The following is a 115,343-nucleotide window of genomic DNA, read 5'->3' as shown; positions in this document are numbered from 1 at the left end:
TTTAAATTTTGTAGGATATCAAATTTGGTCACATCATAATTATCATATAGCGCGATCCGGAAGCTCGCGCTGCACTCCGAAAAATATTATTCCGATGCCCCAACAAAATAGTCAACAGTTAAAATTTCAAATTTAACTGTTGACTCTTAACATCAAACTGACATTAATAAAGGTCGGAAACCGTGTTTGACAGAAATCTGACCGATTTGCTCCATCTTTTCTACAGTAATTTGATTCCGTCCCCAAGAAAAATTGGTATACAATTTTTCAAATTCCAGCAGCATTGATTCAGCAAAACAGGCAAACAACTGTCGGCCCGGCACATCCATATTGACAATCTTCATAATTTTCCACTCAATATCGAGGGAATGCTCCACAATCCCGCCATTGAGTACGTAAATTCCGGGATGCTGAACCTGAGTTGCCAAATTTTTCGGATAGCCACCGTCAATCAATAAACAGGGTTGCTTCAATGTCTTGGGGTCAATTTCTACTCCCTTTGGCATACTCGCTACCCACACTACAATATCCGCTTGGGGGAGGGCTTCTTCCAAGTCCATAATTTTGCCTCGCCCCAATTCCGATTGCAAATCTTGCAATCGTTCTTTGTCGCGGGCAATGAGCAACAATTCTGCTACATTTGTTTTAACATTCAGCCAGCGACAGACAGCACTGCCAATATCGCCAGTAGCACCGCAAACGGCTACAGTGGCTTTTGAAAGCTCAATCCCCAATTTTGGGGCTGCTTCTTCTACTTGGCGGCAGAGGATATAAGCCGTGTGAGTGTTACCAGTGGTGAAGCGCTCGAACTCCAACTTGAGATTGCGAATTTGCTTAATTTGCTGCAAGTTGAAAGTCTCAAAAATGATCGAAGAAAAGCCACCTAAAGCAGTGATGTTAATCCCGTGTTTTTGAGCGTGTGCCATCGCATTAAGGATTTTGCGAGTGGCTGCTTTAATCCGGCGAGTGGCGAGCATTTCTGGCAGAAAACAGGACTCCACATAGTGGCCTTCTATTTTTTGTCCAGTGATGCTTGTTACCGTGATATGATCAACTATTTGGGGCGGTGCGCTGCACCAAAAATCAAGACCTTGATCGGCATATTCTGGATAGCCCAGCTCGTTAGCTACTGATTGGGCGTGTTCTAAGCTGGTTAAGTGACCGATTAGACCAAACATTAAGTTGTCAAATGAAGGAAGATTGAAGATGAAAGATGGAAGAGGGAAGATGGGAAGATTAAAAATTTATATTTTAAAATGAGCTATCCCATTTTTAATTTTTAATTTTTAATTTTTTTCCCATTCTTTATTTCCACATTAATTAGGCTGCGAGGCCTTGTGCTGACATCCGCATGATATCGCGGTTGTTAAAGCCTATGTTGCCTAGGGCTTCGCCGTAGGCAATCATAAAGTCTTCGATTAAAGCGTCTTTTTCCATTCCCAAGACGCGGGCATCATCTGCGACAGCATTTAGCAGCTTCCAGATGATGGGCAGGTTTTGGCGGTTGGCTGCTTCGAGTTCGGCTTTGGATTCCTCAAAGTGAGCTTGCAGCCAGACTTCCCCAAAGTTGAGGTGGCTGTATTCTTCTTTGACAACGCCTTCGGTGATTTTGCGAGCAAAGTCATCGGCGACGGGGATGTAGATGTTGTAAGCTGCGATCGCAAAACACTCGATAATTAGCGATTGAATCAGCAAGCAAGTTACAATCTGACCTTGGGCCGCGGCCGTCTGGAAGTTTTTGTGCAGTTCCGAAAAGAACTGCTTGGCAAATGCCATGTCCGGCGTGACTTTAAGATTCCGGCCACAAGCTTGGAAGCCCTTCATGTGGCGGTTTTCCATCTTGGACAAGCCAATTAACTCTGCTTTTTTATCAGCCAACAGTTCGGCCAGTGTCAGGTAATTGTCGTGAGCTTCTTGTTCGCCTTCAATCACAATGGCGTTGATGCGGCTGTAAGCATCTTTGTAAGTTTCGGTTTGAAAGTCAATTGTTGGGCTAGCCTCAAGCTGGGGCATAGATATGTAGTCTCCTCATATAAGCTTCTGGGATGTTTGGAAACCCCTTTAAAATTCGGGGTCAGTGACCGTGCACTTTACCTATTTTGAACGCACCCCATCTAAATCAGAGATTATAGCTGAGGATTCTTTCGACAAAGAACTTTTCTTTGACTACCGGGAAAAAACTGGCGCCATCAGCGTGTTTGCCGGACTTTTGCCGTCGAACACTCCAGAAAGACTATCGCTAGAATGCTATCTATTTACTAATTACTTGAATTAGTCGTTAGTCGATCTTTTTCCCGGAAATAGATGATAGAAATACGGTCTATGTCTCCACCTTTAAGGGTTTTACAGTACCAACTCTATCTGTAACATTATATCCTAACCACAACTTTCTCGCTTGGTACTCCTTCTTTCCCTCTACGACATATTATGTTGTTGTATGGGAATCCTCTGGGAGGCGATCGGGTTAGAGAACCTCACAGGCTTATGATTTTAGGTTAATTCACAAATTTATGGGTAAATCCTTTGACAGGTCTCAAGCGCTGGAACTGCTGAGTTTTATTTTGTTGCTGGCGGGGGCTGCGCTGGTGCTGCTGCCGCTGGCTGCTGTATTTTTGGTTTCTTTATCACCATCTGGTGTTGGTGTCAAGGCCACAGGCCTGACTTTGGCGAACTATCAAGAGGCTTGGCGACGGGGTAATTTTTTGTTGGCATTCTTTAATTCTACTGTAGTGGCGATCGCAGTGACGGGTTTTCAGGTTGTGACTTCTGCTTTGGCCGGTTATGCTTTGGCCAGGCTGAAGTTTCGGGGGCGACAGGCCGTAGTTTTGGGGGTTTTGGCGACGCTGGTAATTCCGTTTCAGCTTTTGGTGATTCCGATTTTTTTGGTTTTGAAGTGGGGTCATCTGCTGAATACTTACGGGGCGCTGATTTTGCCTACGGCGGCTAACGGTTTTGGGATTTTTTTGCTGCGCCAGTATTTTATGACTGTTCCGGTGGAGTTGGAGGAGGCTGCAATGCTGGATGGGGCTAACCGCTGGCAGGTTTTGTGGCAGGTGATGTTACCTTTGGCCCGCCCTGCTTTGGTGACGCTGTTTTTGTTTACGTTTATCGGGGAGTGGAATGATTTGTTTAAGCCGCTGGTGTTTACGACGCGGCCGGAGTTGCGGACTGTGCAGTTGGTTTTGGCGGAATTTCAGGAACAGTTTACTAGCAGTTGGCAGTTGTTGATGGCGGCGGTGGTAATTGGAACAGTGCCGGTGGTATTGCTGTTTTTGGCCGGTCAACGGCAGTTTATTCGGGGGATTGCGGCGACGGGAATTAAGAATTGAGCTGGAGATGCTTGGCAATTAAGTTTGTAGTCATTTGTGGAACCATTCTCAAGAACAGGCAAGATGCCTGTTCCACAAATACTAAATGTTCTTGTGGAACAGACATCTTGCCTGTTGCTGACATTGGTACAAGATGTGAATTTGGGCGTTGCTGAATACAGGTATGAATTCAAAATTTCCCAATTGCTATCAGCCCACTATGGTGAGTTTTGTAATATCAAGCGAAAAGTTTATTCATACCGTGAATCAGCCACGCCTGAATTTGTAGTCACTCGGCGATTGACATCGCTACTATACAAACAAAATCCACTCCCAGCGGACTAAGAGATAAAGGGAATATCAAAGCTGTATTATTATGTGAATCTATGCAAAAGCTCGGTTTGTTTTTATTTGTCATATCTTTTTTGCCGTGGCTGGCAATCTTTTTGGTTGGGCCCTTCCTGCCGCTGGACATTACCCAAAAAACTACTTTATCTGTCGTTCTAGCTGTTGTGGCCGAAGTGTGTTTTTGGATTAGCGTCGTGCTGTTGGGGAAAGAAGTGGTTACCAAATATCGGCGTTATTTGAATCCCCGCTATCTTTGGAAAAAAATCAAAAAATTTAACCGCCGATGAACCGGAATCGACGCAGATAAGGAGCCTGGAGGTTGGCTTTTATCTGCGGTCAAGGTTGAGCTATTCGCTGAAAATTTGCAAGCGAATAGAGCGTTCTCCATCTCCAAAATCCACTTCAATCTTTTCTCCCGAAAGACTGTCTAAGCATCCCAAAAGCAACCGCAAATTCGGTGTGCTTGCTCCTGTATCCACGTACAATCTATCTGCCAAACTGCCTAAGCGTTTCCAAATAGTGTAGAGTTTGACTACGGTTTGTTCTAGCTGTGCGGCTTGTTTTACAACGTCGGCGGTGGTTCCCAAACAGCCTACTCGCAAAGATTCTTCTAATGCCATTTCCATGTCTAAGTGAGACTGATTGAGAGCTTGCACTTGGGCGGCGGCGTCGAGATATTTTGATAAGTTCTTGGCGTCGGAAGTTAGCTGTTTGACAGTATCTACGTCGGGATTTTCTGCTACTTCTTTTTGAATTTCGCTTTGGTGAGATGGGGAGAGTTTCTCCATTTCTTTGACTAAAGGAGCGAGGTAGCGGGAAGGTAGAGAACCGGTAGATGCTTTTTCTTTGACTTCTTCGGGCAATAAATCTGAGTTCATTGCCATCCATTCGTCGGATAGTTGTTTGACTTCGCGGCGGGTGATGCGATCGCCACTTGCTGCGGCATCTGTTACCATTTGCTGCACTTCGGGAGATGCTTTGGCGGTTTCTACAAAGGCTCTTTTGCTGAAGTTTCTAATGGAATTTGGGTCTAAATCTCCTTGCTGGATCAGAGTATCGGCACTATTAGCTAATTCTATCAAAGAATAGGCTTGACTTTTGCCAATTTCTCGTTCTTTTAGCCAGTTCAAAAAGCCTGTGCCGCGTCCTTCGCCGCCTTTTTTTTCTCTGTCTCGGACTGTTCGGAGAATGCGTCCCCGCCAAATGTCGGTTTGCAAGTCGAAGCGATCGCACACTTTCCAGGCATTGTCAACCTGATTTTCAAAATCAAACTCTGGTATTTGTTCGTCTTCGGGGTCTGGCAATTGGAAATTGATATCGGTAAAGCCGTTGAGGGCTTCTGCAAGTTCTGCGGGATTTAGGGGGACTTCAGCCATTAGGAAAAATTTGTGTAGTGCAACAGCCGGTTTAATTGGTAACTTGCACGGGTTGACAGTTGAGACGCTATATGTAGCGGTAAGGTAGGCAAAATTTACCTACTAATAGAGCTTTTGTGCAAGTCATATCATTATTGCACGATGGGGTGCGATCGGGCGATCGCTACCTGCACAAAAAATATTCTCCGCGAGTGACCGCACAGCGTCGCAACACTCAAAAAGTCGGTGACACAGATAGTGGGGTATTTTGAAGAAAGAGCCACTAACCGGATAGTTAAAGGAACTAATTACCAACTAAAAGGGCGATACTTTATCGCGCTCAACCTCCTCGCCTGGAATTGTTTTGCCGTTCAAAGTTGTACCATCATCGGGCAGATTGTCTAATCGATCGCGCTTCTTAAAGCGATCGCGAGCCGAGACAACCACCACATACAGAACCGGCACCATAAACAAACTCAAGAAAGTAGAAACAACCATCCCCCCCGCGATCGCATTCCCTAGCGATCTACGACTTGCCGCCCCGGCACCTTCCGGGTTAATTAGGGGAGCAATCCCCAAAACAAATGATAAAGAAGTCATCAAAATCGGCCGTAAACGCTCTTGAGAAGCCTCGACTGCTGCCTTAGCAATTGAATACCCCCGTTCCCGCAACTGGTTAGCAAATTCCACAATTAAAATCGCGTTTTTACTAGCCAATCCAATTAACATCACCAAACCAATCTGGCAATAAACATCATTCGCCAAACCCCGCAACGACTGAGCTAAAAGTGCACCTAAAATCGCTAGAGGTACCGATAGCAAAATAATGAAAGGATCGACATAATTTTCGTACTGAGCAGCCAAAACCAAAAACACAAAAATCAGCCCCAAACCAAAAATTATTGGTGCTTGACCCCCCGACTCAATTTCTTCTAAAGAACTCCCCGACCATTCATACCCAAAACCAGACGGCAAAACTTCAGCCGACACCTTTTCCATCGATTTTAACGCTTGTCCAGAACTCGCTCCCGGAGCCGGAGAGCCACTAATTTCAATTGACCTATATAAATTGTAGTGGTTAACACTTTGCGCTCCCACCACCGGAGTTATCTTCACCAAATTGCTCAAAGAAATCATTTCATTCTTTCCAGAGCGGACATACAATTTACTAATATCTTCAGGGTTATCACGAAACTGTTTATCCGCCTGAACATACACCCGATAATTGCGCTGCTGCAGATTAAAATCATTCACATACTGAGAGCCCAGAGCCGTTTGTAACGTACTGAAAACATCATTAATGGGAATATCTAGAGCCTTAGCTCGATTGCGGTCAACTTCCACAAGTAACTGAGGCGTATTCGCAGCAAACGTACTAAATACCGCCTGCAAGCCAGGGGTCTGATTAGCCTGCTTTAAAATCCCACCCATCGCCTGAACTAGAGAATCTAAACCGCTGTTACCTTTGCGGTCTTGCAATTGAAATTGGAAGCCTCCAAATTGACCTAAACCTTGAATAGCCGGCGGATTCACAGGGAAAATTCTAGCTTCTGGAATCGCGAAAAACTTACCCCGCAATTTACCAATAATCGCTTGTACGGTTTGATCTTCACCTTCCCTTTCTTTCCAGGGTTTAAGGGTAGTAAATATAATCCCCTGATTGGAACTATTACCACTAAAACCAAAGCCACCTACAGAAAAAGTCCCCACAACTTCAGGAACTTTGAGGATTTCTTGTTCAACTCCGTCCATCACCTGCTGGGTGTATTGCAGCGAAACGCCTTGAGGCCCTTGAATAATTGTCAGAAAATAGCCCTGGTCTTCCTCTGGGATAAATGCTGTTGGTACTGCTAAATAAAGCCAAGCGGTGAATCCCAGAGAAGCGATAAACAACAGGGTAACAAGGGTTTTAAATCGTGTTAAGAATATTAAGGACTCTCTATATTTCTTTTGCATCCAATCCAGAAAAATATTAATCCGGTTAAACACCCAACCCAACGGGCCGCCAAACTTCTTACCTGGGCGCAGTAATATCGCCGCAAGTGAGGGAGTAAGAGTAACCGCCATAAAGGTAGAAAGCAGCACGGAAAAAGCAATTGTTAAGGCAAATTGTTTATAGAGTGCTCCCGTTGTCCCAGGGAAAAATGCCACTGGTACGAACACGGCCATCAATACTAAGGAAGTGGCAATTACAGCACTAAAAAGTTCCCGCATTGACTCAGAAGCTGCTTGGCGGGCATTCATACCTTGGCGGACTAGACGGTCAATATTTTCGACTACGATGATAGCGTCATCAACCACTAAACCTGTTGCTAAGGTAAGACCAAATAGAGACAAACTGTTAATCGTAAATCCGAAAGCTTTGATAAAGGCAAATGTCCCAATCAAGGAAATGGGAATTGTGATGGTGGGAATAATCGTAGTGCGCCAATCTTGCAGGAAAACAAAAATAACTATCACCACTAGCAAGACTGCTTCAAACAGAGTTTTGACTACTTCTGCCATTGACTCTTGGACAAATTGAGTCGTATCTAGTGCCGTTCTATGTATCACCCCCGGAGGGAAGTTTTTAGCTAATTTTTCCATTTCTACTTTGACGGCCTGGGCAACATTTAGAGCATTACTTCCTGGCAATTGGTAAATTCCTAAACCCACCGCGTCATTCCCTCTAAATCGGAGGAAAGAGTTATAATTTTCTGCTCCTAATTCGGCTCTACCGACATCTTTTAACTTAACTAAAGTTCCATTTGTTTCGCTTTTAATAACTATGTCTTCAAATTCTGTGGGGCTTTTGAGACGGCTTTCTGCACTCAAATCAATCTGATACATTTGCCCTTCTGGGGCGGGTTCTTGACCAATTCTTCCTACACCAACTTGCAAGTTTTGTTCATTAATTGCTCTTGTTACATCTTGCATTGTTAGCTTACGAGCCGCTAATTTATTGGGGTCGATCCACAGGCGCATAGCATAGCGTCTTTCCCCAAAAATTCGCACGTCGCCCACCCCTTTTACTCTCTTTAAAGTATCTGCTAAATAGAGGTCGGCGTAGTTGCTTAAAAATATGGTGTCGTATTCTTTATTTTCGGTAAATAATCCTATAGCCAGCAGTAGGCTGTTAGATTGTTTGGTAACTGTAACTCCTGTGCGTTGTACGGCATCTGGGAGTTGTGGTTGAGCGACTGCAACTCGATTTTGTACATCGACGGCGGCAATATCTTTGTCGCGGGAAGTATCAAAGGTGGCTGTAATGGTGCTAGTTCCACTGTTAGTGCTACTGGAAGTTAGATATTTCAGTCCTTCAATGCCGTTGATTTGCCTTTCTAGGATGTTTGTTACCGCATTTTCGACAACTTCAGCATTGGCACCGCTATAGTTGGCGGTGACGTTGATTTGGGTGGGGCTGATGTCGGGGAAGCGCTCGATCGGCAATGTGGGAATGCTAATTGCGCCTACTAAGATAATAATTAAGGCGCAGACGCTAGCAAAGACTGGTCGTTTAATAAAGAAATCTGCAAACATTGTTTGGGTAATGGGTAGTTGTTAGTTGTTAGTTGTTAGTTGTGAGTTGTTGTCGAACGATTAACAATTTTTGTAGGGGCGGGTTCGCCAAGATATATAATACAAGCGATTTATCTATAAAACCCGCCCCGGTTTTTAGCAAGATTCAAGCAATTTTTCACCTTGGCGATCGCTTCGGGATTGCTTCGTACCCTCGCAACTGCGCTTCGCTTGGCTCGTAATGACATAAATAAACAACTAACAATTAACAACTATAGCTACCGCTTTCGATGGTTGGGGCAATTTTGAATCGATTCGTGGGGTGGGGGCGGGTTTTGAGATATCTGGGTTGGGTGTCTTATATCTAGGTGAACCCGCCCCTACAAAATCTTTTCTATCGTTCTCCTTCCTCTTGAGCCATAATCGGAGCGCCGTCTGTCAGGTTAAGGATGCCTGCGGTAACAATTTTTTCCCCGGCTTTCAAACCTTGGATAACTTGATAATTATTACCTTCAATGGTTCCCAATTTCACGGGCTTTTGCCGCGCTATTAAAGGTGGTGTTCCAGGTTTTTGCTGTTCCGGCTTTTGAGCTGTGAAGACAAAAGTTTCCCCACCTAAGCGAGTAACTGCTGTGACTGGAACTAAAATTCCGGGGTTCTGTTTCCAGATGACTTTAGCTTTGACAAACTGGAGATTAAGCAGTTCGCCGGTGGGGTTGGGAAAGGTGGCTTTAGCTAAAATTGTTTGGGAATTGGCGCTGACGTTTGGGGAGATAAAACTGATTTGACCTTGGGCGATCGCCTTACCTTGAGCGTCGAGCATTTGTACTGGCAGCCCTAAGCGTAATTGAGGCTGCCGTTCCAAAGGAATTGATAACCGCAAGTCTAGCAATTGGTTCTCTGTCAGGGTGGCAATGGCGTTGCCTTTTTGCAAGTAATCACCTACTTTCACTGGTATGTCGCCGATGACTCCTGCGAAGGGCGCGGTGACAGCAGTTTCTTGTAGTTGTACTTCAAAGCCACGCACTTGAGCGGCGGCCTCGGCAACTTGCGCTTCAGCTTGATCGACCTGTTCTTGGCGCGTACCGTTGGCTAACTGCGCTAATCTGCTCTTGGCTTGTGCGACTTCTGCTTCGGCTTTGGCTATTTCCTCTGGGCGCGAACCGTTTTGCAATTGCCGCAAAGCTTGTCGCTGCTGTTGCAAGGCTGCTGTCCGGCGATCGATCTCGGCTTGTCTGTTCTTTTGCCGCTGCTGGAACCGCCTTTGAGCTTCTCGGAGGTTGGCTTTGGCGCTGCCTTCTTTTTGGGTGTATTGTTCGAGGGTGTTCGCGGATTCTGCACCTTCTTTTGCCAATGCCTGATATCTGGCAAGTTGCTGGGTAGCTAATTTTGCTTCGGCTGTGCTTGCTTCTATTTGAGCTCTTGCTTGGGCAATGTCTTCTAAGAGGCTACCTGTTTGGGCATCGGCGAGGTCGGCTTCAGCTTGGCTAACGCGGGCTTGGGCTTGGCCAATTTCTTCGGGCCGACTGCCCGATCGCAGTTGGGCTAGGTTGGCTTGCGCTTGGGCGACTTGGGCTTGAGCTTGGGCAATTTCTTCGGGCCTGGCTCCTGCTTGCAATTCGGCTAAGTGGGATTGAGCGCGGATCAGGTTGGCTTGGGATTGCCTCAAGTCAGCTTGGGCGCTGTCGCTTTTCATGCGGGCGATGGCTTGCCCTTTATTTATGAAGTCCCCGGATTTGACAAAAATTTCCGTGACGAGCCCTTCTGCTTCGGGTTTGATTTCTACTGAGCGCTTGGCCTCTAAGCTGCTGACAAATTCGGAGGCTTCTTGGACTGAGCTGCTTTCTACGGCTGCGAGCTTGACTGGTATGCTTTTGGGTTGGGCTGCTGCTGCTGGTTGTTGTGCGCGATTATGACCCGATTGCCACGAGTACCAGCCGAAACCTGCTGCGCCTGTGACGATCGCGATCGCGGCAATTAGGGGCCAGCGCGATCGTGGTTTAGCAATCGGTTCGGGGCGATCAGCAATAGGCGGAAAATCATCCGGTCGATCGCTGTCGGCATCGGTTGGGTGCAGTTCCGGTGTGGGAGGTTTTTGCTCTTCAGCTTCAACGACGGATTCTGGGGATTTAGAATAACTCATTGGCAGCACCACTTAGATTTTTTTTAACTTCTGACTGAGACTTGGGCGAAATCTTTGATTTTCCGGCGTTCCCCTCAAACATGGGGGAATAAGGACAAGCGATTTTAAACAGGATGGAATCGGGAAAGTCTCTTTTTAATGGGGTTGGGGGATGTGCAGGGCTTTAGTTCGATCGCAGTTAGCAAAGCCAGGGAGTGATTCTTTTTAGGAAAGCTTCTTGTTATCTCTCAAAAGTTACGATGGCAGGAATGATTAGACATCCTTCTTATGACTCACCTGAGTGGGTGAGTTGGAATGATTTTCCGTTGGAGTCGGCGGATTCAGCGAAGGTTGGGGAGTCACGCACTCCAGCGATCGCGCTTTTTTCCTTGGCTAGTTGCTCGGTTAACCACTCTATCTCTGACGCCAGCACTGACTTGCAGCGATCGCGAGAGGCGAATTGATAGTCGTCGGTTAGTGGATATTCGCTCTTGAGGCTTTCGATGTAGTCTTGCCTGGTGTAACAGGCTCGCAAGCGGTGTTCCAACAATTTCATCCGTTCTGCGGGTTCTAAGTCGCCAAAAAAGAAAAACTTGATTTGGAACCGGGAACCACTGTTAACCCAGCTTTCTTGAGGGTGTTCGAGCATTTTTTGCCGCCAGAGTTCGCGCCCTTGGGCGGTAATTCCGTAGATTTTGCGCGGACAGCCCGCATCTCCGGCTTCTTCGGCTATTACCGAAATCTCCCCTCGCTCTTCCAAGCGCTTCAGCAGCGGGTAAATCGCTCCGTAGTTGACGCTGATGCAACTGCTCATAAACAGCTCCAGTTGTTGCTTTAGCCGATAGCCGTGCAGGGGTTGCAACTGTAGCAGTCCAAGGGCTGATAATTCAAGCATTTATATCAATTTGATATTATAGTCTGGATTATATCACTATATCGGAATCAAGGGCGATCTGGTCAATAGCTAGTTTTAAAGAAAATTAAGAGTCAAGGACACATTTAATAGTTTTTGTCAATATCCTTAAGATATATATTTTTAGGATCGGGAAAGGGCGATCGCTTTACTTTATATTATAAAACCCATTTGAGATATAAAAAGAGTGCTAATTTACCTCGATTTCGGTCAGAGAAACGGCAGGATCTGACTTGAGTCAAAAGTGAAATGCTGTCTGGTCTTTGATCTCTCCGAAATGCTTTAATAAACTCTGCTCAACAGTTTGATATCGTTTCCGGTAGCATCGGAATTATTAGCCAAAATTAGGACACGGCAGTGCCGTGTCCCTACAATATTATTTTCGGTAGGGACACGGCATTGCCGTGTCCTCTATATCATTCCGGTGCAACCGGAATTGATATGATTTCTATCTCTTCTTGGTAAGAGTACCAGAACTTTTCTTGGCATGAATTAATTGAATTTTAAAACCCTGACACATTTTAGTATTTCTTGAGGATTGATCGCAGCGCCTAGCTGTTTTTTCGGAGCTGATACTCATATAATTTCTCTCAAGTCTTTCTACAAAAGAAGCGTTGGGTTTGTCTCCACGATCCCTGTTTGTAAGGTGTGGATATGTGAGATTGTCAATCTTTCTTGAGGGATTAAAGAATGGCGACCCACCCTACGGCTACTTAAATCCAGATGTTGTTACCTGCCAGTAATCATCCTCAAACATAATTTTTTAAGTACAACTTATCCCAGATTAGATGCTCTTAACCTGACACAGCTAGAGTGATTTATCTTTATCCTACAACCCCAACTCAACGCCCTGTAATTACTTGAAATAGCCAGCCAAAAAGCATCACACTCAAGAAAATCACGCCTCCGACAATTAACATCAAACCCAACAGCAAAGCCGCAACAAATAACCAATTGGCTTTTTTGCCTTGTTCAGGGGAACCTAAATGAGCATCTAGCAATTCTATATTTTTGACATTAGCTTTCCAAGCAACATCAAGCAAGTCTCCAGCAACCGGTACAGTGCCGGCAACTGTATCAAATACGATGTTAGTGGCCATTTTGACTAAAGTCTCTTGTGGCACTCCCATTTGAGCGGACTTGAAGACAACATAGCCTGCAAAAATTGAACTGATTAAATCGCCACCGCCCGGTATAAGTCCCAATATCGGATCGAGTCCTATGCGGTATTTTGTGCCGGGAATCGGAATTGCATTGTCTAGTAAATGGCTGATGCGGCGGAGACGGCGCAAGGATGCAACATGAGATTTATTGGGAGTATTTGCAGAGGAATTTTGTATAGGAGAACGTGACATTTTAGATTACTCCTGACTTTACTTCTTAGTCCGCGTGGAGTGGACTTCGTTTGACAAGAAGCGACTTCAATCGCCGAATCATCTTTCATCATACAGAGAAACCCGGTTTTTGTTCAAAACCGGGTTTCTTGTTTCTAGCTAATTTGTAGGGTGCGTCGCTACCCGATGAGAAATGGAACTTGCAGATTGACTCTGAAGGCGACGCACCTTACTATTGCCTGCTATTTGTTGCCTTCAGTGAAGTCGGCATCAATCACGTCGTCGCCGCCGCCAGTGGGGCCGCCGTCTCCATAGCCACCAGGGCCACCAGGGCCACCAGGGCCGTCAGTTGGGCCGCCTGCTTGCTGGTACAGGTTGCTGCTGATAGCGTAGAATGCTTGCTGCAACTCTGTTGTCAAGGTTTTGATGCGATCGTCATCTTCACTATTAATCGCATCCCGCAAGTCTTTGATCAGCCCTTCAACCTTAGTCTTTTCATCAGCAGGAACCTTATCACCCAGTTCCGCCAACTGCTTCTCAATTTGATAGGCTAAAGAATCAGCTTGGTTTTTGCGATCGATCTTTTCGCGACGTTCCTTGTCAGCAGAAGCATTCGATTCGGCTTCCTTCACCATGCGATCGACTTCATTGCTGGGCAAAGTAGAAGCACCAGTAATGCTAATAGATTGCTCCTTGCCAGTACCTTTATCTTTCGCAGCTACATTCAAAATACCGTTAGCATCGATATCGAAAGTAACTTCAATTTGAGGTACGCCACGGGGGGCTGGTGGAACTCCATCTAAGCGGAAGGTTCCCAAATCCTTGTTATCATTCGCCATTTCCCGTTCGCCTTGCAAAACGTGAATTTCCACGTTTGTTTGGCCGTCTACCGCAGTCGAGAAAGTTTCCGACTTCTTAGTAGGAATAGTGGTGTTGCGGGGAATGATTTTGGTCATCACGCCGCCCAAGGTTTCTACGCCCAGAGACAGCGGGGTAACGTCGAGCAACAAGATATCTTTGACTTCGCCAGAGAGTACGCCAGCTTGAATTGCTGCACCGACTGCGACCACTTCATCCGGGTTTACGGTTTGGTTGGGGTCTTTGCCGAGGATTTTTTTGACCAGTTCTTGCACCGCAGGAATGCGTGTAGAACCACCAACTAAGACGACTTCATTAATTGCAGATTTGTCTAATTTGGCGTCGCGGATCGCGTTTTCTACGGGGATGCGAGAGCGATCGATCAAATCCGAGCACAGTTCTTCAAACTTGCCCCGCGTCAAAGTCGTGTCCAAGTGTTTTGGCCCGTCTTGAGTCGCGGTGATAAACGGCAGGTTGATTTCTGCTTGGGTAACGCTCGAAAGCTCAATCTTGGCTTTTTCTGCTGCTTCCGTCAGGCGTTGCAGTGCTTGTTTGTCTTTGCGGAGGTCAATGCCTTCGGCTCTTTGGAATTCATTAGCGATGAAATCAACAATTTTTTTATCGAAATCGTCACCGCCGAGGTGAGTGTCTCCAGAAGTTGCTAACACTTCAAACACGCCGTCGCCTACTTCGAGAATAGATACGTCGAAAGTACCGCCACCTAAGTCAAATACCAGAATGGTTTCGTTGCTCTTTTTATCTAATCCGTAGGCTAAAGCTGCTGCTGTAGGTTCGTTAATAATCCGCAGCACTTCAATGCCGGCAATTTTTCCCGCGTCTTTAGTTGCTTGGCGCTGGGAGTCGTTGAAGTAAGCGGGAACAGTAATTACCGCTTGGGTAACAGTTTCGCCGAGGTATTTGCTGGCGTCTTCTACGAGTTTGCGGAGAACTTGTGCAGAAATTTCTTCTGGGGCAAATTGCTTGCCGCGGGCGGGACAGTCTAGTTTGAGGCTGTTGCCGACTTTGAGGACTTTGTAGGAAACTTCAGTGGTTTCGTGGGTTACTTCATCAACCCGACGCCCGATAAACCGTTTTACTGAGTAAAAGGTGTTTTCGGCGTTCATCACGGCTTGACGCTTGGCGATTTGTCCGACAAGTTGATCGCCATTTTTAGCATATGCTACTACGGAAGGTGTGGTGCGACCCCCTTCGGCGTTGGCTATGACGGTGGGTTTGCCGCCTTCCATAACTGCGACGCAGGAGTTTGTCGTACCTAAGTCAATTCCAACTACTTTTCCCATAGGGGTGTTCCGGCTCCAATCTCTACAAAATTTTGGTTTTCTATCTGTGTGATAGTCTGGTTATTCAGGACTGCGATTTCACCTGTGGGGGGTGTACGGATAGTGAGTCCTGCTTTAATACAGTCTTAGATAGGTGCTTATCTCTATACTGCGGGCGGTTAGACCAGGCGATGAAGGCGTGTTTACCGAACCTTTTGGGGGACGGTTGCATTCATGAGGTTTGCACCGCTACAGTTGTTGACTGCTTTTCTTTACTCTTCCTAATGTACGGGGTTCGATCGATTCGGGTATTGTGGCAAACCGTATACGTTGTGTTGTATTTGCCGTCTTATGTGTATAAATTTTGTTTGGTTGGTAGGGGCGATCGATCTTTTGGCTGCAAAATAAAAGTAAAAATTATAAATTAGAGTCATGTTAAGTAGCTGTTGGATTTGATGGGTTCACAGTTGCTGCCTGTTTGATTGTGTTCATTAGCATAAAAAGTGAAAAGGCAGTTTCCTGGCATTCTAAAAAACCAAACTTCTGGTAAAATGCTTTTGCATTCTCGTCTATGGCATCAACTCTGACACCATCAACTCCTACTATTTCGGATACATTTATTGCTCTAGCAAGGGCGTGAAGTAATAGTTGTTTGCCAAGTCCTCTACCCTGCATTGAGCGATCGACTGCAAGCTTAGCAATTAGTATAGCTGGAATAGGATATCTTGGCAGCCTTTCTCGGAGGTCGGCTGGCAAGTCTTGACGTTCAAGTACACCTGCACAGCAAGAATAATAGCCAACTATCTGAGTGCCTCCAGGCGAAAGAGCAACAAAAGTTTTGGCAATCCCATCTAGATCGTTTTTCTGAGCGTACTGTTTGAAGTACCTATTTAATTCTGGATTTCCAGAATTAAATGGGTCTTTTTTGAGGCTGCTTGTACTGCGTCCTATTCTATCTATCGGACAAATAATAAAGTCCACAATTTATTCTTTGTTTGAGTTGCGATAGTCTTGAAATAGTTTTATCAGAGCTTCATTAGGGGGAGGCGGATCTAACATCATGTCTAACAAAAAATCCCAGTCGCGCTCGGACAGCTTCAAAACAGGGTTGCCAAAGGCTGCTGGGCCGTTGATCGTAGCATCTGCTTCGGCAATGAATTCGTCGAGGACAAATAGGTAAGCCCACCAAGAGAGTCTGGTTTCGGTACTGGTTTGGGTTTTGACGAGCGATCGCATTTTGCTATTCCTCCCGCTACTAAAATTACTTTCCTGCTATGATTATAACTAAAAAAGCGACAGGTCGAAACCTGCCGCTAGCTGTATAAAGTCCCCCATAGCAGACTATTTAATTGCTATTTTTTACCGATCAGCAGAGCTGCCGGAAAGTAACTCAAAGCTTCACCAATTGCCAACGTACCGTTACTTTCTACTGACTGATTTGTAATCGCATCTTGCCACACAGACGGCATTTCGTCGGGCAATTGCAAATTAGTATCTTTCCAGACTTGTTTGCCGAGCGGCATTTCTTCTGGTTTGACAATTCCCGCCAAAAACCGGGGAGCAATGACAATAGCTGTAGTATCTTCAAAGCTTCTAGCAAAGGCAACAACATTATCTTTAAACGGCCCAACTGCTTGCAGGGGCAGATAGTCGCCTGATTGAAAAACTTGCAAGTATTTTTTTCTCGCTTCTAGCGCTCTTGCGGTCAAAAACAACTTAATCCTAGCATCTTCTCGCGTCGCAATCAAATCTTCAACCAGTTGCAAAATATCCGTCTGAGCTTGCTCTTTAATTTCCCGCAAAACCTCGATTCTGCGGTCAAAATCAACGGGACGGCGGTTATCCGGATCGACGTGGCTTAAATCCCAGAATTCCGTCCCTTGATAAATGTCGGGAACGCCCGGAGCAGTTATTTTCAGGAGTGTTTGAGATAAAGAATTGAAAATTCCGTAATTAGCTACTTTTTTACAGAAAGGTGTAAATTTGTTGAGAAACTGATTTTGTTCCGAAGGTTCAAGAACGGTATCGACAAAGGTCATAAAACCAGCTTCGTAATCGTTATCCGGTCTCAGCCAAGCCGTATAAACTTTTGCTTCGCGGACAGCTTTAATCACATAATCTTTCAGGCGATCGACATAATCAGTGTTTTCAATTCCCTCAAAGGGAAAACTGCCGAGCAGAGTTTGGTACAGGAAGTATTCGTCATTAGTATCTGGAACCATTCGATTCGCAAAGTTGACTTTCTTAGAAGAGTTTACCTCTCTCCAAGACCTGACTTGCTGTTCCCATTCATCGGGAATTTCTGACAAAACGTTTATTCTGGCTCGCACATCTTCGCCGCGTTTGGTATCGTGGGTAGCTGTAGCATTCATTTTGTGGGGCCAAGCGACTTGCTGCTGTTTGTTGAACTCGTGAAAATCTACCAGCGACACGCCGAACTGACTGGGATTTCCTCCCACTTCGTTGAGAGATAAAAGCCGATAGTAGACGTATAAAAGTGTGTCTTCCACGCCTTTTGCCATTAATGGGCCCGTCAACTGCTGGAGTTTCATTACAAAGTGCCGACGCTGCTCTTTTTGTTCGGGTGTTAGAGTTTCTTCTTCTTCCAGCAACAGCACCGTTTCGATAAAATTAAGTTCCTTGAGGAGTCGCGGTACTTGTTGTTTGGCATGGGCGATCGCATATTTTACGTAAGTGCGATCGGACTCTCTCAAACCATCTTGATTGATGTAAGTTCGGTAGACTGGAAAAATCGTCAAAACAGCCGCCAATGCTTTTTCCAAACCGGGACGAGTAAAGTCATTTCCCTGTCTCGATTGACCGGAGATATTCTTCAAAAGTTGAGCTAGATTGTCTACATCTCCCGCCAAGTTTTTCTCAACAATCAGTCCTTTTTTATCTAAAAACAACTGTTCGTAGGGAGCGGTTAAGCGAGTAAATCTCTGATAGATTTCGCTAAATTGCTGCTCGCGATCGCACCGACAAAAAACGCCGTTTACGTAGTTCAAAAAGTCGTAGCCGCTAGTTCCCTCAATCGGCCAATATGACGGCAAATCTTCTTCGTGTTCCAGAATCTTTTCAACAGTAATGTAAGTGTCTCCGACTTTCTCCCGGAGCCGTTTCAAATATTCTGTGGGGTCGTACAGTCCGTCTATGTGGTCGATTCTCAATCCCGTAAACTTTCCCTCATCAACCATGTCGAATATCAGAGCATGGTTTTTGTGAAAAACTTTAATCTCTTCAACTTTTACCGAAATAAGTTCGTTTACTGTAAAAAACCTTCGGTAGTTAATTTCTTCTGCCCCCACTTTCCAGAAAGACAGACGGTAAAACTGCTCGGAAAGCAATTCGTCTAGCAAATTAAAGCTTTCCGCATTTCCCTTTTCTCCGTTAAAAACTTTGATATTTTCATCGATGAATTCCTGTACAAGGGGATTTTGATTGTAGAGTTCCCACAGCAGTCCTTTGACAAAAGCTATCTGATCGTATCTGGTTTTACCTTTAGTTTCTGAAGGTGTATTTTTAATTAAATAAAGAATTCCTAAAAACTTGATAAAATCTGGATGGCGTCTGCCTAATTCTCTGGCTAACTGCCCCAAATTCTGACTGATAAATTTAGCATAAGATTCAATTCTTACTGGCAATTGTAAGCTATAATAATTGATACTCAGCCCAATTTCGCTGTATTTGAGTTGAATCTCGCCATTTTCCAGACACTCTCCATAAAAATTGCCCAGCAGCGGAGCCAGCACTCGACCCCTGAGATGTTCGTAAGCGTGATTCCATTCAATATCGAAGTAATCAAAATAGTCGGAATCTGGCCCGTGTTCCAATACGTCTAACAGCAGCAAATTTTGAGTGTCGTAAGCCATGTGGTTCGGGACAATATCTTGCAGCCATCCCATGTTCCGTTTCTTGATTTCGTATGTGAGGCCTTCAAAATTTTCTGATGTTCCCAAATCGGGATTGAGCTGATTTGAGTCAACCACATCGTATCCGTGAGAGCTGCCTTTTCTGGCTTTAAATATTGGTGAAGCGTAAAGGTCGGTAATTCCTAAATCTTCCAGATAGCTAAGGATTTGTTTGGCGGCTTCAAAGTTAAAACCTCCATGAAATTGAATCCGATAAGTTGTTGTGGGAATTCTCATCATTTTAATTTTACTCCTGGTTTTTTAGGGTTTTCTTTTTTAATATATGAGGCAGAGCCTCCTCGACTGCATTCCTCGGCAGAGGGCATTGGTGTCAACTTAAGAATGAAACCCCTGATAAATCTCGCTTTTAACTGAGTCTCGATCCCCCTAAATCCCCCTTAATAAGGGGGACTTTGAGAAAATTCCTGTCCCCCCCTTATTAAGGGGGGCTAGGGGGGATCGAACCCTAATCGTCAGACAGCAGACCGATACTACGTTTAACATTAAGTTGTCACCAATGGGCACAGGCTGGGAACGACAGAGGCTCTGCCTCCCGTTTCTTGTGGGACTACATTCCGCGGCATAGCCTGAGAATGAGAGAGGTTCTGCCTCCTGTTTCTTGTTCCTAGGCTCTGCCTGGGAACGCCTGTATTTGAGGCTCTGCTTCCCGTTTTAATTACTCTAATTCATAGAGTGCGAAACTCTGCGGTTTAATGGTCAATTTTTGCTCGGAAGTTATCTTTTCAGGCAAGCTAGAACCTGAACCCATCCATTTTTCATCAGCCGAGTCTAAAATTTTGTGACCGTTGCCTTGGGGCAGTGCAGCCGTAAAAGCGACATCTTGCGTGTTGAAGTTTAGAATGCAGAATATCTGGCTGTCATCTGTCCAGCGACGTAGAAATAAGATTTTTTCCGCTTCAATGCTGGAGACTTCTAGACTGTTTTTGTCGAGTTTTTTAAGGGCTGGTATTGTCCGGCGCAGTTGAATCAAATGTTGGTGCCATTCCCAAAGGATTTTGTGTTTGCCTTGGGTTTGTTTTTCCCAGTTTAACTTACACTTATCGAAAGTCTCAGGACTCTGGGGGTCGTGAAACTCGCCTCGACCTTCAAAGATTTTAAATTCTTGTTGTTTGTCTTTGCGGATAGCTTCAATTAAGTTTTCGTCCGAGTGGGAAACGAAGTAAAAAAACGGTGCTTCTTCTCCGTATTCTTCTCCCATAAAAAAGAAGGGAATGTAGGGAGAAATTAAAACTGTGCCTGCTGCAAGTTTCAATCCTTCAAAGTCAATTATTTTCGAGAGTCTGTCTCCCAAAATGCGGTTGCCGATTTGGTCGTGGGTTTGGGCAAACACCAGAAACTTATGACCCGGTTCATCCTTAACAGAATTGCCGTGTTTCCGCTTTCTGTGGGGGGCGTACTGGCCGGAGTAAACAAAGCTTTCTTTGAAGGCTTTTTCTAAGTGTTCGCACTTGCCGAAATCTTGGTAGTATCGCTCGTCTTCTCCGGTGAGCAAGGCGTGCAGTGCGTGGTGGAAATCATCGCACCATTGGGCGTCTAGTCCGAAGCCACCGAGTTCTTTGGGACGTACAGTGCGGACATCATTTAAGTCACTTTCGGCTATTAAGTAAAGTTGCCGTCCTATTTCTTGAGAAATATCGGCTGTGGCATCGGATAGTTCTTGTAAAAAAGGTCTTGCACCTACTTCAAATATTGCTTGAATGGCATCTAATCTCAGGGCATCGATGTGATAGTCTCGAAACCAGTAGAGGGCGTTTTCAATAAAGTAGTTACGCACGCCGTCGCTGTAGGCATCGTCGAAGTTGAGGGGATCTCCCCAAATTGAGCCGTATTTTGATGTAAAGTAGGGGCCGAAGTCCCTGAGATAATTTCCTTCGGGGCCGAGGTGGTTGTAAACTACATCGAGAATTACTGAAATGCCGTGTTCGTGGCAGGCGTTGACGAGTGTTTTGAAGCCTTCGGGGCCGCCGTAGGAGTTTTGAACGGCGTAGGGATATACGCCGTCATATCCCCAGTTTCGATCGCCAGGAAATTGGGCTACTGGCATTATTTCGATTGCGTTGATTCCCAATTCTTTAAGTTGTTTTAGCTGGGGAATTATTGCTTCAAATGTTCCGGCTTGGGTGAATGTGCCGACGTGCAGTTCGTAAATAATCATTTCGGCTAGCGGCACACCTTGCCAATTTGTGTCACTCCAAGTAAAGATGTTTTCATCTATTACTTGCGACGGAGCGTGTACGCCTTGGGGTTGATATTTTGAGGCTGGGTCTGGTCGGTCGGTTTTTCCTTCGATTTGGTAAGTGTAAAGGGTTCCTGGTTCGATGTCTGTAGCTGTGGTTTGCCAATAACCTTCTGCTGATTGTTGCAGGGGTATCAGGCGTTTTTTTGGAGAAACAATTTGGACTGCGATTTGTTTGAGGGTGGGCGCCCAAACGGTAAATTCACACTGGTTATTGCCGAGGTAATTTGCTCCTATCTTCACTTTGAGCTGTTCTCCTTATAAAATAGGTTGGTAGTTCGATCGCCCGACGCGCTATCAAATGCTTGCCCTTAACGTTCAGCGCCTGTTTAGACGGTAATATTACTTAATATAACAAACAACTAACTTTAGACAGAGGCATCAAAGGCTAAAATTGTGTAAAGGGCAAAATTAGCGGTTGGTGAGGCCTAAATTAGAGCAGGAATCGGCACGGGGGCGATCGCCAAATTAACGGCCTAGAAACGTTAATATTTCTGGTTGATATCATGTCGAAAATCTACCTAAAGGTAGGCAAAAAATCAGCGCGAGTGTGTGTTTTATGGTTATGGCTTTTGGACGGGAAATCTGCTGCAATCTCGACTCGGCGGAGTCTCGCGAGTGGTTGGTCACAAACGGGATCGGCGGTTACGCTAGCGGGACGATCGCAAATCTCCTCACCCGCCGCTATCACGGCTTGCTGGTAGCCGCCCTCAAACCCCCGCTGGGACGCACTTTGATGCTCGCCAAGCTGGACGAAACGGCTGTGTATCACGATCGCGCCTATCCGCTTTATACAAACCGCTGGGCCGACGCGACGATGGAACCCCACGGCTACAAATACATTGAAAGCTTTCACCTCGAAGGCACGACGCCTGTTTGGAGGTTTGCTCTCGCCGACGCTATCCTGGAAAAGCGGATTTGGATGCAGCAAGGTGCTAACACAACATATATTCAATACCGCTTGCACCGCGCCTCACAACCGATCGCCCTCGCTGTCAAAGCCCTGATCAACTACCGCGACTACCACCACACAACGAGCGTCGGCGACTGGCAGATGAGCCTAGAAACCTTGGAAAGCGGGGTATGCGTGACTGCATTTCCCAAGGCTGCACCCCTGTACCTGCTGACAGATGCCCCACCAGAGGCCACATTTCGAGTCTCTGCGCCCTTATACAATTGGCATTACGGATTTGACCTAGCAGCCGAAAAGCGGCGCGGATTGGACTACTGCGAGGATCACTTGCACGCGGCGACTTTTCACATGACGATCGCACCGGGAAGTTCTCTCACATTGATAGCCAGCACCGAGAAAAATACCGAACTCAACGGCGATACAGCTTTAGAATCCCGCCACACTTATGACCAACAACTGCTGCAAAACTGGTCAAAAGTGAGCGAATCTCCCGACTGGATCAATCACTTAGTGCTCGCCGCCGACCAATTTATCGTCAGCCGCCCGCTACCGGAGGAACCCGAAGGCAAAACGATCATCGCTGGATATCCCTGGTTCAGCGACTGGGGGCGCGACACGACGATCGCCCTACCCGGTCTCACAATCTGTACCGGGCGATGGGAAATTGCGCGATCGATTTTGCGGACTTTTGCGCGGTATGTCGATCGGGGGATGCTGCCGAACCGCTTCCCGGATGCGGGTGGCGCACCGGAATACAACACCGCAGACGCGACTCTGTGGTACTTTGAGGCAATTCGCGCTTATATCGATGCCACGGGGGACGATCGACTTTTGAGCGAACTCTGGCCTACCTTATGTGAGATTGTTGATTGGCACATACAGGGAACTCGGTATAACATCCGCCTCGATCCCGATGACGGTTTAATCTACGCCGGCGAAACCGGCGTGCAACTGACTTGGATGGATGCGAAAATCGGCGATTGGGTGGTGACGCCTCGGATTGGTAAGCCGATCGAACTCAGCGCGCTTTGGTACAATGCTATACAAGCTATGGCAAGTTTTGCTCGAAAATTGGGCAAGCCTCACAATGAATACCAGCAATTGGGCGATCGAACAGCCGCCGGATTCACTCGCTTCTGGAACGCCTCAACCGGTTACTGTTACGACGTTCTGGACGGCCCCGACGGACACGATATTTCCCTGCGGCCCAACCAAATATTCGCCGTTTCCCTGCCCCTAGACTCGATTCCTCCTCACTCCGCCAACTCCTTGTCAGGGGGGATGCGGCAGGAAACCCGCTATACACCGTTACTGACGCCCATCCAGCAGCGCGGCGTGGTGGACGGCTGCGCTCAACAGTTGCTCACTTCTGTCGGCCTCCGCAGCCTCTCGCCACAGCACCCGCAGTATCGCGGCGTATACGGAGGCGACCAATTGCAGCGCGACAGCGCCTACCACCAGGGCACAGCTTGGGGCTGGCTGATTGGCCCGTTTGTCTTGGCGCACTTGCACGTATACAAAGACCCAGCACAAGCGATCGAATTCCTCGCCCCGATGGCACATCATATAAGAGCCGGCGGAGTTGGCAGTCTGGGCGAAATTTTTGAGGGCGACGCCCCCCACTCGCCGCGGGGCTGCACGGCTCAAGCTTGGACTGTGGCTGAGGTGCTGCGGGCTTGGTTGGCAATTAATACTGTGGGTGTTTAAATGGGGAATGTTATCTTTGGTGGAAAAAGAGATTTATGGCATTATTATTAGCGGGCGATATTGGCGGAACTAAGACAATTTTGCGCTTAGTGGAAAGGACTGTTAACGGTGAAATGAACGCTCTTTACGAGTTTCGCTATCCGAGCGGGGAGTTTCCCGATTTAGTACCGATGGTGCAGCAGTTTTTGACGGAAGCTGCTATGAAATTGGATTTTGCGCCATTGCCTGAAAAAGCTTGTTTTGCGATCGCAGGCCCGGTGGTTAACAACACTGCAAAACTGACTAATTTGCCTTGGGTGCTAGAAGCAAAGCGTCTGGAACAAGAATTAGGAATATCACACGTTAGTTTAATTAATGATTTTGTCGCGGTTGGCTACGGCGTGTGGGCTTTGGACGATCGAGATTTGCACACTTTGCAAGTTGGAAAACCCCGCCAACACGATCCAATTGCTGTGATTGGTGCGGGTACAGGTTTGGGAAATTGTTTTGGAATTCCCGAGGCAAATGGCATCAGGGTTTTTTCTTCGGAAGGGGGACACGGTGACTTTGCTCCTCGTTCGGAGTTGGAGTTTCAATTGCTAAAATATTTGTTAGCCAAACACGACATTCAAAGAATATCGATCGAGCGTGTGGTTTCGGGACAAGGGATTGTTTCAATTTACCAGTTTTTGCGGGACAAAAAGTTTGCTCCTGAATCGCCGGAGATAGGGGAAGTTATCAAAAAATGGGAGTCAGAAATCGGTAAAACCGAGAAGACTGTCGATCCGGGGGCGACAATTGCACAGGCGGCACTCAAAAAGTGCGATCGGCTTTCCGAACAAACAATGCAAATGTTTGTAGAAGCCTACGGTGCAGTGGCGGGAAATCTTGCTGTGACACTGTTACCTTACGGCGGTTTGTACATAGCTGGCGGCATTGCTGCTAAGATTTTGCCGCTGATTCTAGAAGGGGGTTTTATGCGAGCTTTTACCCACAAAGGCCGGATGGATTCGCTGTTAGAAATGATGCCAGTTCGATTGGTTTTGAATCCCAATGTAGGGTTAATTGGTGCGGCTGTTTGTGCGGCCGGTCTTTAGGAGATTGAAATCTTGACCGCCCCAATCCCCAGCAGTAGGGTGCGTCAGTCTTGAAATTCTCAATTAGCACAAAAATTATCAGGCTGACGCACCGATTCTTACCCGGTGCGTCAGTTCTGAAATTATGGGTTTGTCGCGCAAATAATGGTAGCTGACGCACCCTACTTAGCTATAGTTATCTCATCTTCAAAATCTTCTGGGCCGCACTTTCAGAGACCGGCATCACCGATAACCGATTGCCTTTCCTCACCAGCAAAATCTCATCAGCACTAAACTTTTGTTTCAGTTCATCCAAAGATATTAACTTCGCAAACTCCTCAACAAACTCAACTCTCACAGTTTGCCAGCGAGGAGCATCAAACGGCGATTTAGGATCGTAATATTCGCTATTCATATCGAACTGAGTAGGGTCAGCAATCCCTGTTTCCACGACGCGCACCAACCCGACTATTCCCGGAATTTTAGTATTAGAATGGTAAAAAAATACTAAATCTCCGTGACTCATTTCTCGCATAAAATTGCGCGCTTGATAGTTGCGAACGCCATCCCAAATGGAAGTGCGATCGCCCTTCAAGTCCGCAATACTATAAACATCCGGTTCCGACTTCATCAGCCAATAATTCATAGAATATCTTTCCGCTTCTGCAACCACAGAGTCAACATCAAATAAACAAAAATATGCACGCACAAAATACCCCAATTTAAACCCAAATTCTCCCACGTTGGATCGTAAACAGGAGTAGGCTCAAACGGCTGAGGAAGCGTACTCCCATCCGGTAATGTAGTAGGCGCGGGAACCATCCCATTCACATTAACTAAAGAGCCGTAAGCACCCACAGACCAGCGGCTTAACATCAACCAAGAAAACTTGCTCGCCGCACCTTCCATCTTAAACAAAACTCCCGAAAAAATAATCTGAGGCAGCAATAATAGAGGCAAAGCGCTGTTAGCTTGAGAGCTATTTTTAACAATAGCGGAAACGACTAAGCCGAGACTTATGCAGCTCATCAAAGTTAGGAATGTGGTAATACTTGCTCCCACTGGCCAGGAGATAAAACTCGGTTCGGGGGATTTAAAAGCAATCAGAATAACTCCTACCATTAACAGCGTTTGCAATACTGCCAAACCTGAAAGTATAAAAACTTTTGAACCTAAATAAGCAAACAATCCTAAATTGACCAAACGTTCTCGCAGATAAATAGCAGATTCTTTAACAATTTCTTGCAAAGAAGTTGCCAGTCCTACCCAAATAGCCGCGCAGGTAAATACAAATAAAACTCTGAGCGCTAAAGGTGCTAAAGTTGCCTCCGGTTCGCCAATTAATGGGTCTTTATCTCTGACGGCTAGCCGCAGTAAACTAATGCCGATAGGCGCTGTTAAAAGAGCTAAACTCAAGTTAACTAAGTCGCGGGAAACGAGTTGAAAATAGCGCTGGGCGAGCAAAACGAGTTGTTTGACAAAAGATTGAGATTTTGGTGCAGAAGGTATTTTTGCCTTAGCGTTTCCTGTGCTGAAATGGTTGACAATATAGCGCTGATAGTAGGGAGATTTATTAAACTTTTCTGCCCAGCTTTGAACGTTGGTTTCTCCTGTTTCTAATTCGTTGTAAATGTCTGCAAAATCACTTGTTTTGACATTGAAAAAATCGAGCGCTTCCCTAGGGGGGCCGAAGTAACAAAGGCGTCCGCCGCGACCCATAAAAACAATCCGATCGCACATCGTGATATTTGCCGTCGCGTGAGTCACCAGAATCACCGTCCGGCCTTGGTTTGCCAACTTTCGCAGCAGTTGCATCATCTTCTTATCCAAACCCGGATCGAGTCCTGAAGTGGGTTCGTCTAAAAAGAAAAGTTTCGGGTCTGCTAACAGTTCAACTCCGATACTGACTCGCTTTCGCTGTCCGCCGCTAAGCTGTTTTACTAAAGCCTTGCGACGGTGAGTCATTTCAATATCTTCTAAAGTTTTTGCGACTACCTGCTTGACATCTGTATCGGGAGGTAAGCGCAATTTAGCTGCATAACTCAAGACTTCTTCTACTGTCAAATCTGCGTGAACAATATCATCTTGAGGCACGTAACCGATTTGATTGCGGTAAATATTGAAGTTTTGGCGCAGGTTGTCGCCATTGAGAAACACAGCGCCGTTAGTAGTTTTTTCGATGCCTAAAAGCGCCCGCATTAAAGTAGATTTGCCAGCACCGCTACCGCCGACTAAAGCCACAAACTGCCCCGGTTCGATCGCCAAAGTGATGTTATCCAAACGCTTCGGAATCACCAGGCTGTCAGCATCCAAACGAATTTGATGGCCGGAGTCTTGCATCTGCAACTCACCGCTGCGGTAAGTTAGAGTAAACGGGCCGATCCGAATTGTATCTCCCTCGGACAACTGTACAGAATTTGTCACTCGCTGACCATTAACAAAAACCCCGTTAACGCTGTGGTCTCGCAAAATATAATTGCCGCGACTGTCTTGGTCGATTGTGGCGTGGCGTCTAGAAACAAGCGGCGCATCTAATTGCAGCGAAGCGTTTGGATCGCGACCCAACAAAACCGACCGATTCTTAAGAAGAATTGACTGCTTGCTAGGGACAGCAACCTGATTCGCCAGCGGATTAAAATAACTCAGCAAAACTTGATTTTGAGGATCGAGACCGATTTTAATTTCAGTGCCGTTTTTCAGACAATAACCGTCATTGGGAGTGATGCGAGTGCGATCGACAAATAAGCCATTAGTGCTCGGCCGCTGCCCGTCACCGTCGTAAATCCAGTAATTATCCCCAATTTGGCGCAAAACAGCGTGAACGCCCGAAACTGCCCGCCAGGGTTCGGGAATGACTAAATCCGCACGAGTGCGATCGCGCCCCAATACGTGCTGCTGCTGTTTTAACTCTAGCTGTAAAACCTCGCCTTGATTGCTTAATACTAAATAAGGTCGATCGCTTAAAGCAGTCAGTTGTCCTATATTGCCTGTCATACTTCAATCGCGGTTTTTGCACTCACTTTTGTCAGCATATCAAAAAGTGGAAGTCATTAGTCATTAGTCATTAGTCATTAGTTGTTAGTCATTAGTCATTAGTCATTTTGGCAACAACCGACAAACTGCGAAGCCGATTAATTGCCGCCGCCAATTCAAACCGCCGAAACATGGCAAAATCCCCTTCAGGAAAAGGTGATAAAATATCCATCCCCTGCGCGTCAATATCTGCCATCACCAAATCTATGATTTCCGACAAAGTGCGTTTTCCGTCCATGTATTGCTGCTTAGCATAAACCATTGCCGCAGCGATCGCCCTTAACTGTCCGCTGTCCACAATTTGCTCAACAGTACCCAAATCAATCTCCTCAGTTCCGAAAGCCAATTCATCAACATCCCGCACCTTCACCCGCACATCTCGCCGTCCCCGACTCGGATCTAAACTAGCAGGAATCGGCACTCTTTGAGTAATCTCACCAAAATTTTCTCCCCCTTCAGCAGCGCGACTAATCGAGTAATTTTTAGCAATCTCTTTAGCTTTTTCCGTCACATTATATGCTTGAAAATTATCCAGGGCAATTACAGTATCTGCAACCTCAAAATAATCGCCGCTTCCGCCCATGACTAAAATAGTCGATACGCCATAATCCGCATACAAATGTTTAATTTTATCAATAAATGGTGTAATCGGTTCCTTATCCTTAGCGATGAGTTCCTGCATTCTGCGATCGCGAAGCATAAAATTCGTCGCTGCCGTATCCTCATCAACTAATAAAATAGGCACTAAATCCCCTTCTGAAATAGCGACTAATTGCATCTCTAAAACAAAAGATTGAGCTTCTTCCTTCTTCCCTCTTCCTTCTTCCTTCTTCCCTCTTCCTTCTTCCTTCTTCCCTCTTCCTTCTTCCTTCTTCCTTCTCCCCACTTCCAAAGCCTCAATAATATTAGCAGCTTGCGACGTGCTACCGCTCGCATTTTCAGTATAAAATTGTGCAGTATCTCTACCTTGTGGCAAGTGGTTAATAAAAGGCGAAATATCAACTCCCGCCACACTTCTGCCATCTTCGGCTCTAATTTTAACCGCCGCCGTACTTGTCACCACAAATTCCCGACCATCTCCCGGAATTCGGTTGTAAACTCCCAACTCAATCGCCTTGAGTAAAGTGGATTTGCCGTGATAACCGCCCCCAACAATCAAAGTAATACCAGCGGGAATACCCATACCGGAAATCAAACCGCGATTGGGACAATTAAACTCAACTTTTAACGACGGCGGCGATTGAAAAGCCACAGCATTATTTAACAAAGGACTGTTGTCAACACCACTGCGGCGGGGCAAAATAGAACCGTCAGCAACAAACGCAACTAATCCGTTTTCAGCTAACTGCTGCCGCAGGCAGTCAGCATCTTCTGCAGTTTCAACGTGACGGCGACATTCAGCAGCATTTAAGTTAGCATGATTCAGAGAATTGCTGACAATTTGCGGAATATCTTCGCACAGCATTTCAGCAGCTTGTCGCCCTAAGATACTGCGTCCTCCCGCTGGAAGTCCGACGGCAAATCGCAGTTCAACTCCTCCTAAATCTTCGATATCGGATGTATTTGAGGAAATGATAAATGCGGAAGTTCGCTCTAAAACTTCTTGTCCGAAGCCAGTCACTGCAATCATACCGCTTTTGCCAGTGCCGCGTTTGCTGCTGATGCTGTGTGCTGCTTTGTCAAACTGGCGAGTTAGGTAATCTCGCAAGGCTATTTCTCGACTGCGAGACTTGAAAAGTTCGCGGGGAATTTGAGCAATGTTTGGCGGAACTATGACTCTAAATTTACTGGGAGAAGCAAACGGATCTCCCTGCACGTAATCAATAATTAATGTGAATTCAGAAAAGTCGTAATTACCTTGAATATCTTTGTAGGCTTTGTAGCCTCGATTGTCTAGTTGCAGTAAATGCCGTTGCAGGCTTTCTTTGTTAGTCATTTTTTATTAGTTATTACTTATTTGTTATTTGTTATTTAGCTGGTTCCTAGGCAGAGCCTAGGAACCGATATCCAGAGGCTCTGCCTCGCTTGCTTTGCGTGGGAAAATCGGAGGCAGAGCCTCCGGATATGCGTTACCAGGCTCTGCCTGGTAACGAGAAGTTACCAATTACCTAATTTCCAATAATTTAGCCACGGCATTAACAACAATTTGAGCAGAACCGGCGAAAAAAGGTCGATCGATAGTTGCTAATGTATCGCTAGATTGGTGATAGTGGGGCGATCGCAAATTTGCAGTATCCGTCACCAACACAGCACCAATTCCTTTATACCAGAAAGGCGCGTGGTCGCTCCGTAAAACATCGGGAGTCAGCAACCCTTTCAGGGGAACCGGCAGCGCCACCACAGGCGGCAAATCGGCTTTTCCCGACTCCGCAAAACTTTTCAATAGCAGCGGATGTTCCGCATCCCCAATCACAGCGATAAACTCGCCTTTGTCGGGAGAAGTTACCCCCGATGCTTCTAGAAAAGGTTGCGCTGTCAATCCTTCGGGATATTGCTGGCATCCGGGCGTGCGGCAGGCATAACCTACCATATCCAGGACGATCGCACCCTGCAAATTTTTTAACCGCGCCTCGCTACCGGTGAATGCTAAACTGCCTAAAAGTCCGAGTTCTTCCCTGTCGAAAAATGCTACCTGCAATGTCCGAGGCGTGGGGCGAGAACCCAGCAATCTTGCTACTTCTAAAACTACTGCAACTCCCGTCGCATTGTCGTCAGCGCCTGGGGAGTTTGGTACAGTATCGTAGTGTGCTGCCACTAAAATTGCACCGGCGTTTGAGTCAGTGCCTTTTCTCTGAGCGAAGACGTTGATGCCGCGATCGAACGGCTGCAAATCTGCGGAAAATCCTAATGTTTGCAGTTGTTTAGAAATGTAATCTCTAGTAAAAGAGCGAGATCCTTCTCCCTCACGTTCTCCTGCTAAAGTCTCGACGTGTTTCCACAACCGGGACGGGTCAATTTGGGGTTTGTCGGCTGCATTTTTTTCAGCATAAAATGGTGAGGGAGAGGGGTTTGGGGAAATGTGGATATTGCGCTCGATTGAAACTTCCGGTACAGCCGACAACCGCTGCCACGAGTCAGAACGCCAACCCACAGCCGCCACCGCAACCAGAATAAATAGCGCTATCCAAATCAATTGTTTCATCAGTAAGTCTATGTGAGATTTTAGACAGGGATTACGCACTCCTCACTCTCATCAACCGGGTTTTTTAGCGGAAGCGAGGGCTGCAACAAAGTCTTTTCGTAAAACCCGGTTGATGCGTCCAGAACAGTTATAGTTTAGATTTTAGGTGGACACCAGAGTTAAAAATAAACCTGTTTCAAAAAATGAAACTCAAAAATCTTAAAATTAACTGCGCCAGAGGCAGTTTTGTATTTTTTATCTAAAAAAGCAGGTAAAAGCCTTGCGATGTTGCCGTCGAATCTGTCTTGCTTATTGGATCGTTCGACGGCTACATTCAAATCACGAATTTACCTTGAAACTTTAAAAGTAAAAACTACTTTTTTTCCCACTCAATCTCCTTATTCTCCAAGATCAACCCGCTGCTGCTGGGAACAGCGTAAGGAATAGTTGTTGCAGAAAATTTGACTATTTGAGTTGGTTGTTGAAACCACTCGGAATAACTCGGATTTAGTTGGTCGTAGAGTGCTTTTAAAGCTTGGATTTCTACCTCTAGCTGCGCTGCGACTTGATTGATTTTGCGAGCTTGTGCTTGCAAGCGCTTTTCCCCGGTTTGAACAGTGTTTTCTACTTCTTGCCAGTGCTCTCCGGCCAGCATTTTTTCTAGTTCACCTTGCTTGTAATTGAGTAAAGCCTGTTTTTGTTGCAGTTGCTTTTCAATATTTTTAGTCTCTCGGTCAATTTCCTGGATTTGCTGCAACCACTGCTCCCCAAAAGCAGCAGTTTGCTGGTGGAACTCGGCAATGGCTTCAGGAGTATTATTTTTGGGAAAACTGACTGCCACTCGGCACTCAGAGCGCTGTACGCCAAGTTTTTCCCGCGACTCTTGCAGGGCAGTAACTTGTGCTTGCAGCGCGCGGACTTCTTTTTGGAGTTCTGGGATGGTCTGACTCATGGGTTCAATTAGGGGACCTCTGCATCGATTTTAAGCTAATTGTTTATTTTTCTAACAAATCCCGGTCGCCTCCTTGCGGGAATGATCTAATTTTAGCGCGCTCCCACCCGGTGTCTACGCACAATGGCGGATAATTTGTGGCACAATGGCTGATGACACATTTTAAATTAAGATTAAAATTGTAATTAGTTATAAGGCTAAATTCTTAGCTTGGTAAAATTTAATTTACAAATCCACATAAATTAAGGTTGGCTCCGTTTTGCTATGACACCTCAAGTTCTGTTCAATTTTTTTATATTTTTGATGGCAAAAGCATCTTTTTAAAATTAGGAGCAGGAGGAAATGAAAATTATCTATGGATTAATTTGGGGATATTTAACTGCTGCTATTTTTGGTGTGGAATGTTGCATTAATGCAAAAATATTGTTGGCAAGTGTAGGGGAGGGAAACGGCAATCGCGCTTTAGGATCAATTTTGGTTGCGCCTGAGAAACATAGCTATTTGCGATCGACATCTCGCCCTCCTGCGTCTGCAAGCGCCGACTTATTGTTGGAGAAATTATCCCACATAAAGTCAGTAAATTTACGGACTGACAATTTTATACAATCTGAGGAAATCCCGGAGAAAGAGCGTACTTTTAGGTTAAAAATAATCGGTTCTTATCTGGCTTTTATTTCTGTAGTAATCTCATTATTGATCAGGACGAACACAGTAAATATTTTATCCCAGGGGATCGGGTTAATCAAAGCCAAGTCTGAAACAGGGAAGAACAAGTTACCAGAAGGAGAAAAAGTGTTGTATCCAAAAAAAGAACAGGATATCTGGGATACTATTGCCCAAATGACACAAGATTTGCAGCAAACTGCCGAATATGCCCTCGATATTTGCGAGGAAATGAACGTCTCGATAATTGCGACTACACCGGGCGGTCATATCCTGTCGTTAAACCAAGCTACCTGTCAACTTTTGGGATACTCTAAAAAAGAGTTGTTAGGTAAACCAATAGCCGGACTTTTTAAGAAAACTGAATCACCTGCACCCGAGTTAGAGTTAGCAAGTTTAACAGCCGAAGGTTCTGTCCGCAACGTCGAAAAAGTCTACCTTTCTAAACAGCAAAAAAAAATAATTGTACTGCTTTCTATTTCACTTATTCGCGACGGTAAAGGCAAGGTCAGCGGCAAGTTATACATAGCACAAGATATTACCGATAGCAAGCGGGCTGAAAGAAATTTGCGCCGCAGTGAAAAAAAGTTTCGCCAACTGATAGAAACTGTGAATGCTGTGGCATTTATCTATCACCGCAGACAGTTCCGTTATGTCAATGCTCAGACAGAAGCTCTGACAGGATATACTCGCGAAGAATTACTAGCATTGGATTTATATGACTTAATTCATCGAGATTTTTTAGAAATAGTTAAAAAATGGGGTAAATCCAGTGACGCGCGCTCAACGGCCGGGTCAAAATATGAATTAATAATAGTCACGAAAACTGGAGAAATGCGCTGGTTGGAAGCAACTGTAGATATTATAAAATTTGAAAAAAAAGCCTCGATCTTAATCACAGCGTTTGACATCAGCGATCGCAAATTAGCAGAGTTAGAACTAGAAACATCTCTTTCGTTGCTTCAAGCAACCATTGAATCTACTGCTGACGGTATTCTGGCGGTTGACAGTGGAGGCACAGTGCTCACCTTTAATCGCAAGTTTGCCGAAATGTGGCACTTGCCGGATTTCCTGCTGGATTCGAGAGATAACAAGCAAATTTGGGAGTTCGGAATCAATCAGTTAAAATACCCAGAAATATTTCTCAACTGTGCTAAAGAATTGTCCGATCGCCCCGCAGCAGAAAGTTACGATATCATCGAGTTTACAGATGGCAGAATCTTCGAGCGCTACTCGTTGCCCCAGCGCACGGGAGGCAAAATTACTGGTCGAGTATTCAGCTTTCGGGATGTAACGGAACGGGTGCAATCCGAAGAAAAACTACGCAAAAGCGAAGAACGCTTTCACCTGCTGACGAGGGCGACAAATGATGCCGTATGGGATTTTGATTTATTAAAAAATGAGTATTGGTTGAGCGAAGAATTTGAAAAAGTTTTTGGATACAAACTCAACGAAACTCAGACGATAGAATTAGAATCGTGGTGGCTAAATATTCATCCCGAAGAACGGGAAAGAGTGATGTTAAGCTTCAACGAAACAATGAACTCAGACGCTCAATGTTGGTCGGAAGAATACAGCTTTCACCGTGCAGACGGGGGATATGTTTTTGTGCTCGATCGCGGCTACATCATCCGCAATGAAAGTGGCAAAGCAGTAAGGGCGATCGGTACGATGATGGACATTACTCAGCGCAAGCAAGCTGAAGAAATTATTCGCTATCAAGCTGTTTATGACCAACTCACTGGTTTGCCGAACCGGATACTTTTTAACGAGCGGCTGCTGGCTTCCTTAAAACAAGCTAAACAAACCAAAAAAATGCTAGCTGTGATGTTTTTAGACTTGGACAGGTTCAAAAAGATTAATGATACACTAGGTCACGCTGCAGGCGATCGCCTGTTAGAAGGTTTTGCCGGACGCATCAGCGACACTTTGCGATCGACTGACACGGTTGCCCGCTGGGGAGGCGACGAATTTACCATACTGCTTCCCGATATCAATTGCTTAGAAGATGCAGTTAAAACAGCTCAAAGAATCCTCCACAATTTAAAGCCTGCATTTAAACTAGAAGGACAACCCTTTCATGTTAGCAGCAGCATCGGCATTGCCCTTTATCCCGATGATGGTGAAGATGCCGAAACTTTAGTCAAAAATGCCGATGCCGCCTTGTACCGCGCTAAAGAAATGGGAAGAAATAACTATCAGTTATATACTTCAACAATTAATCCCCAAGGGAGCCAGTTACTCACTATAGAACACAGGCTGCACGAGGCTTTAGAACAGGGAGAATTTGAGGTTTTCTACCAGCCAAAAGTCAACATCACTACTTGGAAAATTCAGGGCATGGAAGCCCTGCTACGCTGGCAACATCCACAATTAGGTTTAGTTACTCCCACTACATTTATTCCGATCGCCGAAGAGAACGGGCTCATTGTAGCTATTGGGGAATGGGTACTGCAAACAGCCTGCACTCAAAATAAAGCTTGGCAGGATGCTTTGCAGCCAGATTTGCGGGTAGCAGTCAACGTTTCGGCTCGGCAGTTCCAGCAATTTAATTTATTAGAAATGGTAGCGAACTGCTTGGAAAAAAGCGGTTTAGCACCCAAGTATTTAGAGTTAGAAATTACCGAGACTACAGCCATGCAAGATGTGGATTATACCACAAAAGTTCTCAGGGAGTTGCAGAATATGGGAGTGCAAATTGCGCTGGACGATTTCGGCACGGGTTATTGTTCTCTAAATTATCTCAAAAAGTTTCCCTTGAATATCTTAAAAATAGATAAATCCTTTGTCAGCGGACTGACGACTGATCCCTGCGAACGGGCGATCGCCAAGGCTGTAGCGACACTGGGGCGCGATTTGAACTTGAGCGTAGTAGCAGAAGGAGTAGAAACTCAAGAGCAGTTGGAGTGTTTGCGCGAACTCCACTGTCAAGAAATTCAGGGTTATTATTTCAGCCCTGCCCTCTCGGCTGGTGATGCTACCAAACTTTTGGTAAATTCTATGTTGAGGAAAGTGCAAATGGCTTAATTAATCATTAGTCATTAGTCATTAGTCATTAGTTATTAGTCATTTGTAGGGTGAGTGAGTCGCGGTTCAAGATTTATCTATTGGTAACAATAGTTAATCTGCGCGCCTCACCCATCCATAGGGATTTGGTGCTTCGTTCACACCCGAAAGTTATAGTTATTGACCGAGAATCTTAGTCTCCGGACTGGTTTTCCTGCGCTGCACCCCCAACATCATCGCTGCTAGAGCGCTTCGGCGGACCTAAGTTGTCGGGCAATTCGTTAAGATTCTTGCCCAAAGCGTGACACAGCGCTTTAACTTGAGGAATTGTCAGCTCAGGGGCGTCAAGTCCTCGCTCCCAATTGCTAATCGCTTGTCTAGTTAAAGTTTTTGCTCCTGTTTTATCGGGGATTTGGCTTGCGAGCTGAGATTGAGTTAAACCGACAGCCTCTCTTAATACTTGCAAGGCTGGCTTGGTATTTGGATCTTGATTGGGCTTCTTTCTGGACATATCAGCAAAACAAAGCAAGCACACTTGATAAACTGCGAGGTCGCAAGTATGCTTGCTTTTATAGACACGACAAAAAGCGGTCGGGCGGGCCTGACATAGGGTGTTTAGCTTGCTCAAACCGCCTTAACATTAGTGTCTCCTATTAGTGCAAGTGTTTGATGTCAAACACGTGCATACCCCTTAACCTGCTGAGGTTTGGGCTGCAAACCAAGCCCCTTTCTCTCAAAGGCGTTAAATCAGAAGTGAAAATCAGATGAAATCAGCGGCACAAAATCAGGTAGTGCATCAACTCAAGGTCATGGAAACCAACTTGCACCAAATCCAGTGCAAGCTTATTAAAACCTCCGTTTTAAACTTGTGGCAAATAGTTTTGCCCGACGGAAAGAGAATTTTGCTGGAACACGCGGGCGGCGGACACTGGATTTTTCGGTCTAGTGGCATTGAGAAATCTCATCAGGAAGTGCGGCAAGCGGTTTTAAGGGCGATCGGCATTTGCTCGCGCCACCGCAGTTAAGGTAACAGCCGATCGCCCGCCCTTGTTAAAACTTAAAATAGTGTGCAGAATAACGGACTTGTACCCAAAGACAGAGGAAAATATCGCTACTCCAACATAAAAGCTTTGTCTATGCAGCCGATTCGCACATTTAACGTTTCCCCGTCGCTACCGGCAATTCTCGAACCCCTGCGCCAGCTTGCCTACAACTTGCACTGGGATTGGAACGTTGATACCAAAGACCTTTTCCGCCGCCTCGATCGAGACCTCTGGGACTCCAGCAACCAAAACCCGGTGCTGATGCTCGGAACCATATCTCAAGAGCGACTGCAAGAAATGGCAGAAGATGAAGGCTTCATTGCCCAAATGAACCGAGCAGCCCAACAATTAGACGATTATCTCAAAAATCGCGCCTGGTACCGCAAACAGCGCGACACCGAGCAGCAAGAATGCTACGCTTACTTTTCGATGGAATTCGGCTTAGTTAAAGCCCTACCGATCTATTCCGGCGGTTTGGGCGTGCTCGCAGGCGACCACCTCAAATCAGCTAGCGATTTGGGCTTGCCCTTAGTCGGTGTCGGCTTGCTATACCAAGAAGGTTATTTTTCGCAGTATCTCAACGCCGACGGCTGGCAGCAAGAACGCTATCCGCTCAACGATTTCTACAATATGCCGCTGCACCCAGAACGCAATCCCGACGGTTCGGAATTGCGGATTGAGGTAGACTATCCCGGCCGCAAGGTGTACGCCCGGATTTGGCGAGTACAAGTGGGAACGGTTCCTTTGTACCTGATGGATACAAATATTGAACCTAACAGCCGCTACGACCAAGATATTAGCGACCAACTGTACGGCGGTGACAAAACTCTGCGGATGCACCAAGAAATCATGCTGGGCATCGGCGGCGTGAAAATGCTCAAGGCATTGGGGCTGACAGTTACGGCTTATCACATGAATGAAGGCCACGCGGCTTTCATGGCTTTGGAACGCATTCGGATGCTGATGGAGGAATATCACCTGAGTTTCGTAGAAGCGGAACAGGTGGTGGTTTCGAGCAGTATGTTTACGACTCACACGCCGGTGCCTGCTGGGTTTGACTTGTTCGAGCCGGATATGGTCATGCACTATCTGAGTCAGTATCCCAAGATATTTGGCTTGTCGCAAAATGAGTTTTTGGGATTGGGCCGGGAGAATACTGGCGATTTGTCCGCACCTCTGAATATGGCAATTTTGGCAATTAAAATGTCGAGTTTTGTCAACGGGGTGGCGGCTTTGCACGGTGTGGTGTCGCGCCCGATGTTTCAGGGTTTGTGGCCGGGTTTGCCGCAGGAAGAAGTACCGATTACTTCGATTACCAACGGGGTGCACGCTCGCAGTTGTGTGGCGAAGTCTACTCAGGAGTTGTACGATCGATACCTTGGCCCGGACTGGGAAATGACCGGTAAGGACGATCGACTCTGGGATCGGATGTCGTCGATTCCTGATGAGGAATTGTGGCGCAATCACGAACGCTGTCGCTCGGAGTTGGTGGTGTTCGCACGGGAGTGGCTGCAAAAGACTTTGCGTGAGCGCGGTGCGGCCCAAACGGAAATCGAACACGCGCGGGAGGCTCTCAATCCGAAGGTACTGACGATCGGGTTTGCACGCCGTTTTGCTACTTACAAGCGGGCGACGCTGTTTTTGCGCGATGTCGATCGAATCATGCGGATCATGCGCGATCAAAATCGCCCGGTGCAGTTTGTGATTGCTGGGAAGGCTCACCCTATGGATATTCCGGGTAAGGAATTGATTCGGGATATCGTTCACTTCATCCGCGAGCACGAGACGATGAGTTCGATGGTGTTTTTACCGAACTACGACATTAACGTTGCTCGGATGATGGTGTCTGGCTGCGATGTGTGGCTGAATACGCCGCGCCGCCCGCGTGAGGCTTCCGGTACTTCCGGGATGAAAGCTTCGATGAATGGTTTACCGAATCTGAGCATTCTTGACGGATGGTGGGATGAGGCTGATTATGTTCGTACCGGTTGGCCGATCGGACATGGGGAATTTTACGAAGATACTAAGTATCAGGATGAAGTCGAGGCTAATGCTTTGTATGACTTGATGGAAAAAGAAGTTGTACCGCTGTTTTACAACCGGGATGCTGATGGAATTCCCCGCGGTTGGACGGCGAAAATGAAGGATTCTATTCGCTTGAATTGTCCTTTGTTCAATACTGCTCGGATGGTGAAGGATTACGCGCGGCGGGCATATTTCCCGGTGAGCGATCGATTCTTCACGATGACTTCGGATAATTGCGCTCCGGCCAAGGAGTTGTCTCACTGGAAGAAGCACGTTCTCGCGAAGTGGCACGATATTAAGATTGAGGCTGTTGATATTTCTCAGGATAAGGAAGTTAAGGTCAATCAGTTGATCGCTGTTAAATCTCGGATTAATCTGATGGGATTGACCCCTGCGGACGTGCAAGTTGAACTTTATCAAGGTTCGGTTGATGCTAACGGCGATATCATTGGTGGCGTGCCGGTGGTGATGGAGTATTTGGGAGAAGATTCTCACAATGCTAGCCTTTATACGGCTGACATTACTTATACTTCTAGCGGTTTGCAAGGTTTGTCGTTGCGGGTTTTGCCGAAGCACGATAATCTCAGCAGTCCTTATGAAGCTGGCGTGATTCTCTGGGCACATTAGTCAGTAGTCAGTAATCAGTAGTCAGTAGTCAGTAGTCAGGAGAATAAAGGAAGATTTTCCTACTTCTCCCTCTCTCTGACTCTCCCACTTTTGTTATCGAAGCTGGGGAATGACTATTTAGCCGATTGTGCAATGATCGCCCAATACCAAATTCCGCTCTATTTCCTAGTACCACCAGTGACCGCGTATATAAGCGTGCAGCAAGGCATCTCGCTGGTCTTCTAAGGCTTTGAGGTTGGCAAAAATGGTGGGAATTTCGGGGATGTTTGAACCACGGATGAACGCTGATTTTTATACGGGATGTTTGCGAAATTCTGACTTGGTTCGAGGATTGATCAATATCTACAATATACTGGCAGCATTTCATCAATTAGAGTTGAGATTCTGCCCGTTTTCCTTTTTTGTGGCATTGCTGAATACAGGTATAAATTCAAGATTTCGGAATTTTTATAAGCCCAGTCGGGTGAGTTTTGTAACATCAAGCGAAAAGTTGATTCATACCGTGACTCAGCAACGCCCAGAATCTATATCCATCAATTTGAAAGCCGCCAAACAAAATAGTGGTTCCACAAGAGTCACACTTTTTCACACTGCGATTTCATAAAATTGAAGGAAGCCTTGAGACACCTCTAGTTTAGCTTATTTACCTACACCCGCTGGCTGCTGACGGTTTCGCACTTCCAGAAAAATCAACAAAGCATTAACATCAGCCGGATTTACCCCGCCAATTCTGGCCGCTTGGCCAATAGTCAGTGGCTGCACTTTAGTCAACTTTTCCCGCGACTCTTTCGAGAGAGTTGTAATTGCCATGTAATCCAAATCCGCAGGCAATTGTCGGCGTTCATGTCTGACAATTTCATCAATTTGATTTTGCTGTTTTTGCAGATAGCCCGAATATTTGATGTCAATTTCTGCACCCTCTTTCTCAGCCAACTTCAGACTAGAATTGCCTAAATTGTACCGTTCCAAATCGACATAATGAAAACCCGGACGACGCAACAAATCAGCGAGAGTAATTGAACCTTTAATCGCTTGTTGAGTGTCTGCCAAAATTGCCTTGCCAATCTCCTCGTGCTCTTTCACCCGCGTCGAGTACAAGCGTTCCTTCTCTGCCACAATATTAGCTTTTTTCCGCTCAAATAACTCCCACCGCCGATCGCCAATCAAACCAATTTCCCGTCCCAGCGGCGTCAAGCGTTGGTCAGCATTGTCCGATCGCAATAATAGCCGATATTCCGATCGCGAAGTCAACATCCGGTAAGGTTCCCGCAAATCCTTCGTACACAAATCATCAATCAAAGTCCCGATATAACTTTGCTCGCGAGGAAACACAATCATCTCCTGATTTTTCGCAAACCGAGCTGCATTAATCCCCGCCACAATCCCCTGTGCAGCCGCCTCCTCATATCCGGTCGTACCGTTCACCTGACCCGCGCAAAATAGCCCTTCGATCTTCTTAGTCATCAGCGTGGGAAAGCACTGAGTTGCCGGCAAATAATCATACTCAACAGCATAAGCTGGACGCATCATCTCGCACTTTTCCAAACCAGGAAGAGTCCGCAACATTTGCAATTGCAAAGTTTCCGGTAAACCAGTCGAAAAACCTTGGATATAAAGTTCAGGAATATCTCTACCTTCCGGTTCAATAAAAATCTGGTGACTTTCCTTATCCGCAAACCGTACAATTTTATCTTCAATACTCGGACAATAGCGCGGCCCCTTCGCATCAACCCAGCCGCCGTAGACTGGAGAAAGGTGCAAATTGTCTCTAATTAACTGGTGAGTTTCAGGCGTAGTTCGAGTCAAATAACAAGGCATTTGTTCCCGTTCGATCCAAACTTCTGGATCGAAACTAAACCAGCGAACTTCTGCATCTCCCGGCTGCGGTTCCAGGTTGGTATAATCCAGAGTACGTTTGTCAACTCTTGCCGGAGTTCCTGTTTTCAACCTGCCAGTTTCAAAGCCCAAACGATTGAGAGTTTCCGTCAAACCAACGGCGGCAAATTCTCCGGCACGTCCGGCGGGCATCGACTTATTGCCTACCCAAATTGTGCCACCTAAAAAAGTACCTGTGGTCAGAATTACAGCTTTGCATTCAAAAGCGACGCCGAAGTATGTTTCGACTCCGATTACTTCTTCATTTTTGCCCAAAACTAAGTCTGTTACCATCGCTTCTCGGATGGTCAAATTCTCTTGGTTTTCAACAATATTATTCATCACAGCGGCGTATTCCCGCTTGTCAGTTTGTGCTCGCAGGGCCCACACTGCGGGGCCTCGTGAAGAGTTGAGGATGCGCTTTTGTAGATAAGTGCGATCGGCCATTTTGCCAATTTCCCCGCCTAACGCATCAACTTCGTTAGTTAGTTGGGTTTTAGCGGGGCCGCCGACAGCCGGATTGCAAGGTTGCCACGCAATTTTGTCGAGGTTGAGGGTGAGGAGAAGGGTGCGACAGCCGAGGCGAGAAGTGGCGAGGGCGGCTTCACAGCCGGAGTGTCCGCCACCTACTACGATGATGTCGAAACTGTCTTGGAATTGTACTGGTGTTTGTGCGGTCATTCGATTTTAGATTTTAGATTTTAGATTTTAGATTGAAGAATAGACATCTGGCAAAATTAGGTTTTAGTTTCCTCAATTAAAACTCTTCCTCTCCATTAGTGTAGCTGCTTTCTTCAAACATCGATGTTAATCCAGTAATTTTTACGGGGGGTCGATCTTTGAATTCTACGACAAATGACAACTCCCCACCCATTGCCGCGATATAACTTTGCAAAGTAGATACCAACAAATCCGCACGGCGTTCTAGCCGCGAGACATTTTCTTGACGCATATTTAATAATTCTGCCATGCGAATCTGAGTAAATTTCCTTGCTTTTCGTAAGTCTTGCAATGTCATTTCTTCAGCCATTAATTCAACCGCTCGCTTTTCGACTATGGCTCGTTGTTCGGGAGGTAAATTCTCCATAATAGTCTTCAGGCTAATTGTCATCTGTTTCTGGCTCCATTAACTTATTCAAATGGTCGGCAAATCTACTATCTGCTATCTTAATTAGTTGCTTGTAAAATCGCTTCTCACTACTACCAGATTTGTCCCCAGCTACCAACAAAATCGCTTCTCTGCGGGGGTCAAATGCAAAAGCGACTCGCCAAACTCCACCAGCCGCCTGAAACCTAAGTTCTTTCATATTGGTGTAGCTAGAACCATTGAGAGTATCGACGTGAGGACGCTTGAGGTTAGAACCAAATTCTTGTAACAGTGTGAGTTTTGCTAAAAGCTCTAATCTGACATCAGTGGGGAATTCGGTAAACTCAGAGTAAAAATCAGATTGAAACTCAATGTTCCATGTCATTGGGAGCAATTATGCCTTACATAGCATATTATAGGCAATAGTCGATCGAATAACAATATTTATATGCACCCTTCGCGTCTTCGCGGTTCAATAATTCCGTAATTCCGTACAATTGCAGTTTTGCGTTATGTTAGACAAAAAAATCTCAACAAGCGTACACAAGTGAAATACTTCTTCTTATCCGACGGCTGGAAAGTTGGGCGCGTCTGGGGGGTAGGCGGCGAGTGGAGTCACGCCGCCTGGAGGCGGCCACCGGACATCCAACAGCTCAACCTCTGTCTTTCCGATCGCAACGAAAAAATGTGGCTCTACCGCGTAGAAGACGCCGTACTCATGGTAGAAGTCCAACCAGCAGTCCGTCCCGATCCCGCCGATCCCGCCAAAAATATCGGCAACGTCACCCTCACCAGACTGATCGATGCCGAGCAAGTCCTCGAACGCCTCGGGACGATCGCCGCGCGCTGCGAAATGGGCAACCCGCAACTAATGTAATGCCCAACATATTGCAATCGGTTCTAACACTCGATACACTTCTTTAAATAACTTTCATTTTTATGCCTCCACCTTTGAAGGTAGATGGCAGTCGGCAAAAGGCAGAGTTTAAACCCTGCAGGTAACTGCTGGGGATTCAGAATCTGATTTTTCCGTAAAAATAGACATCATCACTTACACCTTGGAGAACCGCAGTCAATGGGACTACCCTGGTATCGCGTACACACAGTCGTCTTAAATGACCCAGGCCGATTGATTTCTGTACACTTAATGCACACTGCCCTCGTGGCAGGTTGGGCCGGCTCAATGGCCCTTTATGAATTAGCAGTTTTTGACCCCACAGACCCAGTTCTGAACCCAATGTGGCGTCAAGGGATGTTCGTGTTGCCCTTCATGACTCGCTTGGGAGTTACGGGTTCTTGGGGCGGTTGGAGCATCACGGGCGAAGGTAATGTCGATCCGGGCTTCTGGTCCTTTGAAGGCGTGGCCGTCGCTCACATCATCCTTTCGGGCCTGCTGTTCTTAGCAGCAGTTTGGCACTGGGTATTTTGGGACTTAGAACTTTTCAGAGACCCTCGCACCGGTGAACCAGCCCTCGACTTGCCAAAAATGTTTGGCATTCACCTGTTCCTCTCCGGCTTGCTCTGCTTCGGCTTCGGTGCATTTCACCTTTCGGGACTTTTTGGCCCGGGAATGTGGGTGTCCGACCCCTACGGCCTGACCGGTCACGTCCAGCCAGTGGCGCCTGCTTGGGGCCCAGAAGGCTTTGACCCGTATAATCCGGGCGGCATCGTGGCTCACCACATTGCAGCGGGCGTAGTCGGCGTAATTGCCGGTTTGTTTCACTTGACAGTGCGGCCGCCGGAACGTCTTTACAAAGCCCTGCGGATGGGGAATATCGAAACTGTACTTTCTAGCAGTATCGCTGCCGTGTTCTTCGCAGCCTTTGTGGTTGCGGGTACGATGTGGTACGGTTCTGCTGCTACTCCGATCGAACTTTTTGGCCCGACTCGCTATCAGTGGGACAGCGGCTATTTCCAACAAGAAATCGATCGCAGAGCTCAAGCTACCTTGGCCGGGGGTCAAGGCTTCCAAGAAGCTTACGAACAAATTCCTGAAAAATTGGCTTTCTACGACTACGTGGGCAACTCTCCTGCTAAAGGCGGTTTGTTCCGGGCCGGCGCGATGGTCAATGGCGATGGTATTGCGAAAAGCTGGCTGGGTCATCCAGTATTTACTGACAGCGAAGGTCGGGTATTGTCGGTTCGCCGCCTCCCCAACTTCTTTGAAACTTTCCCAGTGATTTTGACGGACAAAGATGGGATCGTTCGCGCTGACATCCCCTTCCGCCGTGCTGAATCAAAATACAGCTTTGAACAAAGCGGAGTTACCGTCAGCTTCTACGGCGGCGAACTTAACGGTCAAACCTTTAATAATCCTCTAGATGTTAAGAAGTTTGCTCGCGCGGCTCAAAAAGGTGAAGTGTTTGAATTCGATCGTGAAACCTTGAATTCGGACGGCGTTTTCCGCACTTCGACTCGCGGTTGGTTCACTTTCGGACACGTTTGCTTTGCTTTGTTATTCTTCTTCGGCCATATCTGGCACGGTTCTCGGACTATTTTCCGCGACGTGTTTGCTGGAGTTGAGGCTGACCTGGAAGAACAAGTCGAGTGGGGCCTGTTCCAAAAGGTGGGCGACGTAACAACAAGAAGAGAAGAATCTCTCTAGATTTCGCCAGCCTCTGGGTAGGGGGGGAAACTTCCCCGCTACACAAAAACCCGGTTTCTTCAAGAAACCGGGTTTTTTTAGTTAATAATAAAACCAGTAATTAAGATAAAATAATACGGCAAGGGAAGATAGGGAAAATTTAACATGGAAAGTGTTGCTTACATTTTGATTCTGGCTTTAGCCATAGGCGTACTATTTTTTGCGATCGCCTTTCGGGAACCTCCCCGGATTGGCAAATAATTAGCTATACGCCTGCAGCACGTCCAAAATATCTTGAACCGGACTGCGGTTAGCCCGCATCATAGTGATCTAATTTGGTGCGGGACTATTTCACCGCTGTGTGCTAAGTGATTTTTCTAGTCCAGCCATTCATCAGACCCCAGGCGGTTAGATGAATGGCAATTTGCTGGCAATGCCTGTTAAAATCAGCAATCATGCGCTGTTCCTCCTGCCAACACACAAATAGCCGGGTTCTAGAATCGCGTTCAGCCGAATCAGGTCAAAGCATCCGTCGGCGGCGTGAGTGTTTGAGCTGCCAGCACCGCTTCACAACTTACGAACGTATAGAATTTGTCCCGATTACGGTGATCAAGCGGGACGGCAAGCGCGAATCTTTTGACAGGTCAAAATTAGTCAGGGGATTGATTCGGGCCTGCGAAAAAACCGGTTTGTCTTCCGGGCATCTCGAAACTCTGGCAGAAGAAATTGAGGCGCAACTCCAAGGTCGATCGCTCCGAGAAATCGCCAGTTCAGAAATAGGGGAACTGGTGCTGTTGCACCTGCGGCCGCTCAGCGAAGTCGCTTATGTCCGTTTTGCCTCAGTATATCGGCAATTTCGAGGCATCCGAGATTTTGTAGATACCCTAAATCACCTTCAGAATCCCCTCAACGAAGCTGAAGATACAGAAACTGCTCCAAATTTTGACGCAGATTTGCCAGATTCCGAAGCAGTCGATCGAGAAAGCCCCGCATCCTGCGCTAGTCCCAGCTAAGCTCGCTTAAATTAATTTAGAGAAATATTCTGGGAGATTGAAAACCGTGTCGCGAGGAAGGCCGGGAGGAATAGCGACTCAAGGGACTCTCATTCGAGCGAGTGTTCTTTTTTCTCAGTAAGAGTGCTGGGTGTGATATGATCGTCATCGGTCTAAAATAGAGTATAACTAGACAACGTAAAAACTTAACTGGATTAGTTGAGTGCGTAGTCACACCTAACGGTGTTGCAGTTTAGGAAAGCTCGCATTTGAACAAAACCTAACTAAAGATCGGTGACTAATTAAATACGGTAGGGCATACCGAAATTTACGCTTCTGGAGAAACCGACCTCTACTTAGACTGGAGTAATCCTGTCGCCAGCAAGTCGGCTCGTTGAATGAAGAATCTCAGTTTATTTATACCTGAGAGTGTCAAAATAGTCTACTTGACTCGGAATGTTAAGATTAAACGTTTTAACACAGAGTATGGAGTAACAGTAATGGCAAGCGCTGGTGTGCAGTTGCACCCGGCAAAAGTTAGCGAAAACTGACTTTAGTAAAAGATTTGGAAAAAAGTTAATCGCTTTTTCACCAAAATCTCTAATATCTGCCGGCACAAACGAAAAACATGAAGGAGAGAAATCCTAGGAAACTATTCGCATGGTCAATCTCAAAACCACAGTCAAAGACATCGGCTTTACTCACGAAGATTTTGCAGCCCTACTTGATAAATATGACTATCACTTTAGCCCGGGCGATGTAGTAGCGGGTACAGTTTTTAGTATAGAACCCAGGGGCGCTCTGATTGATATCGGTGCTAAAACAGCAGCGTACATTCCCATTCAGGAAATGTCGATCAATCGAGTCGAAAGCCCTGAAGAGGTATTGCAATCAAACGAAACCAGAGAATTTTTCATTCTAACCGATGAAAATGAAGACGGACAATTAACCCTGTCCATCCGGCGCATCGAGTATATGCGGGCGTGGGAAAGAGTGCGACAACTGCAAGCAGAAGATGCCACAGTACGATCGCAAGTATTTGCCACCAACCGCGGCGGCGCACTCGTGAGAATAGAAGGCTTGCGAGGCTTTATTCCCGGTTCTCATATAAGCACCCGCAAACCGAAGGAAGAATTAGTCGCCGAAGAATTACCATTAAAATTCTTAGAGGTAGACGAAGACCGCAACCGCCTAGTGTTGAGTCATCGTCGCGCCTTAGTTGAGCGCAAGATGAACCGCCTCGAAGTCGGGGAAGTGGTCATCGGTACAGTACGCGGTATCAAGCCTTACGGTGCCTTTATCGACATCGGCGGCGTCAGCGGCTTGCTGCACATCTCGGAAATTTCACACGATCACATCGATACGCCTCATAGCGTCTTCAATGTCAACGACGAAGTGAAAGTGATGATCATTGACTTGGATGCCGAGAGGGGCCGGATTTCTCTCTCCACTAAGCAATTGGAACCGGAACCGGGCGCGATGGTCAAAAATCGCGAATTGGTGTACGAAAAAGCTGAGGAAATGGCAGCTAAGTTCCGTGAGAAAATGCTGGCTCAAAAGCAAGCTAAAGCAGGCATGGACATTCCTGTAGACTCAACTGATGTTGATGATGAACTCTCCGACGAAATACTCGAAGACGTACCCTCAGCAATGGAAGAGGATCTGCCGGAAGTAGCACCGGAAGTAGCACCCGAAGCAGCACCCGAAGCAGCACCCGAAGCAGCACCCGAAGCAGCACCCGAAGCAGCACCCGAAGCAGCACCCGAAGCAGTATTAGATGTAGTAGAGGAAGAAATCCCTCCTGCGACGGAAGAATAACATCGCAGTTAGTGTGTGATTAAAAGAGGGAAAATTCCCTCTTTTTTTTTTGAGTTAGTTATTAGTCATTAGTCGCTGCTGGGTGGTTGAGAATTCCCAATTCCCAATTCCCAATTCCCAATTCCCAATTCCCAATTACCGAGATTTAAGAGATTTCTGTAGACCGATGCAGCGATCGCACTTTGAATTGATGCAAGTTGCAGATCCCTCTGCCTAAAGAAACATCGCCTTTTGCGTGCTAATTTGTTAAGATTTACAAACATCAGGGACATCCGCACAAGTGCAAGCTCATCAGAATTCTCAGGCAAGAACAAACCAGGCGCGCAAATCACACAACATAATCGTTATATATTTCTTGCCCTGACGCTCCAAGGCAAGCGCAAAATGAACAGCGAACTTTTGAAAGAACAATTTGAACAGCTTAAAAAACGTTCCAATTCTAGCAAAGGAACGATCGACCAAATCGAAAACTGGTTAATCGGTTCCCACATTTTGCAGAGATTGCGGATTAACCCTTACTACCTAGCAGGCGATACAGTCAAGAATATTAAAAGAATTACTTCGGAATTTCTGCACGGAGTCAAAGCCGGTGTCTTCGACTTGCACTGGGATATTCACTGCCCCCACTGCAACATGATTACAGACGAATTCAAGGATTTGGCAGACACATCAGAAATGTCTTTTTGCCCGATGTGCGATCGCGAGTTTAAAATTGATTTGCTCGATCGCGTCGAAGTTACTTTTTCCCTGAACAAAAAAATCGAAGACCCGCAACTGCGGCCCGTCTGCGCTCCCCCTCCCGTACTCCAGAGCAAACTGCAACTGGTAACGCCTTTATACTGCACCGAATCCGAAACTGTCACCTTAGAAAACGGTCGATATCGCTACTGCTGTCCCCTCACTTTAGCTAAAGGGATTTTAAAGGTTGAAGGCGCAGAAACAGAAGGCATACAAGAAATTCAACTCAAACAGTTAGCCGGCCCAGATTTTGACAAACAAGAGCTAGTCGTGCGTCCCGGAAAAGTTAAGATAGAACTAACTAATACCGATCACAATTTGTCCGGGCTGATTTTGCATTCAGATGAATTGCCAGATGAATTGACATTAGAACAATTGCCCCTGCGGCTGTCAGGAATGCAACTGCTTCATCACCCGGATTATAAGCGTTTGTTCGGCGATCGAGTAATATCGGAAAGAGAGCGAGTCAAGATTCGGGCGATTACTATTATGTTTACTGATATTACCGGTTCTACTAGAATGTACGAAACGCTGGGAGATACTAAAGCTTACAATATTGTGCGCGATCATTTTGAAATTTTCTTTGAGTTTATCGAGAAATTTGGCGGTAAAGTCATTAAAACCATCGGCGATGCCGTCATGGCTTCCTTTATCAGCAACGAACAAGCCATTATGGCTGCCGCTGGTGCTGTAGCCTGTTTGAAAGAGTATAACTCCACTCGCCAACAACAAGAGTGGATTCAAGTCAGAATTGGCATTCACCGAGGTACGGCTTTGCTGGTAAATCTTAATAATTCGATCGACTATTTTGGCTCTACAGTCAACAAAGCCGCCCGCATTCAAAATCTTTCTAAAAGTGACGAAGTTTCGTTTTCTGAAGATGTTTACAGCGACCCAGCATTCTTAACAGCATTAAAAGCTGCTGGAGTCTCAGAAATTCAAAAACGAGTAGAAGATTTAAAAGGAATACAAGGCGCACAAGTCGCTTATACTGCTAGAATTAATACGGAATCAGTAATCGCGCTGTCTGCTACACTGATCCCTCTAAAAAGCTAAATAGGTAAACAAATATACCTGGTTATTGCTAGCTTCTCCTTGCGATCGCCCCAACAGCAGATAGAGTTTTCAGAGGGCGCTCATCTAATAGCTTCAAAGCTACAGCTCTTCCTTAAGCTACTTGCGTTCTGGTTGCACGTTAAGCTTTAATAAAAATAGTCAAAATTACTTAGCAACACGCTACTTGCGTGCTGGTGGCAAGTTAAGTTTTAATAAAAATAGTCAAAATTACTTAGCCACACGCTTACCAGATGTGTTTGCTGCTACATAACTGAAGTCGAGGACTTCACATCATGACTTCTGCTCAATCATCTCCCGAAAATACACCCGAATCGATCGCACCAGCCGCCCTCGACAGCCAACACTTAACCGAAACGGATGCCCCCTTTCCCATTGTTGGGATTGCCGCCTCAGCAGGAGGGTTGGAAGCATTCACGGGGTTACTGAGCCATTTACCGAGCGATACGGGTATGGCGTTTGTGCTGATTCAGCATTTAGCCCCCGATCACAAAAGTCTGCTGAGCGAGATTCTCGCGAGAACGACGGAAATGCCTGTTAATGAGGTAGAAGACGGCGTAGCCGTAGAGCCCAATCAAGTCTACGTTATTCCGCCCAACACCAAGATGGTGCTATCTAAAGGCGTCCTGCAACTCTCACCCCGCGAGAAGGTTTATGGCAAATATATGCCGGGAGATGCGTTTTTTACCTCATTGGCGATCGATCGCGGGCACAAAGCAATCGCCGTAGTTTTATCCGGGGGAGACGGAGACGGTTCACTGGGGCTCAAGGCAATCAAAGCAGCCGGAGGCATGACTTTTGCTCAATGTCAAGACACAGCAAAATTCGATAGTATGCCGAATACCGCTGTTGCTACAGGCAATGTCGATTTCGTTCTGCCACCGGAAAAAATTGCCGAGGAACTGGGAAACTATAGTCGCAGTCCGCTTCTGACTGGCCCGCTTCCCCTGACAAAACTTGAGGAATCGCCCGAACAGGGAGATGCCCTGGCAAATATTTTTGCGCTGCTGAAATCGACCACAGGCGTTGATTTTAGCCACTACAAACCCACCACGATCGCTCGACGCATCCAGCGGCGGATGGTGTTGTACAAGTTGGAAAGCTTGGATGATTACGCCCAACATCTTCGAGACAATTCGGCTGAAGTCACAGCTTTGTATGAAGAAATCCTGATCCACGTTACCAGTTTCTTCCGCGACCCCGAAGCCTTTGAAAAGTTAAAAGAACTGGTTTTCCCCACGATTACCCAAAATAAATCGGCCGAAACTCCGATTCGGATTTGGGTGGCGGGATGTTCGACAGGTGAAGAAGTTTATTCGATCGCGATTTGCTTGTTAGAGTTTTTGAGCGATCAAGTCATCCAGCCACCGATCCAGATTTTTGCCACGGACATTGGCGAACAGGCAATTGGCAAAGCGAGGTCTGGCGTCTACTCAGAAAACCAGATGGTAGATGTTTCACCAGAACGACGTACTCGCTTCTTTATTGCCCAAGAAGGAGGTAGCTATAGAATCAGCAAGGCAGTCCGCGAACTGTGTGTATTTGCCCGACAAGACTTAGGCAGCGACCCGCCTTTTTCCAATCTCGATTTAGTTAGCTGTCGCAATGTGCTGATCTACTTGGGAGAGTCATTGCAAAAAAAAGTGATGCCTATTTTTCATTACAGTCTTAACCCAAATGGCTTTCTCTTGTTAGGCACTTCTGAGAGCACCGGAAAATTCTCATACTTGTTTACTTCAGTAGATAAAAAGTCTAAAATTTATGCCAAAAAGTTGACGGCGAGTCGTCCCACTTTTTCGTTTACGCCGAGTTCCTATCCCGTCGCTAAAGCACGTGAAGGGCAGGGAGTGAAGGAAAATTTGACAAATAGCTTTGATTTACAGCGAGAAACAGACCAACTGATTTTGAATCGCTATGCCCTAGCCGGTGTGGTTGTCAACGAGATCATGAACATCCTGCAAGTGCGGGGAGACATCAATCCTTACTTGAGACTGGCCTTCGGAACGGCCGACTTAAACTTGCTAACAATGGCAAGGGAAGGCTTGCTAGTTGAGCTTCGCACCGCCATTTATCAGGCACAAACGGAGAACGTGACGGTTAGGAAAGAAGGGGTATCGGTTTTTGAATCGGGCGGACGATCGACTATCGTCAATTTTGAGGTGATTCCGTTCCAGCCACAGGCGGTCGAAGGACGCTACTTTTTGGTGGTATTTGAAGAGGCTTCATCCCCGGTGCTTAACTTTAGCACTCTCCCTTGTGAAAGCTTCGAGCAAGCTGATTTAGTGCGCGAAATTGAGTTGCTGAGGCAGGCACTTGCAACCGCTTACCACGACAAAACTGCGGTTCAAGCGCAACTGCAAGCGGTGATCCAGGAACAGGAAAATCTCAACCAAGACATCAAAATTGCCAACGAAGAAATCCTATCGAGCAACGAGGAGTTGCAAAGCACCAACGAAGAGTTAGAAACTGCCAAAGAAGAGATTCAAGCCACTAACGAGGAGCTCACTACCACTAACGATGAACTTCGCAGCCGAAATATTGAACAAAGCCTGGTGAATAACGATGTGATAAATTTGCTTTCCAGTATCAATATCCCTATCTTAATGCTGACAAACGATTTACAGATTCGACGCTTTACGCCAACGGCACAGCAAATTTTTAGTGTGATTCCCACAGATGTTGGACGACCTTTTAGCGACATCCGCTCAAGTCTGAACGTTCCCGACTTGGAACAGATGATTTTGGAGGTGATGGATACTCTCCACACGAAAGAACAAGAAGTTCAAACTTTATCGGGATATTGGTACAACCTCCGCATTCGTCCTTACCGGACAACGGAAAATCAGATTGACGGTGTGGTGATGGTTTTGCTCGATATTGATGCTCTTAAAGGCAGTGCCAGAACCTTGGAGGATGCCCGAAATTATGCTGAAACCATTGTGGAAACTGTGCAAACGCCTTTAGTCGTCCTAGATGCTCATTTCCGAGTGAATAAAGCAAATAGATCGTTCTATACAACGTTTCAGGTTTCATCGTCAGAAACAGCAAAATATTCGCTGTTTGAGCTAGGCAACGGGCAGTGGAATATTCCCCAATTACGATCGATATTGGAAGATATTCTGGTTAGTAATGTTCAGCTTCAAAACTTTGAGTTGGATCACCTGTTTGAGCAGATCGGGTTCAAAACAATGCTGCTGAATGCCTGTAAACTTGAACGAGAAGACCAAGCTTTAATGATTCTGTTGTCGATCGAGGATATCACAGATCGCAAGCAGTTTGAGACAGAGCGAGCGCAGTTATTGCAGCAGGAACAGTTGGCCCGCCAACAGGCAGAAACCGCTAACCGTGCTAAAGATGAATTTCTCGCGAATCTCTCCCACGAACTCCGCAATCCCCTGACTCCGATCCTGGGATGGGCACAAATCCTGCGCTCCGGCCAGCTTAAGGAAGCAGCCGCTAATCGCGCTCTAGAGGTGATCGAGCGCAGCGCGAGGACGCAATCTCAGTTAATCGAAGATATCCTGGATATTTCTCGGATTACCAACGGCAAGCTGGCTCTTAATATCAATTTGATCGATCTGGAGGTGGTGGTGCGAGCTGCGATTGATGTGGTTCAATTATCAGCCTCCGCAAAAAATATTCAAATTGTTTCGGAGTTGAGTGGTGCGACTGTTTTAGGTGATTTTGCTCGCTTGCAGCAAGTTATGTGGAATCTTTTGTCTAATGCCATTAAGTTTACTCCTGAGGGGGGACGAGTGGAAGTCACGCTGGCAGCGATCGAGAATCACGCTCAACTTCGAGTTAGCGACACGGGAAAAGGCATTGGGGCAGCATTTTTGCCGTATATTTTCGATCGTTTCCATCAAGGTGATTCCAGCAGCACTAAGACTAATCAAGGGCTGGGATTGGGTTTATCGATCGTGCGTCATCTGGTAGAATTGCACGGAGGAAGGGTGCAAGCGGATAGTTTGGGTGAGGAACAAGGAACTACAATGACTCTGAGATTGCCGTTGCGATCTTTGCCTGTCGAGTTGAAATCGCCGCTCAATTTAAAGTCAAATGTTTTGGTAGGGCCTTTAAACGCCTCAAAGGATATCGTGCCCTCTCTCGAAGGCTTGCACATCTTAGTTGTGGACGATCGGATCGATACCCGGGATCTCTTAGAATTTGTACTCAAAAGCTACGGGGCTGAGGTTTTGACAGTTGCATCTGCCAGAGGTGCGCTCGATGCTTTGACTGAGAATCTCGGCAAATATGACGTGCTAGTCTCCGATATCGGAATGCCAGAGGAAGATGGGTATTTCTTAATTCGAGAAGTGCGATCTCTTGCTGCGGAAGCCGGAGGAGAAATCCCCGCCGCTGCACTGACTGCTTATGTGAGCGATAAAGAACGGCAAAGGGCGATCGAAGCTGGTTTTCAAGCGCATATTGCCAAGCCTGTCCAGCCAGTTCAACTAGCATTAACGGTTGCCAGTTTAGTAGGACGAGTTTAGTTGATTGATTTGAGGGACACAACAAGGTTGTGCGCTACTTTTGTAGGAACACAACAAGATTCATCTCCAGAAAAGCCTGTTTTGAACAGGCAAGATGCCGGTTCCACAATGATTATTGGAGATGTCTAATGTTGGAGCATGATTTTGTAGGAACACAACGATTGCGGGCAATTAAGAATTGCCAAACATAGCGCAATATGGGAAGATAGAAAAAAATATAAATATTACGGAGTTCAGATTCTTGGTAACTATTAAATGTCGGGGCATTACCTTCTCGAATATCCAAGCCGTAATCTTTGACAAAGACGGCACTCTAGAGGATTCTCAAGAATTTTTGAGATTGTTGGGGATTAAGCGATCGCGCCTCGCAGACGCTCAAATTCCGGGGGTTGGAGAGCCTTTACAAATGGCTTTCGGCATCGAAGGTGGCAGCATCGACCCCACAGGCTTGCTAGCAGTCGGTAGTCGTAGGGAAAATGAGATTGTGGCGGCGGGATACATCGCCGAAACCGGCAGGGGATGGCTGGAATCTTTAACTATTGCGCGCCGCGCTTTTGATGAAGCTGACGAAATGTTTAAAAATAGTGCTGTGTCTCCTTTATTTGTCGGCAGTTGGGAAGTGCTGAAATATCTTTCGGAAGCGGGTTTAAAACTGGGTATTCTTTCGGCTGCTACAACAGAATCGGTGCAAAAATTTGTGAAACATCACGCATTAGCCGAGTGGATTCAGTTAGAAATGGGAGTTGATTCAACGGTTCATAAACCCGATCCGAAATTGTTTTTGCAAGCTTGTGAGAAACTCGGAGTAAATCCCGCAGCAACTTTGATGGTGGGAGATTCAGCGGGCGATATTCAGATGGGTAAAAATGCGGGCGCGGCTGGCTGTATCGGGATTTGTTGGGGAAAGGCCGAGGTTAGTCATTTGGAAAATGCTGATGTGGCGATCGCATCTTTGGATGAAATTACAATTTTAGCAGATTGAGCAAACATCACATCAATTCCGGTAGCCCCGGAATTGATATCAGTTCCTACAGACAACGCAAACCCAGAATTACGACATCTCTTTCAACGCCGTCAAGTTCGGCAACTTGTGGCAGATATCCCCACCGCTGAAAGCCCAATTTCTCAAACAACCTTACACTCGGCTGATTGTGAGCAAAAATTATGCCTATGAGAGTTTTAAGGTTCAATTCTGGACTGTGGACAATTGCCGATTGCAATAATTTTTGTCCGATTCCGCAGCGTTGGCGATCGGGTGCGACGTAGATGCTAACTTCTGCTGTATGCTGATAGGCAGCGCGCCCGTAGAAAATCTGAAAACTCAGCCAGCCAACAATATTTTGTTCTGATTCCATTACCCAAATCGGCCAGGAATTGGGGGAGTGTGCTCTGTACCACGGAAGGCGGCTTTCGACTGAGACTGGTTTTAAATCTGCTGTGGCCATTCTGCCGGGTATTGCTGCGTTATATATTTCGACAATTGCTGGCAAATCGCTTTCTACTGCGTCGCGGATTTTCATCGTTTGGTGGACTGTTGACTGTTGACTGTTGACTAATGACTAATGACTAATGACTCTTGTACAGTTCCATAATATCGCTGACAGCCATTCTTGAATTTGCTCCCAAAGTCAGCGGTGATGTGTGTCCTCGCTGCAAGTGTTCTGCCGCCGCACAGCCGATCATTGCTGCGTTGTCGGTACAATATTTTAACGGGGGAAACAATACTCGCAAGTTGTTTTTGGCTGCTGCTGCTTGTAAATGTTTTCGCAGTCCGCTGTTTGCTGCAACTCCGCCGCCGACTACAATAGTGCTAAGCCCGAAATTTACGGCGCAGTCGATCGCTCTTTTTGTTAAACTCTTAGCTACTGTTTCCTGAAAGCTGGCCGCAATATCATTAATTGTAGAGGCAGGCAAAATGCCTTCGGCACCCACATTGTTATTTTGTTTTTTGAGTTTCTGCACTAATTGCAAAACAGCAGTTTTCAACCCGCTAAAACTACTGTCGTAAGGATGGTAGCCACCACCAGGCAAGGAAATTCGGCCTTCTGGTAGAGGGTATGCTTGGGGATTGCCAAGGGCGGCCAATTTGTCAATCAGCGGCCCGCCGGGATATCCTAGCTGCAAAAGTCTCGCAACTTTATCAAAAGCTTCACCCGCGGCGTCGTCGCGTGTTTGTCCTACAGTTTCATAAACGCCGCAATCTTTGACGTAAATAAAGCTAGTATGTCCCCCGGAAACTAACAAACACAAAAACGGTGGCTGCAAATCGGGTTCGGTAAGGTAAGAAGCGTAGATGTGCCCTTCGAGGTGGTGGACGCCTAAAAAAGGCTTTTGATGGACTATTGCCAAGCTTTTCGCCGCTGTCAGCCCGACTAACAATGCACCTACTAAACCGGGGGCACAAGTCGCTGCAATTCCGTCAATTTCTGACCAACTGAGGTTTGCTTCACCGAGACACTGGGCAATTACCTGATTGAGCATTTCTAGGTGACTCCGCGAAGCCACTTCCGGTACTACCCCACCAAACTGCTCGTGGATTTTAATTTGCGATGCTACAACATTGCTGCAAACTTGACGATTCTTAACAATTGCTGCTGCTGTTTCGTCACAACTTGTTTCGATTGCGAAAATGGTTGCCATTAACTGGTAATTTTATTTGATAGGTTAGTTATTGCTAGCTTAACTAATTCGGCGCAAGTCCCCCGCTCTACCTGTACTCAGGTTATTGTTAAGGGATATTTGCCCGATCGACAGGTAAGACCATCATCGGATGCAATGAAGGAATATCCTCGCGGTATTGCTAGCTCAGCATTGACCTATGAAAACGGGAATCCCTCATTCTATTGGGCTTTGCCGCATCAATGATGGATACTTTACACTGTCAACAAACACGATCATCTGGATTCCAGATCGGCAAGTTGAAATGCTTGTACAAAAACTTATTGTTTTGTAACAAAAGGAAACAATTCCATGCGACGATTGTTTGCTGCAATTTTAGTGTTGAGTGTCTGGATCAGTTTTGCTCCAGTTGCTTCGGCTTACAATTTAGTGCCGTGCAAGGACTCTCCCGAATTCAAGGAACTGGCTAAAAATGCACGTTCTACCAATGGCGACCCCGCATCTGCGAAAGCAAGATTCGAGCGCTATTCTCAAGCTATGTGCGGCCCGGAAGGATACCCGCACTTAATCGTAGACGGTAACTTGAGCAAAGCAGGGGACTTTTTGATTCCTAGCATACTGTTCTTGTATATGGCAGGTTGGATTGGTTGGGTCGGCCGTTCTTATCTGCAAGTTACCAAAAAATCAGCAACACCAGAGGAAAAAGAGATTATTATCGACGTTCCTTTGGCAATCAAATGTATGCTGAGCGGCGTTTTATGGCCTCTGGCAGCTCTCACATCCATCACCAGCGGTGAAATGTTTGCGAAGGACGACGAAATTACGGTTTCCCCCCGCTAAAATTGGGAAATGGAGAAGAGCTAATAGCTAACAGTTAAGTAATTAACTAGAAATTAGCAATTAGCGCGCTTATTGATCGGCAATTACCAACTGTCTCGAATTTTCAGGAGCAGAATTCATGCAATACTTCGTCAAGTTTCTTTCGACAGCACCAGTATTGGCTATCCTTTGGATATCTATTCAAGCTGCGGCTTTAATTGAATTTAACCGCTTTTTCCCCGACCTGCTTTTCCATCCAATGCCTTAAGATTTGAGGGAAATTAGGTTGCAAAACCTAGCAGGTAAAAGTTGAGAGTTTTGATTTTTGAATTATGAGTTACAGGTTAATTTAAAACTCAAATATCAAAACTCTCAAACCATACCAGTTCATGCTAGACAGCGCATAAATGGGTAAAATCCAAGGATATCAACTATTTAGTTATCAAATTAGTTCCCAATGACTAATGGCTAATGACTAATGACTAATGACTAATATTGTGAATCGATGAAGTCTTATCTCGCCGCAGCAATTCAAATGACTAGCTTGCCTGACCTGCAAAAAAATTTGGTTCAGGCAGAGGAATTAATCGACCTGGCAGTGCGTCGGGGTGCGGAGTTAGTTTCCTTACCAGAAAATTTCTCGTTTATGGGAGAAGAGGAGGAAAAAATTGCTTTTTCAGAGGAGATCGGGCTCCTGAGCGAAAAATTCCTCAAAACGATGGCCCAGCGGTTCCAGGTAACGATTCTGGGCGGCGGGTTTCCCGTGCCGACGGAGGGGGGGAAGGTATACAATACCTCTTTGCTGGTAGACCCAAACGGCACTGAAGTGGCAAGGTACAGAAAAGTACATTTGTTCGATGTGGATGTTCCCGACGGCATTACTTACAGGGAATCGAACACTGTGAAAGCTGGTGAAGATTTGCCACCGGTTTATGTGTCGCCGGAGTTGGGGACGCTGGGACTTTCGGTGTGCTATGACGTGCGGTTCCCGGAAGTGTACAGGCATTTGTCGTACAAGGGGGCTGATATTTTGTTCGTGCCGGCGGCGTTTACTGCTTACACTGGCAAGGATCACTGGAAGGTTTTGTTGCAAGCTAGGGCGATCGAGAATACTTGTTATATGATTGCCCCTGCACAAACTGGCCGCCACTACGGCCGCCGTCAAACTCACGGTCACGCGATGATTATAGACCCTTGGGGTGTGGTTTTGGCTGATGCTGGAGAGGAACCGGGTGTGGCGATCGCAGAAATTAATCCCGATCGACTAGAACAAGTCCGCCGCCAAATGCCGTCGCTGCAACACCGGGTTTTTATTTGAAGGAAGTTTGAGATCCAATGGGTCTCAAACTTTCAGTCCCCGTCAGCGACAAGACCTGAAAAATTTTTATTCGCTCAAGTAATTGTGTACGTTCGTACACAAAAAACTTAGATGGTGTGGGTGCGATCGACAACAATAAGCGGGTGGGGGCGGATTTACGCTGATCTATGAGTGATATTGTCGATCGGACGTGACTCTGGCCCCGACAGCTTCATATATTGTTTTTTCCCGGAGATGAACGGCCAATAACTCGCGATAAAATGTCTAAGGCAGGTTCAATGGGCGTGCACTTCTGCTTAAAGGCGAATTGGCGAAAGTAGAATTGCACGAAATGCGTCTTTTTGGAGAAATGAAACACACTCTTTCGGTTTTAGTTGAAGATGAAGCGGGTGTCCTCACTCGAATTGCTGGTTTGTTTGCCCGTCGGGGTTTTAATATTGAAAGTCTGGCCGTTGGCCCGGCGGAACAAGGGGGAGTGTCTCGGATTACGATGGTTGTACCGGGAGATGACCAAATTATCGAGCAATTGACAAAGCAACTGTACAAGTTGATTAACGTGCTTAAAGTTCAGGATATAACGGAAATTCCCTGTGTGGAACGGGAGTTGATGTTGCTGAAAGTTAATGCAGCTAGCGGGACGCGATCGGAGATAATTGAGTTAGCTCAAATTTTTAGAGCGCGAGTTGTGGATATTGGTGATGATACGCTGACATTGGAAGTTGTCGGAGATCCCGGTAAAATGGTGGCGATCGTCCAGGTTCTGAATAGATTTGGGATTAAGGAAATTGCTCGTACGGGGAAAATTGCCCTGACGCGGGAGTCGGGGGTAAATACTGAGTTTCTCAAGTCTTTGGAAGCGAAACTTTAAGGAAGTTGACGGTTGACGGTTGACGGTTGACTGTTGACTGTTGACTGTTGGCTGTTGACTATGTTAAAGGAGCTAAGATGGAAAGCTTCCAACAGCTAAGAGTTTATCAATTAGCTGAAAAAATATCAAATGAAATATGGTTTATTGTTAAAAAATGGGACGACTTTGCGAAGGATACGATGGGCAAACAAATAGTGCGATCGGCTGATAGTGTTGGTGCTAATATTGCAGAAGGACATGGACGCTATAGCTGCCAAGATAATCAGCGTTTTGTTAAAATTGCCAGAGGCTCCTTAAACGAAACAAGACACTGGTTAAGACTTGACGGAGCTCGAAATCTTTTAACTCAAGAACAGAGCGATCGCCTGCATCCCTTATTAAATGAACTTTCACCCAAACTAAATGCTTATCTTAACTCACTAAAACAAAAACCCAAAGGTTAACAGTCAACAGCCAACCGTCAACAGTCAACCGTCAACAGTCAACAGCCAACAGTCAACCGTCAACCGTCAACAGTAAAATTACCATTTAGGTTGACTTTCTATCAAAAGTGTGGCTGCGATGCTGTCTATCGGCTTTGAGAAAAAGTAGCCTTGTCCGTATTCGCATTGCAGTGCTCTGAGTAAATTAAGCTGTTCACTGGTTTCGATTCCTTCCGCAATTACATCCATGCCTAAATGACTGGCTAAAATTAAAATAGTCTGTACAATCGCTTCGTTGCCTTCATCTTCAGTCATGCGGCTGACAAAAGCTCGATCGATTTTTAAAGCATCAGTTGGAAAAGTGTGCAGGCGACTCAAAGAAGAATATCCAGTGCCGAAATCGTCAATATATAATTGAATTTCTAATTTTTTCAATTCCGCGAGGATAGCGACTGCTGATTCGGCATTTTCCATGATGACTCCTTCAGTAATTTCTAACTTTAAAGTACGCGGGTCAAGCTGAGTTTCTTGTAAAATTTCGCGAATGCGATCGATTAAATCCGGTTGTTTAAATTGTTGATTAGAAAGGTTGACGCTGACAGTCAACGGCGGATTTGCTGGGAATTTGTGGTGCCACTCGTGGATCTGATGACAAGCCGATCGCATCATCCACCAGCCCATAGGTATAATCAATCTAGTTTCTTCAGCTACTAAAATAAACTCGCCGGGAGATACGACACCCCGCTGCGGGTGATACCACCGTATCAGCGCTTCAAAACCGCTGATTTTACCAGTAACTAGAGAGACGATAGGCTGATAGTAAAGCTGAAATTCCTGGGAGTCTAAAGCGCGTCGCAGGTCGTTTTCGAGTTGCAAAAGGGCGACGGCGCGAGTGTGCATACTTAAGTCAAAAACTTCGTGGCGAGCTTTGCCCAATCCCTTAGCATGATACATGGCAGCATCTGCATCTCGGAGCAGTTCTTCAGGCCGATCGTACAATACGGACAACGGGACATTGGGAACAGGAGAGTCGGAAGATAAGCAAGACAAAGAATTTTCCCGATCGATATTTCCCAGATTTTCGGGACTCGACAGTTTGCTGGTTTCCCTTGGATACGAAGGTAAACCAGAACAAACAATCCCAATGCTAGCACTGGTAAAAACTTGATATTCGTTAAGGTAAAAAGGCTCTGCCAGTTCCGCTTGCACTCGTTCCGCAATCTGGATCGCATCCTCAGTGCTTTTGATATTTTCCAACAAAATAGCGAATTCGTCGCCACCGAGACGTGCAACGGTATCTCCAGCGCGCAAACAGATTCCCAGGCGCTGCGCGATCGCGATCAGCAACCTATCGCCCACTAAATGCCCCAAACTGTCGTTAACAACCTTAAAGCGATCAAGATCGATAAACAGCACCGCAAACAAAATCTCGGGGCGGCGTTTTGAAAGATCGATCGCGTGTCCCAAGCGATCCATAAATAAAGATCGGTTGGGCAAACCAGTTAGCATATCGTGCAAAGCATCGTGTACTAACTTATCTTCGGCTATTTTGCGGAGGGTGATATCCTCGACAGTGCCTTCGTAGTAAAGTAAATTTCCGTCAGGGTCGCGAACTGCCCGGCCGTTCTCGGAAACCCAGATAGTAGTGCCGTCAGCGCGGTAAACTTGGGACTCGAACTCAGACACAAAACCGTGTTTTTCGATCGCGCGCAAAAACTCGACGCGGCGCTTGGGATCGAGGTAAAGTTGGCGGTCTATGTCTTGGATATTCGCGATCAATTCGGCTGCCGACTCGTAGCCGTAAATTCTCGCCAAAGCAGGGTTAGCGCTGAGGTAGCGCCCGTCAGGCGTTATCTGGAAAATGCCTTCGATCGCATTTTCAAAGATACTGCGGTATTTCTCTTCGGCCTGTTGCAGGGCGAATTCTGCCTGCTTGCGATCTGTGATATCGGTCAACGTGCCGAGATAGCCTAGAACTTCACCACTTTTGGTCATTTCTGGCACTGCTTGCGAAAAGACCCAGGTGGTGAAGTCACCGTTGCAAAAACGGTACTCTAAGTTACAGGGCAACTTATCTGTGACAGCGCGATACCACTGGCTCAAAACACGCTCGCGGTCTTCGGGATGCAAACTTTGCGCCCAACCTTCGCCTAGTGCCTTAGGCACAGTCAGTCCCGCCATCTCCAAAAATCGCTCATTGACGTACAAGCACTCTCCAGTAGCGTCGGCGCGGAAAATCCCGACCGGCAGTATTTTTGCCAAGGTGTAATAGCGGTATTCGCTTTCTAGCAGCGCGCTGGCTGCTACTTTAGTCTCTGTGATGTCAAACATTGCGCCTTGAAGGATGACAGACTTGCTTGCTTGATCGCGAACTGCGGTCGCTTGATCGCGGAACCAGACGACTCGGCCGTTGCGGGCGATCGCGCGGTATTCTGAAACCAGCGACCCCTCGCAGAAGATATCTTCTCCATCGGTGAATTTCTGTGTAGCGTTTTCAACTAACACGCGGTCACGGTCTTCTGGGTGAACGAGTTTCAGCCACAGGTCGGGATCGGCTCTCCATTCAGCTACAGAATAACCTAGAAAAGTCTCGATTTGCGGGCTGATGTAAAGTTTGGCAGCCGTGCGGTTGAGGGGAGAAATGTAGGTGACAGCCGGCATTTGTTCTACCAGAGCGCAGTATTTCGCTTCTACAGTGGACAGTGCTGCTTCTAGGCGCTGCCGCTCTAATTCGGCGGCTGCCCGTCCCGCAAAGATGCTGAGAATTAATCGGAATTTGGCAAGATGTGCTTCCACCAGAGGTCGATCGTGGAAAATACAAATAATGCCTAAAGGTTCGCCGTAAGAGTTTTTCAGCAAGACTCCCAGGAAACTGCGCGCACCTGTAACTACCGGTCTGCGGTCTTCTGGAAAGGTTTCCCAGAGGTTGTCGGGACAGGAATACATTCCCGCCTCCAGCACCCGCGCTTCGGGAGTATTGGCGGTGTCACACTCAAAGTTTGGCTGCTGCTGTCCGTCGCTCCAAAAACTGATAAGTTGCAATCTATCGGCAGCAGCATCGCTGCGTGCCTTCGACTTAATCGATTTGGCAGCGACGGCGGTGCGAACTCCGAGTGCTGAGGCTAAGTGGCAAACTAAGGCATCAAAGAATTCTGCTCCCCCCGGCGAATCAGTACCTGCTAGGATTTCGCCCAACAAATCTTCCTCTAATTGCGCGAAACCATTAACTTTGGGAGGATTCTCGGCATTTGGGCGATCAAGATTTTCCCCCATCGAATCCGAAATGCTCAGACTTAGGGTTTTGCAGGTTCGAGGCCCCACAAGATGCGAAGAATTCACAGTTAGGCACTGTTGCTTGGCGAAGAATACAGCGCGGCCCATACCTAAAACTTTATCCAAGAAGCTGTTAGTTGCCGGCCACTGATGTGAGTTCGGGAAAATCAAAAAGTTTTTCCGCATTTTCAATCCCGCGGATAAATCCTCGGCCTTTAATTCTCCCAACTGCCGTTGCTCGTGGGCTAGCGGTAGACTAGATAGCCTTCGGTGCCGCTTGAGATAAATCGCGGACACCAAGCCTAAAGTCGCCGATAATCCCAGAAGATATGCAAGAATCTCAAAGTAAAAAAATAAATCTAGATCGAACATCGATTAGCACCGCTCGACAATTGTTGTAGTTATCTGAAGCCAATCTATTTAAAAATAACTAAGTATCGTCACGGATGGGTAACGAATACAAGGTTAGAGCGCCGTGAAGGCGACAAGAGAGTTAACAGTTCACAAAAAACCGGGCCATACTTGAGATTACCAAACTTTATGTTGGTCTTTTCGTACAGGATCAACCCGTACAGGTGAAACTAAAAACACATATATACGGTTGTAGCACTCCTCTAAGAGAAGTTAAGGGTGAGTTTACGTTTACTTTTGTAAGCATATTTAACGCTGCATTCACATCAGCATTAATCCTACTTTCATTGAAAGACCGAAACCACTCACATTTACCTTTATTACCCTGGTAAGACTCTTGCTTACCGACAGGCTCTAAATCCAAAAAACTGCACTTATTTGTATAAGATGCTTGTGTAACTATTACCTTGATACCGACTAACTCAGCTTTGTAAGTAATAAATTTGACGAGCTGGGTATAAGGAACCACCACAAAACTCTGATGCTTTTTTTCTAATTTTATCTTTTGTTCACCCCTCACACTTGTGCCAATAATTAACTGGATTGTTTTATCATCCACCAACCGCTTGACAATCAAACTGCTGGTTTGATGAAAGTAGTTTTCTAATCGCTTGTTTCGCTTCAAGGTGATTTGCTGGATTTGGCGCGTGGTATATTTTCCCTTGTCAAGTTTTGACAGTAAAAATGCTCGGCGCTTATTGAAACGCTGATTGATTGATTTGAGATGTTTTTTATCATAGATAGTTGGAGTAAATGTTGGCTTATTGGATGCCAAAGCTACGAGCCGATCAATCCCTAAATCTATACCTGTTCGGAGGTGGTAATTTAAATCCACCAACCTTACAGGCTTTTGATTTGCAGCCTCAACAAAGTAGATCGCTGTTGCAAAACGTCTCCTTACCTGGATGACATTTTGGGCTTTTGTAGAAATTATTATGTCATTTTGAAATAAATGAAGTAGTCCATTGTTTTTTTTACCTACCCTTTTTTCTATGGATTGGTTATTATGACTTAATAATTGACTTCCCCAGATTTTATGTTTGTATTGGGGGAGGTTCGGGAAGAATGAAAATAAACGTAGATCTCGATCATAAGCTATTCTTGATTTTGGGCAACACTCCCCATCACAAACAACTTGTTTGAGAACTAAATTGCTAACTTTAGTAGGTAATGATTGAGAGAACTCTATAGGTTGTACGATGGTAGATAAGTGTTTGAACATTCTATTGCCACCAACTTTAGATCCAGAATTAAAAAAGTGTTTACTCATATAATATTGACCACGATCGTAGAGATTTATGGACAGAAACGATAACTCCTCAAACTGTTTATAAAACTGCCGCTGCCGAGCTACGTAAGGCCTTTTACCAACAATCATAAACTTTGGGATAAACAAAAAGTTTTTTGTTGCTTTGCTAAGCAATATACAATAAAGTCTAGGGATTATCTGATCTAGTGTAACACCCATGATGAAAGCGATCATTTTTCAAACCCCCGGAAGCCCATCCGTATTGAAACTGCAAGATATCCCCGCGCCTACTATACAAACAGAAACTGAAGTTTTGGTAAGGTTGCGAGCGGCGGGGATTAATCCGATAGATACTAAGTTGCGATCGCGCGGCACTTTTTACCCCGAGAAAACTCCTCACGTTTTGGGGTGCGACGGTGCTGGAGTCGTAGAGGCTGTCGGTGATGGTGTGCAAAGTTACCAAGTGGGAGACGAAGTTTTTTTCTGCAATGGCGGTTTGGGCGGGTCGATCGGTACTTATGCTGAGTTTGCCGTTGTAGACGAACGCTTTCTCGCCCTCAAGCCTGCTGCTTTAAGTTTTGCTGAGGCGGCGGCGGCACCGTTAGTTTTAATTACAGCTTGGGAATCGCTGTACGATCGAGGGCGCTTGCAAGCCGGCCAAAAAGTGCTGGTTCAAGCTGGTGCCGGCGGTGTCGGCCACGTCGCGGTACAGTTAGCGAAGTTGCAGGGTGCAGAGGTTTGCACGACTGTTAGTTCTGAGGAAAAAGCCAATTTTGTCAAGCACCTAGGTGCAGATTCAGTTATTTTATACAAAAATACCAATGTTGTCGATGAGGTTTTGACTTGGACTCAAGGACAAGGAGTTGATTTGGCTTTCGATACAGTTGGGGGAGAAACTTTTTACCAAACTATTCCGGCTGTGAAGATTTATGGAGATTTGGTAACAATTTTGGAACCCGATCCGGCTTTGGGCAACTTGAAAACAGCGAGAATGCGGAATCTGAGAATTAGTCTGGAATTAATGTTAACACCGATGCTGGAAGGTTTGGTGGAGGAACAGGAACAGCAGGCTCACATTTTGCAGAAGTGTGCTCGTTTGTGCGATCGCAACTTGCTAAAAATTCACGTCAGCAAAACTTTCCCTCTCGAAGAAGCGCGAGCCGCTCACGAACTGTTAGAAACAGGCTCAGTAACTGGTAAAATAGTGCTTGAAATTGGGGTTTAAAAATGCGGCTGGTTAAAATTGCGGGTTGAAGAATCGCAGCCGATTAAGAATTGCGGGCGATTTCAAGAGACTGTTGGCGAATTTAAAAAGGGTGAAACAAAACATCCCATAATCATCGCAGGAGAGCTAAAGCAATCCTTGCAGGAGTCGTAAACTTTTTACCCCACCCCAACCCTCCCCGAACCCAAGGGGAGGGAGCAAGAAATTGACAAATGATTTAGGATTGCTATATACAGCGTATTCCAGGTTTATGAAATACACTGTATATCAAATCCGTTGGCATCGGAATGATTCATCTGTCTCTTCCGTTTCTCTGTATCCTCTGCGCCCTCTGCGGTTTAATTCGGTTCTATAAACAAGAGCGAAAACCGCCTAGGGAAAATGCCGCTGTCGATCGACAAATCTGGGCGTCAACTGCTGAAGTTGACACGACAAAAGGCACGGCCCCGTACCATAATTTGGGGTAACTAACGGCGATTCACTTGTAACCAAATTTCTAGCGTCACCAGTAGCCACAGCTTCAGCCCATAGCGGGGAAAAACTTCGCCACGATAGTTTAGCCACTCGCGAATTAGTGTTTGATCGAGATAAGGCGCGATCGCCGCATGACGATTCAGCAACAACGATCGCGCTTGCCGCTGCCAATCCCTCAAAAACCACTGCTGCATCGACATCACCATCCCACTTTTCGGACGGTTGACAATGACATCGGGCAGCAAATCCGCCACAGCCGCCTTGAGAACCGCTTTTTCCTGCGCGCCCGAAAGCTTATATTCTGGCGGAATTTGCAAACTCAGTGCCACCATCCGCGCATCGAATAGGGGCGATCGAGCTTTTAGCCCCGCCGCAGCCGTGAGATTATTCACCTTGGTCAAAATGTAATCGGCTCCTTTAAACTCAATGTTGAGCCGCATCAGCCGATTCAAAAACGTCGTTTCTGTCTGTTGCAATTCCTCAGCAAAGACGGAAGGCGCATTCTTCACCTTTTCCCAAACCTCCGGCTTCAGCAAACGTGGCAAATCCACATAGCATTTCTGAAACGAAGTCAAGTAAGCTGCGATCGGATCTGGTTTACCCTGAATCGAACCATACAAACTGTTGAGCAGCATCGGCTTATTTTTCGGCCCGCCAAAGCACGGATCGCCACCTTCGCCATTGAGTACCACGTCTGCGAATTGCTTTGCCGATCGCCCCAACAGCAAATTGGGAACCGTCAAGCCTTCCCCCACCGGATCATCCATCGCCGCCAGCGTTTCCGGCAGCAACTCCCAAATTTGCTTTGGCGAAACTTCTAAAATATGGTGCTCAGTGCCACAATGTGCTGCGACGATGTTGGCAAATTCAATCTCGCTGGGATATTGAGCGCCAAAGTGCATCGAAAAAGTGTGTACCGGACGATCGTGCAGCCTTGTGGCGATCGCCGTGACGCAACTGGAATCAATACCACCCGAAAGGTATGCTGCGACTGGTTCTCCCGCTGGTAGCGCTTCCTGCACCAGTTGTTCCAAAAGCGATCGCACTTGTTGACTATGCCATTCCAAAGGGCGATCGGCGTTAGTAATTTGCTCCTGTGGCTGCCAGTATCTCTGCGCCTCAATATCCGGTAAGTACAGGTAGCTACCGGGCCGCAACTCTCGCACCGCTTCCCACAGCGTTTGTGCTCCCGGTACAAATGCACAGCACAAATAGTCGCGCAAAGCAACTAAATCGAGTTCTCGATCGTGATACGGATTGAGCGATCGCAGTCGAGGCGCAATCCAGCGAGTCGTTCCTGTACGGGTGTAATAGAGGGTTTTGGCTCCAACGCGATCGCGCCCCAGACACAAGGTTTGCTCGTCTCTATCCCACACGGCAAGGGCAAATTGTCCTTCCAGTAAGCTCAAAGTTTGAGCGCCTGACTGTTCCCAGAGCCGGCCGACGATCGCCAAATCGGTCAATCCATCTGTATCAATATGTTGTTTGATAATTGGGGTGCGATCAAAGCAGCAGTCACCTACCAGCACAAATCGCTGATTGGGGCTGAAGGTGGGTTGATCTCCGATTATGGCAAAACCGGACGTTTCCCAAGTTGCAGGGTGGGATCGGGCTTCTGGGCCCCAAGCAATGACCCAATTCGGGTTAATCAACTTCTGATTTTGCATCGATTTAATTAGCTTAAAAAATATTAGAAAGTAACTTATAAATCAAGCGAAAAATAGCTGTGCCAGCGATCGCACCCAAAGCACCCAACCATCCCACAAACAACACGCCAGTGATCGGAGAATTCGGATAAATCGCACCTGCCGCCGTCTGTAAAACCGGAAAAAACCACAGCAAAGCCACAGTACCTGCACCAATAATCAACATCTCAGTTTGTTCGATCGCCCTGCGGTACTGGCCGTAAATCAAACCCGCCACAATCATCCCCAACAATCCAATACTCAAGCCAGGAGAGGGCAGCAAACTCGTCAGGGCGATCGCCAGCACCCCCCCCTCAAAACCCGTAAACGCCGCCCCCGACAAAACCTCCCAAATCGAAAAAGTCCTTCTCTGCGAAGGTTGCAGCCCTCCTGGAGGTGTTGCAGGAACCCGTACAGGAGGAGGCAGAGTCGGTTGAAGAGGTATCGGAGGTGGCGCCACCACGACTGTAGGTGGTTGAGAATGTTGTTGAGGCCGAGACATCAGAGCCGCTTCCACCTCACTCGCAGATTGAAAACGCTGGCTGGGAGCTGATAATAACATTCGATCGAGAACGTGAGCCAAACGCGAACTTACCGGCGCCCGCGAATGCCAATTCCATTCGTTTCTGTAACTATCAAAAAGCTCCGTCGGCTGCAAACCACTCAGCAAAGTAATACAAGTCACAGCCAAAGCATACAAATCCGTTGCCGGATAAACTTCTTGCCCGCTCATCTGTTCTGGCGGAGCGTAACCCAAAGAATAAATACCAGTCGAAGCTTTTGCACTCCCAACACTTTGTGTTACTTGTTTAACAGCCCCAAAATCTAATAAATAAAGGCGACCATTTTTAGCCCGCATAATATTAGCAGGTTTAATATCCCGGTGAATCGAACCGCGAGAGTGCACAAAATCGAGAACCTTCAAAATTTCCCGCAGCACCTCCACCGTTTCCGCCTCCGAAAACCTGCCTTTAACACCTAGTTCATCCTCCAAATTTGTACCGTCAATAAATTCTTGAACCAGATAGAAAAACTGATCGTTTTTTCCCGGCTGCAAACTCGTAACAGTCAGCTCAAAAAAAGCGAGCAAACTCGGAATTTGGGAATGTTCGTTTCCCAGTTCTTCTAGCACCGCCGCTTCCCGTTCAAACAGAGTTTGAGCGATTTTTAGCTGGGGCGGAGTTAGACTTACCGACGGCTGCAAAAGTTTAGCAACGCACTGCCGCATTGCGGGAGTATAGCGGTCTCTGGCCAAAAATGCCGCCCCAAAACCGCCTTGACCCAACAACCTCACGGGCAAATAGCGGCCGCTCAAAATCATGGGCATCCCGCAAGCGGTGCAAAACTTTTGCTGCACCGTTTTCAGCCGCGAACTGTCATCGAGGTCGGGAAAATAGTTTTGAGGGCGCGGGCAGCCCGGTCGGGTGCAGTAAACTTCCATTTTTGTTTGGTAAGAAGAAGGAAGAGGGAAGAAGGAAGAAGGAAGAGGGAAGAGGGAAGAAAAAGCGATTGTTAAATCAGAGTTGGATTTATCAACTAACCGCGAACTGCTAACTGCCAGCGACCTAATAGATTAAGCTCCCGCCGAGTTGGGAGTTGCTATTTCTATGAATCCCAAATCGAGCGCCGGGGGTTCTTTCCTCTCCTGGATGGTCGAATAAGTAGCAAACTGGGGCAAAATTTCATTGCTGAAAGCCTCTGCTGCTTTAGAACGGTAGCGGTTGGGGTTGTAAATCAGCGACAAAATTCGAGTTACCACAACTTCGTCCATTTGAGATTTGTGCAAGACGCCCATGAGCAACTCTTTTTCGATCGCCGAAACCGAGACAAAAGCAGCTCCCAGCCCCGACTGAACGGCATTTTTAATGGCTTCGATCGAATTTAGTTCCATCTCTATTTTCAACCGGCGCGTGTCTATGCCGCAGCGAGTCAGCACCTGATCGATTACTTTGCGGATCGTAGACTGCGAATCGAGGGATATAAACTGCAATTTGTAAAGGTCTTCTTTTTGGATAGTTTCTTGTTGTACCATCGGGTGAGACGGAGGAAGAATCAGAGCCAGTTCGTCCTCAGCGTAAGGAACAATTTCTAAAGCTTCTACAAGTTCGGTAGGAATTTCTCCGCCAACAATTGCCAAATCGATTTGCCCGTTGGCCACACTCCACGCCGTGCGGCGAGTGGAGTGAACGTGAAGCTGTACTGCTACATCCGGGTACTTTTGGCGAAACATCCCAATCATCCGGGGCAGCAAATAGGTTCCCGTTGTTTGGGAAGCGCCGACGATCAAAGTACCGCCTTGGAGATTTTGCAAGTCTTCCAGAGCTCGACAAGTTTCCTGGCAAAGCGATAAAATTTTCTCGCCGTAACTCAGCAGCAGGTGTCCGGCTTCGGTCAGTTGCGCCCGCCGCCCCCCCCGGTCAAACAGCGGCACGTCCAACTGTCTCTCTAAGTTTTGCACCTGCAAGCTAACTGCTGGCTGGGATACATAGAGGCTGTCCGCGGCGCGTTTGAAGCTTCCTTCAGAGGCGATCGCCTTGAGAATGCGTAACTGGTCTAAAGTGAAAGGAAGGTCAGACATATATCTAAATTGTCAGTTGTCAGTTGTCAGTTGTCAGTTGACGGTTGACGGTTGACTGTAGGCAGCGAACAGCAAACAGCGAACAGTCAACAGCGAACAGTCAACAGCGAACAGCGAACAGCGAACAGTCAACAGTCAACAGCGAACAGTGAACAGTTAACTGACTGATAACCGCTGAATGCTCCCATAGATACTTTGTGACACAAATTGGCCGAGAATCAATAACTTTTCTTAATATTTGCAATGACGATCGACTTGGCGCTCGACTCCCACTTAGTTATTCTGGGCCTGTTACTGGTTTTTGCGATCGCCCACAGCGGTTTAGCAGCCCTCCGGCCAAAAGGTGAAAAGCTGATCGGGCCGAGACTTTACCGCGTTTTGTTTGCCCTAGTCAGTTTGCCGCTAGCTGTCATTCTGATTGTCTACTTTTTCAACCATCGCTACGACGGCGTGCAGCTTTGGCAAGTACAGGGAGTACCCGGAGTTAAACCCGCAGTTTGGATACTTTCGGCAATTTCCTTTCTGTTTCTGTATCCAGCAACTTTCAACCTCCTAGAAATTGCCGCCATCCAAAAGCCCCAAGTTCACCTCTACGAAACTGGCATTATTCGCATCACCCGTCACCCGCAAATGGTGGGACAGGTGATTTGGTGCGTGGCCCACACCCTGTGGATTGGCACTAGCTTTACCCTAGTCACTTCCATCGGTTTGGTACTTCACCACTTGTTCGGAGTGTGGCACGGCGACAGTCGGCTTCAGGCTCGTTTTGGAGAATCCTTTGAAACCATCAAATCTCGAACCTCAATTATTCCTTTTTTGGCAATCCTGCAAAAGCGTCAAACCCTTGATTTGCTTGAGTTTCTGCGCCCTTCCTACGTAGGTGTAGTGATTTTTACCGGTTTGTTGTGGGAAATTCATCCTTTTTTGATGCGTGTAACTAGGAACATATACTGGTAGCATGATCCCTAGGATAGAAAAAAATTATTAAATTTTGAGGGCTCATGGTGTTGTCGGTTAGCGAACGCACTTTTGCACAAGAGGTGTTTCAAGCCTCTACCCCCGTTTTAGTTCACTTTTCGGCGCCTTGGTGCGGTTTGTGCCGCGCGATCGACCCCACGCTTAAGACTTTTGAGGCACAGTGGGCAGGAAAAGTCAAGCTCGTAGGGGTGAATGCAGATCAATGTTTCAAGTTGGCCCACACTTATCGGCTGACAAGTCTGCCCACGCTGATTTTGTTTGAGGGCGATAAAGTTCGATTTAGATTGGAAGACTACCAAGGACGCGAGGAACTGCGGCGGACTCTGGATTCCTGGATGCTCGCGGCTCACCTAGCTTCCCCATCTCAACGGCTGCAACTTCAGGAAGTAGCCAACCGGTAATGGTCCCAAGGCATTCGGCTCTGGTGTAGAAGGCATTCGGCTTTTATGTAGAAAGCAGAAAGCTTTCCCCATTTGTCTATCAACCATCTGACACCAAAATAAATCTCGCCGTCTTGAAGGCACAGGACTGTGAGATTTATCGTATAGTTTCTGTTGGCACGAGAATAATAATTTTCGCAGTTGAGTGCGATCGTCTCGCGAGGAAAAAAGTAGCGAGCGCGAGACGATCGCACTCCGGTATAGCGATACTTAAAGAATTGGAGCAAGTATTTTGGCCCAGTGGCGCAGCCGTGTGTCACAATTGTTTACAGTTTTGTCAATATCTAGTAGAAACTTTAAACTACCTATCAGTCATGGAACTGCTTTATCAATATGCTTGGCTGATTCCAGTCCTGCCACTGGCAGGCGCAATGCTAGTAGGTCTAGGCTTAATCACCTTTAACCAGGCAACCAACAAACTCCGACAAGCGAATGCGATATTAATCGTCTCCGCACTCGGAGGGTCAATGGTACTCTCTTTCGCATTGCTGTGGAGTCAACTACAGGGCCACGCACCCTACACCCGCACTATTCAGTGGGCTTCTGCTGGCGACTTCTCGCTGAATATGGGCTATATCATCGACCCCCTGACGGCGGTAATGCTGGCGATCGTAACCACGGTCGCCTTTTTGGTGATGATTTACACCGACGGTTACATGGCGCACGATGACGGGTACGTGCGCTTTTACGCCTACCTGAGCATCTTCAGCGCGTCGATGTTGGGTCTCGTAATCAGCCCGAACATCGTTCAGATTTACATTTTTTGGGAACTCGTAGGTATGTGTTCGTACCTGCTAGTCGGATTTTGGTACGATCGCAAACCCGCTGCTGACGCTTGCCAAAAAGCTTTTGTCACCAACCGCGTCGGCGACTTCGGCCTACTGCTGGGCATCCTCGGCATTTACTGGGCCACCGGCAGCTTTGAATTTGAGGTGATGGGCGAACGCCTGCACTCCTTAGTCGAATCCGGTGCTCTTTCGGCGACTCTGGCGACAATCTTCGGCGTCCTGATATTTTTGGGACCAGCAGCCAAATCCGCTCAATTCCCCCTCCACGTCTGGCTACCAGACGCAATGGAAGGCCCGACACCGATTTCGGCTCTAATCCACGCCGCCACGATGGTAGCCGCCGGCGTATTCCTGATCGCTCGGATGTACCCGGTGTTTGAGGGGCTGCCGGCAGTCATGAATTTGATTGCCTGTACAGGCTGTTTTACGGCATTTATGGGTGCTTCGATCGCGATTACCCAAAATGACATCAAAAAAGGCTTAGCCTACTCCACCATCTCCCAACTCGGCTACATGGTGATGGCAATGGGCGTCGGCGCTTACAGTGCCGGACTTTTCCACTTGATGACTCACGCTTACTTCAAAGCAATGCTGTTCCTGTGTTCAGGTTCAGTGATTCACGGTATGGAAGCAGTTGTAGGCCACAACCCTGCACTCGCTCAAGATATGCGAGTCATGGGCGGCTTGCGGAAATATATGCCGATTACCGCTTCTTGCTTTTTAATCGGAAATTTGGCAATCTGCGGAATTCCGCCGTTTGCTGGTTTTTGGTCAAAAGACGAAATCCTCGCCAGCGCCTTCGCAGCAAATCCCGCTCTGTGGGCTGTTAGCTGGCTGACGGCCGGGATGACCGCGTTTTATATGTTCCGGATGTATTTCAGCACCTTTGAGGGCGAATTCCGAGGAAATGACAGCGCCATCAAGCGGCAACTGTTGCAACCCGGTGTTGTTTTCGGCCCTGGAGCGATGAACGTTAAGGAATTGGCATCAACTGGTGACAGTCACGATGAGCACGACCATTTGCCTCACGAATCTCCTCTGACAATGGCTCTGCCGTTAGTGGTGCTGGCAGTACCTTCTGTGTTTATCGGTTTTCTCGGTACGCCGTTTGCCAATTATTTCGAGCAGTTTGTTCGTGCTCCTGGCGAGTCTCTCGAGGAAGTTTTGGAACACGCTGCTGAGTTCAATTTGACGGAATTTCTAATCATGGGCGGAAGCTCTGTAGGTATTGCTTTGCTGGGCATTACTTTGGCTTCTCTGATGTATTTGAGCCGTAAAATTGACGCAAGTGCGATCGCCCAAAAAATCAAACCGCTTTACGAGTTCTCCCTCAACAAGTGGTATCTCGACGATATCAACGAATTTCTCTTTGTCAAAGGCAGCCGCCGTTTAGCGCGGCAAGTCATGGAAGTGGATTTGCGAGTCGTCGATGGTGTCGTCAACTTGACAGGGTTTATCACCTTGGTTAGTGGCGAAGGTTTGAAATACTTTGAGAGCGGTCGCGCTCAATTTTATGCCCTGATTGTGTTTGTCGCAGTTCTGGGTTTTGCGATCGTTTCGGGAGTTAGTTAAATCTTTAGGGAAACGGCATTGTCCATTGGTGTCAACTTAAGGTAAAAGTTAGTACCGGTCTGCTGTCTGACGATGAGGCCTCGATCCCCCCTTAATAAGGGGGGAACTGGAAGCACTCAAAGTCCCCCTTCTTAAGGGGGATTTAGGGGGATCGAGACTCGAAAAAAAGCGACATTTATTATGGGCTTCAGTCTTAAGTTGACACCAATGAGCACGGTGGCGTGTCCACCAGGAGATATTTTAAGAAATGGTCTTAGGTTAATAGCTCCATAAGTCACAATTGACAATTAACCAATAGAAATAAATCTTTGATTAAAATTAACTGTTGCGATCGCATAATTTGTCCAAATAATAGCAAAAAAAAATGTTCCGTCTAAAGAAAGTATAAAATTTAGGCTAAAATTGGCAAAATGTGTTTAAACCTAATAACTGATGGATCATTTTAAAACGCAATGGATACAGCTAACTTTCCCTGGTTAACAACAACAATTCTGTTTCCCATTGCTGCGTCCTTGCTGATTCCTTTAATTCCCGATAAGGATGGCAAGACGGTGCGGTGGTATGCCCTAATTGTCGGTTTGATCGATTTTGCCCTACTTGTTTACGCTTTTTACACTCAGTACGACTTCAGCAATCCAGATTTGCAACTGGTAGAAAGTTATACTTGGGTGCAGCAACTCGATTTGAATTGGTCGGTGGGTGCTGACGGTTTATCGATGCCACTGATTTTGCTGACTGGTTTTATTACTACGCTGGCTACTTTAGCTGCTTGGCCGGTCACATTTAAACCGAAGCTTTTTTACTTTTTGATGCTGACAATGTACGGCGGCCAAATCGCAGTTTTTGCCGTACAGGATATGTTGCTGTTTTTCCTAGTTTGGGAACTGGAATTAGTCCCGATTTACCTGATTTTGTCAATCTGGGGCGGCAAAAAACGCCTCTACGCAGCAACTAAGTTTATTCTATACACCGCAGGCGGTTCGCTGTTTATTTTGCTGGGCGGGCTAACGATGGCGTTTTACGGCGATACGGTGACTTTCGATATGCGGGCGATCGCAGCTAAAGATTACGCCCCCAATGTAGAATTGCTCCTGTACACAGGTTTCTTAATAGCTTACGGCGTCAAACTGCCGATTTTTCCCCTCCACACTTGGCTCCCTGACGCTCACGGCGAAGCAACCGCACCCGCCCACATGTTGCTAGCAGGAATTCTGCTAAAAATGGGCGGTTACGCTTTACTGCGGATGAATGCGGGAATGCTCCCGGATGCTCACGCTACCTTCGCACCCATCTTGGTAATTTTGGGTGTGGTTAACATTGTTTACGCCGCCTTAACTTCTTTTGCTCAGCGAAATTTGAAGCGGAAAATTGCTTATTCTTCGATTTCGCACATGGGGTTTGTGTTAATCGGGATAGCTTCGTTTACCGATTTGGGTGTTAGCGGTGCAATGCTGCAAATGGTTTCCCACGGTTTAATCGGGGCGAGTTTGTTCTTTATGGTGGGTTGCACTTACGATCGCACTCACACCCTCATGCTCGATGAAATGGGCGGTGTCGGGCAAAAAATGCGTAAGGTTTTTGCTATGTGGACTGCTTGTTCTATGGCTTCTTTGGCTTTGCCGGGAATGAGCGGTTTTGTAGCAGAATTGATGGTGTTTGTAGGTTTTGCAACCAGCGATGCTTACAATCCTGTGTTTAAGGTTTGCGTGGTATTTCTAGCTGCTGTCGGGGTGATTTTGACTCCGATTTACCTGCTGTCGATGCTGCGTGAAATCTTCTACGGCCCTGAAAATAAGGAATTGTCGGAACACGAAGAGTTGGTGGATGCGGAACCGCGAGAAGTGTTTATTATTGCGGCTCTGTTAGTGCCGATTATTGGCATTGGTTTGTATCCGAAGATGCTGACTCAGGTTTACGATGCGACTACTGTACAGTTGACTGCAAAGTTGCGCGATTCTGTGCCTTCTTTGGTGGCTAAGGCTGCTACGGATAAAACTGTGTCTCTGCGTGCTCCTGCGATCGAGCCGAGCAAGTTGTGATTTAAACTGGATATATAAGAAAACCCCCAAACCCTATTTTAAAATAGGGTTTGGGGTTTTCTATTTGTTTTTTCGGTGGGGCGATCGAAACTGAATTATTTGGTAGTTGTGCTATCCTAGTAGTGCAGTCTCTGTTAAAAACATTACATTAGCAGCCATGCCGACACCTTCCACAAGTGATTTACCAAAACCTAAATCTTGGGATGAATTTGAGGATATTACATTGGAAATTTATAAACGAAAATGGCACGACAATCATGCACAGAAATATGGCAGAAGTGGACAGCCACAAAATGGTATTGATATTTATGGTCGGCAAAACAGTTCCGGCAACAAGTATATAGGTGTTCAGTGTAAAAGATATGAGGATAACAAGCTAACCAAGAAAATAATCAAGGAAGAGATTGTCAAAGCAGAAGGCTTTTCACCTCCACTCAGTGAGTACATTATTGCAACTACGGCATCAAGAGATACAAAGCTTCAAGATTTGGTCCAGTCTTTAAAGGAAGAGCGTGAATTAGAAAATAAGTTCCCTGTCTATATAGTGTTTTGGGAAGATATATGCAATGACTTGGCAGATCCCAATAATCGTGATTTACTCAAGAAGTATTATTCGGAGTGGGAAGAGATATTTAGCAATCAAGATAAATCTATAAGTAGTGAGCAGGTTGCATCTATTCATTGTCTTTTGAGCTTGGAAATACAGCAAGACTGCAACTTACTTCAGGAACTTTTTAATCAAAATCAAGATGCTTTATCGAAAAAATGGCAATCATGCTTTAGTGAAAATCGCGGCGTATGGCGAGATACCTCGTCTCGTTTACTTCTTGCTCCAAGTAGTAGAGAGTTAATGTCAAAAATTCAAATTTTTTACCAGCAATTGGATGATATTGAGAGGAAATGCAAAAGTCTACTTACCTTGAGATCTAGAATTGAATTGGTTGACTCAAAACCCATATATACAGATTCTAAGGGTGAGCTTTTGGGATTTGGTACAATGCCTTTATCACCTTTGGCTAGTTGCTTCTTCACAGACTCAGACCTGAGAGAGTTATTTAATTTAAAGGAAAAATACTCTACGAACTTCAATAAGCTGAAAGAAAAAGTTCAGGAAACGCTGAATCTTGGCAATCAAATAACTTGTGAGTTCAATTAAATTATGCAATTGCTCGGACTTGATATAACAAGCCAGTTGTAGGCCGACTGTATCGAGGTAGTTGAAAGTGGAGTTGAGAATTTTCAGGAACCGATCGTGCTTCGATCGCAATACCCAATACATTAAAAATACCAGTAGATTGATCGCTCTTTAATTCACTAATTATGATTCAAGACTTATCCTAACTGGGAGCATACGCTCCATCATCTACAATTGAGTGAGGCGGAGTATTCTCCATGAAGCTTTATACTGAGGCATTTTTATGTTGAACGTGACAGTTGACGAAATTCAGCGCGATCCTTCAAAGTTTCTGCGTCAAGTGGAAGCAGGTGCAACTTTTATTATCCTGCTTGCAGATAAGCCGATCGCCGAACTCAGGCCTATTTCTAGCAGCAAGCAATTGCGACCATTCGGTTTGTGTGCAGGCGAGTTTACTGTTCCAGATGATTTCGACGATCCTTTGCCAGAAGATATCCTCTGTGCATTTGAAGGTAAATGAAGATTCTGCTAGATACGCACATATTTTTATGGTTCATCAGTGGTGACGCCCAGTTATCAACATATGTTCGAGATGCAATTCGCGATCCAGATAATCAGGTCTATTTGAGTGCAGTTTCAGTCTGGGAAGCAATTGTCAAGTACCAGTTGGGTAAGTTACCTCTGCCGGATCATCCCGAAACATATTTACCCAAACAGCGCGATCTTCATCAAATTGTCAGTCTTTCTCTGGATGAAAGTAGCGTAGCTCAACTGGCTAAACTGCCACCATTACATCGCGATCCATTTGACAGAATGCTTATAGGTCAAGCTTTACAGAATGTTATGACTATTGCGACAGTAGATAGAGCAATTCGTGCCTACTCAGTCAACGTTATGTAGCAGTGTAAGTGAGCTATCATATCCATAACAGGATCAAAAGTTACAAAAAAGAGGGAATGTATGCAAACAATCCTTTTGAGTCGTGAAGAAGTCGCTCGTCGTGCGAAACATTTGTATGAGAGTACCATCCGCCAAAAAATTGAATTAGAAGAGAATATTGGCAAGATGGTCATCATTGATATTGAAACAGGTGACTACGAAGTTGATAAAACTGGGCTAAAAGCCGCACGTAGTCTGATGGCAAAGCATCCGTATGCTCGACTTTTTGGCATTCGTATTGGTTACAATGTGGCTGCTTCGTTCGGTGGTGTAATGGAGCGTGTCAACAAGTGATTTCTGGTATTGTGACCGATCGGCACGCGATCGTCGCGTTGACGTTTCTCCTCCCAAGCGGCTCTACTTTCCCGATCGAGTTTGTCATAGATACGGGCTTCACTGACTACCTATGTTTGCCACCGGAGGCAGTTACCTTACTGGGGTTGCCGTTCCTGTACGATCTGCCTGTAAACTTAGCAGATAACAGTGAAGTCCTAGTAGCAGTTCACGAAGCAATCATCCTTTGGGACGGGGAAGAACGAGAAGTTCGTGTATTTGCTACAGGGCGAAGACCTCTGATTGGAACTGCTTTGCTCGACGAGCAAGAACTTGTGATTCAGTTCACTGAGGGGGGATTAGTGACGATTGATGAGTTGTAGTTTCCAACGCTCGATCGCAATACCGAATACTTAAAAATTACCTGCGGTCGATCGCTCTTCAATGAGCGTGCGATCGCTGCAATACAGGTTTCTATCCTTATTGTTATCCCAAGAGTGCAATATTTGTTAAGGGCGATCGCGCTTCTAAGATTGTTACGGCTTCAGATCGAGCAGTTGGCGGTAATTGACACCCCCATCGATTACTGTACCGCCTCAGATTGTTTGAGAGCTGCACTGAACCCGAAGTGGTTAAGATTCAGCAGCGATGGGGAATGCTGAAATTGTCTGTTGCCGAATGGGGATCTGAATCACAAACTCAGTGCCTGAGCCAGGTGTAGAAAAACACCTGATTTTACCGCGATGTTTTTCAGTAATGATGTGATAACTAATCGACATTCCCAAACCCGTACCTTTACCGATCGCTTTGGTGGTAAAAAAGGGGTCAAAAATGCGCTGCTTCACTGGGTCTGGCATACCAATGCCGTTGTCAGCGATCGCCACCTCCACCCATTGATTGTCGATCGCAGAAGTCCGAATCCTAATCTGGTTCGGGGTGTCTTTAAGCTCCTGATAGGAGCGTTTGGTATTCCTCTCATCTAGGGCATCCAGGGCATTGACCAAAATATTCATGAATACCTGATTGAGTTGTCCGGGGAAACATTCCACCTTGGGCAATTTGCCATAGTCTTTGATCGTTACCACGCCTGGACACTCTGGTTTATCTTTGAGCCGGTGTTGCAAAATCAGCAATGTACTTTCAATTCCCTCATGAATATCAACATCTTTGAAGTCTGCTTCATCCATACGAGAAAAGTTTCGCAACGAGACGACAATACCGCGAATTCGCTCGGTTCCTACCCTTATAGATGAAATTATCTTTTGGATATCTTCAGTGAGGAATTCCAAATCGATTTCCTCTGCCATTGCTTGCACCTCTGGATCGTTGCTGGGATGGCGCTGTTGATAGAGTTCTATCATCTGCAGCAGATTTTGGGTATATTCGTCTAGGTGGGTGAGATTACCGTGGATGAAGTTGACCGGGTTATTGATTTCATGGGCAATTCCCGCAACCAACTGTCCCAAGCTAGACATTTTTTCGCTTTGGATAACTTGCATCTGAGCTTTTTTCAGTTCATTTAGGGTCGTCTCCAGTTCTTTAGCTTGTGCAGTCGAGGAGATTGCTAGTTCTTCCATCGCAGCAACCTGGGGCAGAGTTGTCCAGCAAGCAATCGCCACTCCCAGAAATGCCAGCGTCATCAACACAATAATCAGCAGATAGGGATTGTTGGTTCCGGCTTCTACCCGCAGCCAAGAGCGGATGAGCCAACTGATCGTCGCTGCACCACAAATCAGCGCAATCAAAATTGCGACCTGAAGCACCACAAAATCTTCGTTTTTAGGAGGAGTTACTGGCTGGGTATGGAGTCGATCCCACCATGGTAAATGCAAATATGCCCAAGGAATCCGCAGAATCGCAGCGTCGATCGCTATCACTACTAACGGCAACAGCAACCCGATACCTAAATCCATCCATCCCCAGGCAACACCACCCACCACCAGGGAAATGAACTCCACCACCAGTAATGCTAAGGATAGTCGCCCCCAACGCACGACTGGATCGTTGCGCTGCATCCACAGCCCCAAGTGCAACCCCATGATAGAAATGAAAAAACTCACCCCTGACACCACGACAATTCGAGTGGTGTTGCCCCATACTAAAAATCCTAAACTACATATAAAGGTTAGCAACAGCGCGGGTTCTAGGGCACCCCGACGGGACACTGCGCCAAACACGGGAGACAACAGCCCATCCTGCGCGAGTTGGAAAAGGATGCGGGGCGTATTGCAAACGCTAGTCGCAGATCCCAACAAACAGCTAGCCGCAACCAGCAAAGTGACTATGACAGGGGCAGCGTCTCCCCAGAAAGGCTTGGCAGCCACCAGGAATTTGCCGTACAAATTGCCTTCTAAACCGGCAGCGGTTGCCAACTGCACCAACACTAAAGTGCCACCGACAAACACCAGAGGCATGAACCAGGCAACCCAAGACAGCGCCTTGAGGGTGTCTTTTGGGTGGAGACTGTCTGCTACAAAGGATGAAGCTGTGTCACAGCCATAGAAGCTATAAGCGGCAAACAAGTACCATTTCAGCCAGTCGTGGACACTGATGGCATCAATGCTGCTGGGCAAGAGTCCGGCGCTTTGGGGCGAAAAGGCAAGCCAGCCTAAACCCTGAACGCAGAAGAGGAGTAAAAAGCCGATCGAAGGAAAGACAAAAAAGAGGTGAAGAATGGCGACGGCGCGGGTGCCACTGAATGCTACAAAGTAAGCGATCGCAGTAAAACCGATCTCAAACACTTTTTCTGGAATATTCAGCCCCATCGGTGCTAAATGGAATTGGATCAAATCTGTGATGACGATCGCATTAATGGCCGGAAAGGAAACCCACCCCAAGTAGTAGGCAATCCCCAAGTAGCGGGAAAGGGTAGGGTAACGATCGAGCAATCGCGTGATGTAATTTGGTGTTCCTCCAGATACATCTGGATATTTCTCACCCAAACTCTGAACTTGAAGGTTAAACAGAATTCCGACGATAACACCAGGAATCCAGACCAACAGCGATGCGGAGCCAATTTCTGCTTGCATCAACGGCGATAAGTTAAACCACATCAGATATCCAACCACACTAAACCCCCAAGCTTCCGCAGAGGACATGGTGCGCCGGAGGCGATTCAGAAATGGCACACGATCTATTTCCATAACAAGCAGATAGGGGTAATCCTATTGTGATACAATTGCAATTTTTACACTCAATAAAAAAACAAATACCTAGTCTTTTTTTATAGTGATGAAAATTCTCAGATCGAGCTGATGTACCGGTGAAAGATTGAGGCAATCAGTTGAGGTTGCTAGCGATCACAATACTTAATACCCAATACTTCAAAATTACCTACGGGCGATCGCCCTTCAATTCACTGCGATCGCCCTTTTAGTCTTTAGCCTTAATTATTCTTGTTTCTATAGTTGCTAGAATAGAAGCAAATACTAATTCAACTGCAACTCATGCTAAAAACCGTCGAAGGCACTTGCACCTCTTGCCAAACAATCCCATGATGGTTCATCATGATGTTGATAATTGTTGCCTTCTTCATTCCTTAGCTAATATGCGATCGCTCCTCTTGACTCTTGCTCTCATGTGTTTAGCCACCCCCGCTGTTGCCACAACCTGCGAAGAAAGCTTTCAAAAAAAAGGGGACTTTTTGAATGGTGCCGCCTTTTCTGCCCGTGTTCAGGTTGAGGGGTTATCGGTAGAGAGAGCATTTTCCCAATTACGACCCATTTTGGCCCGCGAGAGCATCAAAACTATTAGCACTGATGTGAGCGCAGGTGTCATGAAAGCTGAAAATCCCGCAACAGCATTTCAGCGTGCTTTGCCAATTGATGTGTTTGCCTCAATGGATGGGAACCTATTAACTGTCGAGATGATCTTTACCCTTCCGAGCGGTGTAGGTGCAAGTAGGGACACCGTGAAGGGATACTTGTGTGGTGCGCTCAATCAATTGTTGCCCAAAAGTAAGTAGTTAGGTAAAAAAATAAGTGCTGGAATGGCTTTATGGGAAATCTAAAAACATTTACCGATTAAGCGATCGGCGTGGCATAACGCTGAAGCCATCTTCATTATCTACCTTGAAAGATTAGGCTCCCTCACATTTGGAAAACTTTCAAAATTGCGCCGTACCCAATCCATCCCAACTTCATTATTGAGTTTAATTTTTTGAGGCGTATCGGGATAAATTTTTCCTAAAATATCCGCATCTTGATCCACCACAACTTTGCCAAAATTGAGATACGTCCCCCCCAACACCTTAAATATAGGATGCTTTGCTTGACCGAACAGCAAAATATAAGTCCGCGTCCGATTTTCGGCTTCTGGTACGAATATATGACACTGTGCACCTTTGCCGAATGGCATTTCTCCATGAAAAATTACTAGGGATGGGAAATGATTTTCTAGGTGCGCTTTAATGGTGCTGGGCAGTAAAAACAAATCTGGTTTTCTGAGCTTTTCTGCCAAAGTGTAAGGGGCAGTAGGCATATCATAAAACGCATGGGATTGATGTCCCTCATCAATGAATTGATGAAATTCCACATCGGTAATCCTAAACAAGTCCCGGTGGGTGCCGTTTTGATGATTATAGTCGTGCATATTTAGCAGCATCGTCAGCAAATTTGTCTCAACGCTGCGATCGGCGGTATGCCCGATGAAGTAGTAAGTTTCTGCGATTTCCTTGAGCACATTGGGAATGGGGACTTGCGGATCGTATTCCCCATAAGACCAAATGAAGTCATCTTGAATAATCAGATCTAACGGTTTTAGTAAGGGCAATGTTTTTTTATTCGATCCGGGTAATACGGTGCAGCCTTCAGCATCAAACTTCAGGGCATGGAACGGGCAGACGACACCGCTTGTGCGATCGCTTTCGGCTTCGCACCATCCTTCCGACAGCATTGCTCCCATGTGCGGACAGGCATTGGGCAAGGCATGGATGGTTCCGGCAGGATCTTTCCACATCACATAGTCGGTGCCATACAAGGAAATTTTGCGAGGTTGGTTCGCTGCCAGCATTGACTTATGTGCCAACAGCCAAGGCGCACCGGGAAGCATAGACTGCATGGTGTTCTCCTTGAGACATAAAATTGTGAGAGATTTGTCGCTTTTCTAGAATATGACAGAATATTCACATTTGTCAAGCAGTTTGCGCCGTCAACCGAAACAGCAGCGTGGTAAAGAAAGAGTCGAAAAAATCTTGGATGCAGCAGCAGCAGTGTTTGACGAGGTGGGCTATTGGGAGGCGACTACCCATCTAATTGCAGCAAAAGCAGGGACAGCCATCGGTTCTCTGTATCAGTTTTTTCCTGATAAAGCGGCCATTTTTAATGCAATGGAGCTGCGTCATGCCGATCGGGTTAAGGGGATGTGGGCGCAGGCGAACACGTCGGAAATCGTTCAGTTACCGCTGCGCGAAATGATTCATACCCTTGTCACTGCTGTTGCAGAGATGTTTGAACAGCCTGTATCACGGGTGGTGTTTGTGCAGTTTTATATAGCGCGCGAGATTTTCCAGTCGATCGATGAAAGTATGACTCAGGAAGCGATCGACTTTATGGCGAGTCTTTTGAAGCAAAGAAATCCCAGCTTGAGGGAGGCCCAATGCAGCCTGTTAGCGGAGGTTTGCGTTCACAGCAGTAATGCCGTCATTCTGTCGGCACTTCGCAACCGGGATCGACAGCATCGCCAACAACTGGTACAGCAGATTGAGGATTTGTTGGTGTCGTATTTAGAGCCGTATGTGGGGGAAGGTCGGTCAAGCAATGTAATGAAAGTAATGAAATGTCCTCATTGTCAATCTGAGCAGTTGTCCAAAAACGGTTATCGACGGGGGAAGCAGTGCTATCGCTGTAAGGAATGTGGCAAACAGTTTGTAGAGAATTCCAGGCGCTCGGTTATTTTGAAGATGAATTTGAATGATAACTGATTAATCGGACACGATATGAGTTGTAGTTTCCAACACTCGATCGCAATACCCAATACTTCAAAATTACCAGTGGTGCGATCGCTCTTCAATTCGGTACGATCGCTCTTTTAGTTTCTAGCCTTATTGGGCGTTGCTGATTTAGGGTATGAAAGGCTAAATATGCAAGTCATAGAAACCAGTATTCACAAAAATTCGGGATTTTCAAGTGATTTTTTTCATACCCTGATTAAGCAACGCCCTTATTGTTCTGCCAAGAGTACGATCTTTGTTAAGGGCGATCGAACGATCGTAAGTCGCGTTACAATTTAGTTCAAAACAAAATTATGTATGCTGACTGACCAAAACAAAGCAATCGTTCTCCAGTTCTACAAAGCGTTCGACGATCGCAAAATGGAACAAGCCTTAGAGCTTCTAGCGCCGAATTTTATTGCTCACATGGCGGGAATGCCAAAGCCATTGGACGGGGAGGAGTTCAAGCAGTTCGGGATGTCGTTTTATCTAGCTTTTAGTCAGGGTCAACACGTTTTTGATGAGGTCGTGGTTGCAGACAATAAAGTGGTGACGTGCGGAACATTCACAACAACACACCTCGGAGAATTTCAAGGTTTGCCGCCCACGGGCAAACAAATCAGCTTGGCGGTTATGCACATCGATCGAGTCGAGAACGGCAAAATCGTGGAGCATTGGGGGCAGGGTGATGCACTTGGATTAATGCAGCAGTTAGGGATTGTTTTTTTGCCGGGACCAAAGTTACTACCGCATATGTTGAGAGGTGCTGTGTCCAAACTGTTTAAAAAATCCGCCCATAAATAAGATTGTCAGAGCTTGTAGTTGACAGTGGCAGAACAAGTCATGGTAACAGTTATGTCGCTATTGCCGCACAACACATTGCGCCCTCACCGGAACAAAGCATGAATTATCTGTTGAGTTGCAATGGTTGTCGCAGTCCGGTTAGCCCAAACGCGCCGCGATCGCGATCGCAATACCAAATACTTCAAAATTACCTGTGGATCGATATGTCGATGCCGGCTTCACAACATTAGCCCGATAATTCTAGAGTGTTTGATTTAATACTAAATACTACGGATGTCGATCGAGCTACTATTTTTTATCTTCAAATCGATTTCTTATAACTCTTCTGGGCTGGACACGAGATCCCGCCTCGACAAAGCTTAACATCTTGCCCGCCTGAAAGCTTAAATTTAAATGCAGGACAGCTTGCAAATTTTTACTCCTTCATGAGGGGGCAAAAAAGATATATCATAACCTTAACCGGATCATTTCTTCCCAGATATGTTCTACTGTTCTAATCCCGCGTGTTCTCATCCTTTCAATCCCGACAACTCTAAATTTTGTCAAAGTTGCGGCAAGTCCGACCTCACGCCTCTCTTCAGAAACCGCTACCGCGTGATTAGACTGTTGGGGGAAGGGGGATTTGGCAGAACTTATGAAGCGGTAGATACCGATCGCATGGACGATCCCTGCGTAATTAAGCAGTTTGTACCCCAATTTCAAGGAACCTCCGCACTTGAAAAAGCGACAGAATTGTTTAAAGCAGAAGCAAAACGACTTTACGAACTCGGCGAACATCCCCAAATTCCTCGATTAATTGCTTATTTTGAGCAAGACAAGCGACTTTATTTAGTACAAGAGTTGATTGAGGGGCAAACTTTACTAGCAGAATTAACTCAGCAGGGTGTTTTTAGCGAAGAAAAAATTTGGCAGTTGTTGGCAGATGTACTGCCGATTTTGAAATTTGTGCACGATCGCAATGTCATTCACCGAGACATCAAACTTGAGAATATCATGCGCCGCCGCACCTCTGTTAGCTCATCTCTGCCAAAGGCGGGAAATTTTCGCAATTCAGCTTTCCGAAGAGGAGGGCGCGGAGAGTTAGTTTTGATAGATTTTGGCATTTCCAAACAAGTGACGGGCTCCCTGATGAGCAAAGTAGGCACGACGGTAGGAACGCCCGGATATTCGCCGATAGAACAAATGCGCGGTCAAGTTTTCCCCGGAAGCGATTTGTACAGTTTGGGGATAACTTGCCTAAGACTGCTAACTCAATGCTTGCCAAAAGTTGACGGTTCCGATGACCTTTATGACCCCATAAACGGCGGCTGGGTTTGGAGAGAACGGTTGCCCGCCAGCACAAAAGTCAGCAGCGATTTGACAAAAATTTTAGATAAGTTAACTGAAGATTATCTCAAAAATAGATATCAATCGGCTGATGAAGTAATCAAAGCTTTAAATCTCTATTCTTTACCTCCCCAACCCCCTTTTGTCCAGGGAGGACAACTTGCTTTAAATTCTGCTGTGACCAAGGGAGGCCCACTTGCTTTAAATTCTGCTGTGACAAAGGGAGGGCTACTTGCTATTAATACTCCGCTCAATCACAGCGGGCCAATCAATAGCAATATCTCTGTTAATCCCAGGGTAAAATCCAACACCAATCCGCCTCATAACAAGGCATCGCAGAGAATTGCGGCTGTCAAAAGCACTTTTGAATTTCAGGTAGTGACAGTAGACAAGCGCGGGCAGCCAACTAACCTTAACAGCGGTAAAGCGCGTTTTTTGGAAGAACCTCTTGGTAGCCGTATAGTCATGCAAATGGTATCTATTCCTGGCGGTACTTTCCTCATGGGTTCTCCAAAAGAGCGGGGTGACAGCGACGAAAAACCGCAGCACCCAGTAACTTTAGGATCTTTCTATATTAGCAAATTTCCAGTCACTCAGGCCCAGTGGAAAGCAGTGGCGGCGCTGCCGGAAATTAAAATATTTCTCAATCCCGATGCTGCCCGTTTTAAAGGTGCAAATCGACCTATAGAAAATGTATCTTGGTACGAGGCTTTGGAGTTTTGCGCGAGACTTTCTCGCAAAACTGGTAAGAATTATCGCTTGCCTAGCGAAGCCCAATGGGAATATGCTTGCCGGGGGCAAACTACGGGGCCGTTTCACTTTGGGGAAACGATTACCAGCGAGTTAGCCAATTACAACGGAAATTCTAATTACGCTGATGCGCCGAAGGGAGTTTATCGCTTTCAAACGACAGATGTTGGCAGTTTTAAACCTAATGCTTTTGGATTGTACGATTTCCACGGAAATGTTTGGGAATGGTGCGCGGATTCTTGGCACAATAATTATAACGGTGCGCCTGCTGATGGTAGCGTTTGGGAATCTGACGGCGACTCTTCGCTGAGGTTGTTGCGGGGCGGTTCTTGGAACGATAATCCTCCGAATTGTCGCAGCGCGTGTCGCCTCAGATATCAGCCGGATTGTAAGGCTAGTATTGTGGGTTTTCGAGTGGTTATTTCTCTTGTTTAGACTCCAATTGTAGGCATTCGTTCTCCTATCTTGAAATGCCTCTGCGGTTTCCCTATCAATCAAAGATTTATGCAATAAGCCTATTGATATTGTCTCGGCATAGAGAAACCCGGTTTCTTGAAGAAACCGGGTTTTGGAATGGGCGATCGCCCAAATTCTTGCCTTAACTAGCCTTCTTTTGAGGAGCCGTTATGCGTTCTACACTCATAGCAGCCACGCTCAACGTCACTACAGCCATGCCTAGAATTGCCACAGGCTGCAACTTCTCATTGATAATTAGAAAACCGAAGAGTGCGGTCATTGCCGGCCCCAAAGTGCCAATTACTGACGCTAAGGCTGCCCCCGCAAAGCGGATGGCAAAATTATTCAAAAGATAGCTAAACAGCGTCAGCACCCCTAAAACAACACCTCCCAAAATCAAACCCGGCCAAACATTTTGGTCGATTTTAGGAGAAAAATTTTCCGACAGTGGCACCCACAAACTCAGGGAGGAAAATACAAAAATCGCGGCGAAATTAACTAAACTAAATGGAATTGGGTGCAGCTTGCCCGCGGCCATTTGCGTCAGCAATACGTAACCTGCAAAGGTAATCCCAGAAGCCAGTGCCGCCGTGACTCCCACCCCGACATTGCCGCCGCCCGGAGCTTGGGCAGCAAAACTCGGCCACCCAGCTAAAATCAGACCTGCGGTAATCCCGACTATCGCGAAAAAGCCGACTTTGCTAGGGCGAGAGCCAAACAATATCCAAGAACCCAGTACGGTGACGATCGGGTAAATAAAGAAAATCGTAATCGCAATCCCCGCCGGAATATTGCCGATCGCCAAATAAATCAAAACCTGAGACAAAAACAGAAAAAATGCGCTTCCTAAAACTTTACTCCACAAAGCTCGATCGCCCGACTCGAACAACCGCCTAATATCTTTCCACACAGAAGGATACAGAAATGTCGCCAATATCGGCATCAAAGCCATCACTACGATCAGCCTCATCAACAAAATCAACAAAGAATTTCCAAAACCTGGAGTCACCACCCCCGGAAATTCAAACAACCCAAAAACCATCCGAGGATTTTTGCCTTTAATCAGAATTCTTAAACAAACATTAAACAGCGACAATACCACCGCCGAAGACAAAGCCAGCACCAAACCTGTCTGTACTTGAGAAGATGCTTTAACAGTTGCAGCAGGCGCTGAAGAAGGCTGTGGCACGGGTTCTCGCGGCGTTTCCGCAGGTGTTGGCGGCAGAAAATGCGGGCGGACAGAATTAACAGAATTAGTTGATTCCTCGACATAGGAATCTTGAGCATCGAAAGGATTCTCAAGATATGCTTCTTCTTCTTCGAGTTCTTCCCTGATGCGGTTTACGAGATTTTGTAACAGCTCTTCCCCTTGCAGTTCCAGGGTTTTCATGTTGTTGAGCCGCACCGAAAGCTCGCTTTCGTAACTGGTTAAATCTTGTTCCAGCATCTGGAAACTGCGATCGATCCTTTCATCCAGCGCCGCCAGCAACTGCGAAGCCCGTTCGTCGTAGTTGCTCGGTGGCAAGGGTATCGGGAACTCGCCGCTGGGAATAGGGCTGCTGAGAGAATTTCCCGAATTAGCACTGAGTTCGTTGAACCGCTGCACCAACAAATCCTGCAAATTGTGAGCCAAAACTTGAGCCAACTGCTTCAGCCACAATTGCTGCTGCTGAATGTATCGCCCAGACAGAGATTCCATTTGCTGAGACTGCAATTTGCGATATTGCTCCCGCAGGTCTTCAATATCTTCAATCAGGTGATTTTTTTCAGTTTGCAGCCGAGTAATGTCTTGATTTAACTGGCCTTTGACATTTTGATGCAAAGCGTCCAGTTCTTGCATTACTGAGTGGAGGACTTCTTCTGCTGATTGTGCATCCTCTGGCTCGTCCTTTGACGAGTATACGTTCCGCTGCGCCATTAGCCTATAACCTCTAATTTAAACTGCACGTTCAGTGTTCTTAAGTATTTTGCCTGCATCAGGTCGCAAGTTATAGTGAGTTGATCTAAGAGATTGCGAACACTGTTTAATCAATCGTAGTCGCTAAGCTAGAAATGTGAGAAAATTGCGTGAAGCAAAGCTATCCCGCAGGGAATCCCCCCAAGAACACTTTGTGCAATTAGAAATCATACTACAGCTTGACCTCTCCACGAATTGCTCCCGGTAATTCTCGCATCTAACTCACCCGATTGCACCCGAATCACAAGGCTAAGAGTCCGTTGGCCGACTAAATTTGATTGGGGGGTGGCACTCCTAGCCCCTCAACGGATAACTTGATCATGCGGTCAGAAACTCGGTTTCTTTTGCCCGCGTCTCTCCCGCACTCCCGCACCCAGATTTATGATGTTAACAGTTCCGATCTTTTGCTCGCGAAAGTTTTAAGAGACGATCGCACCCTCAAAAACCAACCCCACGCATCAAAAAATTAACACATCCCATCCCCGAAGAGCAACAGATATGGCCTCCGAATTTTATGACAATTCCTTTACAAACGATATAGAAAGACTGAATATTTCTGAGGATGCGGAAGTGTGTGTCTTTCCGGCATCATTTGCCCAGCAGCGCTTGTGGTTTCTCGACCAATTCGCACCGGAAAACCCTTTCTATAATGTAGTAACAGCACTGCGCTTAACTGGTGCGCTCAACTTAACAGCCTTAGAGCAAACCTTCAACGAAATAGTGCAGCGGCACGAAACTTTGCGAACCACTTTTGCAGCGGTATCAGGTCAACCAGTGCAGATAATCTCTGCCGCTTTCAAGACTAATTTAACACTATTAGAACTGCAACATTTGCCGCCAGAACAACGGCACACAGAAGCAAAGAAACTCTCCGCGGCAGAATCTCTTCGCCCTTTCAATTTATCCAGGGGGCCGCTGATGCGAGTCACCATCCTGCGGCTGACAGATAGGGAGCATATTCTCTTGCTAAATATGCACCACATAGCCTCCGATGATTGGTCGATCGGCGTGCTAATTCGAGAACTAGAAGCTATTTATACAGCTTTGATAAATCAACAGCCCTCTCCCCTGCCAGAATTATCACTTCAATATGCCGACTTTGCCGAGTGGCAGCGCGAATGGCTGCAAGGTGAAGTATTAGAAACTCAGCTAGCTTATTGGCGGCAGCAACTGCACGGGATTTCTATGTTAAATTTGCCCACAGATCGCCCTGCACCAGCTAGGCAAAATTATCGCGGAAAAACTCAATATTTAGAACTGCCGAAAAAGCTGAAGGACGCACTTTTAGCGCTCTCGCAGCGAGAAGGAGCGACTTTATTTATGACAGTGCTCGCAGCATTTCAAACTTTGCTTTACCGTTACTCGCAACAAGAAGATATTGTTGTCGGTTCGCCGATCGCCAATCGCAACCTGAGCGAAATAGAAGCATTAATCGGTTTTTTTGTCAATACTTTAGTGCTGCGAACAGACGGCTCGGGAAACCCGACATTTCGAGATTTTTTGGGCCGGGTGCGGGAAGTAACCCTGGGAGCATATGCTCACCAAGATTTGCCTTTTGAGAAGCTCGTCGAGGAATTGCACCCAGAGCGATCGTTGAATCGCCACCCGCTGTTTCAGGTGGTATTCGGGCTGCAAAATGGGCCTGTGGACGAGCTAGAATTGCCCGAATTAAAGTTGAGTTCTTTCCATTTGGAGACTCAAACAACCCGCTTTGATTTAGAGCTGCATTTGTGGGAAGCTGCGGATAAGTTTAGGAGCAGATACGGCGAACAGTGGAAAGATTCGGAAGGGCTCCGAGGCGTAGCTGTGTACAATACAGATTTATTTGATGAAGTTACGATCGCCCGAATGCTGAGGCATTTTAAAACACTGCTGGAAAGCATTGTTGCTAATCCAGAACAAAGAATCGCTAACTTACCTTTATTGAGCGAGGATGAAGTGAATCAATTATTCAGAGAATGGAACGATACTCGGACAGATTATCCTCAAAATAAGTGCATTCATCAGTTATTTGAAGAGCGAGCCCGGCACCATCTGGAGGATGTCGCCCTAACTTTCGACAGCCAGCACATCACTTACAGAGAACTCAACAGTCGCACCAATCAACTGGCGCGCTACCTACAAAAACTCGGCGTGGGGGCGGAGGTTTTAGTGGGGCTTTGTGCAGAGCGATCGATCGACCTAATTGTCGGGATGTTGGCTATACTGAAAGCGGGAGGAGCTTACCTACCGTTAGATCCGAGCTATCCGCGCGATCGGCTAAACTTGATGCTGGAAGATGCTCAAGTTAAAGTCTTGCTAATTCAGGATAAATTGATTGAGAATTTCCGAGACTTCTCAAACTCGGTGATTTACTTCGATCGCGACTGGGAACACATAGCCAAAGAAAGCGCTGAAAATCCCGCCAACACCGTAACAGCAGACAACCTAGCTTACGTTATTTACACATCTGGCTCAACAGGAAAACCCAAGGGAGTTGCTGTCATCCACAAAGCAGTAAATCGGCTGGTACTCAACACCAACTATATAAAAATAGAACCTACCGATAAAATTGCCCAAGCATCAAACGCTTCATTCGATGCAGCCACATTCGAGATTTGGGGAGCCTTGCTTAACGGCGCTCAACTCGTGGGAATTAGCACAAATATTACCCTTTCGCCTCACGATTTAGCCTTAGAACTGCGCCAACAAGGCATCACAGTTTTGTTTTTAACAACTGCCTTATTTCAACAAATTGCTAGAGTTTTACCGCAAGCTTTTAATTCGCTGCGCTGCTTGTTGTTTGGCGGAGAAGCGGTCGATATGAGATGGGTTAAAAAACTTCTAAAACAAAACCCAAGCACTCAATTAATTCACGTTTACGGACCTACAGAAAATACCACATTTTCGGCTTATTATTGCGTGCAAGACGTACCCGAAACCGCAACATCTATCCCCATCGGCCGCCCGATCGCCAACACGCAAATTTATCTCCTCGATGCGGATTTGCAGCCGGTGGCGATCGGTGTTATAGGTCAATTGTACCTCGGCGGTGACGGACTAGCGAAAGGCTACCTCAACCAGCCTGATTTAACTGCTGCTGCATTCATCCCTAATCCTTTTAGCAAAAAATTGGGTTCTAGCCTTTATAAAACAGGTGATTTAGGCCGCTATTTAGCTGACGGCAACATCGAGTTTTTATGCCGCGTTGACGACCAAGTAAAAATTCGCGGCTACCGCATCGAGTTGGGAGAAATTGAAGCGGCTTTGTGCCAGCATCCACAAGTGCGCGAAGCAGTAGTAATTGTGAGGGAAGACATCCCCGACGATAAACATTTGGTAGCTTATGTTATTCCTGACGGCCTCAATGAAAAATCAGAAATTCACCATCTAAAGTCAAGTGACTTGCGCCAATTTTTGAAAGAAAAGTTACCAGGATATATGGTTCCTGCAACTTATGCAGTGTTGGAGAATATGCCACTGACGCCTAATGGCAAAGTAGACCGCCGCGCCTTGCCTGATATAGATACAGACAGCGAGGATATAACAGAAAATTATGTAGCGCCTCGGACTGAGCTCGAAAATGCGATCGGGAAAATTTGGGCTAAAGTTTTGGGAAAACAGCAGGTTAGTATCTACGATAATTTCTTTGAACTAGGCGGGCATTCCCTGCTAGCAACTCAGTTGATTTCTCGCATCCGAGACGCTTTGCAAGTCGAGTTATCGGTCAGCAATTTGTTTGAGGCTCCGACTGTGGCGAGTCTGGCAAAATACATTGAAACAATGCGCTGGGCCGCGAAAGGTTTGGATACTCCCAGAACCGACGAAAATGAGCGAGAAGATGTGGAATTTTAAGGCCTTATACCAATTTTATATGAGGCTGCATAGAATCTGATCCCCCCTAACCCCCCTTAATAAGGGGGGGACAAGAGCTTGGTCAAAGTCCCCCTTATTAAGGGGGATTTAGGGGGATCGAAATATATGCAACTTCACATTAAATCGGTATTACATAATTGCGGGATGATTTGGATTGTTTTGTGGAATTGGCATCTGCCCTGTCGGTAGAAATTACCGCAATGGGAACTGATATTCAAGCCTGCTTCACGATGAGATTTAGACCTGTTACTTGCTAACCTCCTAAACGCTGAGGCTGCCTAGATACTTGCAAAACTGCTTGCGGGGCCTTATAAATAAGGGAGAAAATCTTCTCTCAACAGCCACTCATCCATAAAATTAGAAACGATGTCCAACCAAGCGTCTGACCGTCTTAAACAAAATTCTGAAAAAATTATGGGGATGTGGGAGAAGCGGGCGCGTGAGGAAGTCGGTGCATCAACGCATCAAAATTCTCTTGTCTTGCAAGATTCCCTACCTCTGTACTTAAACCAACTGGTAGATGAACTCTCAAACAGAATTGTCAGGACACCTGCCCGAATTACAGCCGACGAGGTAGAAAGTACCCGAATTGGCAAGCTGCATGGGCATGAACGGGCCGGGTATGCTGACTACTCCATGACTAACCTAATTTTCGAGTATCACCTCCTCCGTCAAGTAATATTTCAAGTTTTAGAAGAAGAAGCACCTTTAGGAGTGGAGGATCGAGACATTATTATCGGCTCCATTGAGCAAGCCGTTAATGACGCGGCCACTCAATTCTCCGAAACGCTGCGAGATATTCAAGAATTATTTATGGTGACGCTAACTCACGATCTCAGAAATCCCATTAGTGTTGTAAAAATGGGAACTCAACTAACTCTGCGGCGGCTTGAACGAGGAGACACCCATAGGGATGTGGCGACGAGGATGCTCAGTGCGATCAATCGGGTGGATTCGATGATTCAAAATCTGCTGGATGCGAGTCGGCTGCGGGCAGGGCAGAGCTTAAAGATTGAATTTGAAGAATGCGATTTTGAGATGCTAGTCCAAGAGGTAGTACAAGATTTGAGCTTCACGTATGGAGAGCGGTTTATTTTGGTAGCTGAGTCTGAAATTAGGACTTATTGCAGCCGTAAAGAAATACGGCGGGTGATTGAAAATTTAGCAATTAACGCTGTGAAATATGGTAATGCTACTACGCCGATTACACTTACGCTCCAGCAAACTGAAACGCAGATCAGCCTTAGTATCCATAATGAAGGCAATCCGATCGCCCTAGACGCTCAATCCATCCTATTTCAACAATTTCGTCGAACCATCTGTGCCGAGGAGCAAACCGGCTGGGGATTAGGATTATTTTTAGCAAAGAGTATTATTGAAGCCCATAAAGGGACACTTGCGGTTGAAAGTGCAGAGGGCAAGGGGACAAGCTTTATTATCAACTTACCTAAAATTCTTTTTTAGTTTGGGACATTAAGACTAAGAAGAAAAATAGGGTATCCCCAGCCAGAAAATACAGGATTTTAACTCACATTTTTAGTCACGAAATTTCAGTGCAGAATGCCCTGACAGCTTCTGCAAACTCTTGGTTATGCTCGATTAATGCCATGTGTCCTCCTTTCTGTATAGTAACTAGCTCTGCTTGAGGTAATTCTGCTTTCATCCGCAGGCTAGCTGGGGGGGTAGTGGCGATATCTGAATCGCCGCATATCACCAACACAGGAATGTCAATTGATGGCAAAGTTTTGGTTTCGTCAAATTTGAGCATTCCCAGTGTGCCGCGAGCGAGAACGCCGGGAGAACCCAAGGCTGATAAAAAAGCTGAGAACTCTAATTGACCGCGCGTTTCAGTGCCTTTAAATCCCGATAATTCTACACTGATGTGCAGTGAACCATTGAGATAGCTCAGCCAAGTCATTCCCCACATAATGGGTTCAAGAGCTATGGTGAGGTAGAGCATAGGTTGAAGCAGCGGCTTTTGCAAAGCGCGTAATAAACCGCTAAAAATAGCGGTTTTGAGGGGATTAGTATAAGTCGTATTTACCAGAATTAAACCAGCTACTCGACTACCGAGAAGTTCTGGAAAAAGCCGACTGAATGTTAGAGAAATCATGCCGCCTATGCTGTGTCCGAGTAGGATAACAGGTTTAGTTCCTGCTATGGCAATGACTGCTTCGAGATCGCGGGCAAATTTTTCTAGGGAGTAGTCGCTGTTTTTTGGTCGAGTGGATTTTCCTAGACCTGGAAGATCCCAAACAATCACTCGGAAGCGATCGGTTAGTTGCCGTTTCGCGTAATACCAAACCATACTGTTGGGCCCCCAACCATGTGAGAGGATAATCGGCTGTCCGTCCTCTGGGCCGTAGAATTCTACTTGTAAAATAGTGCCATCAGGCCTCTCTACCCGCTGCACCGTACCCGTCCGCGTCGGCTTCGGTTCGTCAGCACCGGGGCGGCGGAACAACGGCAAACTGATAAAGCGGCCGCCAACAGACCAAAGAAGCATCAAGACTCCGCTGACTAAGTAGGAAATCCCTACAAGTTCGCCGATGTAATATTCATAGAGAATGTATATACCTCCGCCAAGTACGCCGATGGACAGCAGTCCCACGAGCCATAGAAACAGGAAATTGAAGGGCATGAACGGCATAAGCTGAAACCTTGGGTAGGATTTTGGTTGCGGATTCAAACAGAATCATACTTAGGTTAGGCCACAGTCGGCAAGGGGTAAGTTAAGCTCTTAACTTGTGCGCTGGTGGAATTTCTTTGATTGATTTGCCCAAGTAATGACAGGATGACTCCAAATGCCCGATCCAAAAATATCGAGTTCATCGCCAAATGCCAGAGATTCTGTCAGGGTGGAGTTAGTTGAGTTTTTATCTTACCTTCGCAGTCTAGATATTAATATTTTTATTGAGGGATCTCGCCTGCGCTGCAACGCTCCAGAAGGAATTATTACACCCGAACTGCGCGCCGAAATTTCTCAGAAAAAAACCGAAATAGTTTCATTTTTAAAAGCAGCTAATCGTACTTCTAGTTTTACTTCTACACCGATCGTTCCTATGGGGCGGGACGGAAATCTCCCGCTTTCCTTTGCACAGCAGCGCTTGTGGTTCCTCGACCAATTAGTACCGAACAATCCCTTCTATAATGTTCCCGCAGCATTGCGTTTGACAGGTTCGCTCAATTTTTCGGCGCTGCAACAAACCTTCAATGAAATTGTGCGCCGCCACGAAGCTTTACGCACGACTTTAGCAGTAGTTTCGGGCCAAGCTGTTCAGAGAATAGCTGCCGCTTTCCACCTTCCGATTAATGTAGTGGACTTGCGAAACTTGCCACAGGAATCTCGACAAACTGAAGCAAACAGGCTCACCACTGAGGAAGCTCAACGCTCTTTCAATTTGTCGAATGACTTGTTGCTGCGAGTCACATTATTGCAGTTAGATGATGCCGAATATTTATTAATGCTGAATATGCACCATATTGTCTCCGATGGTTGGTCTATCGGAGTGCTAATTCAGGAATTAGACGCGCTTTACACGGCATTTGCTAGCGAAAAACCTTCGCCTTTACCGGCTTTGTCGATCCAGTATGCTGATTTTGCAAAATGGCAGCGCGAATGGCTGCAAGGGGAAGTTTTAGAAACGCAGCTTGCTTACTGGAGACACCAATTAAACGGCATTTCTATGCTAAATTTGCCTGCGGATCGACCCAGGCCAGCAATTCAAAGTTACCGAGGCAAAAGGCAATTTTGGCAACTGCCAAAACAACTGAGCGAGGCTTTAGAAACGTTGAGCCAGCGCGAAGGAGTGACGCTGTTTATGACAATGCTGGCAGCTTTTAAAACGTTGCTTTACCATTACGCGCAGCAAGAAGATATTGTTGTAGGTTCGCCGATCGCCAATCGCAACCGTAGTGAAATTGAAGCATTAATCGGGTTTTTTGTCAACAGTTTGGTGTTGCGTACAGATTTGTCGGGAAATCCAACTTTTCGGGAACTTTTAAACCGAGTCAAAGAGGTAGCATTAGGAGCTTACGCTCACCAAGATTTGCCGTTTGAGAAGTTAGTAGAAGAACTGCACCCCGATCGCGCGTTGAACCAAAATCCCTTATTTCAGGTGGCGTTTGCGCTGCAAAACGCGCCGGGGAATCGGTTAGAATTGCCAGAGTTAACACTCAGCCCGCAGCAGTTAGATGTGGGTACAGCGCGGTTTGATTTGGAGTTTCATTTGTGGGAGCGATCGCCCAACAGTTCGGGAAGCAACCAATCGCCCAGCAATAAGCTGTGGGTTGATAGCTCTCTGGGCATCAGCGGCATGGTTATTTACAGTGCCGATTTATTTGATGAAGCTACGATTACCCGCATGATCGGGCATTTTCAAACTCTGTTAGAAAGCATTGTGACAAATCCCGAACAGCGCATAGCAAACTTGCAATATTTGAGCGCCAAAGAGCGCGATCATTTGTTAGTTGAATGCAACAATACTCAGGCAAATTATCCGCAAGATTTGTGCATCCATCAGCTATTTGAAATGCAGGCCGATCGGACACCGGATGCGGTGGCGCTGGTATTTGGAGAGGAGCGAGTCACCTATCGAGAGCTAAATCTCCGCAGCAACCAACTAGCACGTTATTTGCAAAAAATTGGGGTTGGGGCGGAAGTTTTAGTCGGGCTTTGCTGCGGGCGATCGCTCGATCTGATGGTGGGGATGTTGGGTATCCTGAAAGCGGGAGGAGCTTACTTAATTTTAGATCCGAGTTATCCTGCTGAGCGATCGAGCTTTATGCTAAAAGATGCTGAATTATCTGTTGTGTTAACTCAGCAGCAATGGGTAGAGAATTTGCGCTCGCCCAATTTACAGATAGTTTGTTTAGACACAGACTGGGAGATGATTTCCCAAGAAATTGCCGACAATCCCACCAGCGCAACCACGGCCGAAAATCTGGTTTACGCGATTTACACCTCTGGCTCCACGGGAAAGCCGAAAGGAGTTGAAATTGAGCACGGGAGCTTGTTAAATCTCGTTTTTTGGCATCAAAGAGAGTTTGGGGTGTCAGCGGGCGATCGAGCAACGCAAATTGCAGCGATCGGCTTTGATGCTTGCGGGTGGGAAATTTGGCCTTATCTCGCCGCGGGAGCTAGCATCTACTTTCCAGAAGAGGACATCAGGCGAGATCCTGAAAAACTGCAAAACTGGTTAGTATCAAACGCGATCACAATTAGCTTTTTGCCAACACCTTTAGCCGAGAAAGTTTTGCTATTAGATTGGCCTCAAACAACAGCGTTACGAATCTTGCTCACAGGCGGCGAAAAACTGCAACAACATCCTTTAAAATCCCATCCATTTAAGCTAGTAAATAATTACGGCCCAACCGAGAACACCGTCGTCACAACTTCCGGTTATATTCCTGTAACAGAGCAAACAGACATCGCCCCGACAATTGGTCGCCCCATTGCTAACACTCAAATCTACATATTAGACAAATATTTGCAGCCAGTGGCGATCGGCGTTGTTGGCGAATTGTACATCGGCGGAAACGGACTCGCTCGCGGCTACCTCAACCGCCCAGATTTAACCGCACAAAGCTTTATTGTCAATCATTTTAAACCAAATTCAGGAGAGCGAATTTACAAAACCGGCGACTTAGTGCGCTACAGAGGCGATCGCAACCTTGAATTTTTAGGACGCATGGACGAACAAGTAAAAATTCGCGGTTTCCGCATCGAATTAGGAGAAATCGAGACACTATTAACTCAACATCCGGCCGTGCAGCAAACTGTAGCAATAGCTTCTGAAGATGGACAGGGAGATAAACGTTTAGTAGCTTATATTGCCCTGAATGCAGAATATAGCGTTGCCCGCGAAAAAAGCCAAATAATGCAATTGCAAGACGAACAGGTTTTGCAGTGGCAAATGCTCTACAATGAAACTTACAATCAACCTGCTGTTGAGTCAGATCCAACCTTTAACATTGTCGGCTGGAATAGCAGCTATACTAATCAGCCAATCCCAGCAGAACAGGTGCGCGACTGGGCGAACAATCAAGCCGCCCAAATTTTAGCTTTGCAGCCTAGCCGAGTGTTAGAAATTGGCTGCGGCACAGGTTTGTTGCTGTTCCAAATTGCCTCTCGCTGCACTCAATATTGCGGCACCGACTTTTCACCTATTTCGCTCAACTATATTCAGCAGCACTTGGCAAATCAACAATTAGCTAATGTAACGCTGCTTCAGAAAATGGCGACAGACTTTGAAGGAGTAGAGACAGCAGCTTTTGACGCAGTAATTCTCAACTCTGTCGTGCAATATTTCCCGAATATCGACTATCTCGTGCAGGTGCTAGAAGGTGCGGTGAAAGCAACTGCTCCCGGCGGCTTTATATTCATCGGAGATGTCCGCAGCTTGCCGTTGCTGGCAGCTTTTCACGCTTCCGTACAACTGTATCAAGCCGAACCTTCTCTCTCTGGCGAACAGTTGCAGCAGCGAGTACAAATGCAAATTTTTCAAGAAACAGAGTTAGTTATTGAACCAGATTTTTTTAGCGCATTAAAGCAGCGCTTTCCGCAGATTGGCGACGTAGAGATTCAATTAATTCGCGGTACTTATCACAATGAGTTAACTGATTTTCGGTACAATGCGATTCTGCATATTTCATCTGAAACAGCACGCCCAAAATCATCGCCAAAAGGGGAGTGGGGCGCCGAAAAACGGCTGGATTGGTTGGATGAAAATCAGAATCTGACTGTTACCAAGGTGCAACAAATATTATTGCAAAATCAACTGGATGTTTTAAGAATTACTAATGTGCCTAATGCGCGGGTAATCGCAGCAGTTAAGGCGGCAGAATTGCTGTCTGTTGTCGATAAATTTCCAACAGCAGGTCAGTTGCAGAAAGCCGTGGAAAAAGTCGAGGATTTAGGAGTAGATCCCGAAGCGTGGTATGCTTTGGAAGTCCCGTATAATGTTAATATTAGTTGGTCTAATTCCGACAGTCAAGGGCGCTACGATGTAGTGTTTGCCCGGGGCGAAACTAGAGATTTTGTGCGAGAAACCCGACGCGATAACTTGCGTCCTTGGCGCTCTTATGCTAACAATCCCTTACAAGCTAAAGCAGCGCGTAAATTAGTGCCACAGTTGCAGGCTTATCTAGCAGAAAAACTGCCGGAATATATGGTTCCGTCGGCTTTTGTGGTGCTGGAGTCGCTACCGGTGACGGCTAACGGAAAGGTCGATCGCCTCGCTTTGCCTGCACCTGAGCCGATTAAGTTAGAATGGGCTGGCGGTTATGTTGCGCCTCATACTTCTATTGAGGAAGTTTTAGTTAAAATTTGGGCTGAGGTTTTGGGGATAAAGCGAGTGGGTATCCGGGACAATTTCTTTGAATTAGGAGGCCATTCGCTGCTGGCGACTCAGCTTGTTTCTAGAGTGCGAGATGCTTTCGGGGTAGAGTTGCCTTTGCGCCGGGTTTTTGAAGCGCCGACAATTGCAGAATTATCTAAGATTGTCGAGAGTTTAAAAGAGAGCGATGCTAATATTAAAGCTCCTGCTTTAGTGGCGATTTCTCGGGACAGTCGGCGGATGAAGCTATCATCTTTTAATCAAGAAAGTAAATAAAAATGAGCGCTGTTGAACAGGGTACAGTTTAGATAAATATGCAGCAAGAAACAGATGTTTTCGTTTTCCCCGCATCATTTGCTCAGCAGCGGCTTTGGTTCCTCAATCAATTAGCACCGGGCAATCCTTTCTACAATGTCTCAACAGCGCTCCGCTTAACAGGTTCCCTCAACTTAAGCTCCTTAGAGCAAACCTTCAACGAAATTGTGCAGCGGCACGAAACTTTACGCACCACTTTTACGCTTTTGGAAGGGGAACTCGTACAAATTATTGTTCCCATTCTCACCGTATCCCTCCCCACAATTGACTTACAAAATCTCTCCCCAACTCAGCAGAAAACCGCAGCGCTGCAACTCGCAACCGATGCAGCGCAAAGCCCTTTCGATTTAGCAGCCGGGCCGTTATTCAAAGTAACGCTGTTACAACTCAGTGAAACAGAACATATATTGTTGCTGAATTTACATCATATTGTGGCTGATGGTTGGTCGATAGGAGTGCTAATTCGAGAGCTGGGAACGCTCTACACAGCATTTGTAAAAAATGAGCGATCGCACTTACCCGCACTGCCCGTGCAGTACGCCGACTTTGCAGAGTGGCAGCACCAATGGTTGCAGGGGGAAGTATTAGAAACTCAGTTAGCTTATTGGCGGCAGCAGTTAAACGGAATTACCACACTCAATCTACCAACAGACAGGCAAAGACCAGCGGTTCCCTCCTACCGCGGCGCTAAACAATTTATAACACTATCACCTGCTTTGAGCGAGGCGCTAAAGTCATTGAGCCAGCAAGAAAGCGCGACTTTATTTATCACTCTACTTGCCGCTTTTCAAACTTTGCTGTACCGCTATACAGGACAAATAGATATTGCAGTAGGAACGCCGATCGCCAATCGCAACCAGAGCGAAATAGAAGCATTAATCGGTTTTTTTGTCAACAGTTTAGTGCTGCGTGCAGATTTATCAGGAAACCCAACTTTTCGGGAACTATTGCATCGGGTAAAAAACGTCGCAATGGCAGCCTACGCTCACCAAGATTTGCCCTTCGAGAAGTTGGTTGAGGAATTACACCCCGATCGCGAGTTGAGCCGCAATCCCCTATTTCAAGTTAGTTTCAGCCTGCAAAACACTCCTGTAGCAGCGCTAGAATTGCCGGGAATCGCTGTCGAGGCGATCGACTTTGACGCAGGAACCGCCAAGCTAGATTTAGAGTGCCACTTGTGGGAAGATGCAGGAAGTATTCAAGGGCAATTTGTCTACAGCACCGACTTATTTGATAGCGCCACAATTGCGCGCATGGCGGGACATTTCCAAACGCTGCTTGAAGCCATTGTTGCCAATCCCAAACAGCACCTCAGCGACTTGGCTTTGCTGACAGCGCCAGAATACCAGCAATTATTAATCGATTGGAATGACACTCAGAGAGATTATCCGCAAAACCAGTGTTTCCATCAGCTATTTGAAGATCGAGTCGCGCGAGTGCCCCATGCTGTCGCCGTCGCCTTTGAAAACCAGCAGTTAACCTACCGCCAACTCAACAGCCGAGCCAACCAACTTGCACATTACTTGCAGCAATTGGGAGCAGCACCAGAAGTTTTAGTGGGCCTTTGTGTAGAACGTTCCTTAGATGCGATCGTCGGATTGCTAGGCATTATCAAAGCAGGCGCAGCCTACCTGCCTTTAGATCCAACTTATCCTCAAGAGCGGCTTAACTTCATGTTAGAAGATGCTCAGGTGTCGATTTTGGTAACTCAGCAGCACCTAGCAAAAAACTTGACGCAGCCGGAAAATTACGGAGTTTTTTCAGTAGTGTGTTTGGACTCCGACAGAGAAATTATCGCCCGACAAAGCCCAGAAAACCCAACTACAAATATCCTACCAGAAAACCTAGCCTACGTCATTTACACATCGGGTTCAACCGGAAAACCCAAAGGCGTTTTAATCGAACATCGGGGACTCTACAACTTAGCCCTAGCTCAAATAGAAGCTTTTAACTTAAACTCAAATCACCGCATTTTGCAATTCGCCTCCCTGAGTTTTGATGCCTCAATTTTTGAGATTGTCATGGCATTAGGAACCGGAGCAACACTTTACTGTGCCAAGAAAGAATCATTGTTGCCCGGACAAACATTAATCCAATTTTTGCAGGACAATGCTATTACCCACGCTACCCTCCCGCCCTCGCTGCTAGCTGTCCTTCCAAACGCCGAACTTCCCGCACTGCAAACAATCATCTGTGCTGGCGAATCCTGTTCCCCGGATATTGTTAAACGCTGGGCTTCCCGGCGCAGATTTTTTAACGCTTACGGCCCTACAGAAGCGACAGTCTGGTCAAGTTTGGCCGAAATTGGCGATTCCCTGCGGGATAGCTTCGCTTCACGCAAAAAACCGCCAATCGGCCGCCCCATAGCTAACACTCAACTCTATATTTTAGATAAAAATTTACAGCCTGTACCCGTTGGAATTCCCGGTGAATTGTACATCGGCGGCAGCGGATTGGCGCGAGGCTACCTGAACCGCCCCGAATTAACCGCCCAGCGATTTATTGCTAACCCCTTTAGCCAGAAAGCAGGAGAACGAATTTATAAAACTGGTGACTTAGCTCGCTATTTTCCCGACGGCAATATTGAGTTTTTAGGCCGCACTGACGAACAGGTAAAAATTCGCGGTTATCGAATAGAATTGGGAGAAATTGAAGCGCTGCTGGTTCAGCATCCAGCAGTCAAAGAAACAGCGGCGGTTGCTGTGGATGATTTGTCTGGCAACAAACGCCTAGTTGCTTATATCGTCCCCAATCACAATCAGACGCTTAATCCCGTGGAAATGCGTAATTTCCTCAAACAACAACTGCCCAATTACATGATTCCCAATGCTTTTGTGACGATGGATTTTCTGCCCCTAACTCTCAATGGCAAAATTGACCGCCTGCGCCTACCTGCACCGGGAAATCTAACTAGCAATTCAATAGATAAAAGCTGCATTGCACCTCGCACACCAACCGAGTCAACCCTCGCCGAAATTTGGGCCACAATCCTCAACGCAGAGTGCGTTGGCATTCGCGATAACTTCTTCGATTTGGGTGGAGATTCCCTGCTGGCAATCCGCCTCATCAATGAGATTAACCAGCAATTTGAGCGCGAGTTGCCGCTGTCTGCTCTTTTTTTAAATCCGACAATTGAAGGTTTAGCAGATGCGCTAAATTCAGGAACAAATTCTCTGGAATGGTCGCCTTTAGTTGCAATTAAGCCTCGCGGTAAAAATCCCCCGTTCTTCTGCATCCATCCCATCTTTGGCGTCGTGTTTCCTTATGTCGAGTTAGCGTATCAGCTAGGAGAAAACCAACCGTTTTACGGGCTGCAACCAAAGGGTATTGACGGCGAAAGTTCTCCGTTAACTAGCATTGAAGACATGGCGGCTGACTACATCGCAGCCTTGCGTACCGTTCAACCAAAAGGGCCTTATTTTTTAGGAGGTTGGTCTTTTGGAGGTTTGGTTGCTTTTGAGATGGCTCAACAGTTGCTCGTAGCAGGGGATGAAGTGGCTTTGCTTGCTGTGCTGGATACTTTAGCGCCGGTTTCTGCTAACAAACCTTCTTTTTGGGACGGTTGCAAGTTTATTCTGACTACTGTTTCGCGCTCTATCTGGCCTTTTGTAGTAGATTATTTTCGCTTGGTGGCTGGTGCAGAAAATGTTCAAAGTGGCGGTATTGCTGCCAAATTTCCGAAATTAAATAAGATGCTTAATTTTGCAGCTAATTTTTGGCATCGCTGGAATTGGAAACAGGCGGTTATGGTTAGCATCCTATCTCAGGAGTCAAAAGAAAGAAGCTGGCGCGAGCTGGCAATTCCCTCGATGTTTACTGTATTTCAGGCCAATAGTCAAGCAACTCTCAGCTATCGACCGAAAATTTATCCGCAGCGAATTACTCTGTTTAGATCGAGGGAACAGCTAAGCATGAATCATCATGATCCGACTCTTGGCTGGAGCGAATTAACGACCCAAAAAGTTGAGGTGATTAGAGTTCCTGGGAATCATCTTACTATGTTGAGAAAGCCTAACGTTGAGGTGCTGGCTCAAAAGCTGAAGCATTGCTTTGAGGAGGAATTAAGTGATTGAGGAACCCGCGTGCTTGTGTGTCGAATAAAATAATCTTTATCACGTTTGTAGTGAGGACTAAAGTCCTCAGAATTTTATGAGACTCAAGGGACAGGGCATTGCCGTCTCCCTACTGTACTGGAATACGCTTTATCACGCTTGTAGTTAGGATGTCAAAAAATTGCGATCGCCCGAAGAACACTTTTTGCAACTAGAAATCATCATGCAGCGCCACGCCGCAGCACTCGAAGCTGAAGTCAGAGCTTTGCAAGCCGCTGACGAAACCGCCCAGTGGCCTCCTGACTGGAAGCGTTGCTATAATTGGCGTTTCGCTAAAATTTTCGCTTCAGTGAAGATTTTTCGCAACTGGGCTGCAGATGCTGCGGCTTGGAAGTTTTTGCCTTCGCGAGTTTATCCCAACCGAGGCAATCAGAAGGATTAGTCCGGTGACAGTGGACTGTTGACTGTTGACTGTTCTGAAATGCCTCAATCTAAAATCTAAAATCTAAAATTGCCCAATGGATTGCGCGATGCTGAAGATGATAGCAGCCAAACCTGCTGCGATCGGAATTGTCACCAACCAAGCCGAACCAATTGACAGCAAAGTTTGCAAGCGTACTGTTTTCCAAGCTTTGATCAGCCCGACTCCGACGACTGCACCGACTAAAGCGTGGGATGTGGAAACTGGCAAACCGAAGCGGGATGCTAGCAAGACTGTGGTGGCTGTGGCTAATTCCGCGCAAAATCCGCCGCTGGGTTGGAGTTCGATGATCTTTTCGCCGACTGTGGCAATTACATTTTTGCCCCAGATGGTTAAACCGATGACTATTCCTGCCCCTCCGACGACTAAAATCCACAGGGGAACGCTGAAATCCCCTGAGGGAAAGGAACCTGTGCGCCGGATGTAGGCGATCGCAGCTAGGGGAGCAACTGCATTTCCTACGTCGTTGGAACCGTGGGCAAATGCTACAAAACAGGCGCTCAAGACTTGAAATCTCGCCATTTGTTGCTCGATGGGAGAGTGACGGAGTTTCGGAGTGGCGGAGGAGTTTGTACTTGGGCCGAATCCCTTATCCCCTCTTCCTTCTTCCTTCTTCCTTCTTTCTTCTTCCTTCTCAACGGATTCTAATTTTTTCCAACTATTGAGTGTGAGGGCCATCGCAGCTATTGCCCCGATGCCAATGACAATATCGTGAATTGGAAGATTCCACCCAAATCTATCCTGCGCCGCGGCGATCGCCCCTGTCTGCACCAAAGCGACATTCACAACAGACGGCAGTACAATTACCCCAAATACGCTCAGCAGTGCTGCACTCAGCCAAGGTATCCACTCGCGCATTTGAGATAGAGGATCTGGCCGATCGAGAATCGAATACTTCACCACACTGTAAAATAGCGCGGCTAAAGCACCGCTAGCAAAAGGTGTCGCCACCCATGTTAGGGAGATGGTGCCGATGGTTCGCCAATCCACTGCATTAATTCCGGCTGCAACACAGCTAAAACCCGCGATCGCGCCCACCACTGCATGGGATGAAGAAACGGGCAAACCTCGACTGGTAGCGATTTGCAGCCATATCCCGCAAGCTATCAGCACTGACACCATCCCGATTAAAAATACTTGCGGTTTGGCCGCGAACACTTCTGCATTCACAACTCCTGTTGCCAGAGTTTCGGAAACTCCTTGCCCAAACAGCACTGCGCCGGAAAACTCGAGTATGCCTGCAACAATTATTGCCTGCCGCAGCGTTAGCGCCTTAGAGCCTACGGATGTCCCCATCGAGTTAGCGACATCGTTTGCCCCCAAGTTGGCGGCGACGTACAAGGCCAGTGCCGCCATTGCCCCTAGTTGCAGAAATACGACTCCAGAGGTATCTAACATAGAAATTTTTTGACATAAAACGGGCATTTCGATATATGATAAGGGATTGTGAGTTTTGGTAAATCCCATGAAAGGCGCAGAAATAATCCGTTCAATCGAGACGGCAGAAATAAATAGAGTCAAGGTAGAACTCAGCAAAGTTCTCCCCGAAATTTACGTCGGCGACACAGTGCGAGTCGGCGTGAGAATTAAAGAGGGTAACAAAGAACGGGTTCAGCCCTACGAAGGGACTGTGATTGCCATGCGTAACGGCGGGATTAATGAAACAATCACGGTCCGTCGCGTGTTTCAGGGCGTCGGAGTGGAACGGGTGTTTTTGATTCACTCGCCCCGCATCGCCACGATCCAAGTGATGCGCCGCGGGAAAGTTCGCAGAGCAAAACTTTACTACCTGCGCGATCGGGTGGGCAAAGCTACTCGCGTCAAACAACGGTTCGATCGCTCCCTGTAGGAATGCACCCAGCTTCCCCTTGGTTCATGATTCATGGGAAATTGAGAAATTTCAAAAAAAGTTTTCCATTTATGAGCGCACTGTGTTAAAATAGAAATCTAGGGGTTAAGCGAGTTTCAGCAACCTCACCTGTGCGCTCTTAGTTCAGTTGGTAGAACGCAGGTCTCCAAAACCTGATGTCGGGGGTTCAAGTCCTCCAGGGCGCGCTGAATCACCAAACTTTAAATTCTGCCCGAAAGCGCCCGGATTATTGGCTGGCAACAGTCAAAACCGCAAACTTTCGGGTAGAATTAATTTTTGTGGGCGGTTCGCAAAAAATGCCATCAACAAATGCTCGGTGTGGCTTCTTGATCGTCGGTTTCGGCGATCGGCAATTACATCGTTGAAGGGTTGGGCTTGTAAAAAAGTGAGGGCTTTGGATTTGAGATTTTGGACTTGGGCGTAAGTGGTTAGTGTCAAAAAATCTGAGAGCCGCGGGCCACTCACACCATCTAAAATCTAAAATCTAAAATCTAAAATCGCAAGGGGGATTCAATCGTGGCGAAAAAAGACGAAGCTCAAGAAACTCAAGAAATAACGGCGTCTGGGTTTAATCCTGCGGGTTTTTTTAAGGAAACTAGAGAAGAACTCGACAAAGTGGTTTGGCCAAGCCGGCAGCAGCTAATCAGCGAGTCTTTGGCCGTGCTTTTGATGGTAATCCTCTCAGCAAGCCTGATCTATTTTGTGGATAATTTCTTTAACTGGGGCGCGGGAAAGGTGTTTGGGCCATGACTTTTGCATCAGAAGAATCTGAGTATTCCACAGAAGCGACGGGACAGGCAGCATCGCCAGAGGTGCCGGAGATTGATGCTCGCTGGTATGCTGTTCAAGTTGCCTCTGGCTGCGAAAAGCGGGTGAAGGCCAACTTGGATCAGCGGATTCAAACTTTGGATGTTGCCGATCGCATAGTTCAAGTCGAAATTCCGCAAACTCCGGCGATCAAAGTCGGCAAAGACGGTTCCAGGCGGCAGTCAGATGAAAAAATCTTTCCCGGCTACGTACTCATCCGTATGTTTATGGACGAGGATACGTGGCAGGTGATCAAGAATACCCCGAATGTAATTAATTTTGTCGGGGCAGAGCAGAAACGCCGCTACGGGCGCGGCAGGGGTCACGTCAAACCGCTACCTCTGAGTCATTCGGAAGTAGAACGGATCTTCAGAAACGCTCAGGAATCAGAACCAGTTGTCAAAGTATCGATGTCTACGGGAGACCACGTTGTGGTACTTTCCGGGCCATTTAAGGATTTTGAAGGTGATGTGATTGAAGTTAGCCCGGAACGAAACAAGCTCAAAGTTTTACTCTCGATTTTTGGGCGCGATACGCCTGTAGAATTGGAGTTCAATCAGGTTCAGAAACAGAACTAACTAATGGCAAAGAAAGTTGTTGCAGTAATTAAGTTGGCGATTACGGCGGGAAAAGCCAACCCAGCTCCTCCGATCGGCCCAGCCTTGGGTCAGCACGGCGTCAATATTATGATGTTTTGCAAGGAGTACAATGCTAGAACCGCAGACCAAGCGGGTCTAGTGGTTCCGGTAGAAATTTCGGTTTTTGAAGACCGCAGTTTTACGTTTATTCTCAAAACCCCGCCGGCGTCGGTTTTGATCCAAAAAGCCGCTGGCATTGCTAAAGGTTCGGGAGAACCTAACCGCAAGCAAGTAGGGACGATTACACAGGCTCAGTTGCGAGAAATCGCTGAAACCAAAATGCCTGACCTCAATGCTAATGATGTTGAGGCTGCTATGAAAATTGTGGCAGGAACGGCTAAAAATATGGGCGTGGCGATCGCTGATTGAAGTCAGTTGTCAGTTGACAGTTGGCAGTTGTCAGTAATTCAGGATTTTGAAGGTCAAATCTTCAATCTAAAATCCAAAATCCAAAATCCAAAATCGATCGGTTCAGGGGGAGAAGCAAAGCTTCGCTAGTAACCGAAAACTGATAGATTTTAAGATTGTCCGATAGGTTCAATCTAAAATCTAAAATCTAAAATCTAAAATCGACTGACCCCAGGAGATAACAATGGCAAAGAAAGTATCGCGAAGACTGCAAGAACTTCAAAAGAAAGTTGAAGACAGACCTTATCTACCACTGGAAGCTCTGCAACTTTTGAAAGAAACAGCAACCGCTAAGTTTGGCGAAGCTGCTGAAGCTCACATCCGTTTGGGAATTGACCCGAAATATACTGACCAACAGTTGCGGACAACTGTATCGCTACCAAAAGGAACTGGTCAAGTAGTCAGAATTGCGGTGATTGCTAAGGGCGAAAAAGTTAAAGAAGCTCTGAATGCCGGCGCGGATATTGCTGGTTCTGAAGAGTTGATCGATGAAATTCAGAAGGGCATGATGGACTTCGATTGCCTGATTGCTACCCCAGACGTGATGCCGTTGGTGGCAAAATTGGGTCGCTTGTTGGGCCCGCGTGGTTTGATGCCTTCTCCAAAAGGTGGCACGGTGACGACTGACCTTGCTCAGGCGATCAACGAGTTTAAAGGTGGTAAACTAGAATTCCGTGCCGATCGAACTGGCATCGTTCATGTTATGTTTGGCAAGGCAGCTTTCTCAGCGGAAGATTTGCTGGTCAACCTTCATGCTTTGCAAGAAACAGTTGACCGCAACCGTCCTTCTGGTGCTAAAGGTCGCTACTGGCGCAGTTTGTACGTATCCGCAACAATGGGCCCGTCGATTGAAGTCGATATCAGTGCCCTGCGCGATACCAAACTTGATGCTGCGTAGAAAGAATTAAGCAGAAGGCAGAAGGTAAAAGACAGCTTCGGCTGTCTGTGTAAATCTCTCACAAGACTTACGCTAGACCCTTGCTAATGTCTGCCTTCTGATGATAGCCTAATCAAAAATCAATAAGCTGAAGACCGCAGGTGCCGATCGCTTAATTTCCTGCCGAGGCTGAAGAAATAAAAACTCAAGACTCAAAGATTAGAAATTTTCTATTTTTAATTCTGACTTGTTAATTTTTAATTCTCTGCCCCGGCTCGAAGGTCGGGGTTTTTGACGGGCAATTTTCGATCCTAAAAGGAGGTGAAATAAGTATGGGCAAAACTTTAGCAGTAAAAAATGAGATTATTGCAGACCTCAAGCAAACCTTGAGCGAATCTCAATTGGCGATCGTGATTGACTACACGGGCTTAACTGTTGCTGAAATCACAGATTTGCGTCGGCGTTTGCGTCCGAAAGGCAGCAGTTGCCAAGTAGCAAAAAACACGCTGATGCGAATTGCGGTTGAAGGCAACGAAACCTGGCAGCCGATACAAGAATTGCTAACAGGTACGTCGGCGTTTCTGTTCGTGCAAGAAGATATTGGCGGCGCGATTAAAGCTTACCAAGAATTCCAAAAAGTCTCTAAGAAGACTGAACTTCGCGGCGGCGTGATGGAAGGACGGGTACTGAAAGAAGCTGATGTTAAAGCATTAGCTGATCTGCCGTCGAAAGAACAACTCATGGCTCAAATTGCTGGCGCTATCAACGGTGTCGCAACCAAGTTGGCTGTGGGTATCAATCAAGTTCCTACTTCGATCGCTCGCGGTCTTAAAGCTTATGCTGAAAAAGACGGCGATTCAGCAGCAGTAGAAGCAGAAGCACCAGCACAAGCTGAAGCAGAAGCACCAGCACAAGCTGAAGCAGAAGCACCAGCACAAGCTGAAGCAGAAGCACCAGCAGAAGCTGAAAGCACATCTGCGTAAGTCATTAGTAATTAGTCACGAGTCAAGAGTTGTTAGTTTTGAGAAACAAACTCATGACTGGAGACGAGAAACTCATAATTAATGAGCAATCCACAATCCACAATCCACAATCTACAATCGAACTAGGAGTTCAAAAAATGTCTACTGCAACTGATGAAATCTTGGACAAACTTAAGTCTTTGACTTTGCTCGAAGCATCTGAATTGGTCAAGCAAATTGAAGAAGCTTTCGGCGTCAGCGCTGCTGCTCCTGTAGGCGGCATGATGATGATGGGCGGCCCTGCTGCTGCTGCTGCTGAACCAGTAGAAGAGCAAACCGAGTTTACTGTCATGCTGGAAGAAGTTCCTGCTGACAAGAAAATCGCAATTCTGAAGGAAGTCCGCGCCATTACTGGTCTGGGTCTGAAGGAAGCAAAAGACTTGGTAGAAGCCGCACCGAAGGCAGTTAAGGAAGCTATTGCTAAGGAAGCTGCTGAAGAAATGAAGAAACAGCTTGAAGCTGTGGGCGCAAAGATTTCTATCAAGTAGTCAGAGAATGTAGTTGACAGGTTGAAACCTGTCGCTATGAAACCTCAGTTTGCTGGTGCAGACTGAGGTTTTTTCGGTTAATTTGATATCAGGTTTGTAGAGGACTAAAGTCCTCAGCTTTTTGGAGGACTTTAGTCTTCTACAAACCTATAGCGGTTATTTTACCGAACACGATCAGCTCTTGGACATCTAAATTGTCTTTTTGGGCGGGCGAGACGCCCAACCCCTACTCCCCACAAGAATTTCATCAAACTTGACTATAAGATTTAGATGCGGCTGGGCTGATTACCCAATCATCAAAATTCTGCTTCCATTTGCCGCACTACTGTTAAAGCAGAATAGGAAACACCGGCAGTTCCTTCTCCCGGATGGGTGGAGTCGCCCACTAACCACAAGTTTTTAATTGGTGTGCGGTTGGCAAATCCGAAGGGCCCGAAGGTTGGTATTCGCTGGCCGAGGCCACCCACAACGCCTCTATCTCTCGCTGTGTAGCGGGCAAAGGTGCGGGGTGTGGCGGCTTCTTGGTGTACGATCGACTCTGGCGTCAAATTGAAATATTCGCTCAAACGGGCGATCGCCCCTGCGGTATATTTTTGCTTCAATCCTTCATAATTAGCCGAATTCCACCACATTCGAGTATTGGTAAATGACGAAGCGATAATTGTCGCCATGCCTTTTGGTGCTCGGCCATCACCCGGATGGCTGACAGAAACAAATAATGAATTATTCTCCCCAATCTCGCCGTCGTAATCGTAGAGAAACTGAAGGTGCGGCGGACAATTTTCTGGAATTGCGCTTTCATATACTCCCAAATATATCACGAAAGCACCGGATGCGGGCGGCAATTTATCTACTCGATATTTGTAGCCTGCCATTTGATTTGGGAGTTGGTTTTTTGTCTTTGAAGTCTCTGATTTAACCGATAAATTATCTGTTAAATTATCTGTTAAATGTTCGAGAATCGGCTCGCTTGACAACAATTTTACTAAATTTTGCGCGGTGACGTTGGCAACAATGCGATCGGCAGTTTCTGTCCAAACTTCGCCGGTTTTTTGATTGCGAATCACTGTACCGGTGGCTTTGCCGTTGGCGGTGACAATACTCTCAACTGTATGCCGCAACAGGACTTTGCCGCCGTCTCGTTCGATCGCCTCTACAAGTCGATCGCTCAATACCTGCATACTTCCTTGTAGATGATACAATCCCTGCGGCATTTGCGAAACTCCTAAAGCCGTCGCCGCGTAAAGTAGCGCCGTTTCTTCGGTATCAACTTGAGAATACAATTTTAACTGCAAATCCAGAAAAGTTCTCAAGCGCAAATTGTCGCCCAACCCACACAGCCGCAAAGCATCTCCCACTGTCATAAAAGTGAAAGGCAAAGTAATTAGAGTATCGGGGCGAACTGCTTGAATTAATTGCCACAAATCCCATAAGTTTCTGGGCGGTAAAACTGGATCGCGCCCTTGAAACTTCCAGCTAGCTTTGAACAATGCAGACAATAATTGCCAAAAAGGTTCGCTTCCAGGAAACTGCCGCTGCCTTTCTTCCTGCCACTTTTGCGGATCTCGCCACACGCTAATCGGTGCGGTTTCTCCCGGCAAAAACACCGCACAAGCGGGATCGCAGGGTGTCGCGGCGGGAAGTTCTATGTCTAATTCTGAGAAAATTCGGTGGTGAATGCCTCCGGGTTCCAATCCTGCAACCTGCGTGGCGCCGACATCGAAGGTAAAGCCTTTGCGTTTGAAGGTGGAAGCGCATCCTCCGGGGACGATCGCCTGTTCTAAGACTAGCACTTTGTATCCTCTGCGGGCTAGCAGGGCGGCTGCTGTCAGCCCGCCGATGCCGCCTCCAATTACCGTGACGCGGATCTTAGTGTCTGCTGGATTGGATTTGCTCTCAGGGGTGCGATCGCCTGTCATAAATTTATTTATTGTAATATTTCTTAATAGTATGCTCATATTTTGCAATAAAAAGCTCTTGTAGCGACAGGTTGAAATCTATCGCTACAAGAGGAAGGAGGCCGAGTTTAGAGGACGTTTTAGGGGTTAAGTGCTCCGGGCGCACCCGGATCGTTAGACTGTGCCGTGCTGATGAGAGAATCAGTGACGGCGCCACTTGTTGAGATAAGCTTCGCCAATCCCAGCCACAGCCTGCATTTGAGCTAGCTGTTCCCGTAAAGCTTTGATGGTTCTTAGCTGTTCTTGAGACTGTTGCTGCAAAGCGTCGTAATTCCGCTGTATCGCCGCACTCTGGTTCAATTGATTTTCCAGATATTGCAACTTGCTCAGTTGAACCTGGAAGTCGCCGATCGCACTTGACTTTTCTGCTAACTCGTGCTGCAAAGATTCGTAACTCGACTTCGACACGGTTTCCTGGAATTGGCTTTCGAGATTTTGCTTTTCGGTGGCGAATTGCTGCTGCAAAGATTCCAAAGCACTGGATTTTTCTGCGACTTGCTGCTGCAAAGATTCCAGAGCACTGGATTTTTCGGCTAGCTGTTGCTGAAACTCGTGTTCCCGCTGTTCTTTTTCGGTGGCTAATTGCTGCTGCAAAGATTCCAGAGCACTGGATTTTTCGGCTAGCTGTTGCTGAAACTTGTGTTCCCGCTGTTCTTTTTCGGTGGCTAATTGCTGCTGCAAAGAAGCGATCGAACTTTCGCGTTCACTCAACTCCTTCTGTAAACTTTCGTAACTTGACTTCGCTACAGTTTCTTGCAATTGGCTTTCGAGATTTTGCTTTTCAGTAGCGAGTTGCTGCTGCAAAGAAGCGATCGAACTTTCGCGTTCACTCAACTGCTTTTGTAAACTTTCGTAACTTGACTTCGCTACAGTTTCTTGCAATTGGCTTTCGAGATTTTGCTTTTCAGTAGCGAGTTG

85 protein-coding genes, 1 tRNA gene, 1 pseudogene and 1 other annotated feature are annotated in these 115,343 nt (G+C 46.5%); of the genes and pseudogenes, 50 read left to right on the top strand and 37 right to left on the bottom strand.

Annotated features, from left to right (window positions below; genetic code table 11):
* Positions 1 to 152: 152 nt before the first annotated feature.
* A complete protein-coding gene (locus QUA70_RS03535) occupies positions 153 to 1,178 on the bottom strand; it encodes a long-chain acyl-[acyl-carrier-protein] reductase (RefSeq protein ID WP_333324588.1) in 1,026 nt (341 codons plus the stop codon).
* Between the two features lie 142 nt (positions 1,179 to 1,320).
* Positions 1,321 to 2,013 carry an aldehyde oxygenase (deformylating) gene (locus tag QUA70_RS03530; protein WP_333045307.1) on the bottom strand — a complete coding sequence of 231 codons (693 nt, stop codon included), beginning with the start codon at positions 2,011 to 2,013 and terminating at the stop codon, positions 1,321 to 1,323.
* A 64-nt stretch (positions 2,014 to 2,077) separates the two neighbouring features.
* On the opposite strand from QUA70_RS03530, the gene QUA70_RS03525 reads away from it, so the two are divergent.
* The 3 genes from QUA70_RS03525 (at position 2,078) to QUA70_RS03515 (ending at position 3,943) form a co-directional block, all read left to right on the top strand.
* Positions 2,078 to 2,275, top strand: a complete 198-nt coding sequence (locus tag QUA70_RS03525) for a hypothetical protein (protein ID WP_333410309.1) — start codon at positions 2,078 to 2,080, stop codon at positions 2,273 to 2,275.
* A gap of 235 nt (positions 2,276 to 2,510) precedes the next feature.
* Positions 2,511 to 3,329: a carbohydrate ABC transporter permease gene (locus QUA70_RS03520; protein ID WP_333324584.1), complete on the top strand. Its 819-nt coding sequence runs from the start codon at positions 2,511 to 2,513 to the stop codon at positions 3,327 to 3,329.
* A gap of 365 nt (positions 3,330 to 3,694) precedes the next feature.
* A complete protein-coding gene (locus tag QUA70_RS03515; protein ID WP_333345033.1) occupies positions 3,695 to 3,943 on the top strand; it encodes a transporter suffix domain-containing protein in 249 nt (82 codons plus the stop codon).
* A 60-nt stretch (positions 3,944 to 4,003) separates the two neighbouring features.
* On the opposite strand, the gene QUA70_RS03510 is transcribed toward QUA70_RS03515, so the two are convergent.
* Entirely contained in the window at positions 4,004 to 5,032 is a 1,029-nt protein-coding gene (locus tag QUA70_RS03510; protein WP_333129130.1) for a hypothetical protein, read from the bottom strand.
* A gap of 116 nt (positions 5,033 to 5,148) precedes the next feature.
* Here QUA70_RS03510 and QUA70_RS03505 point away from each other — a divergent pair, with 116 nt between their 5' ends.
* Positions 5,149 to 5,283 carry a hypothetical protein gene (locus QUA70_RS03505; RefSeq protein ID WP_333324580.1) on the top strand — a complete coding sequence of 45 codons (135 nt, stop codon included), beginning with the start codon at positions 5,149 to 5,151 and terminating at the stop codon, positions 5,281 to 5,283.
* Between the two features lie 43 nt (positions 5,284 to 5,326).
* Here the strand turns inward: QUA70_RS03505 and QUA70_RS03500 are convergent, their stop codons facing one another.
* The 9 genes from QUA70_RS03500 to treZ form a co-directional block, all read right to left on the bottom strand.
* The gene (locus QUA70_RS03500; RefSeq protein ID WP_333345031.1) at positions 5,327 to 8,530 is read right to left on the bottom strand and encodes an efflux RND transporter permease subunit; all 3,204 of its coding nucleotides are present in this window, start codon (positions 8,528 to 8,530) and stop codon (positions 5,327 to 5,329) included.
* A gap of 373 nt (positions 8,531 to 8,903) precedes the next feature.
* Positions 8,904 to 10,652 (bottom strand): efflux RND transporter periplasmic adaptor subunit, encoded by a 1,749-nt coding sequence (locus QUA70_RS03495; RefSeq protein WP_333345030.1) that lies wholly within the window; start codon positions 10,650 to 10,652, stop codon positions 8,904 to 8,906.
* A gap of 265 nt (positions 10,653 to 10,917) precedes the next feature.
* Complete coding sequence (locus QUA70_RS03490) at positions 10,918 to 11,526, bottom strand: PadR family transcriptional regulator (RefSeq protein ID WP_333345028.1); 609 nt, start codon at positions 11,524 to 11,526, stop codon at positions 10,918 to 10,920.
* A gap of 860 nt (positions 11,527 to 12,386) precedes the next feature.
* Positions 12,387 to 12,899: a DUF4112 domain-containing protein gene (locus tag QUA70_RS03485; RefSeq protein ID WP_333345026.1), complete on the bottom strand. Its 513-nt coding sequence runs from the start codon at positions 12,897 to 12,899 to the stop codon at positions 12,387 to 12,389.
* Between the two features lie 221 nt (positions 12,900 to 13,120).
* Positions 13,121 to 15,037 carry a molecular chaperone DnaK gene (gene dnaK / locus QUA70_RS03480; RefSeq protein WP_333345024.1) on the bottom strand — a complete coding sequence of 639 codons (1,917 nt, stop codon included), beginning with the start codon at positions 15,035 to 15,037 and terminating at the stop codon, positions 13,121 to 13,123.
* 414 nt (positions 15,038 to 15,451) lie between these two features.
* Positions 15,452 to 15,997 carry a GNAT family N-acetyltransferase gene (locus QUA70_RS03475; RefSeq protein ID WP_333345022.1) on the bottom strand — a complete coding sequence of 182 codons (546 nt, stop codon included), beginning with the start codon at positions 15,995 to 15,997 and terminating at the stop codon, positions 15,452 to 15,454.
* Positions 15,998 to 16,000: 3 nt separating this feature from the next.
* Positions 16,001 to 16,252, bottom strand: coding sequence for a type II toxin -antitoxin system TacA 1-like antitoxin (locus tag QUA70_RS03470; protein WP_333345020.1), 252 nt, complete (start codon positions 16,250 to 16,252; stop codon positions 16,001 to 16,003).
* A gap of 116 nt (positions 16,253 to 16,368) precedes the next feature.
* Complete coding sequence (gene treY / locus QUA70_RS03465; RefSeq protein ID WP_333345066.1) at positions 16,369 to 19,164, bottom strand: malto-oligosyltrehalose synthase; 2,796 nt, start codon at positions 19,162 to 19,164, stop codon at positions 16,369 to 16,371.
* 439 nt (positions 19,165 to 19,603) lie between these two features.
* Entirely contained in the window at positions 19,604 to 21,427 is a 1,824-nt protein-coding gene (gene treZ / locus QUA70_RS03460) for a malto-oligosyltrehalose trehalohydrolase (protein WP_333345019.1), read from the bottom strand.
* 316 nt (positions 21,428 to 21,743) lie between these two features.
* On the opposite strand from treZ, the gene QUA70_RS03455 reads away from it, so the two are divergent.
* A complete protein-coding gene (locus QUA70_RS03455; protein WP_333345017.1) occupies positions 21,744 to 23,804 on the top strand; it encodes an amylo-alpha-1,6-glucosidase in 2,061 nt (686 codons plus the stop codon).
* Positions 23,805 to 23,839: 35 nt separating this feature from the next.
* Positions 23,840 to 24,880, top strand: a complete 1,041-nt coding sequence (locus QUA70_RS03450) for a glucokinase (RefSeq protein WP_333345015.1) — start codon at positions 23,840 to 23,842, stop codon at positions 24,878 to 24,880.
* A 175-nt stretch (positions 24,881 to 25,055) separates the two neighbouring features.
* Here QUA70_RS03450 and QUA70_RS03445 read toward each other — a convergent pair whose 3' ends face one another.
* From QUA70_RS03445 to QUA70_RS03425, 5 genes are all read right to left on the bottom strand, one after another.
* Positions 25,056 to 25,505 (bottom strand): EVE domain-containing protein, encoded by a 450-nt coding sequence (locus QUA70_RS03445; RefSeq protein ID WP_333345013.1) that lies wholly within the window; start codon positions 25,503 to 25,505, stop codon positions 25,056 to 25,058.
* Positions 25,502 to 27,853: an FHA domain-containing protein gene (locus tag QUA70_RS03440; protein WP_333345011.1), complete on the bottom strand. Its 2,352-nt coding sequence runs from the start codon at positions 27,851 to 27,853 to the stop codon at positions 25,502 to 25,504. The genes QUA70_RS03445 and QUA70_RS03440 overlap by 4 nt, the downstream gene beginning before the upstream one ends.
* A 91-nt stretch (positions 27,854 to 27,944) precedes the next feature.
* The gene (locus QUA70_RS03435; protein WP_333345009.1) at positions 27,945 to 29,828 is read right to left on the bottom strand and encodes an ABC-ATPase domain-containing protein; all 1,884 of its coding nucleotides are present in this window, start codon (positions 29,826 to 29,828) and stop codon (positions 27,945 to 27,947) included.
* A gap of 168 nt (positions 29,829 to 29,996) precedes the next feature.
* Complete coding sequence (locus QUA70_RS03430) at positions 29,997 to 31,034, bottom strand: M28 family peptidase (RefSeq protein WP_333345007.1); 1,038 nt, start codon at positions 31,032 to 31,034, stop codon at positions 29,997 to 29,999.
* 352 nt (positions 31,035 to 31,386) lie between these two features.
* The gene (locus QUA70_RS03425) at positions 31,387 to 31,965 is read right to left on the bottom strand and encodes a hypothetical protein (RefSeq protein ID WP_333324553.1); all 579 of its coding nucleotides are present in this window, start codon (positions 31,963 to 31,965) and stop codon (positions 31,387 to 31,389) included.
* A 342-nt stretch (positions 31,966 to 32,307) separates the two neighbouring features.
* Between QUA70_RS03425 and QUA70_RS03420 the strand changes: the two genes are divergently transcribed.
* The gene (locus QUA70_RS03420; RefSeq protein WP_333324551.1) at positions 32,308 to 35,655 is read left to right on the top strand and encodes an EAL domain-containing protein; all 3,348 of its coding nucleotides are present in this window, start codon (positions 32,308 to 32,310) and stop codon (positions 35,653 to 35,655) included.
* A gap of 172 nt (positions 35,656 to 35,827) precedes the next feature.
* On the opposite strand, the gene QUA70_RS03415 is transcribed toward QUA70_RS03420, so the two are convergent.
* Entirely contained in the window at positions 35,828 to 36,145 is a 318-nt protein-coding gene (locus QUA70_RS03415; protein WP_333324549.1) for a helix-turn-helix transcriptional regulator, read from the bottom strand.
* A gap of 253 nt (positions 36,146 to 36,398) precedes the next feature.
* Here QUA70_RS03415 and QUA70_RS03410 point away from each other — a divergent pair, with 253 nt between their 5' ends.
* Positions 36,399 to 36,659 (top strand): hypothetical protein, encoded by a 261-nt coding sequence (locus QUA70_RS03410; RefSeq protein WP_333324547.1) that lies wholly within the window; start codon positions 36,399 to 36,401, stop codon positions 36,657 to 36,659.
* Between the two features lie 111 nt (positions 36,660 to 36,770).
* Positions 36,771 to 39,329 carry an alpha-glucan family phosphorylase gene (gene glgP / locus QUA70_RS03405; protein WP_333345064.1) on the top strand — a complete coding sequence of 853 codons (2,559 nt, stop codon included), beginning with the start codon at positions 36,771 to 36,773 and terminating at the stop codon, positions 39,327 to 39,329.
* Between the two features lie 639 nt (positions 39,330 to 39,968).
* On the opposite strand, the gene mnmG is transcribed toward glgP, so the two are convergent.
* The 3 genes from mnmG to QUA70_RS03390 form a co-directional block, all read right to left on the bottom strand.
* On the bottom strand, positions 39,969 to 41,885 hold the full coding sequence (gene mnmG / locus QUA70_RS03400; RefSeq protein WP_333345005.1) for a tRNA uridine-5-carboxymethylaminomethyl(34) synthesis enzyme MnmG: 1,917 nt from the start codon (positions 41,883 to 41,885) through the stop codon (positions 39,969 to 39,971).
* A 76-nt stretch (positions 41,886 to 41,961) separates the two neighbouring features.
* On the bottom strand, positions 41,962 to 42,315 hold the full coding sequence (locus tag QUA70_RS03395) for a transcriptional regulator (protein WP_333324544.1): 354 nt from the start codon (positions 42,313 to 42,315) through the stop codon (positions 41,962 to 41,964).
* Positions 42,305 to 42,676, bottom strand: a complete 372-nt coding sequence (locus QUA70_RS03390; protein WP_333324542.1) for a type II toxin-antitoxin system RelE/ParE family toxin — start codon at positions 42,674 to 42,676, stop codon at positions 42,305 to 42,307. Before QUA70_RS03390 ends, QUA70_RS03395 begins: the two co-directional genes overlap by 11 nt.
* A gap of 162 nt (positions 42,677 to 42,838) precedes the next feature.
* Between QUA70_RS03390 and QUA70_RS03385 the strand changes: the two genes are divergently transcribed.
* The 5 genes from QUA70_RS03385 to QUA70_RS03365 all read left to right on the top strand — a co-directional run bounded on the left by QUA70_RS03385 (position 42,839) and on the right by QUA70_RS03365 (position 47,685).
* Positions 42,839 to 43,168 (top strand): hypothetical protein, encoded by a 330-nt coding sequence (locus tag QUA70_RS03385; RefSeq protein WP_333037185.1) that lies wholly within the window; start codon positions 42,839 to 42,841, stop codon positions 43,166 to 43,168.
* A 198-nt stretch (positions 43,169 to 43,366) separates the two neighbouring features.
* Complete coding sequence (gene psbB / locus QUA70_RS03380) at positions 43,367 to 44,896, top strand: photosystem II chlorophyll-binding protein CP47 (protein ID WP_333324540.1); 1,530 nt, start codon at positions 43,367 to 43,369, stop codon at positions 44,894 to 44,896.
* A 144-nt stretch (positions 44,897 to 45,040) separates the two neighbouring features.
* Positions 45,041 to 45,136, top strand: a complete 96-nt coding sequence (locus QUA70_RS03375) for a photosystem II reaction center protein T (protein WP_006635641.1) — start codon at positions 45,041 to 45,043, stop codon at positions 45,134 to 45,136.
* Positions 45,137 to 45,330: 194 nt separating this feature from the next.
* Complete coding sequence (gene nrdR / locus QUA70_RS03370) at positions 45,331 to 45,888, top strand: transcriptional regulator NrdR (protein WP_333324780.1); 558 nt, start codon at positions 45,331 to 45,333, stop codon at positions 45,886 to 45,888.
* A 639-nt stretch (positions 45,889 to 46,527) separates the two neighbouring features.
* Complete coding sequence (locus QUA70_RS03365) at positions 46,528 to 47,685, top strand: 30S ribosomal protein S1 (protein ID WP_333345003.1); 1,158 nt, start codon at positions 46,528 to 46,530, stop codon at positions 47,683 to 47,685.
* Between the two features lie 68 nt (positions 47,686 to 47,753).
* On the opposite strand, the gene QUA70_RS03360 is transcribed toward QUA70_RS03365, so the two are convergent.
* Positions 47,754 to 47,948, bottom strand: coding sequence for a hypothetical protein (locus tag QUA70_RS03360; RefSeq protein WP_333345001.1), 195 nt, complete (start codon positions 47,946 to 47,948; stop codon positions 47,754 to 47,756).
* A gap of 121 nt (positions 47,949 to 48,069) precedes the next feature.
* Between QUA70_RS03360 and QUA70_RS03355 the strand changes: the two genes are divergently transcribed.
* From QUA70_RS03355 to QUA70_RS03345, 3 genes are all read left to right on the top strand, one after another.
* Positions 48,070 to 49,479: an adenylate/guanylate cyclase domain-containing protein gene (locus tag QUA70_RS03355; RefSeq protein WP_333345000.1), complete on the top strand. Its 1,410-nt coding sequence runs from the start codon at positions 48,070 to 48,072 to the stop codon at positions 49,477 to 49,479.
* A 293-nt stretch (positions 49,480 to 49,772) separates the two neighbouring features.
* Positions 49,773 to 53,990 carry a chemotaxis protein CheB gene (locus tag QUA70_RS03350; RefSeq protein WP_333344998.1) on the top strand — a complete coding sequence of 1,406 codons (4,218 nt, stop codon included), beginning with the start codon at positions 49,773 to 49,775 and terminating at the stop codon, positions 53,988 to 53,990.
* A 241-nt stretch (positions 53,991 to 54,231) separates the two neighbouring features.
* On the top strand, positions 54,232 to 54,972 hold the full coding sequence (locus QUA70_RS03345) for an HAD family hydrolase (RefSeq protein WP_333344997.1): 741 nt from the start codon (positions 54,232 to 54,234) through the stop codon (positions 54,970 to 54,972).
* A 46-nt stretch (positions 54,973 to 55,018) separates the two neighbouring features.
* Here QUA70_RS03345 and QUA70_RS03340 read toward each other — a convergent pair whose 3' ends face one another.
* Together QUA70_RS03340 and tsaD are read right to left on the bottom strand one after the other, a co-directional pair.
* Positions 55,019 to 55,510 carry an N-acetyltransferase family protein gene (locus QUA70_RS03340; RefSeq protein ID WP_333344994.1) on the bottom strand — a complete coding sequence of 164 codons (492 nt, stop codon included), beginning with the start codon at positions 55,508 to 55,510 and terminating at the stop codon, positions 55,019 to 55,021.
* Between the two features lie 46 nt (positions 55,511 to 55,556).
* The gene (tsaD, locus tag QUA70_RS03335; protein WP_333344992.1) at positions 55,557 to 56,630 is read right to left on the bottom strand and encodes a tRNA (adenosine(37)-N6)-threonylcarbamoyltransferase complex transferase subunit TsaD; all 1,074 of its coding nucleotides are present in this window, start codon (positions 56,628 to 56,630) and stop codon (positions 55,557 to 55,559) included.
* Positions 56,631 to 56,960: 330 nt separating this feature from the next.
* Here tsaD and QUA70_RS03330 point away from each other — a divergent pair, with 330 nt between their 5' ends.
* The 5 genes from QUA70_RS03330 to QUA70_RS03310 all read left to right on the top strand — a co-directional run bounded on the left by QUA70_RS03330 (position 56,961) and on the right by QUA70_RS03310 (position 60,057).
* Positions 56,961 to 57,449 carry a Photosystem I reaction center subunit III gene (locus QUA70_RS03330; protein WP_333344991.1) on the top strand — a complete coding sequence of 163 codons (489 nt, stop codon included), beginning with the start codon at positions 56,961 to 56,963 and terminating at the stop codon, positions 57,447 to 57,449.
* A 118-nt stretch (positions 57,450 to 57,567) separates the two neighbouring features.
* Positions 57,568 to 57,696, top strand: a complete 129-nt coding sequence (gene psaJ / locus QUA70_RS03325; RefSeq protein ID WP_333037175.1) for a photosystem I reaction center subunit IX — start codon at positions 57,568 to 57,570, stop codon at positions 57,694 to 57,696.
* A gap of 237 nt (positions 57,697 to 57,933) precedes the next feature.
* Complete coding sequence (locus QUA70_RS03320) at positions 57,934 to 58,746, top strand: carbon-nitrogen hydrolase family protein (protein WP_333344989.1); 813 nt, start codon at positions 57,934 to 57,936, stop codon at positions 58,744 to 58,746.
* Positions 58,747 to 59,095: 349 nt separating this feature from the next.
* A complete protein-coding gene (gene ilvN, locus QUA70_RS03315) occupies positions 59,096 to 59,614 on the top strand; it encodes an acetolactate synthase small subunit (RefSeq protein ID WP_039887977.1) in 519 nt (172 codons plus the stop codon).
* 77 nt (positions 59,615 to 59,691) lie between these two features.
* Positions 59,692 to 60,057 carry a four helix bundle protein gene (locus QUA70_RS03310; RefSeq protein WP_333344987.1) on the top strand — a complete coding sequence of 122 codons (366 nt, stop codon included), beginning with the start codon at positions 59,692 to 59,694 and terminating at the stop codon, positions 60,055 to 60,057.
* A 78-nt stretch (positions 60,058 to 60,135) separates the two neighbouring features.
* Here QUA70_RS03310 and QUA70_RS03305 read toward each other — a convergent pair whose 3' ends face one another.
* Together QUA70_RS03305 and QUA70_RS03300 are read right to left on the bottom strand one after the other, a co-directional pair.
* Positions 60,136 to 63,681 (bottom strand): EAL domain-containing protein, encoded by a 3,546-nt coding sequence (locus tag QUA70_RS03305; protein WP_333324522.1) that lies wholly within the window; start codon positions 63,679 to 63,681, stop codon positions 60,136 to 60,138.
* A 190-nt stretch (positions 63,682 to 63,871) separates the two neighbouring features.
* Complete coding sequence (locus tag QUA70_RS03300; RefSeq protein WP_333344985.1) at positions 63,872 to 65,203, bottom strand: transposase; 1,332 nt, start codon at positions 65,201 to 65,203, stop codon at positions 63,872 to 63,874.
* Here QUA70_RS03300 and QUA70_RS03295 point away from each other — a divergent pair.
* On the top strand, positions 65,190 to 66,194 hold the full coding sequence (locus QUA70_RS03295; RefSeq protein ID WP_333324776.1) for a zinc-dependent alcohol dehydrogenase family protein: 1,005 nt from the start codon (positions 65,190 to 65,192) through the stop codon (positions 66,192 to 66,194). The two genes, QUA70_RS03300 and QUA70_RS03295, sit on opposite strands and share 14 nt — an antisense overlap.
* 467 nt (positions 66,195 to 66,661) lie before the next feature.
* On the opposite strand, the gene QUA70_RS03290 is transcribed toward QUA70_RS03295, so the two are convergent.
* The 3 genes from QUA70_RS03290 to QUA70_RS03280 all read right to left on the bottom strand — a co-directional run bounded on the left by QUA70_RS03290 (position 66,662) and on the right by QUA70_RS03280 (position 70,931).
* Entirely contained in the window at positions 66,662 to 68,335 is a 1,674-nt protein-coding gene (locus QUA70_RS03290) for an asparagine synthase-related protein (RefSeq protein WP_333324518.1), read from the bottom strand.
* A gap of 13 nt (positions 68,336 to 68,348) precedes the next feature.
* Positions 68,349 to 69,794 (bottom strand): serine/threonine-protein kinase, encoded by a 1,446-nt coding sequence (locus QUA70_RS03285; RefSeq protein WP_333344982.1) that lies wholly within the window; start codon positions 69,792 to 69,794, stop codon positions 68,349 to 68,351.
* 132 nt (positions 69,795 to 69,926) lie between these two features.
* On the bottom strand, positions 69,927 to 70,931 hold the full coding sequence (locus tag QUA70_RS03280) for a LysR family transcriptional regulator (RefSeq protein WP_333324514.1): 1,005 nt from the start codon (positions 70,929 to 70,931) through the stop codon (positions 69,927 to 69,929).
* Between the two features lie 243 nt (positions 70,932 to 71,174).
* Between QUA70_RS03280 and QUA70_RS03275 the strand changes: the two genes are divergently transcribed.
* The 9 genes from QUA70_RS03275 to QUA70_RS03235 all read left to right on the top strand — a co-directional run bounded on the left by QUA70_RS03275 (position 71,175) and on the right by QUA70_RS03235 (position 79,478).
* On the top strand, positions 71,175 to 71,888 hold the full coding sequence (locus QUA70_RS03275; RefSeq protein WP_333324512.1) for an NnrU family protein: 714 nt from the start codon (positions 71,175 to 71,177) through the stop codon (positions 71,886 to 71,888).
* Positions 71,889 to 71,932: 44 nt separating this feature from the next.
* Complete coding sequence (locus tag QUA70_RS03270; RefSeq protein WP_333324510.1) at positions 71,933 to 72,310, top strand: thioredoxin family protein; 378 nt, start codon at positions 71,933 to 71,935, stop codon at positions 72,308 to 72,310.
* Between the two features lie 353 nt (positions 72,311 to 72,663).
* Entirely contained in the window at positions 72,664 to 74,709 is a 2,046-nt protein-coding gene (locus tag QUA70_RS03265; protein ID WP_333324774.1) for an NAD(P)H-quinone oxidoreductase subunit 5, read from the top strand.
* 452 nt (positions 74,710 to 75,161) lie between these two features.
* The gene (gene ndhD1, locus QUA70_RS03260) at positions 75,162 to 76,748 is read left to right on the top strand and encodes a photosynthetic/respiratory NAD(P)H-quinone oxidoreductase subunit D1 (RefSeq protein WP_445251604.1); all 1,587 of its coding nucleotides are present in this window, start codon (positions 75,162 to 75,164) and stop codon (positions 76,746 to 76,748) included.
* Positions 76,749 to 76,905: 157 nt separating this feature from the next.
* The gene (locus tag QUA70_RS03255) at positions 76,906 to 77,904 is read left to right on the top strand and encodes a restriction endonuclease (protein WP_333324508.1); all 999 of its coding nucleotides are present in this window, start codon (positions 76,906 to 76,908) and stop codon (positions 77,902 to 77,904) included.
* 262 nt (positions 77,905 to 78,166) lie between these two features.
* Positions 78,167 to 78,403, top strand: coding sequence for a type II toxin-antitoxin system Phd/YefM family antitoxin (locus QUA70_RS03250; RefSeq protein ID WP_333324506.1), 237 nt, complete (start codon positions 78,167 to 78,169; stop codon positions 78,401 to 78,403).
* On the top strand, positions 78,400 to 78,783 hold the full coding sequence (locus tag QUA70_RS03245) for a type II toxin-antitoxin system VapC family toxin (RefSeq protein WP_333324504.1): 384 nt from the start codon (positions 78,400 to 78,402) through the stop codon (positions 78,781 to 78,783). The genes QUA70_RS03250 and QUA70_RS03245 overlap by 4 nt, the downstream gene beginning before the upstream one ends.
* A gap of 60 nt (positions 78,784 to 78,843) precedes the next feature.
* Positions 78,844 to 79,116 carry a hypothetical protein gene (locus QUA70_RS03240; RefSeq protein WP_333324502.1) on the top strand — a complete coding sequence of 91 codons (273 nt, stop codon included), beginning with the start codon at positions 78,844 to 78,846 and terminating at the stop codon, positions 79,114 to 79,116.
* A complete protein-coding gene (locus QUA70_RS03235; protein ID WP_333324500.1) occupies positions 79,113 to 79,478 on the top strand; it encodes a clan AA aspartic protease in 366 nt (121 codons plus the stop codon). Before QUA70_RS03240 ends, QUA70_RS03235 begins: the two co-directional genes overlap by 4 nt.
* A 249-nt stretch (positions 79,479 to 79,727) precedes the next feature.
* Here QUA70_RS03235 and QUA70_RS03230 read toward each other — a convergent pair whose 3' ends face one another.
* On the bottom strand, positions 79,728 to 82,238 hold the full coding sequence (locus QUA70_RS03230; RefSeq protein WP_333344980.1) for an ATP-binding protein: 2,511 nt from the start codon (positions 82,236 to 82,238) through the stop codon (positions 79,728 to 79,730).
* Positions 82,239 to 82,573: 335 nt separating this feature from the next.
* On the opposite strand from QUA70_RS03230, the gene QUA70_RS03225 reads away from it, so the two are divergent.
* Complete coding sequence (locus QUA70_RS03225; protein WP_333324496.1) at positions 82,574 to 83,059, top strand: hypothetical protein; 486 nt, start codon at positions 82,574 to 82,576, stop codon at positions 83,057 to 83,059.
* A gap of 101 nt (positions 83,060 to 83,160) precedes the next feature.
* On the opposite strand, the gene QUA70_RS03220 is transcribed toward QUA70_RS03225, so the two are convergent.
* Complete coding sequence (locus QUA70_RS03220; protein WP_333324494.1) at positions 83,161 to 84,153, bottom strand: Rieske 2Fe-2S domain-containing protein; 993 nt, start codon at positions 84,151 to 84,153, stop codon at positions 83,161 to 83,163.
* A gap of 52 nt (positions 84,154 to 84,205) precedes the next feature.
* Between QUA70_RS03220 and QUA70_RS03215 the strand changes: the two genes are divergently transcribed.
* From QUA70_RS03215 to QUA70_RS03195, 4 genes are all read left to right on the top strand, one after another.
* Positions 84,206 to 85,015 carry a TetR family transcriptional regulator gene (locus tag QUA70_RS03215; RefSeq protein ID WP_445251603.1) on the top strand — a complete coding sequence of 270 codons (810 nt, stop codon included), beginning with the start codon at positions 84,206 to 84,208 and terminating at the stop codon, positions 85,013 to 85,015.
* Between the two features lie 327 nt (positions 85,016 to 85,342).
* Positions 85,343 to 85,828, top strand: coding sequence for an ester cyclase (locus tag QUA70_RS03205; protein ID WP_333344978.1), 486 nt, complete (start codon positions 85,343 to 85,345; stop codon positions 85,826 to 85,828).
* A gap of 2 nt (positions 85,829 to 85,830) precedes the next feature.
* On the top strand, positions 85,831 to 86,058 hold the full coding sequence (locus tag QUA70_RS03200; RefSeq protein ID WP_333324490.1) for a hypothetical protein: 228 nt from the start codon (positions 85,831 to 85,833) through the stop codon (positions 86,056 to 86,058).
* 250 nt (positions 86,059 to 86,308) lie between these two features.
* Entirely contained in the window at positions 86,309 to 88,339 is a 2,031-nt protein-coding gene (locus tag QUA70_RS03195; RefSeq protein ID WP_333324489.1) for a bifunctional serine/threonine-protein kinase/formylglycine-generating enzyme family protein, read from the top strand.
* Positions 88,340 to 88,502: 163 nt separating this feature from the next.
* Here QUA70_RS03195 and QUA70_RS03190 read toward each other — a convergent pair whose 3' ends face one another.
* Positions 88,503 to 90,278, bottom strand: a complete 1,776-nt coding sequence (locus QUA70_RS03190; RefSeq protein ID WP_333344977.1) for a DMT family transporter — start codon at positions 90,276 to 90,278, stop codon at positions 88,503 to 88,505.
* Positions 90,279 to 90,815: 537 nt separating this feature from the next.
* Between QUA70_RS03190 and QUA70_RS03185 the strand changes: the two genes are divergently transcribed.
* Both QUA70_RS03185 and QUA70_RS03180 read left to right on the top strand, forming a co-directional pair.
* The gene (locus tag QUA70_RS03185) at positions 90,816 to 94,151 is read left to right on the top strand and encodes an amino acid adenylation domain-containing protein (RefSeq protein ID WP_333344976.1); all 3,336 of its coding nucleotides are present in this window, start codon (positions 90,816 to 90,818) and stop codon (positions 94,149 to 94,151) included.
* Positions 94,152 to 94,538: 387 nt separating this feature from the next.
* Positions 94,539 to 95,636, top strand: coding sequence for a HAMP domain-containing sensor histidine kinase (locus tag QUA70_RS03180; protein WP_333344974.1), 1,098 nt, complete (start codon positions 94,539 to 94,541; stop codon positions 95,634 to 95,636).
* Positions 95,637 to 95,712: 76 nt separating this feature from the next.
* On the opposite strand, the gene QUA70_RS03175 is transcribed toward QUA70_RS03180, so the two are convergent.
* On the bottom strand, positions 95,713 to 96,822 hold the full coding sequence (locus QUA70_RS03175; protein WP_333324481.1) for an alpha/beta hydrolase: 1,110 nt from the start codon (positions 96,820 to 96,822) through the stop codon (positions 95,713 to 95,715).
* Between the two features lie 154 nt (positions 96,823 to 96,976).
* Between QUA70_RS03175 and QUA70_RS03170 the strand changes: the two genes are divergently transcribed.
* The 3 genes from QUA70_RS03170 (at position 96,977) to QUA70_RS03160 (ending at position 106,318) form a co-directional block, all read left to right on the top strand.
* Positions 96,977 to 101,785: an amino acid adenylation domain-containing protein gene (locus tag QUA70_RS03170; RefSeq protein WP_333344972.1), complete on the top strand. Its 4,809-nt coding sequence runs from the start codon at positions 96,977 to 96,979 to the stop codon at positions 101,783 to 101,785.
* 38 nt (positions 101,786 to 101,823) lie between these two features.
* A complete protein-coding gene (locus QUA70_RS03165; protein WP_333344970.1) occupies positions 101,824 to 105,897 on the top strand; it encodes an amino acid adenylation domain-containing protein in 4,074 nt (1,357 codons plus the stop codon).
* Positions 105,898 to 106,057: 160 nt separating this feature from the next.
* The gene (locus QUA70_RS03160; RefSeq protein WP_333333916.1) at positions 106,058 to 106,318 is read left to right on the top strand and encodes a hypothetical protein; all 261 of its coding nucleotides are present in this window, start codon (positions 106,058 to 106,060) and stop codon (positions 106,316 to 106,318) included.
* A gap of 63 nt (positions 106,319 to 106,381) precedes the next feature.
* Here the strand turns inward: QUA70_RS03160 and QUA70_RS03155 are convergent, their stop codons facing one another.
* Positions 106,382 to 107,755 carry an inorganic phosphate transporter gene (locus tag QUA70_RS03155; protein ID WP_333333914.1) on the bottom strand — a complete coding sequence of 458 codons (1,374 nt, stop codon included), beginning with the start codon at positions 107,753 to 107,755 and terminating at the stop codon, positions 106,382 to 106,384.
* A 67-nt stretch (positions 107,756 to 107,822) separates the two neighbouring features.
* On the opposite strand from QUA70_RS03155, the gene rplS reads away from it, so the two are divergent.
* Together rplS and QUA70_RS03145 are read left to right on the top strand one after the other, a co-directional pair.
* The gene (rplS, locus tag QUA70_RS03150; RefSeq protein ID WP_333047681.1) at positions 107,823 to 108,206 is read left to right on the top strand and encodes a 50S ribosomal protein L19; all 384 of its coding nucleotides are present in this window, start codon (positions 107,823 to 107,825) and stop codon (positions 108,204 to 108,206) included.
* A gap of 133 nt (positions 108,207 to 108,339) precedes the next feature.
* A tRNA-Trp gene (locus QUA70_RS03145) sits at positions 108,340 to 108,412 on the top strand.
* Between the two features lie 58 nt (positions 108,413 to 108,470).
* Here QUA70_RS03145 and QUA70_RS03140 read toward each other — a convergent pair.
* Positions 108,471 to 108,665, bottom strand: coding sequence for a hypothetical protein (locus QUA70_RS03140; RefSeq protein WP_333410306.1), 195 nt, complete (start codon positions 108,663 to 108,665; stop codon positions 108,471 to 108,473).
* Between the two features lie 78 nt (positions 108,666 to 108,743).
* Between QUA70_RS03140 and secE the strand changes: the two genes are divergently transcribed.
* From secE to rplL, 6 genes are all read left to right on the top strand, one after another.
* Positions 108,744 to 108,977 carry a preprotein translocase subunit SecE gene (gene secE, locus QUA70_RS03135; RefSeq protein WP_333333910.1) on the top strand — a complete coding sequence of 78 codons (234 nt, stop codon included), beginning with the start codon at positions 108,744 to 108,746 and terminating at the stop codon, positions 108,975 to 108,977.
* Positions 108,974 to 109,612, top strand: a complete 639-nt coding sequence (nusG, locus tag QUA70_RS03130; RefSeq protein WP_333253475.1) for a transcription termination/antitermination protein NusG — start codon at positions 108,974 to 108,976, stop codon at positions 109,610 to 109,612. The genes secE and nusG overlap by 4 nt, the downstream gene beginning before the upstream one ends.
* A 3-nt stretch (positions 109,613 to 109,615) precedes the next feature.
* Positions 109,616 to 110,041, top strand: coding sequence for a 50S ribosomal protein L11 (gene rplK, locus QUA70_RS03125; RefSeq protein ID WP_006635588.1), 426 nt, complete (start codon positions 109,616 to 109,618; stop codon positions 110,039 to 110,041).
* Positions 110,042 to 110,264: 223 nt separating this feature from the next.
* Entirely contained in the window at positions 110,265 to 110,978 is a 714-nt protein-coding gene (gene rplA, locus QUA70_RS03120; protein WP_333333908.1) for a 50S ribosomal protein L1, read from the top strand.
* A 109-nt stretch (positions 110,979 to 111,087) separates the two neighbouring features.
* Positions 111,088 to 111,260, top strand: a sequence feature (ribosomal protein L10 leader region).
* Between the two features lie 29 nt (positions 111,261 to 111,289).
* A complete protein-coding gene (rplJ, locus tag QUA70_RS03115) occupies positions 111,290 to 111,940 on the top strand; it encodes a 50S ribosomal protein L10 (protein WP_333344966.1) in 651 nt (216 codons plus the stop codon).
* A 137-nt stretch (positions 111,941 to 112,077) separates the two neighbouring features.
* The gene (gene rplL / locus QUA70_RS03110) at positions 112,078 to 112,467 is read left to right on the top strand and encodes a 50S ribosomal protein L7/L12 (RefSeq protein ID WP_333333904.1); all 390 of its coding nucleotides are present in this window, start codon (positions 112,078 to 112,080) and stop codon (positions 112,465 to 112,467) included.
* Between the two features lie 296 nt (positions 112,468 to 112,763).
* Here rplL and QUA70_RS03105 read toward each other — a convergent pair whose 3' ends face one another.
* Together QUA70_RS03105 and QUA70_RS03100 are read right to left on the bottom strand one after the other, a co-directional pair.
* Positions 112,764 to 114,386 (bottom strand): FAD-dependent oxidoreductase, encoded by a 1,623-nt coding sequence (locus tag QUA70_RS03105; RefSeq protein WP_333345063.1) that lies wholly within the window; start codon positions 114,384 to 114,386, stop codon positions 112,764 to 112,766.
* A gap of 180 nt (positions 114,387 to 114,566) precedes the next feature.
* Positions 114,567 to 115,343 (bottom strand): annotated as a pseudogene (locus QUA70_RS03100) (CopG family transcriptional regulator); the annotation flags it as partial.

Origin of the sequence: Microcoleus sp. LAD1_D5, assembly GCF_036702115.1 — a bacterium.
Classification (GTDB): Bacteria; Cyanobacteriota; Cyanobacteriia; order Cyanobacteriales; family Microcoleaceae; genus Microcoleus.
Note: the sequence above shows the minus strand (reverse complement) of the source record. Positions and strands in the feature narration are given on the sequence as shown.

Excerpts from the sequence above, each read along its gene's own strand:
- QUA70_RS03535 (WP_333324588.1), bottom strand. The coding sequence starts at position 1,178 with ATGTTTGGTCTAATCGGTCACTTAACCAGCTTAGAACACGCCCAATCA.
- QUA70_RS03530 (WP_333045307.1), bottom strand. The coding sequence starts at position 2,013 with ATGCCCCAGCTTGAGGCTAGCCCAACAATTGACTTTCAAACCGAAACT.
- QUA70_RS03520 (WP_333324584.1), top strand. The coding sequence starts at position 2,511 with ATGGGTAAATCCTTTGACAGGTCTCAAGCGCTGGAACTGCTGAGTTTT.
- QUA70_RS03515 (WP_333345033.1), top strand. The coding sequence starts at position 3,695 with ATGCAAAAGCTCGGTTTGTTTTTATTTGTCATATCTTTTTTGCCGTGG.
- QUA70_RS03510 (WP_333129130.1), bottom strand. The coding sequence starts at position 5,032 with ATGGCTGAAGTCCCCCTAAATCCCGCAGAACTTGCAGAAGCCCTCAAC.
- QUA70_RS03500 (WP_333345031.1), bottom strand. The coding sequence starts at position 8,530 with ATGTTTGCAGATTTCTTTATTAAACGACCAGTCTTTGCTAGCGTCTGC.
- QUA70_RS03495 (WP_333345030.1), bottom strand. The coding sequence starts at position 10,652 with ATGAGTTATTCTAAATCCCCAGAATCCGTCGTTGAAGCTGAAGAGCAA.
- QUA70_RS03490 (WP_333345028.1), bottom strand. The coding sequence starts at position 11,526 with ATGCTTGAATTATCAGCCCTTGGACTGCTACAGTTGCAACCCCTGCAC.
- QUA70_RS03485 (WP_333345026.1), bottom strand. The coding sequence starts at position 12,899 with ATGTCACGTTCTCCTATACAAAATTCCTCTGCAAATACTCCCAATAAA.
- dnaK (WP_333345024.1), bottom strand. The coding sequence starts at position 15,037 with ATGGGAAAAGTAGTTGGAATTGACTTAGGTACGACAAACTCCTGCGTC.
- QUA70_RS03470 (WP_333345020.1), bottom strand. The coding sequence starts at position 16,252 with ATGCGATCGCTCGTCAAAACCCAAACCAGTACCGAAACCAGACTCTCT.
- treY (WP_333345066.1), bottom strand. The coding sequence starts at position 19,164 with ATGAGAATTCCCACAACAACTTATCGGATTCAATTTCATGGAGGTTTT.
- QUA70_RS03455 (WP_333345017.1), top strand. The coding sequence starts at position 21,744 with ATGGTTATGGCTTTTGGACGGGAAATCTGCTGCAATCTCGACTCGGCG.
- QUA70_RS03450 (WP_333345015.1), top strand. The coding sequence starts at position 23,840 with ATGGCATTATTATTAGCGGGCGATATTGGCGGAACTAAGACAATTTTG.
- QUA70_RS03445 (WP_333345013.1), bottom strand. The coding sequence starts at position 25,505 with ATGAATTATTGGCTGATGAAGTCGGAACCGGATGTTTATAGTATTGCG.
- QUA70_RS03440 (WP_333345011.1), bottom strand. The coding sequence starts at position 27,853 with ATGACAGGCAATATAGGACAACTGACTGCTTTAAGCGATCGACCTTAT.
- QUA70_RS03435 (WP_333345009.1), bottom strand. The coding sequence starts at position 29,828 with ATGACTAACAAAGAAAGCCTGCAACGGCATTTACTGCAACTAGACAAT.
- QUA70_RS03430 (WP_333345007.1), bottom strand. The coding sequence starts at position 31,034 with ATGAAACAATTGATTTGGATAGCGCTATTTATTCTGGTTGCGGTGGCG.
- QUA70_RS03425 (WP_333324553.1), bottom strand. The coding sequence starts at position 31,965 with ATGAGTCAGACCATCCCAGAACTCCAAAAAGAAGTCCGCGCGCTGCAA.
- QUA70_RS03420 (WP_333324551.1), top strand. The coding sequence starts at position 32,308 with ATGAAAATTATCTATGGATTAATTTGGGGATATTTAACTGCTGCTATT.
- QUA70_RS03415 (WP_333324549.1), bottom strand. The coding sequence starts at position 36,145 with ATGTCCAGAAAGAAGCCCAATCAAGATCCAAATACCAAGCCAGCCTTG.
- QUA70_RS03410 (WP_333324547.1), top strand. The coding sequence starts at position 36,399 with ATGAAATCAGCGGCACAAAATCAGGTAGTGCATCAACTCAAGGTCATG.
- glgP (WP_333345064.1), top strand. The coding sequence starts at position 36,771 with ATGCAGCCGATTCGCACATTTAACGTTTCCCCGTCGCTACCGGCAATT.
- mnmG (WP_333345005.1), bottom strand. The coding sequence starts at position 41,885 with ATGACCGCACAAACACCAGTACAATTCCAAGACAGTTTCGACATCATC.
- QUA70_RS03395 (WP_333324544.1), bottom strand. The coding sequence starts at position 42,315 with ATGACAATTAGCCTGAAGACTATTATGGAGAATTTACCTCCCGAACAA.
- QUA70_RS03390 (WP_333324542.1), bottom strand. The coding sequence starts at position 42,676 with ATGACATGGAACATTGAGTTTCAATCTGATTTTTACTCTGAGTTTACC.
- psbB (WP_333324540.1), top strand. The coding sequence starts at position 43,367 with ATGGGACTACCCTGGTATCGCGTACACACAGTCGTCTTAAATGACCCA.
- QUA70_RS03375 (WP_006635641.1), top strand. The coding sequence starts at position 45,041 with ATGGAAAGTGTTGCTTACATTTTGATTCTGGCTTTAGCCATAGGCGTA.
- nrdR (WP_333324780.1), top strand. The coding sequence starts at position 45,331 with ATGCGCTGTTCCTCCTGCCAACACACAAATAGCCGGGTTCTAGAATCG.
- QUA70_RS03365 (WP_333345003.1), top strand. The coding sequence starts at position 46,528 with ATGGTCAATCTCAAAACCACAGTCAAAGACATCGGCTTTACTCACGAA.
- QUA70_RS03360 (WP_333345001.1), bottom strand. The coding sequence starts at position 47,948 with ATGTTTGTAAATCTTAACAAATTAGCACGCAAAAGGCGATGTTTCTTT.
- QUA70_RS03355 (WP_333345000.1), top strand. The coding sequence starts at position 48,070 with ATGAACAGCGAACTTTTGAAAGAACAATTTGAACAGCTTAAAAAACGT.
- QUA70_RS03350 (WP_333344998.1), top strand. The coding sequence starts at position 49,773 with ATGACTTCTGCTCAATCATCTCCCGAAAATACACCCGAATCGATCGCA.
- QUA70_RS03340 (WP_333344994.1), bottom strand. The coding sequence starts at position 55,510 with ATGAAAATCCGCGACGCAGTAGAAAGCGATTTGCCAGCAATTGTCGAA.
- tsaD (WP_333344992.1), bottom strand. The coding sequence starts at position 56,630 with ATGGCAACCATTTTCGCAATCGAAACAAGTTGTGACGAAACAGCAGCA.
- QUA70_RS03330 (WP_333344991.1), top strand. The coding sequence starts at position 56,961 with ATGCGACGATTGTTTGCTGCAATTTTAGTGTTGAGTGTCTGGATCAGT.
- psaJ (WP_333037175.1), top strand. The coding sequence starts at position 57,568 with ATGCAATACTTCGTCAAGTTTCTTTCGACAGCACCAGTATTGGCTATC.
- QUA70_RS03320 (WP_333344989.1), top strand. The coding sequence starts at position 57,934 with ATGAAGTCTTATCTCGCCGCAGCAATTCAAATGACTAGCTTGCCTGAC.
- ilvN (WP_039887977.1), top strand. The coding sequence starts at position 59,096 with ATGAAACACACTCTTTCGGTTTTAGTTGAAGATGAAGCGGGTGTCCTC.
- QUA70_RS03310 (WP_333344987.1), top strand. The coding sequence starts at position 59,692 with ATGGAAAGCTTCCAACAGCTAAGAGTTTATCAATTAGCTGAAAAAATA.
- QUA70_RS03305 (WP_333324522.1), bottom strand. The coding sequence starts at position 63,681 with ATGTTCGATCTAGATTTATTTTTTTACTTTGAGATTCTTGCATATCTT.
- QUA70_RS03295 (WP_333324776.1), top strand. The coding sequence starts at position 65,190 with ATGAAAGCGATCATTTTTCAAACCCCCGGAAGCCCATCCGTATTGAAA.
- QUA70_RS03300 (WP_333344985.1), bottom strand. The coding sequence starts at position 65,203 with ATGATCGCTTTCATCATGGGTGTTACACTAGATCAGATAATCCCTAGA.
- QUA70_RS03290 (WP_333324518.1), bottom strand. The coding sequence starts at position 68,335 with ATGCAAAATCAGAAGTTGATTAACCCGAATTGGGTCATTGCTTGGGGC.
- QUA70_RS03285 (WP_333344982.1), bottom strand. The coding sequence starts at position 69,794 with ATGGAAGTTTACTGCACCCGACCGGGCTGCCCGCGCCCTCAAAACTAT.
- QUA70_RS03280 (WP_333324514.1), bottom strand. The coding sequence starts at position 70,931 with ATGTCTGACCTTCCTTTCACTTTAGACCAGTTACGCATTCTCAAGGCG.
- QUA70_RS03275 (WP_333324512.1), top strand. The coding sequence starts at position 71,175 with ATGACGATCGACTTGGCGCTCGACTCCCACTTAGTTATTCTGGGCCTG.
- QUA70_RS03270 (WP_333324510.1), top strand. The coding sequence starts at position 71,933 with ATGGTGTTGTCGGTTAGCGAACGCACTTTTGCACAAGAGGTGTTTCAA.
- QUA70_RS03265 (WP_333324774.1), top strand. The coding sequence starts at position 72,664 with ATGGAACTGCTTTATCAATATGCTTGGCTGATTCCAGTCCTGCCACTG.
- ndhD1 (WP_445251604.1), top strand. The coding sequence starts at position 75,162 with ATGGATACAGCTAACTTTCCCTGGTTAACAACAACAATTCTGTTTCCC.
- QUA70_RS03255 (WP_333324508.1), top strand. The coding sequence starts at position 76,906 with ATGCCGACACCTTCCACAAGTGATTTACCAAAACCTAAATCTTGGGAT.
- QUA70_RS03250 (WP_333324506.1), top strand. The coding sequence starts at position 78,167 with ATGTTGAACGTGACAGTTGACGAAATTCAGCGCGATCCTTCAAAGTTT.
- QUA70_RS03245 (WP_333324504.1), top strand. The coding sequence starts at position 78,400 with ATGAAGATTCTGCTAGATACGCACATATTTTTATGGTTCATCAGTGGT.
- QUA70_RS03240 (WP_333324502.1), top strand. The coding sequence starts at position 78,844 with ATGCAAACAATCCTTTTGAGTCGTGAAGAAGTCGCTCGTCGTGCGAAA.
- QUA70_RS03230 (WP_333344980.1), bottom strand. The coding sequence starts at position 82,238 with ATGGAAATAGATCGTGTGCCATTTCTGAATCGCCTCCGGCGCACCATG.
- QUA70_RS03220 (WP_333324494.1), bottom strand. The coding sequence starts at position 84,153 with ATGCAGTCTATGCTTCCCGGTGCGCCTTGGCTGTTGGCACATAAGTCA.
- QUA70_RS03215 (WP_445251603.1), top strand. The coding sequence starts at position 84,206 with ATGACAGAATATTCACATTTGTCAAGCAGTTTGCGCCGTCAACCGAAA.
- QUA70_RS03205 (WP_333344978.1), top strand. The coding sequence starts at position 85,343 with ATGCTGACTGACCAAAACAAAGCAATCGTTCTCCAGTTCTACAAAGCG.
- QUA70_RS03195 (WP_333324489.1), top strand. The coding sequence starts at position 86,309 with ATGTTCTACTGTTCTAATCCCGCGTGTTCTCATCCTTTCAATCCCGAC.
- QUA70_RS03190 (WP_333344977.1), bottom strand. The coding sequence starts at position 90,278 with ATGGCGCAGCGGAACGTATACTCGTCAAAGGACGAGCCAGAGGATGCA.
- QUA70_RS03185 (WP_333344976.1), top strand. The coding sequence starts at position 90,816 with ATGGCCTCCGAATTTTATGACAATTCCTTTACAAACGATATAGAAAGA.
- QUA70_RS03180 (WP_333344974.1), top strand. The coding sequence starts at position 94,539 with ATGTCCAACCAAGCGTCTGACCGTCTTAAACAAAATTCTGAAAAAATT.
- QUA70_RS03175 (WP_333324481.1), bottom strand. The coding sequence starts at position 96,822 with ATGCCGTTCATGCCCTTCAATTTCCTGTTTCTATGGCTCGTGGGACTG.
- QUA70_RS03170 (WP_333344972.1), top strand. The coding sequence starts at position 96,977 with ATGCCCGATCCAAAAATATCGAGTTCATCGCCAAATGCCAGAGATTCT.
- QUA70_RS03165 (WP_333344970.1), top strand. The coding sequence starts at position 101,824 with ATGCAGCAAGAAACAGATGTTTTCGTTTTCCCCGCATCATTTGCTCAG.
- QUA70_RS03155 (WP_333333914.1), bottom strand. The coding sequence starts at position 107,755 with ATGTTAGATACCTCTGGAGTCGTATTTCTGCAACTAGGGGCAATGGCG.
- rplS (WP_333047681.1), top strand. The coding sequence starts at position 107,823 with ATGAAAGGCGCAGAAATAATCCGTTCAATCGAGACGGCAGAAATAAAT.
- nusG (WP_333253475.1), top strand. The coding sequence starts at position 108,974 with ATGACTTTTGCATCAGAAGAATCTGAGTATTCCACAGAAGCGACGGGA.
- rplK (WP_006635588.1), top strand. The coding sequence starts at position 109,616 with ATGGCAAAGAAAGTTGTTGCAGTAATTAAGTTGGCGATTACGGCGGGA.
- rplA (WP_333333908.1), top strand. The coding sequence starts at position 110,265 with ATGGCAAAGAAAGTATCGCGAAGACTGCAAGAACTTCAAAAGAAAGTT.
- rplJ (WP_333344966.1), top strand. The coding sequence starts at position 111,290 with ATGGGCAAAACTTTAGCAGTAAAAAATGAGATTATTGCAGACCTCAAG.
- rplL (WP_333333904.1), top strand. The coding sequence starts at position 112,078 with ATGTCTACTGCAACTGATGAAATCTTGGACAAACTTAAGTCTTTGACT.
- QUA70_RS03105 (WP_333345063.1), bottom strand. The coding sequence starts at position 114,386 with ATGACAGGCGATCGCACCCCTGAGAGCAAATCCAATCCAGCAGACACT.